At 73.4% G+C, this 115,343-nt stretch carries 94 protein-coding genes and 1 tRNA gene (1 of these 95 running past the window's edge); 46 read left to right on the top strand and 49 right to left on the bottom strand.

The window, feature by feature from the left end; all coding sequences use genetic code 11:
* Both B207_RS0100475 and B207_RS0100470 read left to right on the top strand, forming a co-directional pair.
* Positions 1 to 1,360, top strand: partial view of a magnesium transporter MgtE N-terminal domain-containing protein gene (locus B207_RS0100475; RefSeq protein WP_035739598.1) — the 3' portion only. It extends 11 nt beyond the left edge of the window; only the last 1,360 of its 1,371 coding nucleotides appear in the window; the start codon falls outside the window, past its left edge; the stop codon is at positions 1,358 to 1,360.
* A complete protein-coding gene (locus B207_RS0100470) occupies positions 1,357 to 1,971 on the top strand; it encodes a DUF1003 domain-containing protein (RefSeq protein WP_018634543.1) in 615 nt (204 codons plus the stop codon). Before B207_RS0100475 ends, B207_RS0100470 begins: the two co-directional genes overlap by 4 nt.
* A 78-nt stretch (positions 1,972 to 2,049) precedes the next feature.
* On the opposite strand, the gene B207_RS0100465 is transcribed toward B207_RS0100470, so the two are convergent.
* A complete protein-coding gene (locus tag B207_RS0100465; protein WP_018634542.1) occupies positions 2,050 to 2,391 on the bottom strand; it encodes a chorismate mutase in 342 nt (113 codons plus the stop codon).
* A 331-nt stretch (positions 2,392 to 2,722) separates the two neighbouring features.
* Here B207_RS0100465 and B207_RS0100460 point away from each other — a divergent pair, with 331 nt between their 5' ends.
* Positions 2,723 to 3,553, top strand: a complete 831-nt coding sequence (locus B207_RS0100460) for a RecB family exonuclease (RefSeq protein WP_018634541.1) — start codon at positions 2,723 to 2,725, stop codon at positions 3,551 to 3,553.
* 242 nt (positions 3,554 to 3,795) lie between these two features.
* Positions 3,796 to 4,023: a DUF397 domain-containing protein gene (locus B207_RS0100455; protein WP_018634540.1), complete on the top strand. Its 228-nt coding sequence runs from the start codon at positions 3,796 to 3,798 to the stop codon at positions 4,021 to 4,023.
* A gap of 181 nt (positions 4,024 to 4,204) precedes the next feature.
* Here the strand turns inward: B207_RS0100455 and B207_RS37710 are convergent, their stop codons facing one another.
* Complete coding sequence (locus B207_RS37710) at positions 4,205 to 4,426, bottom strand: DUF397 domain-containing protein (protein WP_084691933.1); 222 nt, start codon at positions 4,424 to 4,426, stop codon at positions 4,205 to 4,207.
* Entirely contained in the window at positions 4,398 to 5,297 is a 900-nt protein-coding gene (locus B207_RS31925) for a helix-turn-helix domain-containing protein (protein WP_018634539.1), read from the bottom strand. The genes B207_RS37710 and B207_RS31925 overlap by 29 nt, the downstream gene beginning before the upstream one ends.
* Before the next feature lie 327 nt (positions 5,298 to 5,624).
* Here B207_RS31925 and B207_RS42235 point away from each other — a divergent pair, with 327 nt between their 5' ends.
* A complete protein-coding gene (locus tag B207_RS42235) occupies positions 5,625 to 6,377 on the top strand; it encodes a hypothetical protein (RefSeq protein ID WP_154675058.1) in 753 nt (250 codons plus the stop codon).
* Position 6,378: 1 nt separating this feature from the next.
* On the opposite strand, the gene B207_RS0100440 is transcribed toward B207_RS42235, so the two are convergent.
* Entirely contained in the window at positions 6,379 to 7,149 is a 771-nt protein-coding gene (locus B207_RS0100440; RefSeq protein ID WP_026310517.1) for a hypothetical protein, read from the bottom strand.
* A gap of 180 nt (positions 7,150 to 7,329) precedes the next feature.
* On the opposite strand from B207_RS0100440, the gene B207_RS0100435 reads away from it, so the two are divergent.
* A complete protein-coding gene (locus B207_RS0100435) occupies positions 7,330 to 7,800 on the top strand; it encodes an antibiotic biosynthesis monooxygenase family protein (RefSeq protein WP_018634536.1) in 471 nt (156 codons plus the stop codon).
* Positions 7,801 to 7,921: 121 nt separating this feature from the next.
* On the opposite strand, the gene B207_RS0100430 is transcribed toward B207_RS0100435, so the two are convergent.
* Positions 7,922 to 9,019 (bottom strand): hemolysin family protein, encoded by a 1,098-nt coding sequence (locus B207_RS0100430; protein WP_018634535.1) that lies wholly within the window; start codon positions 9,017 to 9,019, stop codon positions 7,922 to 7,924.
* On the bottom strand, positions 9,016 to 10,509 hold the full coding sequence (locus B207_RS37705; RefSeq protein ID WP_018634534.1) for a hemolysin family protein: 1,494 nt from the start codon (positions 10,507 to 10,509) through the stop codon (positions 9,016 to 9,018). Before B207_RS37705 ends, B207_RS0100430 begins: the two co-directional genes overlap by 4 nt.
* A 238-nt stretch (positions 10,510 to 10,747) precedes the next feature.
* Between B207_RS37705 and B207_RS0100420 the strand changes: the two genes are divergently transcribed.
* A complete protein-coding gene (locus B207_RS0100420) occupies positions 10,748 to 11,692 on the top strand; it encodes a ParA family protein (protein ID WP_018634533.1) in 945 nt (314 codons plus the stop codon).
* Positions 11,689 to 12,177 carry a hypothetical protein gene (locus tag B207_RS40950; protein WP_018634532.1) on the top strand — a complete coding sequence of 163 codons (489 nt, stop codon included), beginning with the start codon at positions 11,689 to 11,691 and terminating at the stop codon, positions 12,175 to 12,177. Before B207_RS0100420 ends, B207_RS40950 begins: the two co-directional genes overlap by 4 nt.
* Positions 12,178 to 12,247: 70 nt before the next feature.
* On the opposite strand, the gene B207_RS0100410 is transcribed toward B207_RS40950, so the two are convergent.
* Positions 12,248 to 13,993: a DEAD/DEAH box helicase gene (locus tag B207_RS0100410; protein ID WP_026310516.1), complete on the bottom strand. Its 1,746-nt coding sequence runs from the start codon at positions 13,991 to 13,993 to the stop codon at positions 12,248 to 12,250.
* 670 nt (positions 13,994 to 14,663) lie between these two features.
* Between B207_RS0100410 and B207_RS0100405 the strand changes: the two genes are divergently transcribed.
* Positions 14,664 to 15,413 carry a ferritin-like fold-containing protein gene (locus B207_RS0100405; protein WP_018634531.1) on the top strand — a complete coding sequence of 250 codons (750 nt, stop codon included), beginning with the start codon at positions 14,664 to 14,666 and terminating at the stop codon, positions 15,411 to 15,413.
* A gap of 146 nt (positions 15,414 to 15,559) precedes the next feature.
* Here B207_RS0100405 and B207_RS0100400 read toward each other — a convergent pair whose 3' ends face one another.
* The 3 genes from B207_RS0100400 to B207_RS0100390 all read right to left on the bottom strand — a co-directional run bounded on the left by B207_RS0100400 (position 15,560) and on the right by B207_RS0100390 (position 17,024).
* Positions 15,560 to 15,787 carry a DUF3107 domain-containing protein gene (locus tag B207_RS0100400; RefSeq protein ID WP_018634530.1) on the bottom strand — a complete coding sequence of 76 codons (228 nt, stop codon included), beginning with the start codon at positions 15,785 to 15,787 and terminating at the stop codon, positions 15,560 to 15,562.
* A gap of 193 nt (positions 15,788 to 15,980) precedes the next feature.
* The gene (locus B207_RS0100395; RefSeq protein ID WP_026310515.1) at positions 15,981 to 16,646 is read right to left on the bottom strand and encodes a TetR/AcrR family transcriptional regulator; all 666 of its coding nucleotides are present in this window, start codon (positions 16,644 to 16,646) and stop codon (positions 15,981 to 15,983) included.
* A 165-nt stretch (positions 16,647 to 16,811) separates the two neighbouring features.
* A complete protein-coding gene (locus B207_RS0100390; protein WP_018634528.1) occupies positions 16,812 to 17,024 on the bottom strand; it encodes a hypothetical protein in 213 nt (70 codons plus the stop codon).
* Positions 17,025 to 17,411: 387 nt separating this feature from the next.
* On the opposite strand from B207_RS0100390, the gene moeZ reads away from it, so the two are divergent.
* Positions 17,412 to 18,584, top strand: a complete 1,173-nt coding sequence (moeZ, locus tag B207_RS0100385; protein WP_018634527.1) for an adenylyltransferase/sulfurtransferase MoeZ — start codon at positions 17,412 to 17,414, stop codon at positions 18,582 to 18,584.
* A gap of 161 nt (positions 18,585 to 18,745) precedes the next feature.
* Positions 18,746 to 19,078, top strand: a complete 333-nt coding sequence (locus tag B207_RS0100380; protein WP_326828381.1) for an MGMT family protein — start codon at positions 18,746 to 18,748, stop codon at positions 19,076 to 19,078.
* Here B207_RS0100380 and B207_RS0100375 read toward each other — a convergent pair.
* Positions 19,025 to 19,831 carry an SDR family NAD(P)-dependent oxidoreductase gene (locus B207_RS0100375; RefSeq protein ID WP_018634524.1) on the bottom strand — a complete coding sequence of 269 codons (807 nt, stop codon included), beginning with the start codon at positions 19,829 to 19,831 and terminating at the stop codon, positions 19,025 to 19,027. The two genes, B207_RS0100380 and B207_RS0100375, sit on opposite strands and share 54 nt — an antisense overlap.
* Before the next feature lie 272 nt (positions 19,832 to 20,103).
* On the opposite strand from B207_RS0100375, the gene B207_RS0100370 reads away from it, so the two are divergent.
* Entirely contained in the window at positions 20,104 to 23,541 is a 3,438-nt protein-coding gene (locus B207_RS0100370; protein ID WP_230204758.1) for an ATP-dependent helicase, read from the top strand.
* A complete protein-coding gene (locus tag B207_RS0100365) occupies positions 23,538 to 26,927 on the top strand; it encodes an ATP-dependent DNA helicase (RefSeq protein ID WP_018634522.1) in 3,390 nt (1,129 codons plus the stop codon). The genes B207_RS0100370 and B207_RS0100365 overlap by 4 nt, the downstream gene beginning before the upstream one ends.
* Here the strand turns inward: B207_RS0100365 and B207_RS0100360 are convergent.
* Complete coding sequence (locus B207_RS0100360; RefSeq protein ID WP_026310513.1) at positions 26,924 to 27,703, bottom strand: endonuclease/exonuclease/phosphatase family protein; 780 nt, start codon at positions 27,701 to 27,703, stop codon at positions 26,924 to 26,926. The genes B207_RS0100365 and B207_RS0100360 overlap by 4 nt on opposite strands.
* A gap of 28 nt (positions 27,704 to 27,731) precedes the next feature.
* Entirely contained in the window at positions 27,732 to 29,033 is a 1,302-nt protein-coding gene (locus tag B207_RS0100355) for a helix-turn-helix domain-containing protein (RefSeq protein WP_154675055.1), read from the bottom strand.
* Between the two features lie 92 nt (positions 29,034 to 29,125).
* On the opposite strand from B207_RS0100355, the gene B207_RS0100350 reads away from it, so the two are divergent.
* The 3 genes from B207_RS0100350 (at position 29,126) to B207_RS0100340 (ending at position 32,448) form a co-directional block, all read left to right on the top strand.
* The gene (locus B207_RS0100350) at positions 29,126 to 29,389 is read left to right on the top strand and encodes a hypothetical protein (RefSeq protein ID WP_018634519.1); all 264 of its coding nucleotides are present in this window, start codon (positions 29,126 to 29,128) and stop codon (positions 29,387 to 29,389) included.
* A gap of 241 nt (positions 29,390 to 29,630) precedes the next feature.
* Entirely contained in the window at positions 29,631 to 30,971 is a 1,341-nt protein-coding gene (locus tag B207_RS0100345; protein ID WP_018634518.1) for a M16 family metallopeptidase, read from the top strand.
* Between the two features lie 73 nt (positions 30,972 to 31,044).
* Positions 31,045 to 32,448, top strand: a complete 1,404-nt coding sequence (locus tag B207_RS0100340) for a M16 family metallopeptidase (RefSeq protein WP_018634517.1) — start codon at positions 31,045 to 31,047, stop codon at positions 32,446 to 32,448.
* A 52-nt stretch (positions 32,449 to 32,500) separates the two neighbouring features.
* On the opposite strand, the gene B207_RS40945 is transcribed toward B207_RS0100340, so the two are convergent.
* Entirely contained in the window at positions 32,501 to 34,030 is a 1,530-nt protein-coding gene (locus B207_RS40945; protein ID WP_051102292.1) for an ANTAR domain-containing protein, read from the bottom strand.
* Between the two features lie 113 nt (positions 34,031 to 34,143).
* Positions 34,144 to 34,383 (bottom strand): mycoredoxin, encoded by a 240-nt coding sequence (locus tag B207_RS0100325; protein WP_026310510.1) that lies wholly within the window; start codon positions 34,381 to 34,383, stop codon positions 34,144 to 34,146.
* Positions 34,384 to 34,626: 243 nt separating this feature from the next.
* Between B207_RS0100325 and B207_RS0100320 the strand changes: the two genes are divergently transcribed.
* From B207_RS0100320 to B207_RS0100305, 4 genes are all read left to right on the top strand, one after another.
* Positions 34,627 to 36,981 (top strand): ATP-dependent DNA helicase UvrD2, encoded by a 2,355-nt coding sequence (locus B207_RS0100320; RefSeq protein WP_084691953.1) that lies wholly within the window; start codon positions 34,627 to 34,629, stop codon positions 36,979 to 36,981.
* 257 nt (positions 36,982 to 37,238) lie between these two features.
* Complete coding sequence (locus B207_RS0100315; RefSeq protein ID WP_018634513.1) at positions 37,239 to 37,541, top strand: hypothetical protein; 303 nt, start codon at positions 37,239 to 37,241, stop codon at positions 37,539 to 37,541.
* Between the two features lie 153 nt (positions 37,542 to 37,694).
* Positions 37,695 to 37,988: a WhiB family transcriptional regulator gene (locus tag B207_RS0100310; protein ID WP_018634512.1), complete on the top strand. Its 294-nt coding sequence runs from the start codon at positions 37,695 to 37,697 to the stop codon at positions 37,986 to 37,988.
* Between the two features lie 123 nt (positions 37,989 to 38,111).
* Positions 38,112 to 39,866 (top strand): alkaline phosphatase family protein, encoded by a 1,755-nt coding sequence (locus B207_RS0100305; RefSeq protein WP_407671330.1) that lies wholly within the window; start codon positions 38,112 to 38,114, stop codon positions 39,864 to 39,866.
* Between the two features lie 106 nt (positions 39,867 to 39,972).
* Here the strand turns inward: B207_RS0100305 and B207_RS0100300 are convergent, their stop codons facing one another.
* From B207_RS0100300 to B207_RS0100290, 3 genes are all read right to left on the bottom strand, one after another.
* Positions 39,973 to 41,529: an ABC1 kinase family protein gene (locus B207_RS0100300; protein WP_018634510.1), complete on the bottom strand. Its 1,557-nt coding sequence runs from the start codon at positions 41,527 to 41,529 to the stop codon at positions 39,973 to 39,975.
* Positions 41,530 to 41,585: 56 nt separating this feature from the next.
* Positions 41,586 to 42,776 carry a ThiF family adenylyltransferase gene (locus B207_RS0100295; protein ID WP_018634509.1) on the bottom strand — a complete coding sequence of 397 codons (1,191 nt, stop codon included), beginning with the start codon at positions 42,774 to 42,776 and terminating at the stop codon, positions 41,586 to 41,588.
* A gap of 681 nt (positions 42,777 to 43,457) precedes the next feature.
* Entirely contained in the window at positions 43,458 to 44,819 is a 1,362-nt protein-coding gene (locus B207_RS0100290; protein ID WP_018634508.1) for a zinc-dependent metalloprotease, read from the bottom strand.
* A 99-nt stretch (positions 44,820 to 44,918) separates the two neighbouring features.
* On the opposite strand from B207_RS0100290, the gene B207_RS0100285 reads away from it, so the two are divergent.
* From B207_RS0100285 to B207_RS0100275, 3 genes are all read left to right on the top strand, one after another.
* Positions 44,919 to 45,389, top strand: coding sequence for a molybdenum cofactor biosynthesis protein MoaE (locus B207_RS0100285; protein WP_018634507.1), 471 nt, complete (start codon positions 44,919 to 44,921; stop codon positions 45,387 to 45,389).
* A 60-nt stretch (positions 45,390 to 45,449) separates the two neighbouring features.
* The gene (locus B207_RS0100280; RefSeq protein ID WP_018634506.1) at positions 45,450 to 45,749 is read left to right on the top strand and encodes a hypothetical protein; all 300 of its coding nucleotides are present in this window, start codon (positions 45,450 to 45,452) and stop codon (positions 45,747 to 45,749) included.
* 192 nt (positions 45,750 to 45,941) lie between these two features.
* Positions 45,942 to 46,994: a YlbL family protein gene (locus tag B207_RS0100275; RefSeq protein WP_018634505.1), complete on the top strand. Its 1,053-nt coding sequence runs from the start codon at positions 45,942 to 45,944 to the stop codon at positions 46,992 to 46,994.
* An 82-nt stretch (positions 46,995 to 47,076) separates the two neighbouring features.
* On the opposite strand, the gene B207_RS0100270 is transcribed toward B207_RS0100275, so the two are convergent.
* Positions 47,077 to 47,583 carry a PPA1309 family protein gene (locus B207_RS0100270; RefSeq protein ID WP_018634504.1) on the bottom strand — a complete coding sequence of 169 codons (507 nt, stop codon included), beginning with the start codon at positions 47,581 to 47,583 and terminating at the stop codon, positions 47,077 to 47,079.
* An 88-nt stretch (positions 47,584 to 47,671) separates the two neighbouring features.
* On the opposite strand from B207_RS0100270, the gene B207_RS0100265 reads away from it, so the two are divergent.
* Both B207_RS0100265 and B207_RS0100260 read left to right on the top strand, forming a co-directional pair.
* The gene (locus B207_RS0100265; protein ID WP_018634503.1) at positions 47,672 to 50,773 is read left to right on the top strand and encodes a UPF0182 family membrane protein; all 3,102 of its coding nucleotides are present in this window, start codon (positions 47,672 to 47,674) and stop codon (positions 50,771 to 50,773) included.
* A 230-nt stretch (positions 50,774 to 51,003) separates the two neighbouring features.
* Positions 51,004 to 51,080 (top strand) — tRNA-Met (locus B207_RS0100260).
* Here the strand turns inward: B207_RS0100260 and B207_RS36575 are convergent.
* The 3 genes from B207_RS36575 to B207_RS0100245 all read right to left on the bottom strand — a co-directional run bounded on the left by B207_RS36575 (position 51,059) and on the right by B207_RS0100245 (position 54,078).
* Complete coding sequence (locus B207_RS36575) at positions 51,059 to 53,035, bottom strand: ABC transporter ATP-binding protein (RefSeq protein ID WP_084691932.1); 1,977 nt, start codon at positions 53,033 to 53,035, stop codon at positions 51,059 to 51,061. The genes B207_RS0100260 and B207_RS36575 overlap by 22 nt on opposite strands.
* A gap of 157 nt (positions 53,036 to 53,192) precedes the next feature.
* Positions 53,193 to 53,459, bottom strand: coding sequence for a DUF6907 domain-containing protein (locus B207_RS0100250; RefSeq protein ID WP_018634502.1), 267 nt, complete (start codon positions 53,457 to 53,459; stop codon positions 53,193 to 53,195).
* A gap of 130 nt (positions 53,460 to 53,589) precedes the next feature.
* Positions 53,590 to 54,078, bottom strand: coding sequence for an Lrp/AsnC family transcriptional regulator (locus B207_RS0100245; RefSeq protein WP_018634501.1), 489 nt, complete (start codon positions 54,076 to 54,078; stop codon positions 53,590 to 53,592).
* A 190-nt stretch (positions 54,079 to 54,268) separates the two neighbouring features.
* Here B207_RS0100245 and B207_RS0100240 point away from each other — a divergent pair, with 190 nt between their 5' ends.
* Positions 54,269 to 55,723 (top strand): aspartate aminotransferase family protein, encoded by a 1,455-nt coding sequence (locus tag B207_RS0100240; RefSeq protein ID WP_018634500.1) that lies wholly within the window; start codon positions 54,269 to 54,271, stop codon positions 55,721 to 55,723.
* A gap of 48 nt (positions 55,724 to 55,771) precedes the next feature.
* Here B207_RS0100240 and B207_RS31895 read toward each other — a convergent pair whose 3' ends face one another.
* Complete coding sequence (locus B207_RS31895) at positions 55,772 to 57,121, bottom strand: NAD(P)/FAD-dependent oxidoreductase (protein ID WP_230204757.1); 1,350 nt, start codon at positions 57,119 to 57,121, stop codon at positions 55,772 to 55,774.
* Positions 57,122 to 57,438: 317 nt separating this feature from the next.
* Here B207_RS31895 and B207_RS0100230 point away from each other — a divergent pair, with 317 nt between their 5' ends.
* The 3 genes from B207_RS0100230 (at position 57,439) to B207_RS37700 (ending at position 60,779) form a co-directional block, all read left to right on the top strand.
* Positions 57,439 to 58,953 (top strand): gamma-aminobutyraldehyde dehydrogenase, encoded by a 1,515-nt coding sequence (locus tag B207_RS0100230; RefSeq protein WP_018634498.1) that lies wholly within the window; start codon positions 57,439 to 57,441, stop codon positions 58,951 to 58,953.
* Between the two features lie 24 nt (positions 58,954 to 58,977).
* The gene (locus B207_RS0100225; protein ID WP_018634497.1) at positions 58,978 to 60,000 is read left to right on the top strand and encodes an alpha/beta fold hydrolase; all 1,023 of its coding nucleotides are present in this window, start codon (positions 58,978 to 58,980) and stop codon (positions 59,998 to 60,000) included.
* A 581-nt stretch (positions 60,001 to 60,581) separates the two neighbouring features.
* Positions 60,582 to 60,779 carry a hypothetical protein gene (locus B207_RS37700; protein WP_084691931.1) on the top strand — a complete coding sequence of 66 codons (198 nt, stop codon included), beginning with the start codon at positions 60,582 to 60,584 and terminating at the stop codon, positions 60,777 to 60,779.
* A gap of 455 nt (positions 60,780 to 61,234) precedes the next feature.
* Here B207_RS37700 and B207_RS31890 read toward each other — a convergent pair whose 3' ends face one another.
* From B207_RS31890 to B207_RS0100190, 6 genes are all read right to left on the bottom strand, one after another.
* Positions 61,235 to 62,023 carry a glycerophosphodiester phosphodiesterase gene (locus B207_RS31890; protein ID WP_018634495.1) on the bottom strand — a complete coding sequence of 263 codons (789 nt, stop codon included), beginning with the start codon at positions 62,021 to 62,023 and terminating at the stop codon, positions 61,235 to 61,237.
* Between the two features lie 46 nt (positions 62,024 to 62,069).
* Positions 62,070 to 62,912, bottom strand: coding sequence for a histidinol-phosphatase (gene hisN, locus B207_RS0100210; RefSeq protein WP_018634494.1), 843 nt, complete (start codon positions 62,910 to 62,912; stop codon positions 62,070 to 62,072).
* Between the two features lie 9 nt (positions 62,913 to 62,921).
* Positions 62,922 to 63,725 (bottom strand): hypothetical protein, encoded by an 804-nt coding sequence (locus B207_RS0100205; protein WP_018634493.1) that lies wholly within the window; start codon positions 63,723 to 63,725, stop codon positions 62,922 to 62,924.
* Positions 63,726 to 63,962: 237 nt separating this feature from the next.
* Positions 63,963 to 64,955 carry a ribosome small subunit-dependent GTPase A gene (gene rsgA, locus B207_RS0100200; protein ID WP_026310508.1) on the bottom strand — a complete coding sequence of 331 codons (993 nt, stop codon included), beginning with the start codon at positions 64,953 to 64,955 and terminating at the stop codon, positions 63,963 to 63,965.
* Positions 64,956 to 64,959: 4 nt separating this feature from the next.
* On the bottom strand, positions 64,960 to 66,345 hold the full coding sequence (gene aroA, locus B207_RS0100195; RefSeq protein ID WP_018634491.1) for a 3-phosphoshikimate 1-carboxyvinyltransferase: 1,386 nt from the start codon (positions 66,343 to 66,345) through the stop codon (positions 64,960 to 64,962).
* Between the two features lie 24 nt (positions 66,346 to 66,369).
* The gene (locus B207_RS0100190) at positions 66,370 to 67,170 is read right to left on the bottom strand and encodes a methyltransferase domain-containing protein (RefSeq protein ID WP_018634490.1); all 801 of its coding nucleotides are present in this window, start codon (positions 67,168 to 67,170) and stop codon (positions 66,370 to 66,372) included.
* Positions 67,171 to 67,199: 29 nt separating this feature from the next.
* Between B207_RS0100190 and B207_RS0100185 the strand changes: the two genes are divergently transcribed.
* The 4 genes from B207_RS0100185 to B207_RS0100170 all read left to right on the top strand — a co-directional run bounded on the left by B207_RS0100185 (position 67,200) and on the right by B207_RS0100170 (position 70,563).
* The gene (locus B207_RS0100185) at positions 67,200 to 68,048 is read left to right on the top strand and encodes an alpha/beta hydrolase family protein (RefSeq protein ID WP_035739627.1); all 849 of its coding nucleotides are present in this window, start codon (positions 67,200 to 67,202) and stop codon (positions 68,046 to 68,048) included.
* A gap of 257 nt (positions 68,049 to 68,305) precedes the next feature.
* A complete protein-coding gene (locus B207_RS0100180) occupies positions 68,306 to 69,130 on the top strand; it encodes a sigma-70 family RNA polymerase sigma factor (RefSeq protein ID WP_326828380.1) in 825 nt (274 codons plus the stop codon).
* A complete protein-coding gene (rsrA, locus tag B207_RS0100175; RefSeq protein WP_018634487.1) occupies positions 69,127 to 69,411 on the top strand; it encodes a mycothiol system anti-sigma-R factor in 285 nt (94 codons plus the stop codon). The genes B207_RS0100180 and rsrA overlap by 4 nt, the downstream gene beginning before the upstream one ends.
* 174 nt (positions 69,412 to 69,585) lie before the next feature.
* Positions 69,586 to 70,563: an NAD-dependent epimerase/dehydratase family protein gene (locus B207_RS0100170; protein WP_018634486.1), complete on the top strand. Its 978-nt coding sequence runs from the start codon at positions 69,586 to 69,588 to the stop codon at positions 70,561 to 70,563.
* Between the two features lie 108 nt (positions 70,564 to 70,671).
* Here B207_RS0100170 and B207_RS42695 read toward each other — a convergent pair whose 3' ends face one another.
* Positions 70,672 to 70,746 carry a 50S ribosomal protein bL37 gene (locus B207_RS42695; RefSeq protein ID WP_369299096.1) on the bottom strand — a complete coding sequence of 25 codons (75 nt, stop codon included), beginning with the start codon at positions 70,744 to 70,746 and terminating at the stop codon, positions 70,672 to 70,674.
* Between the two features lie 65 nt (positions 70,747 to 70,811).
* A complete protein-coding gene (locus B207_RS40420; protein ID WP_230204756.1) occupies positions 70,812 to 71,843 on the bottom strand; it encodes a DUF5317 domain-containing protein in 1,032 nt (343 codons plus the stop codon).
* Positions 71,844 to 72,233: 390 nt separating this feature from the next.
* On the opposite strand from B207_RS40420, the gene B207_RS0100160 reads away from it, so the two are divergent.
* A complete protein-coding gene (locus B207_RS0100160) occupies positions 72,234 to 72,452 on the top strand; it encodes a biotin/lipoyl-binding carrier protein (protein WP_018634483.1) in 219 nt (72 codons plus the stop codon).
* A 41-nt stretch (positions 72,453 to 72,493) separates the two neighbouring features.
* Positions 72,494 to 72,682 (top strand): biotin synthase auxiliary protein BsaP, encoded by a 189-nt coding sequence (bsaP, locus tag B207_RS0100155; RefSeq protein ID WP_018634482.1) that lies wholly within the window; start codon positions 72,494 to 72,496, stop codon positions 72,680 to 72,682.
* Between the two features lie 97 nt (positions 72,683 to 72,779).
* On the opposite strand, the gene bioB is transcribed toward bsaP, so the two are convergent.
* The 3 genes from bioB to B207_RS0100140 form a co-directional block, all read right to left on the bottom strand.
* On the bottom strand, positions 72,780 to 73,826 hold the full coding sequence (gene bioB, locus B207_RS0100150) for a biotin synthase BioB (protein WP_018634481.1): 1,047 nt from the start codon (positions 73,824 to 73,826) through the stop codon (positions 72,780 to 72,782).
* A gap of 183 nt (positions 73,827 to 74,009) precedes the next feature.
* On the bottom strand, positions 74,010 to 74,726 hold the full coding sequence (gene bioD / locus B207_RS0100145) for a dethiobiotin synthase (RefSeq protein WP_018634480.1): 717 nt from the start codon (positions 74,724 to 74,726) through the stop codon (positions 74,010 to 74,012).
* Complete coding sequence (locus tag B207_RS0100140; RefSeq protein WP_063820879.1) at positions 74,723 to 76,132, bottom strand: 8-amino-7-oxononanoate synthase; 1,410 nt, start codon at positions 76,130 to 76,132, stop codon at positions 74,723 to 74,725. The genes bioD and B207_RS0100140 overlap by 4 nt, the downstream gene beginning before the upstream one ends.
* A gap of 52 nt (positions 76,133 to 76,184) precedes the next feature.
* On the opposite strand from B207_RS0100140, the gene B207_RS0100135 reads away from it, so the two are divergent.
* Positions 76,185 to 77,654 (top strand): sensor histidine kinase, encoded by a 1,470-nt coding sequence (locus B207_RS0100135; protein ID WP_018634478.1) that lies wholly within the window; start codon positions 76,185 to 76,187, stop codon positions 77,652 to 77,654.
* Positions 77,655 to 78,147: 493 nt separating this feature from the next.
* Here B207_RS0100135 and B207_RS0100130 read toward each other — a convergent pair whose 3' ends face one another.
* The gene (locus B207_RS0100130; protein WP_018634477.1) at positions 78,148 to 78,396 is read right to left on the bottom strand and encodes a WhiB family transcriptional regulator; all 249 of its coding nucleotides are present in this window, start codon (positions 78,394 to 78,396) and stop codon (positions 78,148 to 78,150) included.
* Between the two features lie 639 nt (positions 78,397 to 79,035).
* On the opposite strand from B207_RS0100130, the gene B207_RS0100125 reads away from it, so the two are divergent.
* Positions 79,036 to 79,899: a glycerophosphodiester phosphodiesterase gene (locus B207_RS0100125; RefSeq protein WP_026310506.1), complete on the top strand. Its 864-nt coding sequence runs from the start codon at positions 79,036 to 79,038 to the stop codon at positions 79,897 to 79,899.
* 31 nt (positions 79,900 to 79,930) lie between these two features.
* Here B207_RS0100125 and B207_RS0100120 read toward each other — a convergent pair whose 3' ends face one another.
* Positions 79,931 to 80,998: a diacylglycerol/lipid kinase family protein gene (locus B207_RS0100120; protein WP_018634475.1), complete on the bottom strand. Its 1,068-nt coding sequence runs from the start codon at positions 80,996 to 80,998 to the stop codon at positions 79,931 to 79,933.
* A 191-nt stretch (positions 80,999 to 81,189) separates the two neighbouring features.
* Between B207_RS0100120 and B207_RS0100115 the strand changes: the two genes are divergently transcribed.
* Entirely contained in the window at positions 81,190 to 81,567 is a 378-nt protein-coding gene (locus tag B207_RS0100115; protein WP_230204755.1) for a hypothetical protein, read from the top strand.
* Positions 81,568 to 81,722: 155 nt separating this feature from the next.
* Here B207_RS0100115 and B207_RS0100110 read toward each other — a convergent pair whose 3' ends face one another.
* The 4 genes from B207_RS0100110 to sodN form a co-directional block, all read right to left on the bottom strand.
* Positions 81,723 to 82,817, bottom strand: a complete 1,095-nt coding sequence (locus B207_RS0100110) for an RNA polymerase sigma factor SigF (RefSeq protein WP_084691929.1) — start codon at positions 82,815 to 82,817, stop codon at positions 81,723 to 81,725.
* A complete protein-coding gene (locus B207_RS0100105) occupies positions 82,814 to 83,350 on the bottom strand; it encodes an ATP-binding protein (protein WP_018634472.1) in 537 nt (178 codons plus the stop codon). The genes B207_RS0100110 and B207_RS0100105 overlap by 4 nt, the downstream gene beginning before the upstream one ends.
* A 760-nt stretch (positions 83,351 to 84,110) precedes the next feature.
* Positions 84,111 to 84,602 (bottom strand): GNAT family N-acetyltransferase, encoded by a 492-nt coding sequence (locus B207_RS0100100; RefSeq protein WP_018634471.1) that lies wholly within the window; start codon positions 84,600 to 84,602, stop codon positions 84,111 to 84,113.
* Between the two features lie 130 nt (positions 84,603 to 84,732).
* Positions 84,733 to 85,131 carry a superoxide dismutase, Ni gene (gene sodN, locus B207_RS0100095; RefSeq protein WP_018634470.1) on the bottom strand — a complete coding sequence of 133 codons (399 nt, stop codon included), beginning with the start codon at positions 85,129 to 85,131 and terminating at the stop codon, positions 84,733 to 84,735.
* 154 nt (positions 85,132 to 85,285) lie between these two features.
* On the opposite strand from sodN, the gene B207_RS0100090 reads away from it, so the two are divergent.
* Entirely contained in the window at positions 85,286 to 85,621 is a 336-nt protein-coding gene (locus tag B207_RS0100090; RefSeq protein WP_018634469.1) for a S24/S26 family peptidase, read from the top strand.
* Positions 85,622 to 85,674: 53 nt separating this feature from the next.
* On the opposite strand, the gene B207_RS0100085 is transcribed toward B207_RS0100090, so the two are convergent.
* Positions 85,675 to 86,298: a dTDP-4-dehydrorhamnose 3,5-epimerase family protein gene (locus B207_RS0100085; RefSeq protein ID WP_018634468.1), complete on the bottom strand. Its 624-nt coding sequence runs from the start codon at positions 86,296 to 86,298 to the stop codon at positions 85,675 to 85,677.
* Positions 86,299 to 87,461: 1,163 nt separating this feature from the next.
* On the opposite strand from B207_RS0100085, the gene B207_RS0100080 reads away from it, so the two are divergent.
* Positions 87,462 to 88,736, top strand: a complete 1,275-nt coding sequence (locus B207_RS0100080) for an NAD(P)-dependent malic enzyme (RefSeq protein WP_018634467.1) — start codon at positions 87,462 to 87,464, stop codon at positions 88,734 to 88,736.
* A gap of 171 nt (positions 88,737 to 88,907) precedes the next feature.
* Here B207_RS0100080 and B207_RS40940 read toward each other — a convergent pair whose 3' ends face one another.
* Positions 88,908 to 89,051: a hypothetical protein gene (locus tag B207_RS40940; RefSeq protein WP_230204754.1), complete on the bottom strand. Its 144-nt coding sequence runs from the start codon at positions 89,049 to 89,051 to the stop codon at positions 88,908 to 88,910.
* A gap of 252 nt (positions 89,052 to 89,303) precedes the next feature.
* On the opposite strand from B207_RS40940, the gene B207_RS0100070 reads away from it, so the two are divergent.
* Positions 89,304 to 90,278 (top strand): zinc-binding dehydrogenase, encoded by a 975-nt coding sequence (locus B207_RS0100070; RefSeq protein ID WP_018634465.1) that lies wholly within the window; start codon positions 89,304 to 89,306, stop codon positions 90,276 to 90,278.
* A gap of 37 nt (positions 90,279 to 90,315) precedes the next feature.
* On the opposite strand, the gene B207_RS0100065 is transcribed toward B207_RS0100070, so the two are convergent.
* Together B207_RS0100065 and B207_RS0100060 are read right to left on the bottom strand one after the other, a co-directional pair.
* Positions 90,316 to 90,495 (bottom strand): DUF6104 family protein, encoded by a 180-nt coding sequence (locus B207_RS0100065; protein WP_018634464.1) that lies wholly within the window; start codon positions 90,493 to 90,495, stop codon positions 90,316 to 90,318.
* 237 nt (positions 90,496 to 90,732) lie between these two features.
* Positions 90,733 to 94,461, bottom strand: coding sequence for a multifunctional oxoglutarate decarboxylase/oxoglutarate dehydrogenase thiamine pyrophosphate-binding subunit/dihydrolipoyllysine-residue succinyltransferase subunit (locus B207_RS0100060; protein ID WP_026310503.1), 3,729 nt, complete (start codon positions 94,459 to 94,461; stop codon positions 90,733 to 90,735).
* A 413-nt stretch (positions 94,462 to 94,874) separates the two neighbouring features.
* Here B207_RS0100060 and B207_RS0100055 point away from each other — a divergent pair, with 413 nt between their 5' ends.
* On the top strand, positions 94,875 to 96,968 hold the full coding sequence (locus B207_RS0100055; protein ID WP_051102291.1) for a hydantoinase/oxoprolinase family protein: 2,094 nt from the start codon (positions 94,875 to 94,877) through the stop codon (positions 96,966 to 96,968).
* A 355-nt stretch (positions 96,969 to 97,323) separates the two neighbouring features.
* On the opposite strand, the gene B207_RS0100050 is transcribed toward B207_RS0100055, so the two are convergent.
* Positions 97,324 to 98,454, bottom strand: a complete 1,131-nt coding sequence (locus tag B207_RS0100050) for a thiamine-phosphate kinase (RefSeq protein ID WP_018634460.1) — start codon at positions 98,452 to 98,454, stop codon at positions 97,324 to 97,326.
* 632 nt (positions 98,455 to 99,086) lie between these two features.
* Here B207_RS0100050 and B207_RS31885 point away from each other — a divergent pair.
* Positions 99,087 to 100,232: an acetamidase/formamidase family protein gene (locus B207_RS31885; RefSeq protein ID WP_018634459.1), complete on the top strand. Its 1,146-nt coding sequence runs from the start codon at positions 99,087 to 99,089 to the stop codon at positions 100,230 to 100,232.
* A gap of 6 nt (positions 100,233 to 100,238) precedes the next feature.
* Here the strand turns inward: B207_RS31885 and B207_RS0100040 are convergent, their stop codons facing one another.
* Positions 100,239 to 106,781, bottom strand: coding sequence for an AAA domain-containing protein (locus tag B207_RS0100040; RefSeq protein WP_026310502.1), 6,543 nt, complete (start codon positions 106,779 to 106,781; stop codon positions 100,239 to 100,241).
* 366 nt (positions 106,782 to 107,147) lie between these two features.
* On the opposite strand from B207_RS0100040, the gene B207_RS0100030 reads away from it, so the two are divergent.
* The gene (locus B207_RS0100030; protein WP_018634457.1) at positions 107,148 to 110,474 is read left to right on the top strand and encodes a UvrD-helicase domain-containing protein; all 3,327 of its coding nucleotides are present in this window, start codon (positions 107,148 to 107,150) and stop codon (positions 110,472 to 110,474) included.
* An 18-nt stretch (positions 110,475 to 110,492) separates the two neighbouring features.
* On the opposite strand, the gene B207_RS0100025 is transcribed toward B207_RS0100030, so the two are convergent.
* Positions 110,493 to 111,821 carry an aminotransferase class I/II-fold pyridoxal phosphate-dependent enzyme gene (locus B207_RS0100025; protein ID WP_018634456.1) on the bottom strand — a complete coding sequence of 443 codons (1,329 nt, stop codon included), beginning with the start codon at positions 111,819 to 111,821 and terminating at the stop codon, positions 110,493 to 110,495.
* Positions 111,822 to 112,638: 817 nt separating this feature from the next.
* Here B207_RS0100025 and B207_RS0100020 point away from each other — a divergent pair.
* On the top strand, positions 112,639 to 113,376 hold the full coding sequence (locus B207_RS0100020) for a class I SAM-dependent methyltransferase (RefSeq protein ID WP_026310501.1): 738 nt from the start codon (positions 112,639 to 112,641) through the stop codon (positions 113,374 to 113,376).
* 31 nt (positions 113,377 to 113,407) lie between these two features.
* On the opposite strand, the gene aat is transcribed toward B207_RS0100020, so the two are convergent.
* Both aat and B207_RS31880 read right to left on the bottom strand, forming a co-directional pair.
* Positions 113,408 to 114,304, bottom strand: a complete 897-nt coding sequence (gene aat / locus B207_RS0100015; RefSeq protein WP_026310500.1) for a leucyl/phenylalanyl-tRNA--protein transferase — start codon at positions 114,302 to 114,304, stop codon at positions 113,408 to 113,410.
* A 13-nt stretch (positions 114,305 to 114,317) separates the two neighbouring features.
* On the bottom strand, positions 114,318 to 115,037 hold the full coding sequence (locus B207_RS31880; protein ID WP_018634453.1) for an EAL domain-containing protein: 720 nt from the start codon (positions 115,035 to 115,037) through the stop codon (positions 114,318 to 114,320).
* A gap of 106 nt (positions 115,038 to 115,143) precedes the next feature.
* Here B207_RS31880 and B207_RS40935 point away from each other — a divergent pair.
* The coding region (locus tag B207_RS40935) for a DUF6444 domain-containing protein (RefSeq protein ID WP_407671329.1) at positions 115,144 to 115,343 on the top strand (200 nt) is incomplete at its 3' end.

Below are 115,343 nucleotides of genomic sequence, written 5' to 3'. Positions count from 1 at the left end.
GCAGGGGCCGTCCAGGGTGTACTGCCGGCGCCTCGCCGGGCTGCTGGTGCTGGATCCGAACGGCGACCAGGTCGGCCGGGTCCACGACGTGATCGTCACGCTCCGCCTGGGCCACGAGCCTCCGCGGGTTCTCGGCCTGGCCGTCGAGGTCCAGCGCCGCCCGATCTTCGTGCCGATCTCCCGGGTCACCGGCGTCGAGTCCGGCGCCGTGGTGCTCTCCTCGGCGCGGCTGAGCTGGCGCCGGTTCGCGCAGCGCCCGAACGAGACCCGGGTGCTCGCCGAGCTGCTCGACCGCCGGGTCACCCTGCTGCCGCCGGGGGCGGAGCAGTCCGCGGACGGCACCGCCCCGCAGGGGCGCGAGGTGACTGTCGTCGACGCCGCCATCGAGCCGACCCGGAGCGGGGACTGGCTCCTCGACCAGGTCGCGGTGCGGGTCGGCAAGGGGCGCCGTGGCGAGGTCCGGACCGTCGGCTGGGACGAGGTCACCGGCTTCACGCTGCCGGAGGAGGGCCAGGGCGCGGCCAACCTGCTGGCCGCCTTCGAGCGGCTGCGCCCCGCCGACCTGGCGTCACTGCTGCACCATCTGTCGAGCAAGCGGCGCGCGGAGGTCGCGGCCGCACTCGACGACGAGCGGCTGGCGGACGTCCTGGAGGAGCTCCCCGAAGAGGAGCAGGTGGAGCTGCTCGGCGGCCTCGCCGCGGAGCGGGCCGCCGACGTCCTGGAGGCCATGGGCCCGGACGACGCCGCCGACCTGCTGGGTGAGCTGCCCGCCGACGAGGCCGAGCGGCTGCTGCGCCTGATGGAGCCCGAGGAGGCGGCGCCGGTGCGCCGCCTGCTGGTCTACGCCGACGACACTGCCGGCGGCATGATGACCAGCGAGCCGGTGGTGCTGGCCCCGAACGCCACGGTCGCCGAGGCACTGGCGCGGGTGCGGGAACCCGAGCTGTCCCCTGCGCTCGCCGCCCAGGTGTATGTGGTGCGCCCGCCGTACGAGACTCCCACCGGGCGTTACCTGGGGCTCGCGCACTTCCAGCGGCTGCTGCGGGAGCCGCCCAGCACACTGGTGGGCGGCGTCATCGACGTCGACATCACCCCGCTGCGCCCGGACACCCCACTACCCGAGGTGACACGTCACCTGGCCTCGTACAACCTGGTCGCGGTGCCCGTTCTCGACGACGCGGGACGCCTGGTGGGGGTGGTGACCGTGGACGACGTGCTGGACCACCTGCTCCCCTCCGACTGGAGGGAGAGCCAGCTCGCCTCGGATGCCGTGGTCGGGACCGCACCGGGCGCGCCGCGGGCGGCCGTCGGCGCCCCGCCGACCGGCGTGTCTCCGGCCGGCGAGCCGGCGGGCCCGTGACCAGCCTGCTGCGCAGGCGTGGCGAGCGTCTCGACCAGCCTCGCCCGACGCGCCGGGCCCATCTGCGCCCCAGCTACGAACCAGAGGCGTTCGGGCATGCCGCCGAGCGGATCGCGCGGTTCCTCGGCACCGCCCGCTTCATCGCCGCGCAGACGGTCGTGGTCGTGGTGTGGGTCGTCTACAACATCGTCGCCCCGCCGGTGGCGCGCTTCGACAACTACCCGTTCATCTTCCTGACCCTGGCACTGTCACTGCAGGCGGCATACGCGGCGCCGCTCATCCTGCTGGCGCAGAACCGGCAGGACGACCGGGACCGCGCGAATCTCGCGCAGGACAGGGAGGCCTCGGTACGCCTCCAGGACGACACCGGGTACCTGGCGCGGGAACTGGCCGCGATGCGGGTCTCCATCGGCGAGCTGGCCAGCCGCGACTTCCTGCGCTCCGAGCTGAAGGTCCTGCTCGCCGACCTCGACAGCGCGGGTGCCGGGGCCCGCGGGGAGCGGGCGCGCAGGGACCGGCGGGAACGCCGCCAGCGTCCGGAGGAGACGGCGGCCCCGCGCGGCGGTGTCAGCGGCCCGGCCAGGTCCGGCAGATCCCGCAGACCGGACTGACCCTGGGCTACTGACCTGGGCGACCGACCTGGGTAACTGCCCCTGGGCGACCGGCGAGCCTGCGGGCGGCCGCGGGGCCTACGGGAGGTTGCCGCGGCAGAGGGTCAGCACGGCGAGCGCGATCTCGGCTCCCCGGGGGCCGAGCTCGTCCGCCCACGAGGAGATGATCGCGTTCTCCCGCCCATGCTGCACCCGCGGCCCACCGGCCTCGGCCCGCAGGGCCTGCACCTGGCGGGACAGCTCCTTGCGGGTGCTCACCAGCGCGCGCAGCCTGGCGTCGATGTCATCGATGAGATGGCGACCCTCGTCGATGGAGGAGATGGTCGGCACGGCGGCGGGCGCGGCGGCCGTCTCGGGCTCGGCGGGCGCGGCACTGCCGGCCGCGGCGGCGGAGCTGGAGGCGTCGACGACGTTCGTCACGGTGGGGCCCTTCGGTAGGGCTCGGCGTTACCCGCGCCACGAAGGGCCCGGGGGTTGCCGGGCTGCGGTCTGGCGCGGAGCCGCGTGGGATCAGCGGCAGTGCGGGGACCGTACCCGGCCCCCATAAAACGTTCGCGGTGGACGAGGGCCGACCCGGCCGGCCACCGGCCGCCCGCGCCCGGCCCGTGGTGCGGTCCCGGTCGGCAGCGCCGTCACGCGCGCCTGAGCCCCACCGAACCGCATGGACCGAGCATGCCAGGCGGGGTTCGCGCCGTCCAGAAGGTACGTATGTGAGACCCGGCGCGAGTCACGGCGATGAGATGATCGGCTGATGGACCAGATGGAGCTGGCCGGGATGCCCCGTCGGCTGTTCTCCTGCACCCCGTCCCGCCTGGCGGCGTTCGAGGACTGCCCGCGGAAGTACCGGATGATCTACCTGGATCGGCCGGCCCCGCCCAAGGGCCCGCCGTGGGCGCACACGTCCCTGGGTATCAGCGTGCACAACACGCTGCACCGCTGGTGGGAGGTTCCACTGCCGGCCCGCACACCGGAGCGCGCCGGCTCCCTGTTGCGGACGGCCTGGGTCGAGGACGGCTTCCGCGACAGCGCACAGTCCGCGGCCTGGCGGGAGCGTGCCGTCGCGATGGTGGAGGGGTACACCGCCGGTCTCGACCCGGCGGCCGAGCCGCGCGCGGTCGAGCGCCAGGTGGCGACCCGGACGGAACAGCTGGCCTTCCACGGCCGTGTCGACCGCCTCGACGAGCGCGGCGGTGAGCTCGTTGTGGTCGACTACAAGACGGGCCGGCGCCCCCTCTCCGACGCCGACGCCCGCGGCTCGTCCGCGCTGGCCCTGTACGCGCTCGCCGCCGGGCGGATGCTGCGCACCCCGTGCCGCCGGGTGGAGCTGCACCATCTGCCGACCGGGTCGGTCGCCGCCGCCGAGCACACCGAGGAGTCGCTGGCCCGTCATGTGCGGCGCGCCGAGTCCGTGGCGCGGGACATCACCGAAGCGACCGACCGGCTGCGGGCCGGCGCCGACCGCGACGCGGCCTTCCCACCCCGGCCCGGCACCCTGTGTTCCTGGTGCGACTTCCGGCGGCACTGCCCACAGGGGCGGGAGGTCACACCGGACCGCGAGCCCTGGGCCGGGCTGGGCGAGTGACTGCGGCTGGCAGAGCGACTGCGGCTGGCAGGTTGACTGCGGCTGGAAAGTCGACTGCGGCTGGCAGGTTGACCGTGGGTGGCAGGTTGATGCCGGCGATGTGACGCGCCGATGCTCCTACCCGGTGTCAGGTGCCGCGCCTTCTACCCTTACCCGCAGGGGTGACGCGGTCCGGGGCGTGTCGCTCGCCGCCCCGCGGCCGGGTCCAGATGTCCGTTTCAGACAGGTCAGGGGCTGTTCCGGTGCCGCGCAAGTTCGATCTCTCCCATCGCGACCTCGCCACCGCGTCGTGGCGTTCGGCACTTCCGGAGGGCGATGAGCCCAACCGCGTGGAGGTGGCGCGGATCCCCGGCGGCATGGCGATGCGGGACTCCGACCGGCCGGTCGGCCCTGTCCTGCTGTTCACCGACGCGGAGTGGGACGACTTCATCGCCGGACTCGCCGATGGCGAGTTCGACCTGACGATCTGACGCAGCAGGTTCCGGGGCCTCGGGCGCCTCGGATACCTCGTCGGCGTCGTGGCCGGTACCGACGCCGGCACAGGTGGCTGCCGCCTGCGTCGAGGACCCGTGCCCCGCCGCCGGCCGATCGCGGCCCTCGGGAGGCGCCGCGACGGCCGGACGGCGGGCTGATCAGCCCCGGCTGGTTCCGTCAGGCCAGGTCGCCGGCGCGGATGGCGCTGACGAACGACGACCACGACCGCTCGGAGAACTCAAGAGTGCCTCCGGCGCGGTCCTTGGAGTCGCGAACGTACGCGGAACCCGTTCCGGGTGCCCATTCGACACAGTTCCCGCGCGGCTGGCTGTGGCTGCTCGTCCTCCAGCGGAGAGACTCGAGGCCACCCTTACCGCCGCTGGCCGTGTATACCTTCACCCTGTTTCACCTTCTCGACTATGCGCATGATCATGGCACCTGCCTCGTCGGGACCGAGAGAGCAGGCCCGCAGTTTCTCGAACGCGACCTTATAGCGGCGCACCTCGTGTGCCTTTTCCAGGTAGACCGCGCCGGAGAGGGCTTCCAGATAGACCACGGGCTGGTCCCGCGTGTCGGGGAACTCGAAAAGAGTAAACGGAAAGCCCTGGGCCGGGTAGCCGCCGGCCTGGAACGGGATCACCTGGATGATGACGCGCCCGCGGGCCGCCTCCGCGAGCAGGTGTTCCAGCTGCCCGCGCAGGACATCCGGCCCGCCCACCGGCCGTCGCAGGACCGCCTCGTCGAGGAGCGCGTGGACCAGCGGCCGGCCGCTCCGGCCGCGCCGCTTCTGCCGCTCCCGCTTGAGCGCCACCGTGCGCTCGGCGTCGGTCGGTGAGCCGTCCCGGTCGAAGTCCAGAGCGAGGGCGCGTGCGTACTCCTCGGTCTGCAGCAGCCCGGGGACCAGCACGGACTCGTAGGTGAGGATGGTGTCGGCGTCGCCCTCCAGGCCGATCAGAGTCTCCAGCCACTCCGGAACAGCATCCCCGAACGACTGCCACCAGCCCTGCTCCTTCGACTGGCGCACCAGGTCCAGCAGGGTCTCCCGTTCGGGAGTGTCGTGGAGCCCGTAGAGCTCGAGCAGGTCGCGAACATCGCGGATGCGTGCCGGGGTCCGCCCGGTCTCAACCCGGCTGATCTTCGACGGCGAGCATTCCAGGTGGCGTGCGGCGTCGTCCGCGGACAGGCCGGCCTGCTCGCGGAGCCGGCGGAGCTCGGCGCCGAGCCGCCGGCGGCGCACTGTGGGACTTCCCCCGATGGTGGGCTCGGACATGGTGCCTCTCTGTGGCTGTTTTCGTGGGTGCTTTGCGCGTCATCCCTGCGCGCGGCTGTTGCCGGGCCGGGGCACACACCTGGCCGGAACACCCCGTGTCGTGGTGTTTTCGGTAGTGCCGGGGCATGCCCGCGGGACGCACGGCGAACGGAGCTGAGCACACCAAACAGGGAGCGGTCTCCGCCGTCGCGGGGCTACCACGAGTTTGTGTCAATTTAAATAGTTTGCTGAATATAACGGTTTGCGTGCCAATGTAGCCTGAGGGTCATGATCTCAGCATAAGTTGGCAGAGCCTTGGAACAATGGATGCACAATCGTGGTGAATGCATGTGCGCCGATCGCGTGGCCCGACTGACACTGAGTGTCCGGTATCTTGCTTTTGGTGGCCAGGTCGGCCCGCCCCGCGGGGCGTCGTCGCTGGTGGACGGGGTGATCGTGATGGAGGGCTGGGCAGGCGCCCACGCGGCGGGCGCGACCGGACCGAGGCCCGGCGGATTCGTCGGATCGGTGTTCACGGGTCCTGGCGGGGCCCTCGGGGCCCTCGGGGCCCTCGGGGCGCGTTCGGCGGGTGTCCCGCGAGCCGCGGGTCCAGCGCACACCGCGGGCGCCGCCGGGCCAGTGGGCCGGGCTGGGCCGGCAGGCATGGCAGGCATGGCCCGGCTGGCGGAGGCGGGAGGAACCGCCGGGGCGGTGGGCGGCGGCCGCGGCGGTGCCGAGATCGACCGCTCGGTCGCCGAGGCCTGCCGCTACCAGGTGTTCGACGGGGACGACCAGTTCGTGGGCGTCTTCGAGAGCTGGGACGCCGCCCACGCCTGGGGGCATCGCCAGGCCGCCGAACCCGGGGCGCGGCCTCCCCTGCGTATCGAGGACCACCTCGACGGCCGCACCTGGACCGTCGAACCTGGTCTGTGCCAGCTTTCGGTCTGGCGCCGCCAGCCCGCGCCCGACCCGCTGCCGGTGTACGTCACCGCCGCCGCCGAGGCTGCCGCGGCCGCCGGGCCGGCCTCGGCGCCCGTGCAGCCCGCGGTGGAGGTGACTCCGAAGCCGGAAGCTCCGGGCTCCCGGCGGCGGCCAGGCTGATTCAGCCCTGGCCGGCGGGGACGGGCAGCGGGTAACCGGCGCGGGACGCGCGGGCGTGGCCTCGGCGTATCTCCTTCGCGAGCGCCCTCAGGTAGCGCCGGCTGGCAGCCTGCCCGTCCGGCCTCGACACCAGCCCGCCTCGCCAGGGAAGGCCCGCGAGCCGCCCGGCGCCGCAGACCATCACCGAACGGGACGGGAGCAGGTACCGACCCCGCACGTACTCGCCGATCCACCGCCCCTGCGGCCCGGCCAGCTCCGGATCGGGTGAGACCCGGAACACGCCTTCCAGCTCGGGGTGGAAGACACCGCCGAAGAAACCACCGGCTTCGCGGGCGAGCTCAGGCGGCGGTGGCGGCCCAGCCGGGGTGCCCCGGAGCGCCGGCCCGATGGCGGCGTGCCGGCCGACCAGCACAATCGCGTCCTGATCGGGCAGCTGCTCCGGCCCGTGCTGCGGTGTACCGCCCAGCACGGTGAAGGGGCGGCGTCCGCCGGGCCCGGCGCGCAGCACGAGCGGCTCCGGCAGCACAGTGAGCCGGTCGACGAGGCCGAACTCACCAAGCTCCCGGGCTGCCGCGCGGGCTGCCAGACCGGCGCCACCCGCGACCACGGCGATCGCGTCCAGCCCGCTGTCGACAAGGGAGACGAGCGCGGCCGCCCCGGCGTAACCGCGTGCCTGCGGCTCCGCGTTCGCGCGGGACGGGCCCTGCGAAGAGGGGGCCTGGGAAACAGCGCCGGCCTCGATGAGCACGGCGAGGCGGGGGAGACGGGACACGTCCGCCGACTGTAGTGACCACTGCCGGCGGTGGTGGCGGGGCCTCCCGGGCACCGGCCCGGACGCCGGTCTCCCGCCCGCGCCGCTGCCGGCGCCGGCTCGGTCTCCAGCCCGACAGACATGGGACGGTCGTGGGGCCGGCACCGCCGCGGCGTGCCGCCGCGCACTACCGTTGCGGATATGAGTGTCGTGAAGATCAATGTCCTGACGGTTCCCCCGGCGATGCGGGAGACGTTGGAGTCGCGGTTCGCCGGCCGCGCAGGGATGGTCGAGAAGGCCGACGGGTTCGAGTGGTTCGAGCTCCTGCGGCCCCTGGAGGGAACCGACACCTACCTCGTCTACACCCGTTGGCGCAGCGAGGACGACTTCCAGAAGTGGCAGTCCTCGATGGCCTTCAGCGAGGGGCACCGGGCCGCGGGCGCCGAGGCCGCTCCTGGTGCCCACGGCCATCCCGGCGGAGCGCCCACGGGTGCCCCGGCCGGAAACGGTGCCCCGGGCGGAAACGGTGCCCCGGCCGGAAACGGTGCCCCGGGCGGAAACGGTGCCCCGGGCGGTCACGGCGGCCAGCCGGGCCACGGCGGGCCGGCCGCAAGCGGGGCCACCCTGTGGTCGTTCGAGGTCGTCCAGAGCGCCGCGCCGGCCGCGGGCTGACCAGGGCGGTCGTACCCGACCCGCACCGTCCGGGTCGCGCGTCTGATCGGCCGGGCTCGCCTTCACCGCGGGCCCGGCCGGGACGGCGGTAGCGGGCCGGAACCGGCGGCGGGTCTCGCTGTCAGCGGCTGGATGTGTCGGCCGCGTCCGCGTCCGCGTCGGCGGCCTCGGCGACCGCGGCGTCGGCATCGCGATGGCTCGAGTCCTCGACCTCGCCGACGAACTCCTCCACGACGTCCTCCATCGCCACGACGCCGAGAGTGGCGCCGGTCGCGTCCACGGCGCGGCCGAGATGGCTCCTTGTCCGTTGCATGAGCCGCAGCACCTCGTCGAGGTTCAGATCCACGGGTATCCGCACCATCGGCCGCAGGCGGCGAGGCGGCAGCGGCTCGTCCCGGGCCTCCGCCGGAATCCCCAGGACGTCCTTCGCGTGCAGGAAGCCGGCCAGTTCGGCGTCGGCACGGACCGGGAAGCGGGAGAACCCGGTTCCGGCCACCATGCGCTCCAGCTCGGTGGCTGTCACCGTCCACGGGACGGTCACGGTGTCCGCGAGCGGCACCATCACCGAGCGGGCGGTGCGGCCGGACAGTTCCAGGGCGTGGGTGAGGAGCTCGTGCTCGCCCGGGTGCAGCAGGCCCTCCTGCCGGGACTGCCCGATCAGCGCCCCCAGCTCCTGCGGGGTGTAGGCGGAGGCCAGCTCGTCCTGCGGATCGACGCGCAGCAGCCGCAGGACCGCGTTCGCGAAGGCGTTCAGAAACATGATGAACGGGCGCGTGACGCGGGCGAACGCGAACAGGGGCGGCCCCAGCCAGAGCGCGGCGCGCTCCGGCCCGGCGATGGAGAGGTTCTTCGGGACCATCTCGCCCAGGACCATGTGCAGCGACACGACGATGAGCAGGGCTACCGCGAACGCGATCACATGCTGGGCGTCGGACGGAACGTGGGCCGCGTCCAGGCCCGACTCCAGCAGGTGGGCCATCGCCGGCTCGGCGACGGAGCCCAGCGCCAGCGAGCACACGGTGATGCCGAGCTGGGTGGCGGCGAGCATGGGGGAGAGGTGTTCCATGTGCGCCAGGACGGCCGCCGCGCGCTTGTCGCCGCTGTCGGCGAGCGGCTCGACGCGGTCCCGGCGCGCCGAGATCAGCGCGAACTCGGCCCCGACGAAGAAGGCGTTCCCGGCGAGCAGGAGCAGCCCGGCGGCGAGGGCCAGCAGGTTCATCGGTGGTCCGCCCGGTCCGCCCGGTCCGTGGCGGTCGTGGCGGTCGCGGTGGCTCCCGCGGTCGGCGTGGCGACGAGGCGGACGCGGTCGATGCGGCGGCCGTCGACCGCGACGACGACGAGCTCGTTGTGGTCCACGACCGCGACGTCCTGCGGCTTCCCGAGGCGGCCGAGCCGGGCCAGGACGAGGCCGCCGACGGTCTCGTACGGGCCTTCGGGCAGGCTGATTCCGGTCTCCTCCCGAACCTCGTCCAGGCGCAGCAGGCCGGACAGCAGCCACTGGCCGGCGGAGAGGGCCACCACGTCCGGCGACGCCGGCCGATCGTGCTCGTCGTCGACCTCGCCGACCAGTTCCTCGACGAGATCCTCCATCGTCACGATGCCGTCCATCCCGCCGTACTCGTCGATCACGACGGCGAGCTGGAGGCCGCCGCGCCGCAATCGGTGCAGCAGGACCTCACAGTGCAGCGACGCGGGGACCAGAAGCGGCTCGACCATGAACTCCGCGACGCCGCGTCGGGCGCGTTCCGCCGGGGGCGCCCGGAACGCGTCCTTGACGTGGACGACACCGATCACGTCGTAGGCGTCTCCGTCGTTCCTGCTGTCTCCATCGTTCCCGCTGTCACCGTCGTTGGCGTCGTCGCCGGAACTGGTGTGGTCGCCGGTGTTGGTGTGGTCGCCGGCCGCGGCCTCGCCGCCGCGGGGGGCGGCGTCCCGCCCGGCGCGCAGGACGGGGAAGCGGGACAGGCCGGTCCGCTCGGCGAGGCCGAGCAGCTCCGCGAGAGACGTGTCGGCATGGACGAACACGGTCCGCATCCGGGGTGTCATGACGTCCGAGGCGCGGCGGTCACCGAACCGCAGTGATCTGCTCAGCAGGGAGGCCGTGGTGGCCGGGAGCGTCCCGTGCTCGGCGGACGACGCCACGATCGATCCCAGCTCCTCGGAGGAACGGCCGGTGCGCAGCTCGTCCTGCGGCTCGACGCCCACTGCCCTCACCAGCACGTTCGCGGCCCCGTTGAGCAGGCTGATCAGGGGCCGGAACACCCGGGAGAACAGCACCTGCGCCGGCGCGACCGCCCGGGCGACCCGTACCGGCTCGGAGATCGCCCAGTTCTTCGGGACCAGCTCGCCGAAGACCATCTGCGTCACGGTCGCCAGCACCAGGGCCAGGGTGATGGCGACGAGCCCGCTCGGTGCCGTCGGCAGCCCGATCGCCTCCAGCGGCGGCCGCAGCAGGGTGGCGATGGCGGGCTCGGCGAGATAGCCGACGGCAAGGGACGTCGCCGTGATACCCAGCTGGGCGCCGGAGAGCTGGAACGACAACGACCGCACCGCCCCCAGCACGACGCCGGCGCGGCGCTCGCCCGCCTCGGCGTCCTCGGCGACCTGATGCGGCTCGACGGCCACCAGCGCGAACTCGGCCGCGACGAACAGCGCGTTGCCGGCGATCAGGAGCACGGCCACGAGCAGGTAGCCGGCGGCCTCGAGCATGCTGATGGCTCCCTCTGGTCGGCTGGTGGGTGGGCAATGCGCGTGCTGCCCCGGAAGGGCCCTGCCCCCCGGTAGCGCCCGGAACACGGCTCGCGGCACCAATGCTCCGGAGATCTCACGAAAGGAGCCCTTGGCGCGTCCCTGCCTGGGCGGTTTCGTCCCCACGGTTGTCGCCTGCGCAAGATTCGATCACACATAGTGTTGTGGTCAGGCTGTTTCGGTTGGCACACTGATCGGTGTGGCCCGGGTCCTCGCTGTAGCCAACCAGAAGGGTGGCGTGGCCAAGACCACCTCGGTGGCGAGCCTCGGCGCCGCTTTGAGCGAGCTCCGCCAGCGTGTCCTGCTGGTGGACCTCGACCCGCAGGCGTGCCTGACCTTCTCCCTCGGCCTCGACCCCGACGCGCTGGAACTCTCCGTCCACGACGTGCTCCTCGGCCGGCTGCCCGCCGGGATCGTCACCCGCCCGACTCCCGACGGCGCCGATCTGCTGCCCGCCACCATCGAGCTGGCCGGCTGCGAGGCGATTCTGCTTTCCCGCACCGGGCGGGAGCACGCGCTTCGCCTCGCCCTCGACGAGGTCGCCGACCAGTACGACTTCGTCCTCGTCGACTGTCCCCCGTCGCTCGGTGTCCTGACCATCAACGGGCTGACGGCCGCGGACGAGGTCGTCATCCCGCTGCAGTGCGAGACGCTCTCCCACCGTGGGGTCGGGCAGCTGCTCGACACGGTCGCGGACGTCCAGCGGCTGACGAACCCGCGGCTGCGGGTCCGTGGGGTCCTGCCCACCCTGTTCGACGCGCGTACCGCGCACGGCCGCGCCGTCGTGCTGGATGTCGCCACCCGCTATGAGGTCACGATCCTCGAGCCGCCGATCGCCCGGTCGGTGCGTTTCGCCGAGGCACCCGGTCTGGGCCGCTCGATCCTCACCACCGCGTCCCGTTCGAAAGGGGCGGAGGCGTACCGGGCGCATGCCCGCGCCATCGCCGGACAGGACTCCGGCTCCGGCACCGGCACAACTGCCGGCACCGGACCTGGGACCGGATCTGGGACCGGACCTGGGACCGGATCGGGCCGGGGTGGGCCGCCGCGGTTGCCCGACGGGCGGCTGCCGGCGCCCCCCGTGGCCCGCCCGCCCGCGCGGACTGTCGGTCCGGGCGCCGCCGTGTCCGGCGCGCCGGTGTGAACCCGCGCGCGTCGGCGGGCTTCGAGCGCCTGCGCCCGCGGGGGACGGCGGGAGGTATCCGCAGCGCGTCCGGGCGGGACACCGGCCGTGCCCGCGCGGACGGGGCGGCAAGCGGCACCGGGTTGGGTGGCACCGGTCGGGGAGGTGCCGGCATCCCCGTCGCCAGGCCCGTACCGCTGCGGGAGCGGGTCGTCGAAATGCCGGCGACCGACAGCGCCCATGGGCGCGGGGGCTCGATCGGCCGCGACGCGCACGGCAAACGAGCCCTCTACAGCGGTGTGCGGCCGCCCGGGAACCGGCGGCCAACGCTCGCCATCGCCTGCTCCCGCTGCGGTCGCAGCAGCGTGGTCGGCCTGTGGCGGGCGTTCCTGGTACTCACTCCGAGCATGCACCTGCCGTTGCCGCTGCGACACCCGTCGCTCCTGCGCTGCCCCGCCTGCGGACGGCCCAGCTGGGTGCGGCTTGCGCTGCGCACCAGGCCCTGACATGTCGCAGGGCCCCGGACATGCCGCAGGGCCCCGGACATCACCGGGGCCCTGCGGTTTCGTGCGGGTGTCAGGCGGATTCGGCCCGGGGGGCGTGGTCGGTGACGTCGGAACCGAGGTCACCGTCGCTGCCCGGCTCCGAGCCGTTGTCGCGAACGGTGCCGGTGCCGCGCCCGCGACCACCGCGGCGCCGCCGGCGCCGGCGGGCCGGCTCGGCGGACGGATCGGTCGAGGCGAGGTCGAGACCGTCCTCGTCCGCCTCCGCGGACCCGCTGCCGGACCCGCTGTCGTGCCGCACGGCCGTCTCGCCGCCCAGCACATGGACCTCGGCGACGGAACCGTCGGTGACGCCACCGGCCGGAGCGCTGGCCAGATCCGTCACGCCGGCGTCGGTACCGGCGTCCACGCCCGGGTCGCCGGGCGCTCCGTCGGTTCCGGCCACGCTGAGCCCGGTCGCCGCGGCGGCAGCGCCGGCACCGCGGGTGCGCTGGCGTACGCGGGTGCGCGCAGGACGGACCGGCTGTTCCTCGGCACTCCGCTCGCGGGTGCGCGGACGGCTGCCGCGCCGGCCACCGCCGCCGAGGTCCTCGACCTCTTCGGCGGCGAGCCCGGCCCGGGTACGGGCGGCGTGCGGCAGCGTGCCCTTCACCTCGGCCGGGATCCCCAGCAGCTCGAACAGGTGCGCCGAGGTGGAGTAGGTCTCCAGCGGCTCCTCGAACGGCAGCGCCAGCGCACGGTTCACCAGCGTCCACCGGGGGAGGTCGTCCCAGTCCACGAAGGTGATCGCGACGCCGCTGCCGCCGGCCCGGCCGGTGCGGCCGATGCGGTGCAGGTAGACGTTCTCGTCCTCGGGGCACTGGTAGTTCACGACGTGGGTGACGCCGCCGACGTCGATGCCACGGGCGGCGACGTCGGTGGCGACGAGCACGTCGACCTTGCCGGCGCGGAAGGCGCGCAGCGCCTGCTCACGCTGGCCCTGGCCGAGATCGCCGTGGACGGGGGCGGCGGCGAAGCCGCGCCGGGCCAGGTCCTCCGCCACCTTGTCCGCCGTGCGGCGGGTGCGGACGAAGACCATGGCGAGGCCGCGGTCCGCCGCCTGGAGGAGGCGGGCCAGCACCTCCATCTTGTCCAGCGCGTGGGCGCGGAAGACGTGCTGCTGGGTGTTCGGGACGGTCCTGCCCTCGTCCGGCTGCTCGGCGCGGACGTGCACCGGCCGAATCATCAGACGGCGGGCGAGTGAGATGACCGGGCCCGGCATCGTCGCGGAGAACAGCATCGTGTGCCGGCCCTCCGGGAGGAACGCGATGATGCGCTCGACGTCCGGCAGGAAGCCGAGGTCGAGCATCTCGTCGGCCTCGTCGAGGACCAGGGTGCGGACCTCGCCGAGGTCGAGCGCCTTCTGCCGGGCCAGGTCGAGCAGCCGGCCCGGCGTGCCGACGACGATCTCGACGCCGGCACGCAGCGCGCTGAGCTGAGGCTCGTAGGCACGGCCGCCGTACACCGCCAGCACCCGCAGCCCGCGGCCGAGGCCGGCGCGGGCGATGTCCGCGGTGACCTGCACGCACAGCTCACGGGTGGGAACGACGACGAGGGCCTGCGGACGCCCGGTCGCGCCTTCGTCCTTCGCCGTGGCGACCTGGACGATGGGGATGCCGAAGGCGAGGGTCTTGCCGGTGCCGGTGCGCGCCTGCCCGATGATGTCGGTACGGGCGAGCGCCAGCGGGAGGGTCAGTGCCTGGATGGCGAACGGCCGGAGGATGCCGACCTCGGCGAGTGCCGCGACGGTCTCCGCGCGGACGCCGATCTCGGCGAACAGCGGGGCCTCCTGCGGAGCCTGCTCCGGGGCCTGGTCTGTCGGGCCGGCCGGGGAGTCGCTGACGGCTTCGGTGGGGCTGGTGGTTTCAGTGTCGGTCGATGGTGTGTCTGTGACGGACAGCGGGACACTCCTGGTCTGCTCTGAGCGGTGTCCGTTCGCTGAACCCGCTCGCGATTCGCCGCGCGGCGCCAGCGGCCCGATTCCCCGGGGCGGCGTCAGTCGATCAGCGGCCTGTTGGCTGGGTGGTGTGATGACCACCGGCTGAACCCAGGATAACCCGTGTCCCGCCCCGAGTGGGTGTGATATTGCAAGGTTCCCGGCTTCGTTGACCCACGAAGTCGTTGCCAGGCAAGCCCGACGGCCGCCGGATTTCGTGGTCGCGGGTGCTCCGCGGCACGGCTTCCGCTGTCGCCGACCCGTCCGGCAACGGCCGCTGACATCTCTCGGACACCACTGCGACCGGCCCCCCGATCAGGCCCGATCGACTCCTGGCCGGCCCTGCGTCGACGTCAGGTCGACGTCCCGCGGGCGACCGGTCAGATGCCCGGTCAAATGCCCGGGCGACGTCCGGGCGACTCCTGGCGGGCACCGGCATCCGCAGGCCACGACCCGGGGCGCCGCCGGGGACAGACGCGACGGGTGAAGCACCGGGAGGTGCCAGAATCACGCTGTGGCGCAGACTTCGCAGACCCGCACCGGATCCGTTCCCACCAGCGCGAACGCCGGCACCCGTGCCGCCGCGCCCACAGCCGACGCCACCGGAGAGCCCGTCACACCCGGAGCGGCGGACCCCGCGCTCGTCGACCTGCTGGGTCTGCTGGCGTTCGGTGAGCTGACCGCCTTCGAGCGGATGGCGACGGACGCCCGGATGGCCCCCGCCCTGGCCGACAAGATCGCGCTGGGCCGGATGGCGGCGGCCGAGTTCGCGCATTTCGAGGCCATCGAGCGGGAGCTGACCCTGCTCGGCGTGGACATGGAGCAGGCGATGACGCCGTTCGTGCCCGCGCTGACGGCCTTCCACAACCTGACGGCCCCGTCGGACTGGCTGGAAAGCCTCGTCAAGGCCTACGTGGGTGACAGCATCGCGGCGGACTTCTACCGGGAGATCGCCGGCCGGCTCGAACCGGGCCCGCAGGCACTGGTCCTGAGCGTGCTCGCCGACGCCGGCCACGCGGCCTTCGCCGTCGACCGGGTGCGGGCCGCCATCGACAGCAACCCGGCGGTCGCCGGTCGCCTCGCGCTGTGGGCGCGCCGCCTGGTCGGGGAGGCGCTGACGCAGGCGCAGCGGGTCGCGGTCGACCGGGACGCGCTGACGAGTCTGCTCGCCGGGGTCGGTGACCTGGAGCAGATCGCCGCCATCTTCAACCGCATCATGGCCGCGCACGGCCGGCGGATGTCCGCCCTCGGCCTCTCCGCCTGAGCTCCGGGCCCGGATGTGCCCCGGCTCCGGGCCTGACCAGGTGTGCTCCGGCCGGTTGTGCTCGGCCGGTTGTGTGTGCTCGGCCGGGTGTGTCCCGGCTGACCGCGGCCAGCGTCACGGCGGCGGCCAGCCGGCTCATGCCGCGCTCAGGCGGTGCCGAAACCGACCCGGCGAGACTCGGACTCGGCGATCTCGACGTAGGCGAGCGCGTCGACCGGGACGACGACCCGGCGCCCCTTCTCGTCCACGAGGGTGAGAAGCCCGGTCTTGCCGCCGACCGCCTCGTCGATCAGCGCGGCGACCGCCTCCGGTGACTGGCTGCTCTCCAGTACCAGCTCGCGACCGACGTGCTTGATCCCGATCTTGACCTCCACTCGATGACCTCCGCGTGGTCGAGTTTGCTGGGGCGCGTGCAGACGGTGACGGCTGCCTCCGTCGGACGATCAGCGCCCACACTATGGCCTTCCGGCCCCGGGACGGGCCCGCGGGACCGCTGTTCGCTCCCGGCACACGCCGATGCCACCGCCACCAGGCGGATCGGTACCGGGGACCAGGGCTGGACCAGCGCTACGCGCTCTCGGCGGGAGGCACCTGACGGGGGTACCCGGCGATCCCGCGCCAGGCCAGCTCCACCAGCTGCTCCACGGCGCGCTCCTTCGAGATCGCGGTACCGCGCAGCAGCCACCAGCGTGCCCCCGACTCGGCCTGGCCGACCAGCCCGACCGCGAGCAGGTCGGCCTCGTCCTGGCCGAGGCCGGTGTCCGCGACGATGGTGGCCGCGATGGCACGCACACACTGGGCGAAGTTGTCCTCGACCCGCTGCCGCACGGCGGGCTCACTGCGCAGGTCGGACTCCAGGACGAGCTGGTGCGCGCCGCTCGGGTCGCTGACGAAGTCGAAGTACGCCCGGACCGACCGCTCGACGCGCACGTGGTTGTCGGACGTCGAGGCGAGCGCCGCCCGCACGGCCGAGATCAACCGCTCCGAGTGCTCGTCCAGCAGGGCCAGATAGAGGTCGAGCTTGCCGGGGAAGTGCTGGTAGAGGACGGGCTTGCTGACGCCGGCCCGCTCGGCGATCTCGTCCATCGCCGCCGCGTGGTAGCCCTGGGCGACGAAGACCTCCCTGGCCGCGCCCAGGAGCTGGAAGCGCCGGGCGGTACGGGGCAGCCGGGGCGTCCTTCCCGGGCGCGACGGTGACGCCGCAGGTCCGGGCGTCACAGGTTCGGCTGTCACCCGCGCACCTCCTGGCAGGTCACCGGCATCCGTCGAACACACGCGGGCCGTCGGTGCGCAGCCACGTCGACATCGTGCCAACACTACCCGCGCCCGGGCCTCGATCCTCCCGTTGCCCACCACTGCGCCCGGACCACCCGGCTCCCCCCGCTCCGTCGGCCCGGTCTACCGGTATTCCTCCTCGTCGTCCTGCTCGACGACGAGGCGCTGTTCGACCGCGTCGAACTCGTCGGCCTCGGCAGCGCCGCCGCTGGTGCCGGGCGAGGTGTCGGTGGCCTGCCCCCCGCCCTCCCCGGCGGACGGCGGGCGCAGGTCCCGGGACTGCTCGGCGGCGTCCGCGTCCGGGACGTCCAGCAGCCGCTCGGTCGATGACCCCATCGCGTCGCTCCTCATCGCTCGTCGGTGGACCTGTCCGTGGCCTGTCCGTGACCTGTCCGTGACCCGTCTGTGGCCTGTCGGTGGCCTGTCGGTGGCGTTGCGCGGCCCAGCTGGTCACCGTTTGGCCGCCAGTCTCCGATACCCGCCGCCGGCGACGCTGATACACGGGCCGACCCCTGGACTTTCCGACGGCCGGGGAGAACACCGGTGGGCGGGAACCCGGCCGGCGGGAACATCGTGCCGCCGGCATGCGCTGCACCGGGGGAGGACCTCGGGTGCCGGCCGCGGTGTGGCCGGCCCGGGGCCACGCGAGCCGTCGATCATGGCTGCCGGAGCGGGCGGCTGTGGCATCGTCGGGTGGTAAGACTTCAGAAGGCGAGGAGCAACGTGTCACTACCGCCCCTGGTCTCCCCCGCCGAGGGGCTGACCGTCGACGAGGTCCGCCGGTACTCGCGGCATCTGATCATCCCCGACGTCGCGATGGACGGGCAGAAGCGGCTCAAGAACGCCAAGGTGCTCGCGGTGGGTGCCGGTGGCCTCGGCTCGCCGACGCTGATGTACCTGGCGGCGGCGGGTGTCGGCACGCTGGGCATCGTCGAGTTCGACGTCGTGGACGAGTCGAACCTGCAGCGCCAGATCATCCACGGGCAGTCGGACGTCGGCCGCAGCAAGGCCGAGTCGGCGCGCGACTCCGTCCGCGAGATCAATCCGTACGTGAACGTCGTGATCCACGAGACCCGGCTGGACACCTCCAACGTGAAGGAGATCTTCAGCCAGTACGACCTGATCGTCGACGGCACGGACAACTTCGCGACCCGTTACCTGGTCAACGACGCGGCCGTGCTGCTGGGCAAGCCGTACGTCTGGGGCTCGATCTACCGGTTCGACGGGCAGGCGAGCGTCTTCTGGGCGGAGCACGGCCCCTGCTACCGCTGCCTCTACCCGGAGCCGCCGCCGCCCGGGATGGTCCCGTCCTGCGCCGAGGGCGGCGTGCTCGGGGTGCTGTGCGCCTCGATCGGGGCGATCCAGACCACGGAGGCGATCAAGCTGCTGACCGGGGTCGGTGACCCGCTGGTCGGCCGGTTGATGGTCTACGACGCCCTGGAGATGTCCTACCGTTCGATCAAGGTCCGCAAGGACCCGGAGTGCCCGCTGTGCGGCAAGAACCCCTCGATCACCGAGCTGATCGACTACGAGGCGTTCTGCGGCGTGGTCTCCGAGGAGGCCCAGCAGGCCGCGTCCGGTTCGACGATCACCGCAGCCGAGCTGAAGGGCATCCTGGACGGCGGGGAGCCGATCGAGCTGGTGGACGTCCGCGAGCCCGCCGAGTGGGAGATCGTGCGGATCCCCGGCGCGCGCCTGATCCCCAAGGGTGACCTGCCGGCGCACCTGTCGGAGCTGCCGCAGGACCGGCGGGTGGTCGTCTACTGCAAGAGCGGCGTGCGCTCCGCCGAGGCGCTGGCGACCCTGAAGGCGGCCGGTTTCTCCTCGGCCGTGCACGTCCAGGGCGGAGTGACCGCCTGGGCCACCCAGGTGGACAAGACCCTGCCGGTCTACTGACCGCCCCCACCGGTGGGCGGGCCGGGCCCGGTCCCGAAGCTTCAGGCNTCGGGNNCGGGCCGGGGCCCGGAGCCGCGGCGCGGATCCACGCGGGCGGCGCGCCGACCCCCTACGCGCTGGCTGTGCTGGAGGCGGTCGCGCGTATCCCCGCGGGCAGGGTCATGACCTACGGGGACGTCGCCGAGTACGTCGGTGCCGGCACCGCGCGAACAGTGGGGACAGTGCTGGCCCGGTTCGGCGACGAGGACGACGTCCCGTGGCACCGCGTGATCCGGGCGTCCGGGGAACCCAACCCGAGCGCACCGGCCGAGGCCCTGCGGCGGCTGAGAGCCGACGGCACGCCGCTGGGCCGCGGCTGCGACCGGGTCGACCTCGGTCGCGCCCGCTGGGACGGGGAGGCCGGCGCGGCCGGCGAGGCTGGTGAAACCGGGGCGACGGTGTCAGCGGGCGGTGAATCCGCCGTCGGCCGAGTAGACGCTGCCGGTGACCAGTGAGGCCCGGGGCGACAACAGGAAGCTGACGACCTCGGCGACCTCGTCGGCGGTCCCCAGCCGGTTCGTCGGCTGGAAGAACCGCGCTCCCCGCTGCCCGTGGACCATCCCGGTGTCGATGAACCCGGGTGCCACCGCGTTGACCCGGATGTTGCGGGTCGCGTTGTCCAGCGCCGCCACCCTGGTCAGGCCGATGACGCCGTGCTTGGCGGCCACGTAGGCGGGGGTTCCCTGGAGGCCGACGGTGCCCAGCACGGAGGCCATGTTGACGATCGAGCCACCACCGTTCGCGAGCATCGCCGGGATCTCCGCCCGCAGGCTGTAGAAGACCCCGGAGAGATTCACCGCGAGCACCCTGTCCCAGTCGGACAGCGGGGTGTCCTCCAGCGGCGCCCGGTCGGTGGCCACGCCGGCGTTGTTGACCGCCAGGTCAAGGCGGCCCTGGAGCTCCACGGTGGTCCGGACGGCGCCCAGCACCGACTCCGGGTCGGCGACATCCACCTCCAGGACCAGGGCACCGCCACCGGCGCCCTCGATCTGGGCGGCGACGTCCTTCGCCGTGGCGATGTCCTGGTCGGCGAGGACGACGAAGGCGCCGGCGGCGGCGAGCCGGCGTGCGCAGGCGGCCCCGATCCCGGCCGCGGCGCCGGTCACCAGCGCGACCTGGCCAGCGTGCTCCTCGCGTGCCGACTGTCCCGCGGACGCGGCCCGATCGGTGCCTGCCGGGCGCGCCGTGCCTTCCGTGCCTTCGCTCATATCGGGGGAAGGTGCCACGTTGGCGACACGCGAGGCATCCGATTCGCCGCCTTTAGTGCTATTCGTGCTCATCTTTGCTGCTCCAAGTGTCCCTGCGCCGCGGCGCGGGCTCCGCGGCAGTGCGGCCCGCGTTCCCTCGCCATGCGTTGGCGATCTTGTCAGAGCGTCGTGATGTGCTGTGCGGCGTGGTCACCGTGCCGCCCGTCACCCGCCACCCGTCCAGGCGATCGTTCCGTCTGGTGGCACCGCCGGCGCCAGTGGCGTCACCCATCGTGTTGGATGGTGCGCAGGCCGAGGTGGTGGGACACGCCGGTGGTCCCCTCCTGGTCCTCGCCGGGCCCGGCACGGGGAAGACGACGACGCTGGTCGAGGCGGTCGCCCGGCGCGTCGAGGCGGGTGCCGACCCGGCCTCGCTGCTGGTGCTCACGTTCAGCCGCCGGGCCGCCCGCCACCTGCGGGAACGGTTCGCCGTCCGGCTTGGGGCGGGTGCCGTCGGCCCGCCGGCCTGGACGTTCCACGCCTGGTGCCTCGCGCTGCTGCGTGCCCACGGCGCCGACACCCCGCTCGGCGGCTTCCGGCTGCTGTCCGGCCCCGAGCAGGACGCCCGGCTGCGCGACCTGCTCGAGGGCTCGCGGGAACTGGGGCGTCCCGTCTGGCCCGACGCACTTGCCGCCGCGCTGACCACCCGCGGCTTCGCCGAGGAGGTCCGGATGCTCATGGCCCGGGCCCGGGAGGTCGGCGTCGACCCGCCGGCGCTCTCCCGGATCGGCCGGCGGACGGGCCGGGCCGACTGGGCGGCCGTGGCCGAGTTCTACGGCGACTATCTGGACGCTCTCGGCGCCGAAGGCGCGATCGACTATGCCGACCTGGTGCACAGCGCGGCCTCCCTCGCCGCCGACGCGGACGTCCTCGCCGCCCTGCGCCGTCGCTACCGGGCGGTCTTCGTCGACGAGTACCAGGACACCGACCCGGCCCAGGAGCGGCTGCTCACCGCCGTCGCCGGCGGTGGCGGGGACCTGGTCGTCTTCGGCGACCCCGACCAGGCGATCTATTCCTTCCGCGGGGCGGAGGTGCGTGGCCTGCTCGACTTCGCGGCCCGCTTCCCGCACGGGGACGGCTCGCCCGCCCAGGTCACGGCGCTGCGCCGCTGCCGCCGGATGGCCCCGGCGCCGCTCGCGGCCAGCCGCCGGGTGGCGGCCCGGCTCCCGGCGGCGGGTCTGCCCGTCCGGTACATCCGCGCACACCGCGATCTCGTTCCGGCGGGGAGCACCACCGGTCCCGGCCAGGTCGCGGCCATCACCTACCCCACGGCGGGCGCCGAGGCGGAGGCCATCGCCGAGGTGCTGCGGCGGGAGCATCTGGAGAACGGCGTCGGCTGGGACGACATGGCCGTCCTGGTGCGCTCCACCTCGGGCCTCGGACTGCTGCGGCGGGTGCTGACGGCCTCCGGGGTCCCGGTGAGCGTCGCGGGCGGCGACCTGCCGGCCGCGCGGGAGCCAGCCGCGCAGCTGCTCCTGACGGCGCTGCGCTGCGCGGACGAGCCGTCCGTCCACCTGACGCCGGAGACGGCGCGTGCGCTGCTCACCTCGCCGCTGGGCGGTGCCGACCCGGCCGGTCTGCGTGCCCTCGGCCGCGAGCTGCGGGCCTTCGACGCGGCAGCCCGCGCCGCCGGCCTGGACGGCTCCGTCGACCTGGACGGCGCCGCCGGCGACGCGGAGCCCGCCGCCGGCGACGCGGAGCCCGCTGCTGACGGGGAGTCCGCTGCCGGCGCGGAGCCCGCTGTTGACGGGGAGTCCGCTGCCGACACGCCCAGCCCCGCGGGCCTGCCGGCGGGGACAGCGGCGTCTTCCGCCGAGCTGCTGCGCGCGGCGGTGGCGGACCCGGAGCGGATGCTGCTCACGATCCCGGACGACATCGCCGCCCCGGCCCGCCGGCTCGGGCGCCTGCTGCGGACCGTGCGCGCCGAGCTGCGCCGCGGTGCCGCCCCCGAGGACGCGCTGTGGACACTGTGGACAGCCAGCGAATGGGGCCCCAGGCTGGAGCGCGTCTCGGCGGTCGGCGGGGCCGCCGGCCGGTCGGCCGACCGTGATCTTGACGCCGTGGTGGCGCTGTTCGAGGCGGTGGGCCGCCTCGGTGAGCGGCGCGGGCCTGGTTTCGGTGTGGCCTCCGTCGTCGGCGAGCTCACCCGACAGCAGATCGCGCCGGACACGGAGACCGCCCGGGCCGGCCGCCCGGCAACCGTGCGGCTGCTGACCGCGCACCGCTCCAAGGGCCTGGAGTGGGAGGTCGTGGTCGTCTGCGGGGTGCAGGACGGCGTCTGGCCCGACCTGCGCGCACGGCACACGTTGCTCGCCGCCGAGACCCTCGACACCCCGCGGCGCGGCGGTGGGGGCGTCCGGCCGCCGCGGACCAGGGAGGAGCTGCTCGCCGACGAGCGCCGCCTCTTCTATGTGGCGATCACCCGGGCCCGTCGGCGACTCGTGGTGACGGCGGTGGACGGCGCCGACGATGACGGGGAGCAGCCCAGCCGGTTTCTCGGCGAGCTGGGCGTGCAGGTGGAGAACGTCCGGGTCCGCCCGGCCCGGCCGCTCACGCTGGTCGGCCTGGTCGCCGCGCTGCGCCGGCTGACCGTCGACCCGGAGGCCTCGGCGGCCGTACGGGCCGCGGCCGCGGTGCGCCTAGCCGCACTCGCGGCCACCGGGGACGGCGCCGGGCGCCAGCTGGTCCCCGCAGCCGACCCCGGACGGTGGTGGGGGCTGGTGGACGTCACCACCTCGCCGGTGCCGGTCGTTCCGCCGGACGGTCCGATCCGGCTCTCCGGATCCTCACTGTCGAGCCTGGCCGCATGTGGCCTGCGCTGGTTCCTCGAGCATGAGGCGAACGCGGCCGAGGCGGCCTCGGCGGCGCAGGGCTTCGGCAAGGTGGTGCACGCCCTCGCCGACGAGGTGTCGAGCGGCCGCACCGCCCCGTCGATGGACGCCCTTGACGCCCGGCTCGACCTGGTGTGGCGGCACCTGGAGTTCGACGCGCGGTGGCGGTCCGAGCAGGAGCGGTCCGCCGCCCGGGAGGCGCTGCGTCGCTTCCTGGACTGGCACGCCGCCCGCCGGCGCGAGGTTGTGGCCTCCGAGGTGCGCTTCTCCTGCGACCTGGCGGTGGCCGGCCGGGTGGTCCGGCTGCGCGGTTTCATCGACCGGGTCGAACTCGACGACGCCGGCCGGGTGCACGTCGTCGACTTCAAGACAGGCCGCGCGGCGCCCAGCCGGCGGGACCTGCAGACCCACGCCCAGCTCGGGAGCTACCAGCTCGCCGTCCGGGAGGGTGCGCTCAACCAGGTGCTCGACGAGGCCCGCCACCGCGACGGCCTGTCCGGGGATGACGGACCGTCGGGCGTTGGTGAGCCGCCGGGCGGCGACGGTTTGCCCGGCCCGGCGGCAGCGGTGCCGGGCGGGGCGGAGCTGGTCCAGCTCCGGCGGGACACCGGCGGGGAGAGCCTGGGGCCCCGCCTGCCCGGGGAGGAACCCGCGCCGCCCGAGGTGCAGCGTCAGGAGGCGCTTCCCGCCGGGCGGGCGTGGATCGACGACCTGCTGGAGACCGCCGTGGAGACCGTCACCACCGAGTCGTTCCGGCCTGTTCCGGGCGATGCGTGCACCATGTGTTCGTTCCGTCGGTGCTGCCCGGCGCGGCCGGAGGGAGAGCAGGTGATCGATTGACCGGCGTCGTCGGCACAGGCGCGCAGCAGGCGCTCCCCGGCTTCGGCCCACCGTCCGGCGGTGGCGACGGTGAGGTCACCGCGCCCAGGCTTGACCCCGAGGATCTCCGCGAGCTGCTCGGCGTGCCCTACACCGACGAACAGCTCGCGGCTGCGACCGCGCCGCTGGAGCCGGCTGTCGTCATCGCCGGCGCGGGTTCGGGGAAGACGTCCGTGATGGCCGCCCGGGTGGTCTGGCTGGTGGCCACCCGGCAGGTCGAGCCGGGCCGGGTGCTGGGCCTCACCTTCACGAACAAGGCGGCTGCCGAGCTGGCCGGGCGGGTGCGCACGGCGCTGCGCCGCGCCGGCGGCAGCGACCCCGGCCGCACGACCGGGCTCGCGGGTCCCGCCGACTTCGGCGGGTCTGCCGACTCCGCCGGGCCTGTCGACTTCGCCGGGTCTGCCGGGCCTGCCGGTGCCCAGGACGACGCGGCAGGCGCGGACGAGCCGACGATCAGCACCTACCATGCCTACGCCGGCCGGCTCGTCGGCGAGCACGCGCTGCGGCTCGGCCTCGAGCCGGACACCCGGATGCTCGTCGCGGCGGCCCGCTACCAGCTCGCCGCCCGGGTCGCCCGTGCCCACCGCGGGCGGGTGGAGGTGCTGAGCCGGTCGCTGCCGGCCCTCGTCGCCGACCTCGTCGCCCTGGACGGCGAGATGAGCGAGCACCTGGTCTCCGCGGACGACCTGATGGCCTTCGACGCCGGCATGTTCGAGCGCGCACTCGCCGCGCTGGCGTCCGCCGCGCTGCGACCGGGGACGAAGACCCTGCGCAAGGAGCTGCGCCGGATGGCGTCCACCGCACGGGCACGGCGCGAGCTCGCCGGGCTGGTCGCCGACTACCGGGCCGCCCGGCGGGCGCGCGACGTCCTCGACTTCGGTGACCAGGTCACCTTCGCCGCCCGGCTGGCGCGCGACATCGGGCAGGTGGGCGCCGCCGAGCGCCAGCGGGCCGGCGTGGTGCTGCTGGACGAGTACCAGGACACCTCCGTGGCCCAGCGGACGATGCTGGCGGGCCTGTTCGGCGACGGCCATCCGGTGACCGCGGTCGGCGACCCGTGCCAGGCGATCTACGGGTGGCGTGGGGCCTCGGTCGCGAACCTCGACAACTTCCCGGAGCACTTCCCGCGCGCCGACGGCTCGCCGGCCGCCCGCTACCGGCTGTCGGTGAACCAGCGCAGCGGCGGCCGGCTGCTCGTCCTCGCGAACGACGTCGCCGCCCCGCTGCGGGCCCGTCACCACGTCGTGGAGCTGCGGCCCCGGGCCGACGTCGTCGCGGCCGGGCGCACCCTGGTGGCGCTGCACGAGAGCTGGGCGCAGGAGGTCGCCTGGGTCGCCGCCCGGCTGGCCGAGCTGGTCGCGGCGGGGGAGAGGCCCGGGAACATGGCCGTGCTGGTGCGGGCCCGGTCGGATGTCCGGGCACTGCACACGGCGCTGACGGCGGCCGGGCTGCCCGTCGAGGTCGTCGGCCTCGCCGGCCTGCTGGACACCCCGGAGGTCGCCGACGTCGTCGCCGTCCTGGAGGTGCTCGACTCGCCGATCGCGAACGCGGCGCTCGTCCGGCTGCTCACCGGCCCGCGGGTGCGGCTCGGGCCGCGGGACCTGGCGGCGCTCGGCCGCCGGGCCCGCGGCCTGCTGGCCGTCGGCGGGGCGGCGGCGGACCGGGCCGAGGCCGCGCGGGACGGTACCGATCCGCTGGCCGAGGCCGTCGCGGGTGTTGACCCCTGCGACGTCGTCTCGCTCGCGGACGCGCTGCTCGACGCCGGCGACGAGATCTCCGCGGCGGGGCGGGAGCGGGTGGCTCGCCTCGGCGCCGAGCTGGCGGTGCTGCGGGCGCATGTCGGTGACGGCCTGCTCGACCTGCTGCACCGGGTGATCTCCACGACCGGCCTGGACGTCGAGCTGGCCGCCAGCCCGAAGGCGGTCGCGGCCCGTCGGCGGGAGAACCTGGCGTCCTTCCTGGACGCCGCCGCCGACTTCGACGACCCCGACGGCCCGAACTCGCTGACGTCGTTCCTCGCCTTCCTGCGGGCCGCCCGCGAGCACGAGCGGGGCCTGGACATCACCGGCCCGACCGGCGCGGACGCCGTCGCGCTCATGACGGTGCACCGGGCGAAGGGCCTTGAATGGGAGGTCGTCGCGGTGCCGGACCTGAGCCGGCGGGTCTTCCCCGACCTCACCGTGCGGGACAGGTGGACGACCTCGCCCGGCACGCTGCCGACCCCGCTGCGCGGCGACGCGGACGAGCTGCCGTCCTACACGGTCGGCGACTCGAAGGCCGCGCTGGTGGCCTTCGACGAGGACTGCCGGGGCTACCGGGAGCGCGAGGAGCGCCGGCTGGCCTACGTCGCCTTCACCCGGGCGAAGTCGGTGCTGCTCGGCAGCGGCCACTGGTGGGGGCCCAGCCAGCGCACCCGGCGTGGTCCCTCGGTGTTCCTCACCGAGCTGCACGACCATGCCGCGGCCGGCCACGGGCAGGTGGACGTCTGGGCCGCCGAACCGTCGCCGGGCGGGAACCCCGAGCTGGCCGTCCCGCCGGAGTTCACCTGGCCGGTGCCCTACGAACCGGTCGCGTTCGCGCGCCGGCAGGCGGCCGCGGACGCCGTCCGGCAGACCCTGGAGCTGCTCCGCGCCGGCCAGGCCCCGCCGCCGGACGACCTGGCGGGGATGACCGCCCGGGAACGGGCGCAGCTCGCCGAGTTCGACCGCGAGGCCGCGCTGCTGCTCGCCGAGGAACGCGCCGCCCGCAGCCCCGTCCGGGACGTCGCCCTGCCGGCCAGCCTGACGGCGTCCGAGATCGTGCGGATGCGCGCCGACCCGGCCGAGTTCGCCCGCGACCTGGCCCGGCCGGTGCCCCGCCGGCCGGTGCCGCAGGCCCGCCGCGGCACCCGTTTCCACGCCTGGGTGGAGGAGATCTTCGACCAGCGGCCGCTGATCGACGTGGAGGATCTCCCCGGCGCTGCCGACGCCGCCACCCTGGACGACCACGACCTGTCCGGCCTGCAGGAGGCCTTCCTGACCGGGCCGTACGGCACGCGCCGGCCGTTCGCCGTCGAGGCCCCGTTCGAGGTGATGATCGGCGGGCGGGCCGTGCGCGGGCGGATCGACGCCGTCTACGACCTGGGCGGCGGCCGCTGGGAGGTCGTCGACTGGAAGACCGGCTCGGAGCCCGCCGACCCCACCCAGCTCTCCGTCTACCGGGTCGCCTGGGCCCGGGTGCGCGGGGTGCCCGTGGCGGACGTCGAGGCGTCCTACTTCTACGTGACCTCCGGCGAGATCGTCCGGCCGGCCCTGCTGGGCGAGACCGAGATCGTCGCGCTGCTGTCCGGTCGCCGGAACGACCTCTAGCGACGGATGTCGGCGAGCAGCGCAAGGTGGTCGGAGACGGCGGTGCGGCGCGCCTCGGTGGCGGCGACCGTTCCGACGGGGCCCCGGGCCAGCATGTGGTCGAGCTGTACCCGGGGCGCGTGGGCCGGGTAGGTGCGGTGGGCGGCGAGGCGCCGCCAGCCGGTGAGCGCGGTCGGCAGCCGACCGGGCAGGTTCAGGTCCCCGAGCAGCAGCACCGGGCCGTCGAGGCCGCGCAGCCGCCCGACCAGCCGGCGCAGCTGGACGGCGTTCCAGCCCGGCGCGAACGACAGGTGTGTCGTCACCACGGTCAGCGGCCCGGTGGGGGTCTCGACGACGGCCGCCAGCGCCACCCGCGGCTCGTCGTCGAGCAGGATCAGGCGCGCCCGCCGTGATCCGCCGGGGATCAGGATCGGCGCGCGCACCGGCGCCCGGCCGAGCGGCAGCACCCACCAGCGGCGTACCGGCAACCGGCTGACCAGGGCGATGCCGTAGGCGGGCTCGCCGTCGGCCCGGACGCCCTCGGCCGGCCGCCAGCTGTGCCCCGGAGTTCCGTAGACGGTGGCGGCGAAGCGCCAGCCGCCGTCGGCGGCACCCAGCGCGGTCGCGGCGGTGGCCGCCAGGTCGCCGCCGCCGGAACGCGGCTGCGCCAGGTCCATCTCCTGCAGGCCGAGGACGTCGCAGTCCAGATCGGTGATCGCCGCGGTGTAACGGTCGACCTCGACCCGGCCGTCGGCGAGGGACAGGCCGTGCATCGCGTTGAACGAACCCACCCGCACGGTACGGACGGTAGCGCGGTTGGCGGTGTCAGCCGGCCGGATCCCGCTGTGGCGTGGGCTGCCGCTGTGGTGTGGGCTGCCGCTGTGGTGTGGGCTGCTGCTGTGGCGTGGGCTGCTGTGCGGCGGGCGGGTTCGCCGTGGGTGGCCGGGCCGCGGGCCGCGGGCCGCGGCAGGTGGTCGCCCGCAGGACGAGTTCCAGCTCGAAGCGGGCGTCGGGGTCGTCCAGGGTGTCTCCGAACAGCTCCCGGAGCTGGCCCACCCGGTAACGCACGGTCTGCGGGTGGATGTGCAGACGCTCGGCGACCAGCTGCCGCTGGCCGTGCAGCGTCAGCCAGTACAGCAGGGTCTCGGCCAACCGGGCCCGGGTGCGCTCGGGCAGCCCCGCGAGCGGGGCGATCCGGCGCTGGGCGAGATCGTCGAGCAGCCGTGGGTCGCGGGCCAGCAGCAGCTCGGTCAGATGATCGTCGGTGATCAGGGGATCCGGTCCCGTCGCGGCGGGCAGGCGTCCGGCCACCAGGGCGGCCCGGGCGAAGCCGGCCCGCTCCACGCTGGTCGTGATCTGCTGCCACGCCACGCACGGCCCGACCACCGCCCCGGTGCCGGCGAGCCGCTCGGCCAGCCAGAGCCGCCGGGAGGGGTCGTCCGCCTCGCCCACGAACAACCAGAAGTCCGATCCGTGGCTGGCGCGGGGGCAGCCGGTGGACAGGCGCGCCGAGAGATGGTCACCGGGCCCGTCGGGGATCAGAACGGCGGCCATCCGCTCCGGCAGCCGGACCGCTCCGGTGCTGGCTGCGTGCTCGACGGTGGCCGGGTCCGCGCCGGAGAGCAGCAGCTCGCCCAGCCGGTCCCAGAGCCGCTCCCGCTCGCTGGCGACCTCGAACTGCGCGAGCGAGTAACCGTCGGCCGAGGCGGCCGAGATCCCGTCGATGTAGGCGAACATCATCTCGGCGAGCGAGACGAGCCCGGCGGCGTCGAGGCCCGCGCGGCGCGCGGCCTCGCCCATCCGGCGCCACGAGATGCGGGCGCCCACCCGGTAGGCGCTCAGCAGGTTGTCGAGGGAGCGCCCGGCCCGCACCTCGCCACGCCCCAGCCGGACGTAGACGTCCCGACTCGCGGCCAGGTCACCGGCGGCCTGCGGGCCGGCGTCGACGAGGGCGAGGAACCGGGCGAGCGCCTCCTCGACGCCGCGACGGACTCCCTGGCCGAACGAGCCCTCCAGCGGCCGGGCATAGGCCGGGACCTCCGCGGCGATCGCCGCGATGATCTCGTCGGCCAGCTGTTCCAGGCCATGGGCCAGGGAGTCGCTCAGCCCGGGCGGAAACGTTCCCACCGGCACAGTCTGTCCCCTCGCGCCGCGCACGGTGGGATGGGTGGTGTTCGCGGGCCGGTCGGCGGCGGTGGGGGAGGAGCACAATCGGGTCCGTGGAGACCCCCACCGGCATTGTCAGCGCGTTGATCACTGGTTGCCTGGTCGGCCTGCTGGGCCGGCTGGCCGTCCCGGCCCGGCGCCGGGTACCGATCGGCGCTCTCATGACGGTGCTGATCGGCCTGCTGGGCGCTGCGCTCGGGCTGGTGGTCGCCAGCGGCATCGACGCCGGCTGGTTCCTCACCCTGCTGCTCCAGGTGGCCGTCGCCGCGGTGCTCGTCCTCCTCGTCTCCTCCGCGGGCGGCCGCGGTCGCCGCTGACCGCGGTGCCTGCTGACCGCGGTGCCTGTTGACCGCGGTGCCGGCTGGCCGACGGTGCCGGCCTGACTGGCGGTGCCTGCTGACCGCGACGGGCTGGCTCGGTCAAGGACCACAGCGTGGGACGGTGGGCGGGCGCCCGACTGGCCCTTTCGTAGTCCGCGCATCTCCGCGCGGGGACGGGGTCGCGGGGGGAAGCTGCCGAACGTGGCCGGGCGGGCGGCGCGGGCAGTAGCGTGGCGCTGTGTCCTCACCTACAGCCGCCGGCTCGGCCGCCTCCAGTGCGGTGGGTGCAGCGCTGCCCGCGCCCGCCTACCCGCTGCGCAAGGTGGTGCTGGACAACGGCCTGCGCGTCCTGCTCGCGCCGGACCAGACGGCGCCGGTGGTGGCCGTCGCGGTCCACTACGACGTCGGCTTCCGCTCGGAGCCCGAGGGGCGCACGGGGTTCGCCCACCTGTTCGAGCACCTGATGTTCCAGGGCAGCGAGAACGTGGGCAAGGCCGAGCACCCGAAGTACGTGCAGGCCGCGGGCGGCATCTTCAACGGGTCGACCCACCCGGACCACACGGACTACTTCGAGCTGCTGCCGTCCGGCGCGCTGGAACGGGCGCTGTTCCTCGAGGCCGACCGGATGCGCGCACCGAAGATCACCCGCGAGAACCTGGACAACCAGATCGCCGTGGTCCAGGAGGAGATCCGGGTCAACGTGCTGAACCGGCCCTACGGCGGGTTCCCGTGGATCGCGCTGCCGCCGGTCGCGTTCGACACCTTTCCGAACGCCCACAACGGGTACGGCGACTTCTCCGAGCTGGAGGCCGCCAGCCTGGACGACGCCGCGGACTTCTTCGACACGTTCTACGCGCCGGGCAACGCCATCCTGACGATCGTCGGTGAGTTCGACCCCGAGCGGGCGCTCGACCTCGTCCAGCGGTATTTCGGCACGATCCCGGCCCGGCCCGTGCCGCCGCGGCGCAGCTTCGCCGAGCCGGTACGGGCCGAGGAGCGCCGCGAGGTGCTGACCGACCGGCTCGCCCCCCGGCCGGCGCTCGCGGTGGGCTACCGGGTGCCCGACCCCGACAGCGACCTGCCGGGGCTGCTGGCGGCCGAGCTCCTGGCGGACGTGCTCACCAACGGCGACGCGAGCCGACTGGAGCGGCGGCTCGTCCAGAAGGACCGCCTGGTGACCGCGGTGAGCACCTACGTCGGCACCTTCGGTGATCCTTTCGACCAGCGCGACCCGCTGCTGCTCACGCTGGATGCCCGGCACGCCGGCGACTCCACCGCTGACGCGGTGCTGGCCGCGGTCGACGAGGAGCTCGACCGGATCGCGGGCGAGGGGCTGGAGCCCGGCGAGCTCGACCGGGTGCGGGCGCAGGTCGGGGCCGGCATCCTGCGCGAGGCGGACGACGCGCTCGGCCGCGCCCTGAAGATCGCGACGTTCGAACTGCACCACGGTCGCCCCGAGCTGCTCAACGAGCTGCCCGGCCTGCTCGCGGAGATCACCGGTGACGCGGTGGCCGCCGCCGCGGGTGCGCTGCGCGGGCAGGGCCGCGCGGTGCTGGAGCTGCGGGCCGGGGCCGCCTGATGACGGCCCGGTGCTCCGCCAGCAGCCGGATGATCGGCCGAGCGATCCCCCGCCCGGGGGACGAGGAGACAGCGTGACGACGACCACCGAGACCGCGGCCACCCCCTCCACAGCGGAGGCCGGTGCCGGTACGGGAACCGGCGCCGGGGCGACGGCGGGGGCGGGCTCGGTGATCCCCGCGGTGGCCGCGACCGTCCCCCGTGAGCTGCCGACGGTCGTTCGGCGCACGCTGGCCAACGGTCTGCGTGTCGACGTGGTCGCCCGAGCGAGCGTTCCGCTGGTGGAGCTGCGGCTGCGCATCCCGTTCGCCGGCGCGGGTGAGGTCTACCAGGCCGAGGCGGAGCTGCTGGCGGAGACGATTCTCACCGGCAGCGGCCGGTACGACCGCGTCGGCCTGGCCACCGCGGTGCAGGCCCTGGGCGGGTCGCTGCGGGCCGGCGTCGACGCGGACCGGCTGGCCATCGTCAGCTCCGCCCTCGCCACCAGCCTCGAACCACTGCTCGCTCTGATCGCCGACGTCCTGATCTCGGCGAGCTACCCCGAGGACGAGTTCACCGGCGAGCGCGCCCGTGTTGTCGAGGACACCGAGACGGCGCTGAGCCAGCCGGTGGTGATCGCCCGCGAGGCCCTGCGCAGGCGCATGTTCGGTGACCACCCCTACGGCACCGCCGTCACGCCGCCGTCGGTGCTCGCCGAGGTGGGCGTCGGGCCGGTGCGCACACTGCACGCGGCGCGGGTCCGCCCCGGCGGCGCGATCCTCACCCTTGTGGGGGACGTCGATCCCGAGCGTGCGCTGGACGCCGTCGAAGCCACCCTCGGCGCCTGGAGCGGCACCGCCGGGGCGGGCCACCCGGCCCCCCCGGTGCCTACGGCGGGCCGGATCCTGATCGTCGACCGGCCGGGGGCGGTGCAGACCAACATCCGGCTCGGCGGTCGTGCGCTGGACCGGACCGCCCCGGCCTACCCGGCGCTGCGGCTCGCCAGCACGATCTTCGGCGGCTACTTCAGCTCGCGGCTGGTCTCCAACATCCGGGAGGACAAGGGGTACACATACTCCCCGCGCAGCTCGGTGGAGCACTACCAGGCCGGTTCCCGGTTCACCGTCGCCGCGGACGTCTCCACCGACGTGACCGGCCCGGCGCTGCTGGAGATCCGCTACGAGCTCGGCCGGATCGCGCTGCTGCCGCCCGACGCCGACGAGCTCGAGGCCGCCCGCCAGTACCTGATCGGCACGCTGGCGCTGGCCAGCGCCACCGCGGCCGGGCTGGCCGGCACGCTGTCCGGCCTGTCGGGCGCCGGCATCGGGGTGGAGTTCCTGCGGGACCATCCGCGAGCGTTGACCGAGGTCACCGCGGCGGACGTCCAGGCGGTCTCGGCGGAGCTGCTCGCCCCGGCCGGCCTGGTGACCGTCCTGGTGGGCGACGCGTCGAAGATCACCGATGCGGTGCGGGTGCTCGGCGACGTCGAGTCCGCCTGAACCGCGCGGGGTCAGGGCCGGTTGGGTGTCGAAGTGGGTCGTGTCGCGGCCGTCAGTGGCGGCTGGGCGTGGCGCGTGGCGGGCTGGGCCGGGGTGACCCGCCGCCGGTTCCTCCCCCTGCCGGGCTCGCGCCCGGCGGCGGTCCGGCGCTGCCGCGGCCCAGTTCCCCAGGCAGGTTGATCCGTGGATCACCCACCGACTCGACCACCTGGCGGGCCAGGTCATGGACCCGCCTGCCCATACCGCGCGCGGTGCGGCGCAGCCGCTCGAACGCGTCTCTGGGCTTGATGTGGTTCCGCTCGGCCAGTACGCCGATCGCCTGCTCGACGATGACCCGCGACGCCAGGGCGTGTTCCAGCTGGATCACTGACAGGCGGAGCTGTTCGGTCTCGTTGAGATCGCGGTCCGCCCGCCGGGGCCGGCCCGGTGGACTGAGATCGTCGGCAAGCAGATCGGCGAGGACCATCGCGGAGATGAGGTCGCCGACCGGGCGGACCTCGGAACCGGGCCCTTCGACGACCCATCCGGCGGAGGCCCGCCGCAGGCGCATGTCGGACGGTCCCGGAACGCCTCCCCCGGATGGCCCGGGGGTCCCGCCCTGTCCGCGGGCGGCGCCGGCCCGCGGCGGCCCGGACCGCGGCGGTGCGGGCTGCGTGGTGCCTGCGCGCATGGCCGGCCCGGGCCGGGCTGCCCGGGCGAGAACCTCCGGGGTGACCCGCGACGCGCCACCGGTCGCCACCGGCCCGGGCTGGCCACGCCCCGGGCTCTGGCTCTGGCCCGTAGCCGGGGAACGCTCCGGTTCGATCGGCACGCCGATGCCGCCGGTTGTCTCCGGGGAGCCCGCGGACGCGGCCGGGGCCGACGGCTGGACCGCGGTGGGCCGGGGCTCGGCGGAAGCCGGCGCCGGCGCCGGCGCCGCGGTGCCGGGGGCGGCAGGCGGGACCACCCCGGGAGACGACGCGACGGGCGGCGGTGGGGCGGCGGGCGGGTGCCCGGGCGGCGGGTGCCCGGTGGGCGAGGCTGCGCCGCCGGGACCGCCCATCCGGCCGGCTGCCGCTGCTGCCTCCGCGGCGGCTTCCTCCCGGTCAGCCCCGCTTCCGTTACTGGCAGCAACCTCGGCGTGGACCTGGCGGGCAAGCTGGTCCCGCAGTGTGTCGGACGCGCCCAGACTGTCCGCTATCGCCCGTAGTACACCGAGTGATTCCGCAGGCACCTCCACTGGGGACCGGTCGAGCCCGGCGAGGATGCCGAGCACCGTCCCGTCCGGACCGAGGATGGGCATCGAGACATGGCTGCGGATGCCGAACCGTTCGACCTCGACGGTGTCGGCCAGGGCGGGTTCCTGGTCGGCCAGGGAGCCGACTGCGGGCGCCCCGTCGAGCATTCGGGCAGGTAGACACCGGGCGCGAGGGATACCAAGCCCGGCAACCAGCTCGGGGATCGGCCCGGTCACCCGCAGGTATACGGCATCGGTCGCCGACACCGCGACGAGGCACGTCTGCTCCAGCTGGTGGAGGGCGTGCGTGGCTCTCAGCGCGGCGTCGACCGTGCTCCACGGGAGTCCTGAAGGTGCTGACGACACAGGCCGAACTCTCCCACAAAGTTCACGGGCAGTGACGGACACCGTCCCACGAGCCGGCCGCGTGTGTGTCGGGAAGAGGCGAACTCCCCCGTTGTCGTCGCTCTACGTATCCGCTACGCGGCGGAAGTGGCCTTCTCGGTGACCTGACGGATGGACGGATTCGTCATCACCGTCCCATCGGCGAACAGCACCGTCGGTACGGTCGCGTTGCCGTTGTTGGCATCGCGGACAAATTGCTCTGCTGTCGCGTCGTGCTCGATGTTGACCGTCACGTACTCCAGGCCGGCCCGGTCAAGCTGACGCTTCAGTCGGACGCAGTAGCCGCACCAGGAAGTGGTGTACATCGTGATCACGGCGGAACCTCCGTTGGTGAGTGACCCGTCCGGGGACGGCGACCGGTAGCGCGGTGTGGTCTTCGTCGGCGACGCCGGCGCGTTTGGCGATGGTAGGCCGGATCGCCCGGTCTGGCGGGGCCTCGTCCGGGAGGTCCGGTCCTGGTGGTTGTGCCGGTGGGTGGCGAGGTGCATAACCCCGATGTGGCGTCTTCGCTTCCCGGTCCCGCGTGTCGGGACGTGCCCCGACTACGGTGTCGCATGATGTCCGGACCAGGTACTCGCGGGAACCGCCAGGTGACGGCCGCCGCACGCCGTCGGCCGCCCGCAGCGGAACCGAAGGCCGCCGTCGAGCCGATGCCGGCCGCGGCCGCGGAGCGCGCGGCGGCCTTGGCGCCGACTGAGGGTCTCGACCCCGAGCAGCTCGCCGCGGTCCTGGCCCCGGTGGGCCCGGTCTGCATCCTTGCGGGCGCCGGCACGGGCAAGACCCGGGCCATCACGCACCGGATCGCGCACATGGTGACGGAACGGGGCGTCGGCGCCGGCCAGGTCCTGGCCGTCACCTTCACCAACCGGGCCGCCAGTGAGCTGCGCGGGCGGCTGCGGTCGATGGGGGTGGAAGGCGTCCAGGCCCGGACGTTCCACGCCGCCGCGCTGCGCCAGCTCGGCTACTTCTGGCCGCAGGTGGCCGGCGTGGCGCTGCCGAGACTGGAGAAGAGCCGGATACCCCTGCTCGTCCGGGCGGCGGCCCGCCTGCAGATCCGTCCGGACCGGGCCGAGCTGCGCGACCTCGCCTCCGAGGTGGAGTGGGCGAAGTCGACGATGGTCACCCCCGCCGACTACCCCGGCGCCGCCGCCGAGCACGGGCGGGAGACCTCGCTGGCCCCCGACCTCGTCGCCCGGCTCTACGAGGCCTACGAGGACGTCAAGAGTGAGGCGAGCGTCCTCGACTTCGACGACCTGCTGCTGCTCACCGCGGCCGTCATCGAGGAGCACAGCTGGGTCGCGACCGAGCTGCGGGCCCGCTACCGGCACTTCGTCGTCGACGAGTACCAGGATGTCAACCCGCTCCAGCAGCGCGTTCTCGATGCCTGGCTCGGCGACCGGGACAGCCTGTGCGTCGTCGGGGACGAGCACCAGACCATCTACTCCTTCACCGGGGCGAGCGCCCGCTACCTGGTCGGATTTCCACGGCGGTTCCCGACCGCCACGGTCGTCCGGCTCGTCCGCGACTACCGGTCCACTCCGCAGGTGGTCGCCCTGGCGAACGGTCTGCTCGACGGTGCGACCGCGCCGGGCGGTGGCCGGGCGAGCCAGCCCGGGCAGGTCGGGCAGCCCGGGCAGGTCGGGCAGCCCGGGCAGGTCGGGCAGGTCGGGCGGGCTGGGCGGCTGGTCGCCATGCGCCCACCGGGCCCGGCGCCGGCCTGGCTGGAGGCCGACAGCGAGCCCGAGGAGGCGGCCGGGGTGGCCCGCCGTATCCGCGGTCTGCTGGCCGCCGGCGTCCCGGCCAGTCAGATCGCGGTGCTGTACCGGATCAACGCGCAGTCCGAGGCGTACGAGACCGCGCTCGGCCGGGCGGACATCCCGTACCTTCTGCGCGGCGGGGAGAAGTTCTTCGAGCGGCCCGAGGTGACCGCGGCGGTGCGGATGCTGCGTGCGGCGGTCCGCTCCGCGGAACCGGACCGCCCCGGCGGGCTCGCCGACGCCGTCGCGGACGTCCTCGGCGCTGTCGGCTGGCGGGCAGGCCAGGCCCCGGCGGGCCCGGGTGCAGACCGTGAACGGTGGGAGAACCTGGCCGCGCTACACCGCCTCGCCGCCGACCTCGAGACCGACCAGCCCGAAGCCAGCCTCACCACCTTCGTCACCGAACTGGCCGAGCGCGCCGTGCACCAGCACACCCCGACCGTGCAGGGCGTCACGCTGGCCTCGCTGCACGCGGCCAAGGGCCTGGAATGGGACGCGGTCTTCCTGGTCGGGCTCGTCGACGGGACCCTGCCGATCATCCACGCGCAGACCGACGAGCAACTGGCCGAGGAACGGCGGCTGCTCTACGTCGGGGTCACCCGCGCGCGCGTCCATCTCACGCTGTCGTGGGCACTGGCCCGGGCCGAGGGCACGCGCCGCTCCCGGCGGCCGTCGCGGTTCCTCGACGACCTGCGCAGGTCCACGGCCCGGGCGTCCGGCCCCGCCGGGGGACCCGACGCGGGCGGCTCGCCCGGTGGCCGGGACACCGCCGCCCGGTCCATCGGCGGCGCGGACCGCGGGCAGGCCCGCGGGCGGGGACGGGGGCGGCAGAGCGTCACCTGTCGGGTCTGCGGGCGTGCTCTCGCGGGCGCCCGGGCCCGGATCGGCCGGTGCGACGACTGCCCGGGGCAGGTCGACACGGCGCTGTTCGAGCGGCTGTGCGCCTGGCGGGCACAACGGGCGAAGGAACAGGGCCAGCCCGCCTTCGTCGTCCTCACCGACGCGACGCTGCGCCTCGTCGCCGAACGGCGTCCCGCCACCGTCGCCGAGCTCGTGGCACTGCCCGGCATCGGCCAGGTCAAGCTCGACCGGTACGGCGAGGACGTCCTCGCGCTGGTCGCGGGCAGCCCGCGACCAGCGGGGCCCACCGGCTGAGCGTGTCGCACCTGCCCTGACAGCACCATGTCCGAACACCGAACACCGAACACCGGAAACGGATACGTCGCGGACGGTGACACGCCCGGGATGGCCCGATCGTGCCTGTGGCTGCACGTGTCTGGATGATCGCGCGAAAAATAGGTTGTCAGCGTGGGCGGCGGCTCCTACCGTTGTCCGTGAACACTGGAGCGCGATCATCGCGCTCGCGGGCCGGATGCGGTCCGCACCTACGGCTCGCGAGGGAGGTCACCACGATGAGGTACCTCATGGTGGCCTTCGCGCGTATGCGCTCGCTCCCCGCCGACGTCTCGTTGCCGCGTGGTGCCAACGCGCCGAGGGCCGCCCTGCAGGCAGATGCCCTGGGTGATGCCCGCAGGGCGCTCGCTGTCGCCGGGTCCGCCCAAGCAGGCGTTGCCGGCTGCGGCTCCGCCGTCCCGGCGGCGCACACGGCGCACGAGCACCTGACGCATGAGCAGACGACCGGCATCCGCACAGGCGCACGCACCACGCGTCTGTACCACCCGTCGGGCCCCGTCCCGGATCCGCTCCTGGCATAACGCCGACTCGGAGTGACATCCAAGGCCGCGGTCCCGACAGGGATCCGCGGCCTTTTTGTTTCTCCTGGCGCATCAGTGCCGGCCACCACCCGAGGTGTGATCTTGACCGTCGTCGATGGACGCAGGACCGCAACCGAACCGAAGAAACCGCCAGTGTCGGAGGTGACCCCGGTGTTCGACCCCTCGATCGATTCCAGGATCGAGCGGGAGCGTCTCGTCCTGCCCTGCTGGGACGTGGACCCCGAGCTGTTCTTCGCCGAATCCCCGGCGGACGTGGAGTCCGCCAAGTCCGTCTGCGTCGCCTGTCCGGTGCGGCTGGCCTGCCTGGCCGCCGCGATCGACCGGGCCGAGCCCTGGGGAGTCTGGGGCGGCGAGCTTGTCGTGACGGGCCGCGTCGTTCCGCGCAAGCGGCCCCGCGGCCGGCCCCGCAAGGAGGTCGCGGCCTGACGGCCGCGGCCCTGCGCGCTGACTGCCGGCACCACGGCGGGACGTCGAGTCTTCGGCGTCCCGCCGCACCACGTTGGCAGGCGCTTCTCCTGGCGGTGCGGTCGGCGCCGGTAGGGTGCGAGCGTGCCCAGCAGTGATCGTGTGTATCCGGTCCGGGCGGGTGACGGCAGGGTTGTCGCCGGTCCCGGTCATGTCCTTGAGGCCGCCGGTGCCGAGACTCCCGCCGCGCAGGCCCCGGCCGCCGCGCAGGCCGGCGCCGGCACGGTGCCTGCCGCCGGGGTGTCTGTCGCCGGGGTGTCCGTCGCGCGGGCGGTGGAGGTTCTCACCGGTTCAGACCTCGCTCAGGTGGTCGACCTCGTCGCCTGGATCGAGGACGGCTGGCTGCACGTGGCGAACGCCGACGGTGCGTCCCGCCTGCCGACCGGTGACCCGGACGGGGCCTGGGAGGTCGTGCGCGGGCGCGACCCGGTCGCGGTCCAGGACCCGCTGCACGGCGTCCCGCTGGCGGCGGCGCTCGCGGACCCGTCGCCGCCCTCCGCCCGTAACTCCTATCCGTTCGCCGGGCGGCGGCTGCTGTCCGTCTTCGCCGATCCGACCCGTTCCCCCGACGTCGTCGTCGTCCACACACCGCGTCACTACTGGCCCGAACGCGGGGGGCATCTGGGCGAGCATGGCTCTCTGGACGCCGGTCAGTCCCGCGCGCCACTGATCCTCTCCGGGGCGGGCGTCACCGCCTGTGGGCTGCTGCCGAAGGCCGCCCGGGTGGTCGACATCGGCCCGACACTGGCGATGCTCGCCGGTGCGGAGATGCCCGGCGCGGAGGGAGCCCCGCTCACCGACCTCGCCGAGCCCGGGGCCCGCCACGTGGTCGGGCTGCTCTGGGACGGGACGAACTGCAACGACCTGCTCGACCTGGCGTCCCGTGGGGAGCTGCCGAACGTCGCCCGCCTGCTTGCCCGCGGGGTGGCGCTCACCGGCGGTGCCGTCGCGGAGTTCCCGAGCGTCACCTTGACGAACCACACCTCGGCCCTCACCGGTCTCGGTCCGGGCCGGCACGGGATCCTGCACAACGTCTACTTCGACCGCGCCACCGGCCGCCAGGTGATCACCAACGACGCCGCCTCCTGGCACGCCGCCTGCGACCAGCTTCGGGACGGGGTGCTCACCGTGTTCGAGGCGGTCGCGTCCTCGCGTCCCGGAGCCACGACAGCCTGCGTGAACGAACCGATCGACCGCGGTGCGGACTACTCGACGTTCGGCCTCGTCCGCGCCCTCGGCGTCACCAGCGGCACAGCCGAGGGCGGTGACTCCGGGGAGGCGGACGGTGCGGGCGGCGGGCGGATGGACGACTACCTGCCCTCCGCACAGGACGACCCGCACGCCAGCCCCGACTGGGTGGCTGCCGACCGGGACTACTCCTGGTCGACGCGGGTGGACGCGCTGGGGCTCAACCAGGTCATCGACCTGTGGTCCGAAGGACAGGAACCACCGGCGCTGACCTGGTGGAACACGACCATCACCGACACCGGCCACCACGGCGGCGGGGCCTTCTCACCCGAGGCACGGGCCGCACTGGCGGACGCCGACCGCCGCCTGGGCGTCTTCCTGGATCTGGTGGACCGCCGCGGGCTCACGGACTCCACCGCCATTCTGCTGACCGCCGACCACGGCTTCGAGACAGCCGATCCGGACTGCCGGGGTGACTGGGACGCCGTTCTGCGCGAGCAGGGCCTGCGGTTTCGCGACGAGGGCTACGGGTTCATCTACCTGGACGTTCCCGCCCCGGCGGAGCCTCCCACCAGGGCAGCCCCGGACGGCGAGCCGGAACCGGACGAGCCGGCGGTGGACCTGCTGCCGCCGCAGCCGGCCGGCTCCTGACCCGGCTGGGGGCCGGGCGCAGGCCGCCTGGCCCCGGGACGGCCGGCCAGCGCCGGGTGGCTGGGTAGCGCCGGGTGGCTGCGCGGCACCGCCCGGTCAGCCCTGCTCAGTCCTGGTCGGCCTTCGGCTTGCGGGTGGGCGTGGATCGACGGGACGGACGGCTCGGTTCGGCGGGCCCGGCCTGCTCCGGTGGGCGGATCCGGCTCCGTGACCGGCTGGAGCGCTGCGCCGGGGCGAGCACCACCGGGCCCTGCCGGGCACGGACAACCCCCGCGTCGTCCTCGACGTCGAGCTTCGGCAGGCGGCGACCGGGCCGGTTCGCCGAGGCGGCATGCCGGGCCGCGGCGGTGCGGGGCGCGGCGAAGCCGGGCTGCCAGCGCTCCATCTCGGCCCGGAACGGCCCTGAGCTGCCCAGCTGACACAGGATGCCGATGGCGCCGAGCGTCACCCGGTGAATCAGCAGGTAGGACGGCGGCAGGTTCAGCTGGCGGCCGAGCTGCGCCGCCGCGGACCGCCAGTCGCCGAGCCGGAGCGCCTCGCCGCGCAGCCATTCGCGGGAGAAGGTGAACTCGTCCGCGGCGATCGGCGCGAGCATCGGGGCCAGGTAGTCCAGCAGACCGTCCGCCGGAATGTCGGTGCCGGCCGGGATGAAGCCCTCGGCCCGCAGCCCGTCCGCCACCGCCTCGGCGTCGCCGGCGAGGGTGAGGCGGGCCAGCCGGCCGATCGGCTCGGGCAGCCCGCCGGGGAGCCGGTTGACGGCCCCGAAGTCGAGAACCCCGAGCCGGCCGTCGGGCAGCAGGCGGAAGTTCCCCGGATGGGGGTCGGCGTGGAGCAGCCCGGCTCTCCCCGGGCAGGAGTAGAGGAACCGGACCAGGAGCAGCCCGGCCCGGTCCCGCTCCTCCTGGGTGCCGTGCGTGATCACGGTGGACAGCGGCACGCCGTCGATCCACTCGCTGACGATCACCCGGTCGGCCCCGGCGATCGGCATGGGCACACAGATGTCCGGGTCGTTGGCGTACGCCCGGGCGAACGCCTGCTGCCAGGCGGCCTCCAGCCGGTAGTCGAGCTCCTCGGTGATGCGGGCCTTCAGCTCGGCGACCAGGGGCTTGATGTCGAGCCCCGGAGTCAGCGCCCCGAACAGCCGGGCGGCCCGGCCGAGCTGGTTGAGGTCGGCCAGCAGCGCGGGGCCGGCACCCGGGTACTGGATCTTGACGGCGACCTGTCGGCCGTCGGCCCAGACCGCGCGGTGCACCTGCCCGATGCTGGCCGCGGCGGCGGGCGTGTCGTCGAAGCTGGCGAACAGGGCCCGCCAGCCCGGGCCGAGTTCGTCGGCGAGCACCTTGTGCACTGTGGCAGCCGGGAGCGGGGGCGCCGCCTCCTGGAGTTTCGTGAGGGCGGCCCGGTAGGGGCCGGCGACCTCGTCGGGCAGCGCTGCCTCGAAGACGGACATCGCCTGCCCCAGCTTCATGGCGCCGCCCTTGAGCTCGCCGAGCACCCGGAAGACCTGGGCGGCGGTGCGCTGCTGCAGCTCGGTGGCCACGGCCTCGGCGGGCCGGCCGCCGAGGCGCTTGCCGACGCCGAGCGTCGCCCGGCCTGCCATGCCGATCGGGAGGGTCGCGAGCTTGGCGGTGCGGACGACTGCCCGCCGCGGGATGTCGGACACAGCTCCATCGTGCCCCCTCCATCGCCGGGAGCGGGGCGCCCTTGCGATACACGCCCTCAACTGGCGCTCCCCGTAGCGATCGGCTGGCCCTGGGTGGGCACCCGGAAGCCGGTCGGTGAGGACATGCCCGTCTCTGGTGAGGCGGTGGCGGCGGACCGTGCCGTGCGGCAGGGGCATTCGGGGTGCAGCAGCCAGCTCCGGCGGCGGATGCGCAGGTCGGCGCGGGAGATCTCCAGAGCGCCGTCGACTGTCGGCGGCAGGAGGGGTTTCGGGCCGTCCGGTGCGGGCGGGGTGGCGTCGAGAAAGTCCAGGGCCTGCATGCAGGCGATCGCCGCGACGAGTGTGGCCAGGGAGATCTCGCACGGGTCGGCGCCGCGGCCGGAGGGACGGATCATCTGCATCGCGAGGATCGGCCAGTCGGGGTCGCGGGCGTCGCGGTGCAGATGCTGGCAGTGCAGGCAGGCGCTGACCGCCGGCACGACCAGCGGGCCGATGATCCCGGTGGTCTCGCGGACACCCGCGAGCAGGTGCGGGACACCGGATCGCTCCAGCGCGAGGCACTCGTCCGGGTGGATCAGCGGGATGCCGACCGGGGCGAGGAGGAGCAGGTCGGGGCGTAGTGGCTCCGGGTGCTGTGTGCGTGGTGCACGGCCGGGGGGAAGGCGACCTGGTGGGTCCCGCCGACCGCCGACCCGGCCCAGCGCCGCGTGCACGGCGACCGAACGCGGCTGGCCCACGTCGTCGAGCCCGAGGCCACCGGGCGCCAGGTCCGCGGCCGAGGTGGCTCCGGGGTCGTCCACGATCACCTGACCCACGCCGGCAGCCACCAGGAGAGTCGCGATCTGTGCCCCGATCCGCCCGGCGCCGCGCAGGGCCACCCGGGCCCGGTGCCGGCGCAGCATCGCCGACCGGGGCAGCCGCACACCGAAGCTCGCGAGCGAGAGCGCGGCCACATCGGGGGCGAACCGGTTCTGGTCGAGCTCGCCGCTGGCGGGCTGGCTGGAATCGGTGTCGTCGTCGAGCAGCCCGGCCTGCGCCAGGAGCTCGATCATCGTGCGGGTGGCCGGGCTGCGGGCCTGCCCGCAGGCGTCGAGGTCGGGGCCGGGAGGCTCCAGTGCGTCGAGCGCGGAGAGATGGGCCGGGTCGAGGCCGGCGAGGATCACCGCCCGCAGTGGGTCGACGCCGATCTGCAGGGTGGTGCTGCTCCGCCAGAGCCGGCGGAGACCGGGCTTGAGGACCGGGCGCACGGGATCCTCCCTCGCGTCTGCCAGCCAGACCGACCGGCGGTGATGAAGACCGGTCCACCATGACATGAGATCGGAATGCACCAGCGCCTGTCGGCGGGACCTGTGGACAAGGCGGATTCGCGCGGACGGCCCGGTGGAGAGCGCCCGAATCATCACCGTTTATCGGGACTATTCGGGTGGAGAAATGCGATCTATCTCGCATGATCAGAAAGTTTGGGTTTCACCACGGATTTCGCTGCGTTGCCCGTCGTTGCCCGTCGCGGTCAGGGCGCACTGGCCCCGAGCACAGTCCGCCGGGGCGCCGGGGCGCCGGGGCGCCGGGGCGCCGAGACGCCGTCGACCAGCGAGCCGCGCCTTCAGGGCCGACCTGGCAAATGGGCAACCACATGATCGAAGTGACTCGCCGGCTGGGAGAAGGCCGGGCGGCACACCGAGCAACCCCTCACCAGCAGGGCATATCCGCCGCGAGGAGGGCGAGGTGGCGCCCCGAGCAGGGTTGCCACCCGGAGATCACGTACGGGCGAGCCCCCGGGGTGAACGTGGCGCCTCCGGCTTCCCCTTCCGGAGGCGCCACGCATGCCGGGGGCCCGCGTGGTCAAGCTACGACCGAATCGCCGTGTCGGTCAATTCGTGTGGCCTCTTGTGTCCCGCGTAGCCGTATCGACGGCGGGAAGTAACTGGTCAGGAACTCGGACCGTCCGAACTGGGCGGTGTTTCATCTCCTGGCGACGCGCCGTCGAGTTTCTCGATTTCGGCGATGATGTCGACATCCGCGCCCGCCCCGGTGCCGGTGACGAAGGCGGCCGGGTCCGCGAGATCATCCGCGCCCGGCAGCAGGTCGGGGTGGGCCCACAGGGCGTCCCGCCCCTCATGGCCGCGGGCGTCGTACAGCGCCTCCCACAGCGCCGCGGCCTCGCGCAGGCGGCGTGGGCGCAGGGAGAGGCCGACGAGTGTCGCGAAGATCTGCTCGCCCGGGCCACCTTCCGCACGCCGTCGGCGCACCATCTCCCGCAGCTTCGCCGAGGACGGCAGATGCTCGCGCGCCGCGGTGTCCGCAACGTGGTCCACCCAGCCCTCGATCAGCGCCAGGATGAGTTCCAGCCGGGCCAGCGCCGCCTTCTGCTCGGGGGTGTCGGCGTCAGCGAAGACATCCTCACCGAGGGCCTCGGTGAGCCGCTCCGGGTTCATCAGCGCGCTGGGGTCGATCATCCGCATCACCCGGCCGACCGCCTCGGGATCGACGGCGATCCCGCGGGCGTACTCCTCGACCGCGCCGAGCACGTGCGCCCGTAGCCAGGGGACGTGCGCGTAGAGCCGGTTCGACGCCGCCTCGCGCAGCGCGAGGTAGATGCGGACCTCGTCGTCCGTGACGCCCAGACCCTGCCCGAAGGCGGCCACGTTCGCCGGGAGCAGAGCGGCGGTGCCCAGCGGGCCGAGCGGCAGGCCGACCTCGGTGGAGCTGACCACCTCGGAGGCGAGGCCGCCGATGGCCTGGCCCACCTGCGCGCCGAAGAGCATTCCGCCGACCTGGTTCATCATCTGCATGACCGGCCCGCCGGCACCCATCAGCCGGCCGAGGTCGACGCCGGGCGGCAGCGCCCCCGCGAGCTCGGGCGGCAGGTCGCCGCCGCCGAGCTGGCTGAGGCCGGAGGAGATCCCGGTGCGCATGGCCTCGACGACCTTGCTCGCGACGGGGTCGCACAGCGTCCGCCAGACCGGCAGGGTGGCTTCGATCCACTGTTCACGCGACCAGGCGGCGGCCGTGGTGGCGCCGGCGGGCAGCACCGTGAGCGGGTCGAGCCAGACGTCCGCGATCCGCAGCGCGTTCTCCACCTCGCTCACCTCGGCCGGGCTCACCGTGCGGTCGTCGCTGCCGAGCGTCCGTACCGCGACCTGGCGGGCGAGCTCCCAGTTGACCGGCCCGCCCTGCCACGACAGCAGGCGCTCGAGCTCGGCGAAGAACGGTGCCCCGCCGCCGCCGGGGGGACGATTCGGGTCCCCACCCGGCGTGGGGCCGAAGCCGAAGGGGAAGCCGCCGCTCATCGCTGGGGCCTGTGGTCGTTCCGTAGGGACATGAACCCACGGTAGTGCGTTTTCCGGCCGACTGGTGAAACGGAGTCGGCCGGGCGTTACCGTCGGGGGGTGGATGTGACCTTCTCGGATCGAGCGCCTGTTGTCGACGGCGTGTCACCCGGTGTCGTGGTTCTCGCGCAGATGAGGGAAAGCGCGCTGTCCGTGGATGAATGTCTGGCTGCCGTCCGGTTGCCGGAGGTGGGGGGAATCGGGCTGTTCATCGGCACGGTTCGGGACCATGACCACGGGCGGTCGGTCGACGACCTGGAGTACAGCGCGCATCCCCACGCGGCGCGTGAGCTTGCCCGGGTTGCCGAGGAGGTGGCCGCTGAGCTGGGCGTTCGCGCGATCGCTGTGGTGCACCGCACCGGGCGCCTGGCGATTGGTGACATCGCCGTCATCGTGGCCGCAGGTGCCGCGCACCGGGCGGAGGCCCTGAACGCCTGCCGGCGTCTCATAGACGATGTGAAGGAACAGGTGCCGATCTGGAAGCGTCAGGCATTCGCAGATGGCTCGTCGGAATGGGTAGGCGCCTGCTGAGTGGGGCACCTAGGATAGATGTAGGTCATCTTCCTTCCCCGTCTCGACGTCGAGGCCGCCATGTGGTTCCTGCTGATCCCACCTGCCACGATGCTCCTGGCCCTGGCCTGGTTCACGCTGCGCAGTCGCCCTGACCGCACCTCCGAAGCCATGATCACTGTCGAGGGTTACCGCCGCAGTATGGCTGCCCTCGCCCGCCCCATCTCAGCCGGCCACGAGATCTCCACTCCCCTGGTTTCACCGTCAGTGACGACCCTGCCCGCCCTCGTCCCGGTTCCGGCCGCACGTCCCGGGGATGCCCGGGCGGCCGAGGCCGTCGCCGCGGTCTCGGCCGAAGGCGACGCGGCCGGAGACCACTGACACCCGGTCACACCAGTCACCCGGTCACACCAGTCACGCCCGGTGGGGCGGTGGCACCGCGAGATCGACGCGGGCCACCGCCCCACCGGCATGAGAGGGTCCCGTCGGTGGAGCCCGGCCGCACGTCGGGGCTCCCGGGCGTTGGAACGCGCTCGGACGAGCGCTCGGCGGCGATCTACGTAGACTGCGGGCATGGGCCGCCGCGCGCAGACACTCCTCGTTGCGTCGGTGCTGACGCTGATCCTCGCCGTCGTCGGCCTGTGGCTACCGGTGCCCTATGTGACGTTCGCCCCGGGCCCGGTCACCGACACGCTCGGCAAGGTCGACGGGGCGCCGCTGATCGAGATCGACGGTCGCCAGACCTACCCGACCTCGGGCAGCCTCGATCTGACGACCGTCGAGGAGACGCCGCGACTCAACCTGCTCGGCGCGCTCGGGGACTGGGTGTCCTCCGACCGGGCCGTCGTCCCGAGCGAGCTGGTGCGCCCGCCGGGATCCAGCCAGGAGGAGATCCGGCAGGAGAACACCCAGGCCATGATCGACTCCCAGGACCAGGCGACGGCCGCCGCACTCAGCGAGCTCGGCATCGAACCGACGGGCACGGAGGTCGTCGTGCACGAGGTGCCGGCCGGCTCGCCGGCCGCCGGGCAGCTGCGGTCCGGCGACGTCATCACCGCGGTCGGCGGGGCGAGGATCACCGACCAGGACGGGCTGCGGGAGCGGGTCGGCGCGGCGAAGCCCGGCGATGTCGTCGAGGTCGCCTACCGCCGTGACAACCGGCCTGCCACCGCGAGGATCACAACGAGGCCCGCCCCGGACGACGACAGTCGTCCCATGATCGGTGTCACCACCACCGAGAAGCGGTCCTACCCGTTCACCGTTCGGATCCGGATCTCCGACATCGGCGGCCCGAGCGCGGGCCTGATGTTCGCGCTGGGCATCGTCGACCTGCTCACCCCGGGTGAGCTCACCGGTGGGAGGACGATCGCCGGTACCGGGACCATCGACAGCACCGGTGAGGTCGGGCCCATTGGTGGTATCCAGCAGAAGATCCTCGGAGCCGAGCAGGCGGGCGCCTCGGTGTTCCTCGTGCCCGAGGGGAACTGCGTCGATGCCGTCCGGATGAAGACCGACCTGCGGCTCGTCGAGGTGACAGGCCTGTCAGGTGCTCTCGAGGCGCTGGAGACCCTGCGCGGGGATCCCGCCTCGACCTCGGTGCCCACCTGCTCCGCCGACGCGAGCTAGCGCCGTGACCGGCCGGGGCGAACCCGGCCGGTCACGGCACCAGGCCGCGCAGAGCAGGCACCCGGGCCCCCGGCCCGGAGGTCTACCGGAAGGTCTCCAGCAGCCCGTCAACCAGGTTGTCGGCGAGGTCGGGGTCGATGACCAGCTCGTCGTCACCGCGCACCCGCAGGCAGGATGCGTGCATGCCGGCCCGGGTGACCCCGACCGCGAGCCGGACGTCCTGCCGCTCGGGATGGTTGGCGGCCCAGTGCTCGATGTCGTGCTCGTCGTAGGGGACCTCCGCCTCGGCACTTGGCGGCAGGACGACGAGTTCGGTGACAAGGACGCAGCCGAGGACCTCGGGGGGCCAGCCGATGCCAGCCAGAACTTCGTCGAGCCGCCCGGCCGGGAGCGGTTCCTGCTCCACCGGCGTTAGGGAACCTGGTGGGGCGTCGCCGATATGGGGGGCCAGGCCAGGCTCGCGCATGAGCAGCTCGGAGGTGTCTGCCAGCGCGTACACCTGACTGGGCTGGTCCCACCCCAGCTCGGCGACGTGTCGTTCGACCTCCAGGACGACGGAGGTCAGCTCGGTGATGCTCGGAGTGGTCACCGACCCATCCTCTCGGATCTAGCCGAACAGGGCTGGCGTAGGTTGCCCTGAAGGCGGGCAGCCGCATCAGGAACGGACGGAGGAGCTAGTGGCAGGAACCAGTCGCAGACCGCTGCTGACACGGACACGCCTGCTCGTGCCGGTGGTGGGCGTCCTGGTCCTGATCCTCGTGGGAGTCGGCGTCTACACCCGTCTCTACACGGATCTTCTGTTCTACCGTTCGGTGGACTTCAGTAACGTCTTCAGGACCGTGGTGTTCACGCGAATACTGCTGTTCGTTCTCTTCGGTGCCGTGATGGCGATTGCCGTGGGAACGAACATAGTACTCGCCTACAGGCTTCGCCCCCCGATCCGTCCCCTGTCGACCGAGCAGCAGAACCTCGAGCGCTACCGGGTGGCGATCGAGCCGTTCATGCTGCCGGTTCTGCTGGCCGTCTCGGCACTGTTCGGCCTCGTCGCCGGGCTGTCGGCGTCCGGGCGGTGGCGCACGTGGCTGCTGTGGATCAACAGCGAGCGTTTCGGTGAGGTCGACGCCCAGTTCGGCCGCGACATCAGCTACTACACCTTCAGCTACCCGTTCCAGCGTTTCCTGCTCGCCTTCCTGCTGACCGCGGTGCTGCTTTCCCTGCTGGTCACGGTGCTCACGCACTACCTGTTCGGGGGCATCCGGCTGCAGTCGGCGGGGGAGCGGGTCGCGCCGGCGGCGAAGGCGCACGTCTCGGTGCTGCTCGGGCTGGTCGCGCTGCTGAAGGCCTGGGCCTACTACCTGGACCGGTTCGGGCTGGTCTTCTCCTCCCGCGGCGTGTCGACGGGGGCGTCCTACACCGACCTGCACGCCGTGCTGCCGGCGAAGCTGATCCTGCTGTTCATCTCGCTGGCCTGCGCGGTGCTGTTCATCTACAACATCTTCCAGCGGGGCTGGACGCTGCCGCTGCTCGGCGCCGGAATCCTCGTGCTGTCCTCGGTCGTCATCGGCGGCATCTACCCGGCGATCGTCCAGCAGTTCCAGGTGAAGCCGAACGAGGCTTCCCGCGAGGAGCCCTACATCACCCGCAACATCGCGGCTACCAGATCGGCCTACGGCATCCAGGACGTCAAACCGGAGCCCTATTCGGCGCGGACGGACGCGACCGCGGAACAGATCGCGGCGGACAAGGGAACGGTGCCGAACATCCGGCTGCTCGACCCGAGCAAGATGTCGGGCACGTTCCAGCAGCTCCAGCAGATCCGCGGCTACTACGGTTTCCCGCAGACTCTGGACGTCGACCGTTACACCACGACGGTCAACGGGAGGAACACGACTCGGGACTACGTCGTGTCGGTCCGCGAGCTCAACCAGGGCGGGCTCGGGGAGGACCAGCGGAACTGGATCAACGAGCACCTGACCTACACCCACGGCCGGGGCTTCGTCGCGGCGCCGTCCAACACCGCCGACGAGGGCCGGCCGGCCTTCACCGAGCGCAACCTCCCGGAGACGGGCGACCTGGACGTCACCGAGAGCAGGGTGTACTTCGGCGAGATGTCGCCCGAGTACTCGATCGTCGGCACCCGCCAGGCGGAGATCGACGGCCCCGGGCCGAACGACACCCAGCTCACGACGAGCTACGACGGCGACGGCGGCGTCTCGATCGGCTCCAGCTTCCGGCGGGCGCTGTTCGCGCTCCGCTTCGGCGAGGCGAACGTCCTGCTCTCCAAGGACATCACCGGCGACTCGCGCATCCTCTACGAGCGCAATCCGCGCGAGCGAGTCAGCAAGGTGGCACCCTGGCTCACCCTCGACGGCGACCCGTACCCGGCGGTGGTCGACGGCCGGGTCACCTGGATCCTCGACGGCTACACCACCTCGGACGGCTACCCCTACTCCGCACGGCGGACGTTCGGGGACGTCACGGCGGACGCGGTGACAACCCAGAGCCGCAACCGCACCCAGCAGCCGCCGAACCAGGTCAACTACATCCGTAACTCGGTGAAGGCGACGGTGGACGCCTACAACGGCACGGTCACCCTCTACGCCTGGGACGAGCAGGACCCGGTGCTGCGGACCTGGATGAAGGCCTTCCCGGACACCGTCAAGCCGAAGAAGGACATCAAGCCCTCCCTCATGGAGCACCTGCGCTACCCGGAGGACCTGTTCAAGGTCCAGCGGGACCTGATCGGCCAGTACCACGTGGACAGCGCCCGGGACTTCTACTCCCAGGAGGACTTCTGGAACGTGTCGCAGTCCCCGGACGACACCGGTGAGCCGCAGCCGCCGTTCTACGTGTACAGCCAGCTGCCAGGGCGCGACGCCCCGTCCTACAACCTGACCTCGCCGCTGATCTCGGCCCGGTCGTCCAAGCTCGCCGCCTACATGGCGGTGTCCATGGATCCGGACAACTACGGCAGGTTCACCCTGCTCCAGCTGCCGCCCGGCGACACGATCAACGGGCCGGTGCAGGTACAGGGGGCCATCGAGTCCAACGGTGACGTCGCCAACCGGCTCACCCTGTGGCGTGGTGCGGGCTCACAGACGATCGAGGGAAACCTGCTGACGCTGCCCGTCGCAGGCGGCCTGCTGTACGTGGAGCCCTACTACGTCCAGGCCCGCGGGTCGACGGGGTACCCGACCCTGCAGGGGGTGGCCGTGGCCTTCGGGGACCGGATCGGCTTCGGCTCCTCGCTGGCCGACGCGCTGGACGACGTCTTCGGCCCCGGGGCGGGAGCATCGGCGGCCGGCGCCGGGACCTCGGCGGCCCCGACCACCGGTGACGAGAGCGAGGAGGAGGGCGAGGGCGAGGGTGAATCCGGATCGGGCCCGCCCGCCCCGTCCGCGCCGTCGAGCGGCGACCTGGCCAGTGCCATCGAGGACGCCGACGCCGCCTACCGGGCCGGCGAGGAGGCCCTGGCGAAGACCCCGCCGGACTTCACCGCCTACGGCGAGGCCCAGAGGGACCTGCAGGACGCGCTCGGTCGGCTCCGCGCTCTGGCGCCCACGGCTGCGCCGCCCACCCCGCCGCCCCCGGCTTCGCCGGGGGCGGCGCAACCCACCGCGGCACCGGCGCCGACAGTCACAGCGGCTCCGGCGAGCCCGGGGACCCCTGGGGCCCCGGCGGAGCCGGTGCGCGGGACGGGTGGTGTCGTCGAGCAGGCGGTCGGCGCGGTGCCGGCGGCGATCCGCCCGGTGGCGGCGCCGACCGGCAGCCCCGGCTGAGCCCACGGGAACGGATCGACCGGACCGGGCCGGACGGACCGGATCGAAACGGATCGGATCGGATCGACCGGCCGGCGGCCTGGCTCCAGCCAGGCCGCCGGCCGGTCGCCGGTCCGGGCCCCGGACCGGCGGAGTACGGAGCGTCGACTGGGGGAGGGGCCGGGAAATTAGTAGGCCCGCTCATTTGACACCTGGGCCAAGCGTCCCTGTATAGTAAAGACACACACCGACGCGGGGTGGAGCAGCTCGGTAGCTCGCTGGGCTCATAACCCAGAGGTCGCAGGTTCAAATCCTGCCCCCGCTACCAGATGGAATATCCCCCAGAAGCCCAGGCTTCTGGGGGATATTCTTTTTCGGCGTTTGAAGTGGGCTGGGCACGACCGGGCCCGCGGTCAGATCCCGGCCGCCGATCAGGCCACCGCTCTGCCGGTTCCACAGATGGTGGTAGAGCCCGGTCCGGGTGAGCAGCTCCTCATGTGAGCCCTGCTCGGCGATCCGTCCGCCCTCCAGCACCACGATCCGGTCCATCGTCAGCAGTGTCGACAGACGGTGCGCGATGGCGATCACCGTCCGGCTGGCCCACAGATCCTCCAGTGCGTCCTGGACGAGCCGCTCGCTCTCGCTGTCGAGGGCGCTGGTCGCCTCGTCCAGCACCAGGATCGGGGCCGGGCTGAGGAACGCGCGCGCCAGCGCGATGCGCTGGCGCTGCCCGGTGGACAGCCGGATGCCCCGCTCGCCCACCAGCGTGTCGTACCCGTCCCTGGTGCTGGCGATGAACTCGTGGGCGTGGGCCCGGCGTGCGGCGTCCTCGACCTCCTCGCGCGTCGCCGCCGCGGCGGTGCCGTAGACGATGTTGTCCCGGATCGAGCGGTGGAAGAGCGTGATGTCCTGCGGGACGTAGGAGATCAGCCGGGCGAGCTGCCGGTCGTCGATCGGGGCGCCGTCGGCGCACAGCGTGCCGGGGGGCAGTGGGTAGTAGCCCAGCAGCAGTTTGAGCAGCGTCGACTTTCCGCTGCCGCTCCGGCCGACGATCCCGATCTTCTCGTTACGGGCGACGTCCAGGCTGATGGTGTCGAGGACCGGCCGGGCCGGGTCGTCCGGGTAGGCGAAGCGCAGGTTGTCGATCCGCAGTGAGCGGGTGTAGGCGGGCGGGCTGCTGGTCTCCTCCCGCGGCGCCACCCGGCGGTGCTCGTCGATGATGTCGCGGGCGCCGAAAAGGTAGCGGTAGGCCTCCTCGACCCGGGCCAGCTGCAGGTTCAGCTGGGAAACGAACCAGACGGTGCCCCAGATGTACTCCGAGAAGGCCATCAGTGCGGTGAGGAACGTGGCGAACTGCGCGAGCGTGAGATTTCCGTCCAGATAGAGATGCAGATTGAAAAGAATTGTCGTCGGCCACAGGACGTAGCGGACGACAATGCTCATCGCCCCGAAATAGAGGAAGTTCCACCGGTAGGACGAGGCGGCCACCCGGGCCAGGCCACGCCGCCTGGCCCGGAGCCCGGCCGACTCGGCCGCCTCCCGCGTGAACGACTTCACCGCGACGAAGTTCGCGATCACATCGATCGTGTGACCCTCGACGTCGGAGGCGACATCGGCAGCGGCCCGCTCCCGGGCCGCCACCCGTCGCACTGTCAGCCGGCCCAGCAGGAGCATCAACGCCAGGCCGCCGGCGAAGGCGAAGCCGGTCGGCACGTTGACCGTGAACATGATCGCCGCGAGCGTCGGCAGTCGCACGACCTGCCCGCAGTACTCCCAGTACACCGAGTTGAGGAACAGCCGGTACTCCCGGCCGAGAGTTCCCGCGTAACTGCTGATCTTTCCGGTGAAGGTGCCGACGAAGTAGGGGTAAGGCTGGGTGATCACCTTGGTGAACACGAGGTCCTCGTACTCGTACCCACGATCGAGGATCAGGCGTACCCACAGCAGCTCGGCGCTGCGCCAGAAGATGTCGTGCAGAACGCCGAATCCGATGAGCACCCCGGCACCGAACAGGGCCGCGTCCCGGTCGACCGGTGTGGCAGCCAGTGCCGCGACGAGCCGGCCGGCGAAGATCGGCACGACCGCGAGCAACAGGTTGGCGATGGCGAAAACGCCCAGAACGGCCACCGCACGCCATCGGAACGTCCGGATGTGGGCGAGGAACGAGTGCAGGCCGGCGTTGCGGCGGTTGCTCGGGACCGCGGCCTGCTCCTGCTCCTCCTCGTCGCCGGCGTTGGGCGCGGAGCTGGCGGGACCGGCCAGGCGCGCGGACGACTCTGCCATTCCGGCAGCGTGGCGCGGATATCCGCTGACTGCACGTGAATTTCACCGTAACGGCAGCACCCGACCCTCACCCTGAACCGGCCGGGCAGCCGGGCAGCCGGGCAGCCGGGCAGCCGGGCAGCCGGGCAGCCGGGCAGCCGGGCAGCCGGTCGGGCGGTCAGCCGGTCGGGCGCTCGGGCGTCCGCCAGGGGCTGGCCGGGCGTAGCTGGTCGGCCGCCCGCAGCAGCGCGCGGGCCAGCGACCGGGCCTCGTCGGGGTCGAGGTAGGCGGCGGCCAGGCTTTCGAGCATGGGGGCGTCGACGCGCAGCAGGACAACAGGCGCGGCGCCGGTGCTGGCAGGCGGCTCAGGCCGGACGGTGATCTCCGCCTGCCCGATCTTCGTGATCAGGATGCCGTCCCGCGGGTCATGGTGGACGAGCGCCATGGTCTCCTCATCGCTCGAGCCGGAACCAACCAGTCTTCGCGACATGTTGGACTCCTGTTGGCTCTTCATGGTTGCCCGGTGTCTCCGTGCTTGCCGGTGATGGTTCGGGTCGCGAGCCCGACACGTCCGGTCATCGTGCGCCCCAGGCGTAGGTCTGCTTGACCAGTCGCAGGTAGACGAAGGTCTCCGTCTCCCTGACCTGGGGCAGTGCACGGATCTGGTCGTTGATCAGCGAGAGCAGGTGCTCGTCGTCCTCGGCGACCAGTTCGATCAGGATGTCGAACGTTCCCGCGGTGAGCACGACGTAGTCGACCTCGGGCAGCCGGGCGAGTTCCTCGGCAACCTCCCGGGTGTCGCCGGAGACCCGCACGCCGACCATCGCCTCGCGCCGGAAGCCGACCCGCAGCGGGTCGGTGACGGCGACGATCTGCATGACCCCGGCGTCGAGCAGGCGCTGGACCCGCTGACGGACCGCCGCCTCGGACAGCCCGACGGCCGTGGCCATCGCCGCGTAGGAACGGCGCCCGTCCTGCTGGAGCTGCTCGATGATCGCCTTGTTGATGTCGTCCAGCAGCGGCTCAGGCGCCTGGCGCTGACCGGACGACCTGCGTGACTGCACGCGACATCCTCCTGGATGCTTCGTCCGACGGACGCCGATCGTGGGGCGGGTACTCGCTGCGCGTCATCGTATGGCCGGGTGGGGCCTGATCTGGATGCGGTCTTTGTGACGCTTGCTTTCTATCGATTCCATCGCAAAATGTGCTCCGGGGCTACGCTTTCGGTAGTCGAGAGCAGGGAAGGGTGCGGTGATGGTGCCGAACGCGACGTCCACGACCCCTCAGACAGCTCCCCGGGCGACCCCCCGGACGGACCGTCCGGCAGCCCCACCTCCGGGTGGGCCCGACGACATCGCCGCGGGCCTGCGGGAGCGCGAGGAACGTGCCCTGCAGGAGCGCACCCCGGCTTCACGCGCCCTGCACGCCCGCGCCGCGCGGACGATGACGGGCGGCGTCCCGTCCTCCTACCAGGCGCGTGATCCGTGGCCGATCTATCTCACCCACGGCCGGGGCTCGCGGGTGTGGGACGTCGACGGCCACGAGTACGCCGACTTCCACAACGGCTTCGGTTCGATGGTTCAGGGCCACGCCCATCCGGCGATCGTGCGCGCGGTCACCGAGCGGATCGCCCTCGGCTCCCACTTCGCGATGCCGACCGAGGACTCGGTCATCGTCAGCGAGGAGCTGGCCCGCCGTTTCGGCCTGCCGCAGTGGCGGTTCGTCAACTCCGGCTCGGAGGCGACGATGGACGCGATCCGGATCGCCCGCGGGGTGACCGGCCGTGATCACATCGTCAAGATCTTCGGGTCGTACCACGGCCACCACGACTACGTGATGGTGTCGATCGGCGCCCCCTACGCCGACATCGGCCCGGCGGACCGGATGAACTCCCTCAGCTACGGCGCCGGAATCCCCGAGGTGGTCGTGGAGCTCACCGTGGCGGTGCCGTTCAACGACGCCGCGGCGATGGAACGCCGGATCGAGGCACTGGAGGCCGAGGGGAAACCGCCCGCCTGCGTGATCATGGAAGCCGCGATGATGAACCTGGGCGTGGTGCTGCCGGAGCCCGGCTACCTCGAGGCCGTCCGCGAGATCACCCGGCGGCACGGCATCGTTCTCATCTTCGACGAGGTCAAGACCGGCCTGTGCGTCGCCGCGGGCGGCGCGGTCGAGCGGTTCGGCGTGACGCCGGACATGGTCACTCTGGCCAAGGCGCTCGGCGGCGGGCTGCCGACCGGCGCCATCGGGGCCACCGAGGAACTGATGGCGGTGGTGGCCGAGGACAGGGTGAAGCAGGTCGGGACGTACAACGGCAACCCGCTCGCGATGGCGGCGGCCCGGGCGAGCCTGCAGGAGGTCCTCACCGGGGACGCCTACGCGCATCTGGATCAGCTCAACGACCGCCTGCTGGCGGGCTGCGAGGAGATCCTGGCCCGGCACGGCCTGGCCGGCTATGCGGTGGGGATCAGCTCCAAGGGCTGCGTCCACTTCACCGACGCGCCGATCCGGGACTACACATCCTTCATGGCCCACCAGAACGCTGCTCTGCCGGAGCTCGCCTGGCTGTACAACGCGAACCGGGGAGTGCTCATGGCTCCCGGCCGGGAGGAGGAGTGGACCCTGTCCGTCCAGCACACCGACGCGGACGTCGACCGTTACCTGGACAGCCTCGACGCGATGGCGGGAGACCTCGCGGCCCGCGGCTGACGGCCCACCGGCCACCGGCCACCGGCCAGACCAGCCGGGTGGCCGCTGTCAGCGGCCGCTGGTGAGAGCCGTGACGACGGTGCCGAGCCGGGACGGGTGTCCGGTGCGGTTCTCGCGGGCGTCGGCCGCCGCGGCCAGCAGCGCACCGCCGTTGACGCCGAGCCACCGCAGCGGCTCGGGTTCCCAGCGTCGCCGTTCGCGCCCGACCCAGGGCAGTCCGGTGCGTTCCGAGCTGCGCCCGGTGATCAGCTCGGCCAGCGTCCGGCCGGCGAGCGCGCTCGCCGTCATCCCGTCACCCACGTAGCCGCCGGCGTGGGCCAGGCCGGTCCCGCGGTCGAGGTGGACGACCGGTGTCCGGTCCCGGGGAACGGCGAGCGGCCCGCCCCAGCGGTGGGTGATCCGGGCCTGCGCCGCGGCGGGGAACAGCGTTGCGAGAGTCCGGCGGAGCTGGTCGAAGACGGCCGGCTCCACGTCGAAGGAGGGACGGACCCGCGACCCGAAGTGGTAGGGCGTGCCGTGGCCGCCGAGGACGATCCGGCCGTCGGCGGTCCGCTGGGCGTGGACGACGGTGTGCCTGGCATCGCCGACGGTCACCCGGCGCTCCCAGCCGATCTCCTCCCACACCGCCGGTGGGAGCGGCTCGGTCGCGACCAGCAGCGAGTACACCGGTGCGACGTCGCGACGGGCGCCCGGCAGCGCGGCGGTGTATGCCTCGGTGGCCCGCACGATGACGTCCGCCCGCACGACGCCGTCGTCGAGGACCACCCGCCCGGGCACGATGCGGCGGGCCCGGCTGCGTTCGAACAGGGTCACCCCGCGGCGCTCGACGGCGTCCGCGAGCCCGCGCACGAGGCGGCCGGGATGGACTGCGGCGCAGTCGGGGTCCAGAATCCCGCCCTCGGCGCCGGCCACGCGTACGAGGCGGGCGACCTCGGCGGCGCCCAGCCAGTCGGGGCCGGCCTCGCGGCGCAGCCGGGCGGCCTGCGCCGGGGTGGTCGCCACAGTGAGCAGCCCGGCCCGGGTGAAGTCGCAGTCGATGCCCTCCTCCCGGGTGACAGCGCCGATCTCCTCGACCGTGTCGGCGAGGGCGGGGCGCATCTGCCCGGCCAGGGCTGCGGCGGGGAACAGCGCCGAGCACCAGCCGCCGTTGCGGCCGGAGGCCCCGAAACCGACGGTCTCCATCTCCACCACGACCACCCGCAGCGCGGGATGGGTGACGGCCAGGTAATAGGCGGTCCACAGGCCGGTGTAGCCGGCGCCCACCACGCACACGTCGGCGGTGAGGGCGCCACGGGCCCTCGGTCGGGGCGGGCGCGGCTGGCGGGTCGGGGCATCGGACCACAGGGACCACCCGGTAGGGCTGACGAGCGTGTCCGTGCGTGTCTCGCTGTCGCTCACGGTGCCGTCGTCTCCCACTGCCCCGGACCGACCACCAGGCTCTGATCGGCGCGCCCGGGACGACGGCGGGCCGAGACACCGCCCAGGGTCGCACCATTCGTCCGCGTGCCTCGCCCCGGGGCGTCTGCGAGGCCCCTTCCGGGACGAGGCGCACCCTCCGCGCTCGCGCTTCCGCGAAGGTCGCGACCGGGCAGAAGCCGGGCAGAAGCCGGGCGGACGCGCGGCCGATGCGTGACGGACCGTGGAAGCATCGACCGCGGTGGGTAGGAGCCCCAGGACCCGGGGTGCGCACGGGTCCTGGTGGAGGGAGAAGGCCCATGGTGCGGACGTTGTACAACCTCGTCGGCGGCAAGTCGGTGCCGGCCGTGGACGGTCGGGTCGCGCCGGTGCTGGACCCCTCCACCGGCGAGCTCCTCGCCCACGCGCCCGCCTCGGGGGCCGCGGACGTCGACGCGGCGGTCCGGGTGGCCGGCGAGGCCTTCGAGGAGTGGCGCCGCACGACGCCCGCCGAGCGCTCCCGTGCGCTGCTGCGCCTGGCCGACGCGATCGAGAGCCGCGCGGCCGAGATCGCCGCGGTGGAGTGCGCGAACACCGGCAAGCCACGCCAGCTCACCCTGGACGAGGAGATCGCGCCGTCGGTCGACCAGATCCGGTTCTTCGCCGGTGCGGCCCGGCTGCTGGAGGGGCGCTCGGCGGGAGAGTACCTCGCGGGCCACACCAGCTATGTCCGGCGGGAGCCGGTCGGCGTCTGCGCCCAGGTCACCCCGTGGAACTACCCGTTGATGATGGCGGTCTGGAAGATCGCGCCCGCGATCGCCGCCGGGAACACCGTCGTGCTCAAGCCGGCCGAGACGACGCCGCTCAGCTCCCTGCTGCTCGCGGAGATCGCTGGCGAGTTCCTGCCGCCGGGTGTGCTCAACGTGGTCTGCGGAGGCCGGGACACCGGGCGGGACATGGTCGCCCACCCCGGCCCGGCGATGGTCTCCGTCACCGGCAGCGTCCGGGCCGGCATGGAGGTCGCCCGGGCGGCCGCGGACACGCTCAAGCGGGTGCAGCTCGAACTGGGCGGCAAGGCCCCCGTCATCGTCTTCGACGACGTCGACCCCGCAGCCGTCGCGACCGCGATCGCGGGCGCGGCCTACTTCAACGCCGGTCAGGACTGCACCGCGGCCACCCGGGTGCTCGCCGGTCCGGGCATCGCCGCCGAGCTGGCGGCCGCGCTGGCCACAGCCGCGCGCGGCACCGTCACCGGCCCGCCCTCCCGAGTGGGTGCCGGCGCGGGCGCGGGCGCTGACGCCGGTGCGGCTGCGGGCGCCGCTGCCGCCGCCGATGCGGATTTCGGGCCGTTGAACAGCGCCGCCCAGCTGGAGCGGGTCAGCGGCTTCGTCGAGCGCCGGCCGGAGCACACCAGCCTGCTCGCCGGCGGGGCGCCGCTGGGCGGGCCCGGCTACTTCTACCCGGCCACGGTGATCGCCGGGCTGCGACAGCAGGACGAGCTGGTACAGCGGGAGGTGTTCGGCCCGGTTGTCACGGTCCAGGCGTTCACGTCCGAGGACGAGGCCGTCGCCTGGGCGAACGGTGTCGAGTACGGGCTCGCGTCCAGCGTCTGGACGAGCGACCACTCCCGCGCGATGCGGGTGGCGAACCGGCTCGACTTCGGGTGCGTGTGGGTGAACACGCATATTCCGATCGTGGCCGAGATGCCGCACGGCGGTTTCAAAAAGAGCGGTTACGGAAAGGACCTCTCAGTCTACGGCCTGGAGGAGTACACCCGCATCAAGCATGTGATGCACAACGTCGAATTCCAGGGCCGGGCGGCGGTGGCGGGGTGACGGACAGTGGTCGGGAGTCGGGAAGTGGACCGGGTGGTCGCACGGAAGCCCAGAGCGGTGGGGAGCGGCCTGGCGCCGCGCTTCGTGACCGTGCACGGATATCGCCGTGCCTATCTGCGGGCCGGCCGCGGCCCGGCGCTGCTGCTGATCCACGGCATCGGCGACAACTCGGGAACCTGGCGTGAGCTGATCCCCGCGCTGGCGCGCAACCACACGGTCATCGCGCCCGACCTGCTCGGGCACGGCGCTTCGGACAAGCCGCGGGGCGACTACTCCGTCGCCGGCTATGCCTGCGGGATGCGGGATCTGCTCACCATCCTCGGCATTGAGCGGGTGACCGTCGTGGGCCATTCGCTCGGCGGGGGCGTGGCGATGCAGTTCGCCTATCAGTTTCCCGCGCGGTGCGAGCGGCTCGTGCTGGTCTCCACCGGCGGCGTCGGGCCGGACCTGCACCCGTTGCTGCGGGCCGCGACCGCCCCCGGCGCCGGGCAGGCGCTTTCGCTGCTCGCGAGCCCGCCGGCCCGCCGGGTCGGGTCGGTTGTCGTCAACGCGCTGCGGCTGGCGCACACCGATGTCGGCCGGGACGCCGATGACCTGATGCGTGTCTTCGCCTCCCTCGAGGTCCCGACGGCCCGCCGGGCGTTCCTGCGCACGCTGCGCGCCGCCGTGGACGGGCGGGGGCAGGCCATCACCATGCTGGACCGGTGCTATCTCGCCGCGGGAATGCCTTCCCTGATCGTGTGGGGGGAACACGACGGGGTCATCCCGGTGGAACACGCCCGGATCGCGCACCAGGCCATGCCGGGAAGCCGGCTGGAGATCTTCCCGGACTCCGGTCATTTTCCGCACCATGCCGAGCCGGCGCGGTTCCGGGCGGTGCTGGAGGACTTTCTCGCGACGACGAGTCCCGCCAGCCATTCGGACCGGCAGTGGCGGACGCTGCTGCGCTCGCACGGTGGCGATGGGCGCGAGCAGCACCCGGCCACCGTGGCCGGCCGCCAGCGCGGGCCGGGTGGCACCGCAGGCCCGAGCCTGTCCGGCGGATAGGGGCGGTCCGTCGGGCAGCCGTGGCCGGTCCGAGAGGGAGGGCGGGCGGTGGCGGAACCGACGGTCGGGCAGGTGACCTCCGGCCGACACCGCGCCGGCGGCCACGGCGGTACTGTGCGGCATGAGGTGCCCGCGGCCGGAGGTGGCTGCGGGCCCGGGTCGGCCGCGGGAAGAGGAGCCTGCGGGATGAGGGCTGCGGGATGAGGCGCCGTTGATGGCGCCTGACTCGGTCGGAGTTGTCCTCATCCGTCTGGGGCGGCCCGTGGACATTACCGGACAAGAACTGGTCGGACAAGTACCGACCGGACAAGTTAAGCGGACATGTCCATCAGACATCTCACGGCGTGACCCGCCTCGCCGCAACACTTGTCTCACTCCCGTGTTGTCGGCAGGGCCAGGTGGCTTGCGCGTCCGGTGACAGCGATGATGGTGCCGGGCCGGGACCGGGTGTCGAGGGTGCCCGTGGTTGCGCATTACTCCGGTGCGGCCGCTATCGCGAAGTTCATGGAGCGGGAAGGTGCGTATCTGGCTTATCCTTGGTTCGTAACGCGAATGTCCGTCAAAACTTCGGAGGTCGACCGTTGGCACGCCGTGCGCGACTGAGCTGGCCGCAGGAACATCATCAGGCGAGTGAGGTGGTCGTCCGTCGGGTGGATCCCGGCCGGGGCTGGACCCTCGAACAAGCTCGTGACCTCGTGGAGCAGGGCTACTCCGTCGAGAACGTCGCGGAACGGACAGGCTTTCCCGCGCAGATGCTCAAAGTGGCGGGAGAGGACTGACCGGTCGTTCATCCGGCAGTCGTGATGTCCTCGTGATGTCACGGACTCTTGCCGGTCGGCCGGGTTCCGCGCGCCCGAGCCGACATGGCCGTGGTTGTAGCGCGGGGCGTGTGGTGTTGGTTGCCGACGGTGTCAACAATACTTCTCTGCGTGTCGGTCCCTTGGTGTCTCATCGTGTACAGCGCCAAGGCGTGCGGTTCGAACCCACGCCCATCCGAGCACTTCGCCGAATTGGGCTGGTCAGGTCAATCGTTCGGGTAGTGGAACAGTCACATTCAGACTGCGTCACCGCAATCGGGTGACTCTTTGCTCGTCGGCGCGTGGCCACGGTCTATTGCGGGTGTGCGCTTCCGGGTGACCGGGATTCCCCGTGGTTCCCCGGTGCCGTGGTGCAGTGGTGCGCAGGCACCCGTGTGTGGGGGTCGGTCGTCGCGCTGGCCGAACCGTCGGCTGACTCAGTCGTCGCTGACGGAATCCGGAGACGACGGTGCCTTCCGGGCGGGCGGCTCCTGCGGCATGGGCGGTGCCGCGGTGACATCGACCAGGCGCTGCAGGCGATCCGAGTACAGACCGTCCAGGCCGTACCCGCGCAGCCGGCGCAGCGTCGCCGTCGACTGCGCGTCCCAGCCGAAGGCCGCGACACCGGCGGCGTGCAGGTCGGCCACGATCCCGGCGCGAGCCGGCGCCCACTCCCGGGCACGCAGGTTCAGGGCGTCGACGCCCGCCGCCCGCAGGACGGCCGCGTACGCCGCGCCGCCGCCGTGCCTGGCCACCTCCGCGGCAGAGGTGGAGTTGACGAGCCTGACATCACTGTCGATCCGCCGCCACGCCCGCAGCTCGGACAGCGGGCCACAGAGCCACAACCGGGTGACGGCCGCGGTGCCGCCGGCGGCCCGCGCGGCGGCGAGGGCCGCGTTCACCGCATCCGTGGTGGACATCCCCGCCGGGTGGCCCTTCAGATCGAGGCTGAGGTCGTAACCCCAGCCCACGTCCTGGTACAGCTCGGCGAGGCTCGGTATCCACCCGGGCAGCGCCTCGCGGCGCAGGCCGGTCACCCGCCGCCGCCGGGGCCCGGGCGGGCCCAGGGCGTCGTCGTGGCGCAGCACCGGGACACCGTCGGCGGTCAGCCAGACGTCCGACTCCAGGCCGTTCGCGCCCGCGGCCAGCGCCCGCCGGAAGGCGGGCAGGGTGTTCTCCCGCTGGAGCCGGCCGGGGGAGCCGCGGTGCGCGAAACCGATCACCACCGCCGGATGGCCCCTCGCGCCACCAGGTGCCCCGCCGCCCGGCCGGTCACCTGGTGAAGTGCCGCAGTGCGAGATCGTGCAGATGGCCGTTCGTGGTGAGGATGGTGCCCCCCGCCGGGCCGCGCTGACCGCGCAGATCGGTGAACCGGCCGCCGGCCTCCTCGACGATGATCTGCAGAGCGGCGAGGTCCCACAGCGAGACCTCCGGCTCGCAGGCGAGGTCGACGGCGCCCTCGGCGACCATCATGTGCGACCAGAAGTCGCCATAGGCGCGGCTGCGCCAGACCTGCTCCGCCAGGCTCAGGAACTCGGGCAGGCGGTCCGCGGTGCGCCACCCCTCGATGGAGGCGAAGGACAGGAACGCGTCCGAGAGCCGGGCAACGGAGGAGACCCGCAGCGCCCGGGTGTCCCCGGTGGCGTCGCGGGTGAAGGCGCCCGTGCCGCGGGCGGCCCACCAGCGGCGGCTCATCGCCGGCGCGCTCGCGACCCCGACGACGATCTCGCCGTCGACCTCGAGGCCGAGCAGCGTGCCCCACACCGGCACGCCGCGCACGAAGTTCTTCGTGCCGTCAACCGGGTCGAGGATCCAGCGCCGCCGGGTGTTCTCACCGACGAGGCCCTCCTCCTCGCCGAGCACCCCGTCCCCGGGGCGCGCGGCGGCCAGCCGTTCTCTGATCATGGACTCGACGGCGGTGTCCGCGTCCGAGACCGGGGTGTTGTCGGGCTTCGACTCGACGTGGAGGTCCACCGCCTGGAAGCGGGAAAGGGTGATCCGGTCGGCGGCGTCGGCGAGGCTCAGAGCGAGGGCGAGGTCATCGGCGATCCAGCCGGCGGGGTCGACCGCCCCGACCGGGTTGGTGCTGACGGGGCTCGGGTTTGACGGAGTCACGAGGGAAGACTACGAGTTTCGACGTCCGGGGATCGGCCGCGGTGCTCCGGCCCCACCGGCCCCGGGCGGCCCGGCCGGCGGCGGCACCGGCTCATCCGAGGGCCGCGTCGTGCCGGGGCCGCCTGTTCCAGCGGTTCCGGCGTGCGCCGGCGGGTCGTACCCGTCTGCGGGCGGCCGTCCGTAGAGCGCCTGGGTCCAGACAAGCGTGAGCGTTCTCACCACGTCGACGGGGTCGGCCCGGGGGTGGCGGCCGAGAGTTTCGCGCAGGTAGGCGTCCGTCATCGCCATCAGCGCCCGCGCGCTCTGCGGCTCCTGCTCGGCGGCGACCCGCCCGCGGGCGCGTTCCCGGCTGATCCGTTCCGTCACGGCGTCGGCGAACCCGTCGACGGCCGTCTGCCGGTAGCGGGCCGCGAGGTCGGGGTCCGCGGCGGCGGCGTCCGCGATGGCGCTCAGCACCAGGCCGTGCCGCCGGTGGACGCCGACGAGGACGCGGGTGGAGCGCAGGCAGTCCTCGACCGGGTCGCCGGTGCCGTCGAACCAGCCGGCGGACGTCGCGGCCAGCTCGCCCTCGATCTCATGGAGGAGTCGGCGAAGCAGGTCCGGGAGGTCGCGGAAGTAGGCGTAGAACGCCGAGCGGCCCAGGCCCGTCCGGGACATCAGCGCGGCGACGGTCATCGGGGTGCCCGTGTCGGATCCGATCATCTCGGTGGCGGCGCGGAGGATCTCGCGTTCGGCTTCCACCGGCTGCCGGCGCCGGCGTCTGGCGACGCGGGCGAACTCGGCCGCGCGCGGCAGCGTCCCTTGATCAATCACAGCCCGAGACTAGGCGCCGTCATAGCATGATCACTCTGTCCGGGGCACGGTTTGTCGATCACATGACCGACGCTAGCCCTGCTGGGTCGCGCGCTGTGCTGGGACGCCCGCGGTTGTGTGCCCGCAGGGGCTGCTCCGGGCACGTCCCGCGCGCCCCCGCCATGGCACGTCACCGGCATACGTCACCCGGACGTCACCCGGACGTCGGCCGGACGTCACCCGGACGTCGGCCGGACGTCAGCCGGGCGTGACCCGGGCGGCGAGCAGCCGCCGCAGGCTCTCCACCCGAGTGGGGTCGGCCCGGCCCCGGCGGACGGCCTCGTCGAGGCCGCAGTCCGGCGAGGTCAGGTGATCACAGCCGGGCTCGCAGTCGGCCGTCGCCGCCGCGAGATCGTCGAAGGCGAGCAGCACCCGGTCGAGCTGGACGGCTCCCAGCCCGAACGAGCGGATGCCCGGGGTGTCGACCACCGTCCCCCCGTCGGGGAGCGCCAGCGCGACGGCTGCGGACGAGGTGTGCCGGCCGCGCCCGGTCACCGCGTTCACCACGCCGATCGCCCGGTCCGCGTCCGGGACCAGGCGGTTCACCAGGGTCGACTTACCGACCCCGCTGTGGCCGAAGAAGACGCTGGTCGCGTCCTGCAGCAGGGCGAGCAGCGGGCCGAGATCGCCTGCCGGCCGGGTGGTGACGACGGGTAGCCCGAGCGGCTGGTACGACGCCCGGACCGGCCCGGGGTCGGCGAGATCCGCCTTGGTCAGGCACAGCACCGGGGTGAGACCGCCGTCGTACGCGGCGACCAGGCAGCGGTCGATCAGCCCGGTGCGCGGCGGGGGATCGGTCAGCGCGCAGACGATCACCAGGAGATCGGCGTTGGCGACGATCGGCCGCTCGACCGGGTCGGTGTCGTCGGCGGTGCGCCGCAGCAGGCTGCTCCGCTCGTCGCGGCGCACGATGCGCGCCAGCGAACCCGGCTGGCCCGACAGGTCGCCGACCAGCTCGACCCGGTCGCCGACGACGACGGACGTCCGGCGCATCGACCCGCCGCGCACCGCGGCGACGAACGGGGCGGCGAACGGGGCGCCCGCCGCCGGCCGGCAGGTGTAGCGGCCCCGGTCCACCGCGACCACGACGGCTCCCGCCGCGTCCGCGTGCTCGGGGCGCTGCCGGGTCCGCGGCCGGGAGCCCCGGCCCGGCCGGGTCCGGACGTCGTCCTCATCCAACTCGCGAGCCACGGTGTCAGCCGGCCAGCATCGTCGTCCACATCCGGGCGAAATCGGGGACGGTCTTTCCGGTCGTGGCGATGTCGTCGACGGTCACGCCCGGCACCACCAGGCCCACCACAGCGAAGGTCATCGCCAGCCGGTGGTCGGCGTGCGGGTCGAGGCGACCGCCGTGCAGCGGCGCCGGGTCGATCCGCAGACCGTCCTCGGTGACGGCGACCCGGGCACCGAGCCTGCCGAGCTCGCTGGCCAGCGCGGCCAGCCGATCCGTCTCCTGCAGGCGCAGGTGGGCGATGCCGCGCAGCCGCGACGGTGACTCCGCCAGCACGGCGAGCCCGGTCAGAACCGGCGCGGCCTCGCCGAAGTCGGACAGGTCGACGTCGATGCCGGTGAGGCGCCCGCCGCCGGTGACCCGCAGGCCCTCGGGGCCGAGTTCCGCCTGGGCGCCCATCGCCACCAGCAGGTCGGGCAGCATCCGGCCGGGCTGCTCGGTCCGCTCCGGCCAGCCCGGGATCGTCACCTGGCCGCCGGTGGCGGCCGCCGCGGCGAGGAAGGCGGCCGCACTGTTGAGATCCGGCTCGATCACCCGGTCGCGTGCCTGCGGCCCGCCCGGCTCGACCCGCCAGCGCCGGGTCGACGGCGCCGCGCCCGGATCGGCCTCGGCGCCTCGGCCGCCCGCGACGGACGGATCATCGACATGCACCACCACACCGGCCGCGCGCAGGTCGGCGACCGTCATGTCCAGGTACGGCCCGGACGGCAGCCGGTGGCCGGCGTGTGTCACGGTCGCCCCGTGCTCGAAGCGGGCCGCGCCCAGCAGCAGCCCGGACACCAGCTGGCTGGACGTCGACGCGTCCACGGTCACCGCTCCGCCGGGGATGCCGCCGCTGCCCCGCACCGTGAAGGGCATCAGGTCGCCGTCGATCCGCGCCCCGAGGCCGCGCAGTGCCGCCAGCAGCGGGGTGAGCGGGCGTTCCCGCATCCGTGGATCGCCGTCGAAGTGGACGTCGCCGCGGGCCAGCGTGGCCAGCGCCGGCGTGAAGCGTGCGACGGTCCCCGCGTTCCCGCAGTCGACCGTGGCCGCGCCGCCGCTGATCGTGCCGAGGGGCCCGGTGACGACCAGATCCGCCTCGGTGGAGGCGGCGGAGGTGCCCGGTGCCCCGGGCGCGTCGGTGACCTCCGCCCCGAGCGCCCGCAGCGCGCCCGCCATGAGCAGGGTGTCCCGCGAGCGCAGCGGCGCCCGCAGCCGGGACGTGCCATCGGCCACCGCGGCCAGGACGAGCGCCCGGTTCGTACCCGATTTCGAGCCCGGAACGGCGACAGTGGCCCGGACCGGCCCGGTCGCCACCGGCGCCGGCCACGGGTCGATCTGCTCACGCTGCGCGTGGGTGGTGGTGGTCACCCTGCCAGCATGCCGGATCGAGCGTCAGTCGGGCCGGCGGGCCGACGCGATCAGATGGATGCCGATCGACTCGCCCTCACGCTCGGCGGCGAGCTCCACCTCGGTGCGGACGAGGGTCGGAAAGCAGGAGACGTCCTCGGCCACGGCCCGTCGGACGGCCTCCGCGGAGAGCACCGTGCGCGGACGGATCCAGTCGACCTCCAGGCCCGCGCTGGTCAGCAGGGCACGCAGCTCCTCGGGCCAGAAACAGCGGGTGATGGTCCCGTCCTCGGCCGGGACGAGCACGACGTCGGCGCGTGGGACGTCCGACAGCTCCGCCCACCGGTGCTGCTCGGCGAGCCGCGCCAGGCCGAGCAGCAGCGAGTCGACACACAGCAGCAGGCGGCCGCCGGGCCGCAGCATGCGATGGATCTCCTCCAGTGTGGTCTCGGTGGCCAGGCAGAACGACAGCGCGCGGGCCTCGGCGAGGACCGCGTCGAAGGCGCCGGGGCGGAACCAGTCGAGCGAGCGGGCGTCGCCGACGACCCGCCGCAGCCGGCCCGGACCGGGCGCCGGCCCGCTCTCGCCGGGCGCGTCGATGCTGCTCAGGCTGCCGACCACCCGCACCACCTCGTGGCCGGCGGCGACCATCTGGCGTGCGAATCTGGCCCGCGGGCCCGAGACATCGAGGACACGGACCGGCTCGGTGGGCAGCCACTCCCGCAGCTGGGCCGAGGCGACCTCCTCGTAGAAGGCCCAGTAGGGGTCGTCACTGTCGGCCGGGGCCTCACAGACCAGCGTGTTCGCCCGGGACGAGTGAGCGTCGGCTTCGGCGCCAGACAGCATTGACCGTTCCTACCCTTCGAGGGGTAATGATGCGAGGCAAGTCACACACGCACGGTGAAATTCTGACAGATGTTCAGCCCGACCACGCAATGTCCCTCCGGAGTGGCTCGGGCGACGGAGAACACGGCGTGGCACTGCCTGTCGCCTCCGTGGATGTCGAGCCCCCCGTAGATGTGGACGGAGGGCGCCTGCGCACGGTTCCCGCGCGGGCCGCCGGCCTGGCCCGGCCCGGTGCGACGGTGGTGCTGCTGCACGGAGCGGGCAGCGGCACCGACACCCCGGTACTGACGGCGCTCGCGGGTCGCCTCACGGCTGCCGGGGTGCGCGTCGCCGCGCTGGAGATGCCCTACCGGGTGGCCGGCCGGCGTGCCCCGGACCGGCCGGCCCGGCTGGACGCCGTGCTCACCGCCGCGACCGAGGTGCTGGGCCGCCCCGCGGTGCTGGGGCTGGCCGGCGCGTCGATGGGATCGCGGGTGGCGGTCCGGTGCGCCCGCGCGGTCGGGGCCCGCGCCGTGCTGGCGCTGGGCTTTCCCCTGCTGCCACCGGGTGGGCGGCCCTCGCGTGCCCCCGAGCTGGCCGGCGCGGGTGTTCCGGTGCTGGTGGTCCAGGGGGAGCGGGATGCGTTCGGCACTCCTGTGCCGCACCCGGCGCCCGGGCCGCACCCGGCGTCGCCCGACCCGGCGTCGCCCGACCCGGCGTCGCCCGACCCGGCGTCGTCCGACCCGGCCCGAGCGGTGTCCCTCCACATCGTGGCGGGCGCCGACCACTCGTTCCGCGTCCGGCTCCGGGACGCCCGGACGGTGGACGACGTGACAGCCGAGGCCGCGGACGTCGGTGCCACCTGGCTGCTCGGCCACCTGCTCACCGACGGGGCCTGAGCCCGGCCCGGTGACGGGGCCTGGGCCGGTGACGGGGCCGGTGACGGGGCCTGGCCGTGGGCAGGTGCCTGGGACGCGGGCAGGCCGCACCCCCGATATGTGCTCACGTCCACCTCTGATACCCAGCTTCGCGGCGGGGAACCGGGAATTGCGGCTGACGTTCGCGGGTTTGCCGAGGAGGAAGCGCTTGATGCCTGGTCCGGCCGGGCCGCACCGAGGTGGTGTGGCCCCGGGCGGGCCCGCGGCACGGAGGTTCGATGAGGTACCACCACGGCATTGCGGCGTCGTCGCCGGCGGAACACCGCGCGGCCCGGCCCTCGCACGGCGGCCCCCCCGGCGGACCGGGACGCGCCCGGCCGGCGGCGGGGGTATCGTCCGGCGCGGAGAGAAGGTTCGCCCGGGCGGTCACCGGCGGGGCGGCGTCCGGCCCACGGGCCGGCGCACGGCATGGTGAGGAAGTGATCCTGGTCGACGGGACCAACGACGAGACCGTGGAGGAGCGGGGCGCGCGTTTCGAACGCGACGCGCTGCCGTTCCTCGATCAGCTGTACGCGGCCGCGTTGCGCATGACACGCAATCCCGCCGACGCGGAGGATCTCGTTCAGGAGACCTTCGTGAAGGCGTTTGCGGCGTTCCACCAGTTTCAGGAGGGCACGAACCTCAAGGCCTGGCTTTACCGCATCCTGACGAACACCTTCATCAACACCTACCGGAAGCGGCAGCGGCAGCCGTTGCAGAGCCCGACCGAGCAGGTCGAGGACTGGCAGCTGGCCGAGGCCGAGTCGCACACCTCCACGGGGCTGAAGAGCGCCGAGGCGGAGGCGTTGGAGCACCTGCCCGACAGCGACATCACCCAGGCGCTCCAGGCACTTCCCGAGGACTTCCGGATGGCGGTGTACCTCGCCGATGTCGAGGGGTTCTCCTACAAGGAGATCGCCGAGATCATGGGCACGCCGATCGGAACGGTCATGTCCCGGTTGCACCGTGGGCGCCGCGGTCTGCGCAAGTCGCTCGAGCACTACGCACTGGAGCGGGGCCTTGTGCCGGCCGGGACCGGCGAGAACGAGGGCGGTGGGTCGTGAGCTGCGGAGCTTCCCACAACATCGACTGCCGGAAGGTACTCGACGCGGTCTTCCTTTATCTGGACGGCGAGTGTAACGGCTCCGACCACGACCTGATCCGTGCGCATCTGGACGAGTGCTCGCCCTGCCTGCGTGAGTTCGGCGTGGAACACGAGGTGAAGATGCTCGTCGCCCGCACCTGCGGCGGCGAGCGCGCGCCGGACTCGCTGCGGCTCAGTGTCATGGCCCGGCTGCGGGCGGCCCGCTCGGGCGCCGACGCGGCCGAGTTCCGCCCGGAGTAGCCGCCGCCCGGAGTAGCCGCCGGGCAGCCGGCCGGGGCCGCCGGGCCGGGCTCCCCGGCCCCGGGGGGAAGTCGCCGGGAGCCGCCGCCGGGTCGCCGAGGCGGCCCAGGAGCCCCGGACCAGCCGCGCACCGCGGGCGCGGGCCACCCGAAGGTGGCGGTTAGGCTCCGGGGCGTGCGTATCCTCGTCACCGGCGCGGCCGGTTTCATCGGTTCCACCGTCGTCGATCGGATGCTTGCTGACGGCCACCAGGTCGTCGGCCTGGACGACCTGTCGTCCGGGCGGCTGGAGAACCTGGCACAGGCCGCGTCGGACGCCCGCTTCTCGTTCGAGCGCGGCGACATCACCGCCCCCGACCTGGCGGACTTCGTCGCCCGGGTCCGGCCGGACGTGATCGCGCATCTCGCCGCGCAGATCGACGTCCGGATCAGTGTGGCCGATCCGCTGCACGACGCGCGCCTCAACGTGCTCGGCACGATCAACGTGCTCGAGGCGGCCCGGCTGGCCGGCGCGTCGAAGGTGATCCACACCTCGTCCGGTGGCTCGATCTACGGCACTCCGACGGTGCTCCCGGTCGACGAGTCGGCCGCGCCCGCGCCGGAGTCGCCGTACGCGGCGGGCAAGGCCGCCGGAGAGCTGTACCTCAACGTCTACCGTGCGACCTACGGACTCGGCACCACAGCGCTCGCCCTGGGCAACGTCTACGGCCCGCGGCAGGATCCGCACGGCGAGGCCGGGGTGGTGGCGATCTTCGGCACGGCGATGCTGGAGGGGCGCCCGACGAAGATCTTCGGTGACGGCACCACCAGCCGTGACTACGTCTACGTCGGCGACGTCGCGGACGCCTTCGCCCGCTGCCTGCCGGCCGAGGCCGCCAACGGCCGGCGGCTCAACATCGGTACGTCGGTCGAGACCACGGTCCGTGACCTGCACGGCCGGGTCGCACGCCTCGCCGGCGTGCCGGACGAGCCGCAGTTCGCCCCGGCCCGCCCCGGCGAGCTGCAACACATCTCGCTGAACGTCGACCTCGCCGAACGAGAGGTGGGCTGGCGCCCGCTGGTCGACCTCGACACGGGGCTCGGCAACACCGTCGACTGGATCCGTGGCCGGCTCACCGCCACGACCGCCACGGCCGGTGCCGGAGGCCTTTGAATCGACGCCGGAGGCGCCTGACCCGGGGACGGATGGCCCAAGCACCCGGGCGGGCCTGGCCGGGCACAGCACAGCTGCCGCCCCGCCCCGGCCCGCCCGGGCCGACTGTCAGGTGTTCGGACGCTTGCCGTGGTTGGCCTTGCTCTTGGCCCTGGCGCGCCGCTTGCGCTTCTTCTTCGCCATGGTGGCCTCCTTTCCTCCGTCGGCCACATACTGCCAGCCCGCGGCTGCGGGTCGTCAGGACGGGCTCAGTCGACGGGCTGGCGGGTGTCGCCGCTGCGGTGTCCCCCGGGCTCGGCGGCCGGCGGTCCGCCGACGGCGGTGCCGCCGGTTCCGGTCCGGCCGTCCTCGCCAGGGTCATCGTCATCCGCCCCGGCGCCACTGTCGGGGCCTCCGCCGCCGGCGTCGCCGACGGAGAGACCGGCAGCCGGGTGGTCGCCCCCGGGACCGGCGCCTGACCGGCCGTCACCGGCTGCGGTGGCGCCCACGGGGACGGCAGCGCCCCGGACACCCGTCGGCGGCTCCTGGTCAGGCAGCATGCCGACCGGCTCGTGGCCGACCGGTTCGAGGTGGTCCGGTTCGAGGTGGTCCGGTCCGTCGTCGGCAGGGTCGTCCTCGAGGGCGATGTCGTCTGCCGGGCCGTCGTCCGGCTCGTCGTACTGGTCCTCGTCGAGGCTGTTCCCGTCCTGCGGGCCGGGCGCACGGCTGTCGCTGTCCCCGTGTCCCTGCGGATCCGGGTCGAAGGGGGCCGGCGTGCTCCGGCGCGGCCGGCCGAGGGTGGCCGCCAGCCGTGCCTGCAGGGTCCGGCGCGCCCGCACCGGGGCCACCCCGCCGAACAGTCCCAGACCGGCGGCCATCAGGACGTCCCCCAGACTGACCACGGCCGGAGCGGCGGGGGTGGGCAGCGGGAGGATGTCGCTGAGGAGGCGCAGCGACGTGCCCGAATCCGCCACCGTGTGGAAGTCGGAGGATCTGATGTCCTCGACGGGCACTCCGGCGCGGTCGGCGCCCCACTCCGAGACGGGCATGTCCCCGCCGTTCGCACTGATCACGACGGCGTTGAGGATCACGCCGGCGCACAGCAGGGGGAGGCCGGGGAGCCGGCTGTTGGTCAGGGCGAAGGCCAGCAGGCCGGCCGAGGCGAGGATCCAGGCCGGGCTGTGCAGTGGGCCGACGAGCCGGCCGAAGGCCAGCACCGCCACCACTCCGACGAACAGCAGGGGCCGGGCGATGTACACGCGGCTGAGGGCGTCCAGGGTTCCGCCCCTCGCGAGACCCACGGCCAACCCGCACAGGAGGGTCAGGAGGAGGAGTACGAGCACATCCGTAAGTGTGGACGGTGCGGGCCCGGGTGCGCCGCACGGGCCGCCTGTGTGACCCGTCCGCCGCGGGTGCGGGCTGCCCGCACCCCGCCGACGTGGGCGGTGTCGCCCGCGGCGCCGCGGGCGGCGGGTGCCCCTGCCCCCCGGCCAGGCCCGTGGGTGTGGTCGGCGCGGGCCGGGTGGCGGTGGGCAGGCGGCGACAGGTGGCGGCAGACGGCCGGGGAGCCGCCCGGCGGCGAGTCGCCGGACTCGGGCCCGGCGCCCGGGCGGCGGCCACTACGCTCACATTGTCAGTGCCGCAACGTGGTCGAGGCCATGCGCGTGGCCGAGGCGAAGAGGAGATCTGCGATGGCGGAGGAAGTCCGTGCCGAGATGGTCGCCAATGTCTGGAAGGTCGTCGTCGGCGTGGGTGACTCCGTCGCCGCCGGCGACGCGCTGGTCATCCTCGACTCCATGAAGATGGAGATCCCGGTGATCAGCGAGGATGGCGGCACCGTCGCCAGCATCGCCGTGCACGAGGGTGACGTCGTGCAGGACGGCGACCTGATCGCCGTCGTCGAGTCCTGACCCGGCCGCGGCGGGCGGTTCGTGCCATAGGGTGACGTCTCATGGAGGCCTCGTTCTGCGACCGCTGCGGTCAGCTCGCGAGCATTGGCAGCCATGAGGCCTGTGCGCGTGCCCGGGCGCTCGAGCCGCCGCGTTACTGCGCGTCCTGCCGGCGCCGCCTCGTCGTCCAGGTGACCCCGCTGGGGTGGAGCGCGCACTGCGCGGAGCACGGCACGTTCACGGGGTCCTGAGACCCGGGCGACGCCGTCGGCGGCGCCCGGGTGGCCCGGCGGCGCTGTGGTGCGGGTGCCTGGCTGTGGTGCGGGTGCCTGGCTGTGGTGCGGGTGCCTACAGGGTGGCCTGCAGCGACTTGATCGGCATGCGGAGCTCGGCGAGCATGGCCAGGTCGCTGTCGGGGTTCTTGCCGAGGGTCGTCAGGTAGTTGCCGACGATCACCGCGTTGATACCGCCCTGCATGCCCTGGACGTCCAGGTCGCCGAGGGTGATCTCCCGGCCTCCGGCATAGCGCAGGATGGTGCGCGGCAGCGCCAGCCGGAAGGCGGCGATGGTGCGCAGCGCCTCCCGCGCCTCGACCGGCGGGAGATCGCCGAACGGCGTGCCCGGCCGCGGGTTGAGGAAGTTCAGCGGCACCTCGTCCGGCTCCAGGGCCGCGAGCTGGGCGGCCAGCTCGGCGCGCTGTTCCAGCGTCTCGCCGACGCCGATGATCGCCCCACAGCACAGCTCCATCCCCGCGGCCCGGACGAGCTCGCAGGTCTCCCAGCGCTCCTCCCAGCTGTGGGTGGTGACCACCTGGGGGAAGTAGGAACGGGCGGTCTCGAGGTTGTGGTTGTAGCGGTGGACGCCCAGGTCGGCGAGCTCGTCCACCTGCTCCTGCGTCAGCATGCCGAGCGAGCAGGCGACGTTGATGTCGACCGCCGCCCGGATCGCCGCCACGCCCTCGCGGATCTGCGCCATCAGCCGCTCGTCGGGTCCGCGGACCGCGGCGACGATGCAGAACTCGGTGGCTCCGGTCGCCGCCGTGGCCTTCGCGGCGTCGACGAGGGACGGGATGTCCAGCCACGCGGAGCGCACGGGGGAGTCGAACCGCCCGGACTGCGAGCAGAAGTGGCAGTCCTCCGGGCAGCCGCCGGTCTTCAGGCTGATGATGCCCTCGACCTCGACCTCCGGCCCGCACCAGCGCAGCCGCACCTCGTGGGCCAGCGCGAGCAGGTCGGTGAGCGTCTCGTCGGGCAGCCGTAGCACCGCCAGGACGTCCTGTTCGTCGAGCCCTCGGCCCTCCTCGAGGACCTGCTGCCGGGCCCGGGCGAGCAGGTCACCGTCGGCTGTCCCGGCGGCCGTGGACGTTTCCACTGTCGTGGTCACAGGTGCGGTCACAGGTTGGTCCTCATCGTGAGGTCGTGCCGGCGGCGTGGTGGTGTCCACCGGTCGGGCTTGGAGTGTCCATTGTTCAGTCATCCGCGGGGCTCGCGCGCGTGTTGTGACGTGCGTCCGCCCGGTGCCGGTCGCCGCTGCCCGGCGCTGTCGTTCGTCCGGCACCGTCCTGGGGCCGCGGCACCGTCATGCAGTGTGCCGGGAGCGGAACCGTGCGGCGTTGAACGCGCCGCCGAGGGCTGGTTCCAGCGAGGCGCGCGCGACGTCCCGGAACCGTGCGGTGTCGAGCAGGCCGGCGCCCTCCGGGACGGCGCCGGCCAGCGGTCGGGCAGCCAGCAGCTCCAGGTCCGTGATGTTGCTGCGGGCGGCCAGATCCGGCTCGGCGGGCCAGGCGCCGATGACGATGCCGGCCAGATCCAGCCCGCGGTGCGCGATGGCTTCCAGGGTCAGGGCGGTCGCGTTGAGCGAGCCCAGGCCCGCCGTCGTCACCACCAGAACCGGCGCCCGCAGGTCACGGGCCAGGTCGGCGAGGGTGGAACCGTCGTCGTCGTACCGGACGAGCAGCCCGCCGGCGCCCTCGACCAGCACCAGCCGGCGGTCAGCCTGCAGCTCCCGGACGGTTCCGGCGACGGTGGCCAGGTCGAGGGTGGGCAGGCCGGCCCGCCGGGCGGCGCTGACCGGCGCGAGCGGGTCGGTGTACCGGGCGAGTTCGTGGACGTCGTCGACGCCGGAGAGGTCGCGGACCAGGTCCACGTCACCGAGCTCGCCGGCCTGCACACCGGTCTGCGCCGGCTTGACCACCGCCACCGTGCTGCCGCGGTCGGCGGCCAGTGCCGCCAGCGCCGCGGTCACCACCGTCTTGCCCACCCCGGTCCCGGTTCCTGTGACGACAATCACGCTCACGGTGCGGGGATCCGGGCGATGGCACTGGTGATCACGCCGACGGCGCGCTCGATGTCCCCGTCGGTGAGGTCGGCGCGGGCGGCGACCCGCAGCCGGCTCGTCCCGGGTGGGACCGTCGGTGGCCGGAAGCAGCCGACGGCGACCCCGTCCTCCCGACAGGCGGCGGCGACCGCGACGGCGCGCTCGGGATCTCCGAGCACCACGGAGACCACGGCCCCGGCCGGTTCCGGAGCGCCGGTCGCCTCGGCGATCTGCCTGGCCCGGTGCCGGACCTGGTCGGGCAGCTCCGGCCGTGCGGTCAGCAGCCGCAGCGCGGCCAGCGCGGAACCCGCGCACGCGGGCGCCAGACCGGTGTCGAAGATGAAGGTGCGGGCGGTGTCGATGAGATGGTCGCGCAGCGCCGCCGGCCCCAGTACCGCCCCGCCCTGGCTCCCCAGCGACTTGGACAGCGTCACTGTCGCGACCACATCCGGCTCACCGGCCAGCCCGGCGGCGGCCAGTGCGCCGCGCCCGCCCGGGCCGACGACCCCCAGCCCGTGCGCCTCGTCGACGAGCAGCACGGCGCCGTGGCGCCGGGCGACAGCATGCAGGGCCGGCAGCGGAGCCAGGTCGCCGTCCGCGGAGAAGACCGAGTCGGTCAGGACGAACGCCCGCCGCCAGGCCCGGGTGGCCAGCGCCTCGTCGACGGCGGCGACATCCGCATGTGGGGTGACCAGGACCTCCGCCCGGGAGAGGCGGCAGGCGTCCACCAGCGACGCGTGGTTGCGCTCATCCGAGACGACCAGGTCACCTGGTCCTGTGAGCACGGTCAGCATCGCCAGGTTCGCCGCGTAGCCGGAGGAGAAGACCAGCGCGACGGAGAAGCCGAGGTGCGCGGCCAGCGCCTCCTCCAGCTCCCCGTGCAGGGTGGTGGTGCCGCTGACCAGCCGGCTTCCGGTCGACCCGGCACCGAACGCACGCAGCGCCGCGATTCCGCCCTCGACCACCTCGGGATGACGGGCCAGGCCGAGGTAGTCGTTGCCTGCGAGGTCGAGCAGCAGATCGCCGTTGGTCCAGGGCTGCAGGGAGCCCTGGACCGGCAGCTCGACCGGCCCGCCGGCAACGCCCGGTGTCGTCGGCGTCCCCGCTGTCGCCGCGGCGCGGGGGGCACGGGGGCGCAGCACGCGGTGCAGCCCGGCGGCCGCGCGCAGCCGCGCGGCCTCGTCCAGCCAGCCGAGCGGATCCGACGCCGCTGCCGGGTCGGTCGTGCCAGCCGGGGCGGGTGCGGGCGAGACGGGCGAGACGGGCGGGCCGCTGGCGAGCGTGTCCGCGTCACTGCTGGCCAGAGGGTCCGGGGGGCCGACCAGGGCGGCGGATGACGTGGTGCGGGTGGGATCGGGCGTCACGTCGGCGAGCGTACGGTGCATTCCGGCCCGGCCGCCCGGCACGCCACGGACGGCATCTGGCAGTCTGCGTGCCGTGGGAACCCTGGCCGACGCCCTGCGGGCGAGTACTGATCTCGCCGGCGACGACATCGACCACCTCCATGCCCTCGTCGAGGACTGGGCGCTGCTGGCCGACCTGTCGTTCGCCGACCTGCTGCTGCTCGTGCCCGTGCGGTCCGGCGCGGTTCGGGCCGGCCATGCCGGCGGCATGGAGTTCCAGGTCGTGGCGCAGGTACGGCCCACCACCGGTCCGACGGCTTACCACAACGACGAGGTGGGCAGCGTCGTCATCAACCGGTGGGTGGTCCAGAACGCCTGGCGGGAGCACCGCATCGCCCGGGAGGGCGAGCCGGAGTGGGACGGCGGTGTCCCCGTCCGCACCGAGGCGATTCCGGTCCGCCACGGCGACCGGGTGATCGCCGTGCTGGCGCGCGACACCAACCTCGCGACGACCCGCACGCCGAGCGCGCTGGAATCGGCCTATCTCCAGGCCGCGAACAACCTGGCGCTCATGATCGCCGAGGGTGCCTTTCCGTTCCGCGCGGGCTCGGCGGAGTTTCCGGAACCGCCCCGGGTGGGCGACGGCATGATGCGACTGGACGGTGCCGGCAAGGTCATCTTCGCCAGCCCGAACGCGCTGTCCGCCTACCGCCGCCTCGGCTACACCGGGAACGTCACCGGTGAGGACCTGCGCACCGTGCACCGCGCCCTCAACCTGCCGGCGACGACGCCCGCGGTGTGGCATGCGATCAGCCGGCGGCGCCCGGTCGAGGTCGAGCTCGAGGTGGGCAGCACGGTGGTGCTCCTGCGCGCCATCCCGCTGTACCCCGGCGCGATCCGGGAGGTGCTCGTCCTCGTGCGGGACGTCTCGGAGCTGCGGCGCCGGGAGGCCCAGCTGCTGAGCAAGGATGCGACGATCCGTGAGATACATCACCGCGTCAAGAACAACCTGCAGACGGTGGCCGCTCTGCTGCGCCTGCAGATGCGGCGGACGAAGGCGGACGAGGCACGGGACGCCCTGCGGGAGTCCGTGCGGCGGGTCACCTCGATCGCGGTCGTCCACGAGACGCTTTCGCAGACGCTGGGCGAGTCCGTGCCGTTCGACGAGATCGCCGACCAGATCACCTCGGTGACGGTCGACCTCGCCTCGACCGGGACACGCGCCACGACGCGGCGCACCGGATCGTTCGGGCAGCTGCCCGGCGAGCTCGCCACGCCGCTGGCCCTTGTGCTTTCGGAACTTCTGCAGAATGCTGTCGAACATGCGTTCGATGGATCGGCCGGGGCGATCGAGCTCCGCGTCCGGCGGGAGCTGGACCGCCTCGACGTCGTGGTCGCTGACGACGGGGCGGGCCTGCCGGAGGACTTCCAGCTCGAGCACTCGCCGCGGCTGGGCCTGCAGATCGTGCGGCAGCTCGTGCTCGGCGAGATGCGCGGGACGATCCGGCTGCAGGCCGGTCCGGCCCGGGGGACGGAGGCCCTGCTGTCGATTCCACTTTCCTGAGGTTGCGTGTTTGGGGCTTGCATGGGCGGGTATGAGACCCGGCGTGCCCTCTGACCGCCGCCGACGTGCGCTGGTTGCGTCGTCTCCCGCGGACGGCTGGAACGGGTTCGTTGCCTCCGATGGTGCGGGTGCCTCGGGTCGATCAGCCGCAGGCGGCACAGACGGTGAAGGCGGGGATCCGGACGATTTTTCGGCCGCTCCGTCCGAGCCCGCACGTGGTGCAACGGCGGACCAGCGGACAGAGCGGCCGATGGTGTTACCTCTCGTGCCGTCCGCGTTGAGCGCGCACGGAACCCACTCCGCGGGAACGGGCACGGAGCACCTCGTTGCAGCGAGGCGTCGGCCGGGCTCGTTCGTGCGCGGAACGGCTGTTCACGATCATTGTTCGGTTGTGATCAGCCCACCGGCGGTGGGCCAGTTCGGTGCTGTCGCCGTCCGGCTTGGTGCCGCCCCGGGTAGGGCGCCAACAGGCTCGGGCGGTTCGGGCCCAGGCTCAGGCGGTGCGGACCCGGAGGCGAACCTGACGCTTCAGCGCCCGTCGTTCGTCCTCGCTCAGCCCACCCCAGACCCCGGAATCCTGCCCGGTGTCCAGAGCCCAGTTCAAGCAGTCACTCGTGACCGCGCATCGCCTGCAGACGGCCTTCGCTTCTTCGACCTGGCGTTCTGCCGGACCGGTCGTACCGATCGGGAAGAAGAGCTCGGGATCCTCGTCACGGCAGAGCGCTCGGTGGCGCCAGTCCATGCGTACTACTCCCTCTCTCGTCTCGGACCACACTGCACATCAGACGCTCGGTGAGCCGCCTTGGTTGCGTCGCGTCCCGAAAGAAAATTCTGGATGTCGCGTCGGGCGCGGCGGCGGGGGCTGGTGCGAGTGCATGCGCGTGGTCCCAGGTGCACGTGCATCTACCTCGGACATTCGCCACCCTCCCACCGGAACGGGCAGGGGCGCAAGAACCTACCTGTGGTGTGACGGCGGTTCTGGCCGGTCCCTGTCCGCCAGGGACACGGCCGGACCACGGGTGACGCGACTGCCCATCGGGCATTGGCCATCGGGAGGGAATCCCGTGGCTGTCGGCACTTCCAGGCTCTCCGGATCATGTTGGACCGTTGTGGGGTGCCCGAACGTCGGCCGAGGCGCGAGCGCTCGGCGACGTTCATCTGGCGGCCATGCCGCCTGGTCATTCTGTGCTGTGTTGTCGCTTTGGTGTTGATTCTGGAGGCGTAGGGGCCATTCTGGCGCATCGTGCGGTGCGGTGCGCGCGGGGGTCCCGCCGGGCCGGCCCGGCGGGCTGCCGCCACCGATGGAATCGCCCGAAGGTCACCGTGCGTGGCGGTGATGCTGCGGTGGAAGGGCGGGGAACAGTCCGTGCAGGATGGAGCGATGGAGGTTCTTGGCCATCGGGGCAGCCGGACACCTGGCCCCGAGAACACGGTCGAGGCTGTCGACGCCGCGTTACGAGCCGGCGCCGACGGCGTGGAGCTCGACATCCGGCGCAGCGCCGACGGGGATCTGGTCTGTGTGCACGACGCCCGGCTCCCGCGCCTCGGTGGCCGCGCCGTCCTCCGCCGGTCGACCAGGGAGCTGGCCAGCCGCGGGATCCCGGCACTGACCGACGTGCTGGACGTGTGGGCCGGCCGTGGCCGGCTCATCCTCGAGATCAAGAACCAGCCGGGTCAACCCGACTTCGACGCGCCGCGGGAGCGCACCGCCCGGGCGCTCATCGAGCTCCTGCGGGCCCGGGGCCTCCCCGAGCTGGGTCCGACCACCCCGGAGCCGGGTCCGGGCACCCCCGGGCGGCTGGACCCGGCCGAGAGCCCCACCGGCGATGCCGCCGAACCCCGGTGGCATCCCGCAGCCACGCCGGACGCGCGGGCGAACGGCGGTGAGCCGGGTGCCGGCTCCGCGGTCCAGCCGGGGATCACGGTGTCATCCTTCGACTGGTTCGCGATCGAGGCGGTCCGCGACGCCGGCCTCGGGGTCGCGACCGCGTTCCTCACCATGCCCCGGATGTCGGTCAGCGGCGGAATCGCCTATGTCCGCTCCGCCGGCCACACCGAGCTCCATGCGCACGTGTCCGCCGTCCACGGCGTTCCGGACGCGGTGGCGCGGGCACGCCGGGCCGGCGTCCGCCTGGTCACCTGGACGGTCACCGACCCGGCGGCGGCGCTCGAGCTGCGTGACGCCGGCGTCGACGGGATCATCTGCGACGACCCGGCCGGCATCACCACGGCACTCGGGAGATGACTGCGGGCGGGTACTGACCTGCTGACCTGGGTCAGGCGATGACCCGCAGGGCCCGCGGGTGGTGGGTGAGCTCGACCGAGGTGAACAGGCCCAGCACCTCGCCGTCCATCTGCACGGCGACCGGCTCGTCGGAACGCAGCGTGAGGGACGTCGTGTCGTGGAGCCCGTAGACGTTGCGGCCCCGCGGGTCGGCGTCCTCGCCGAGCATCTTCAGCCCGGTCCGCAGCACGCTGGTGAGCCGCGCCCGACGCAGGCCCAGCAGGTCCAGCCCGGTGTCGAAGGACGCGGCCGGGCAGGCTGCCACCGGGCGGTTGTTCAGGTAGGTCCAGGGCCGGGTGTTGCACACGATCGCCAGCGACACCTCGACCGGTGCGCGGCCGCCGTCACCGCCCACCACCGACCCGCCGTCACCGGACGCGGCTCCGGCCTCGCGGCCCGTACCGTCCGCGGGAGCCGCGCTCTCGGGAGTGCCGTCCGCCTCGTCGAGGATTCCGCGCAGGTCCGGCACGCCGCCGGTCGAGCTGACGGAGATCGTCGGGCCGGACCGGCCGGTCCGACGCAGCAGCTCCGTGACCGCGCAGCGCACGAACAGCCCCGGGGTGCTGCGCCGCCCCTTCTCCCGGCGCCGCTCGACGGCGGCGACCACGTCGGCGTCCAGCCCGACACCCAGGCAGAAGGCGAAGTACCGCTGCTGGTCGCCGTAGTGGGCCAGGCCGACGCTCACCTCGCGGCTGCGGCCCTCCCGCAGGGCTGCGAGCAGCTCGCCGGTCGCCTCGACCGGCGACGACGAGTACCCGAGAGCTCGGGTGAAGACGTTCGTGCTGCCGCCGGGAACCACGGCGAGCGCGGGGCCGCCGGCGGCCGGGCCGCTGCTCACCAGGCCGTTCACGATCTCGTTGACGGTGCCGTCACCACCGAGGACGATCACGACGTCCACACCCATCTCACGGGCGTCGGCCCCGAGCTCGACCCCGTGGCCACGGCCCTTGGTGACAACCGTCTCCAGGTCGACGTCAGCGGCGAGTGCGGTGACGAGAACGTCGCGGACCCGCTCAGTAGTGGTGGTCGCAACCGGATTGACGACCAGCAGCCCGCGCATGGCAATACGGTAGCCTGCGCAGTCATTCAGGGCGTCGGCTGGGAAAACTCTCACACCGTCCGTGCTGACCCGGCGCCGCCGCGCGGCCGGGTGGCGGGCCCGCGGCCGCGGGCACGTAATCTCGACGGATGGGTACCAACCGCGGCGTTGCGGGGGAGCCGGGCGGCGGTCCGGCGCAGCAGACGCGTGCCGTGCCGCGGCCCCTGCTGGTCGCGGGAGCGCTGCTCGGGCTCCAGACGGTGGTGTTGACCGGCCTCGGAGTGCTGCTGGTGGTCCGGGGGTTCGGCTCCGACATCGACGACGTCGGGCGGGCGGAGACAGGCGGCCTGCTGGCGCTGGTCGGCGCGGCCGGCCTCGGCCTCGTCACCTGGGGTGTGCTGCGCGGGCGGGAGGCGTTCCGCTCACCCGCGCTGGTGACCCAGGTGCTGTGCCTCCCTGTTGCCTGGGGGCTGCTCCAGGGGGGTCTCTACGGCTACGGGGTACCGCTGGTCGTGGTGCCGATCATGATTATCGTTGCGATCGCCCTCGGCGGGGGATATGCCCGTCCCGGCGCCAGCCAGGAGCAGTAGCTCCGGCCTCGGGCAGCAGCTCCGGCCTGGCCTGGCCTGGCCTGCCCGGCCTGTGCCAGACCGGCCCGTGGAGCGGTGGCGAGCCGGGGCCAGGAGGGCACGGAGAGGGCACGGAGCTGGACCGACCCGGGCCCGGGGGTCGGTCGTCGGTCTGGTCAGCCGTCTTCGAGCAGCCCACGGCGCAGCTGGGCCAGTGTGCGGGCCAGCAGGCGGGACACGTGCATCTGCGAGATCCCGAGCTCGTTCGCGATCTGTGACTGCGTCATGTTGCCGAAGAACCGGAGGAGCAGGATGCGCTTCTCCCGCGGCGGCAGCTTCTCTAGGAGCGGCTTGAGCGACTCCCGGTACTCCACGCCCTCGAGTGACTCGTCCTGTACGCCGAGCGTGTCCGCGACGGCCGGTGCCTCGTCGTCGCCGGAGTCGGGCGCGTCGAGGGACACCGCGGAGTAGGCGTTCGCCGACTCCAGTCCCTCGAGGACCTCCTCCTCGGTCATTTCCAGGTGGCGGGCTATCTCGCTGACCGTCGGCGAGCGGCCCAGCGACTGGGAGAGCTCGGAGGTCGCCTTCGTCAGCGAGAGCTTCAGCTCCTGGAGCCGGCGGGGCACCCGGATGGCCCAGCCCTTGTCCCGGAAGTGGCGCTTGATCTCGCCGACGATGGTCGGGGTGGCATAGGTCGAGAACTCGACCCCGCGCTCGGGGTCGAACCGGTCGACCGACTTGATGAGGCCGATCGTCGCGACCTGCACCAGGTCGTCGAGGGGCTCGCCGCGGTTTCGGAAGCGCCGGGCGAGGTACTCGACGAGCGGGAGATGCATGCGGACGAGCTGGTCACGCACGGCGGCCCGCTCCGGGTCGCCCTGCGGCAGCGAGACCAGCTGCGCGAACAGCGCGCGGGCACGGACCCGGTCCGGGGAGGTGCTGCGCTCCGGAGCCGCACCCGCCTCGGGACCGGCCGCCTCGGTGGTCTCGACGGTGGTTTCAACGGGGCTCTCCGGGTGCGCCTGCTCGCCCAACGCCGGGGGTGCGGGGCGGCCCGTGGCGGACCCGCTCCCGGCGGCGCCGGCGGTCGGGGCGTGGCCGTTCTTCTCCCGGCCCGCTCCCGGCCCGCTCAGGGTGACGCCGGCGACCTCGCCGGCGTTGCGCTGGCTGATGGCCGCGACCGGGTCGCCCGCGCCAGCGGGATCGTGGCTGCCCGCGTGGCCCACGGGTGCCGATCGGGGCGTGGTGGGTGTTCTGCCGGCTGAAGTCACAACGTGCCTACCGTGTCGCCGAGGGCCGCTGCGGAGGCCGCACCTGAGCCGCGGACGTGCCCGGCCGGGGGCTCACCCAGGTCGGCCCGGACGCCGCGACGCTTCTGGAGGGCAATGCTGACCCGGGAGCCCGGGCCCGTCGAGCTGGAGACGTCACCGGCCAGCGCGGTCAGCACCGTCCACGCGAACGTCTCCTTGGACGGTGGTTCGCCATCGAGGCTCTCGACCGTGACCAGGACCTTCATCACGCCGGGTTCCAGGGCGAAGCTGCATTCCAGGGCGGATCCGGGCACTGCGGAGACGAGCAGCAGCGCGCACGCCTCGTCCACCGCGATACGGAGATCCTCGATGTCGTCGAGAGTGAAGTCCAACCGGGCCGCGAGGGACGCTGTGGCCGTCCGCAGGACGGTCAGATAGGCACTCGCGGCGGGCAGGGTGAGCTGGACGACGTCGTGCGGGCCGCCGTCGCCGGTGGCGCCGCCCGAGATGCCGTCCGAGTTCTCCGCGCCGCCGGTAGAAGGCGTCGGATTCACGTTCCTACCCCCAAGAGCCCGGGTCGTGCGAGGAAGGTCCTCGTCGATGATGTCTGTCGCGTGCCTGGTGTCTGTCGCGTGCCTGGTGTCTGTACGCGTGTCTGGTGCGTCATGTCCGGTGCGTCGTGTCCGGACCTCATGCCTGGTGCCGTGCCGACGGTGCGTCGTGCTGTTCCCCTCGCGTTCCGCTGTGCCGCGTGAGCCGCCGGCCGCCCTGCTGATTGTGCCGCCGGCCTGGATGGGACCGCCGACCTCCTCCGGTGCGCCCGATGCTCGTCGCCGCCTTGGATTCTCGCCGTACCAGCTGCCGTTCGTGCGTGGATCTCGCCCTTCGTGCGGCCGAACTTCCGGTGCCGGGCGCCCTCGGCGCGTCGGTACCGGATACCAGAGCGTTGTCACCACGGCGTGACAGCCTCCGGCCCGGGGGTGTGATGTCCGTTTCCGGACGACACTCCGGTGGTGAGCCCTGCCCTGTTCCGCGGGGCGTTACTCCGATGATGGCCCTGCCCCGGTTGACCACCCGGCATGGCCTCCCGTCGTTCACCACCGTACCCAGGCTGCCTGGTGTGTCGCAGGTCGGGTGATCAGAAGACGCGCCTCGGGCCCACGTGGTCGTGAATGGCCGGTTCATACCGGCCACCTGGGAATTCGTTGCCCGGCGCGAGGCGCTGGAAGGGCGCGCGCACAGGCCTGATGACCACTTCGTGCGGACGTTCGGACCACGGGACGTCGCCGTCAAGGTGCATGTCAGCCGACATGGTCACCGGGGCGGCCGCCGGTGCGCCAGTGCGTCGATGGCCGCTGCGTCGAGGCGCCAGGTGGTCCACTCCTCGGTGGCCGTCGCCCCCACCGAGCGGTAGAAGTCGTGCGCGGGCGTGTTCCAGTCCAGTACGGCCCATTCCAGGCGCTGGTAGCCATGCCGCGCGCACAGCCGGGCGAGTTCGCGCAGCAGCGCGCGGCCGTGCCCTTCGCGGCGATGTCCGGGCCGGACGAAAAGATCGACCAGATACATCCCGGCCTGACCGGTCCAGGTTGAGAACGTCGGGTGCCAGAGCGCGCATCCGAGGACGTCGCCTCCCTCGCCCGGAGCGGCCGCGACCAGGCAGTGCACCGCCGGCGGATCGCCGAAGAGAGCGACGGCGAGGTCGTCCGGGGTCATGGCGACCGCGTCCGGCTCCCGCTCGTAGGCGGCGAGGTCGCGGACCAGACCGAGGACGGGAACGACGTCCGCGCGTTCAGCCGTTCTGATCATGTCGGCTCCGGGGCGGGGCGGGGCGGGGCAGTCGGGACAGTCCGGGACAGCCGGGGCTGGAAACGGGGACGTCCCCACCGGGTGGCTTCACACCACCCGGCAGGGACGTCCTCGCCGCAGGTCGCCGACGTCAGGCGGCGGCCTTGGTCTCCCAGAAGATCGTGGAGATCTCGTCGATCAGGTCGAGCAGCTGCTGGCCCTGCGCCGGGTCCACCGAGCCCTTGGCGCCGGCGGCGCCGGCGGCCTTGGTGGCCTTCCAGAACAGGTCGTGGAGCTGGGGGTACTTCTCCAGGTGGTTCGGCTTGAAGTAGTCGGTCCACAGCACCCAGAGGTGGTGCTTCACCAGCTCCGCGCGCTCCTCCTTGATGGCGAGCGCCCGGGCCCGGAACTCGGGGTCGGTGTTGCCCTGGTACTTCTCCTGGATGGCCTTGACCGACTGGGCCTCGACCTTTGCCTGGGCCGGGTCGTAGACGCCGCAGGGCAGGTCGCAGTGGGCACTGACGCTGGTCGCGGGATTGAGCAGGCTCATGCCGCTGTCCTCTCTGTACGCCTTGGGACTTCCCTCGCCCCAGGGCGACCGTGCCCGCGCCGGGTGGCCGGCCCTGGGTGCTGCGATCGCGGGCCGGTGAGCCGCGAGTGAGCAGCTCGCGGACCGGTTTCCCGCCTTCTGGCAACCTACCCCTGTGAGCCCGAACATTTCTCCGCGGGCGGTCGGCGTGCGTGGCGAGTCGATGCGCCCGACCCTGCGCGACGGCGATGCCTGTCTGGTCCTGTGGGGCGCACCTGCCCGGCCGGGGGATGTGGTGGTCGCGCGGCTGCCGGGCCGTGGCCTCGGCATCAAACGGGCGGAGTTCACCGACCCGGACGGATCCTGGTGGCTGCGGTCGGACAACGTGGGGGTCGGCACCGACAGCGCCGCGTTCGGCATGGTTCCCGCCGGGGACATCCTGGGCCGGGTGGTGGCGCGTTACTGGCCGCGCCCCCGGGTGCTGCGCCGCAGCCGCCCGCCGCGGGCGTAGCGGGCCCTGAGGCCGCTGCCGTGGCACCGGGTCCCGGTGCCACGGCAGCGGCCTCAGGAACGAACGGCGCCGCTGCCCAGGGGGCGCAGCGAGTCGTAGAAGGCCCTGCAGTCGGCGTAGCTGGGCAAAATTCCGGCGGCGGCGGCCTGGTGCAGGCTCGGCGCCGCGATGTCCTTGTCGGACAGCAGTGGGGTCAGGTCGGGTGGCCAGGGCAGGTCGAGATCCGGGTCGAGCGGGTTGATGCCGTACTCCCGTGCCGGCGTGTAGGGCGTCGAGCACAGGTAGGTGATGGCGGCGCCGTCGGTCAGCGCCATGAACGCATGCCCGAGACCCTCCGACACGTACAGGCCCCGCCGGTCGACGTCGTCCAGGACGACGGCCGCGTGCGCGCCGAACGTCGGCGAGCCGATCCGGATGTCCACGACGCAGTCCAGGATCCGCCCGCTGACGCAGGTGACGTACTTGGCCTGGCTGGGCGGCACCTGGGCGTAGTGGACCCCGCGCAGTGTTCCCGCACGGCTGACACTGGCGTTCGCCTGGGCGAGTTCGAGACGATGCCCGGTCACCGATTCCAGCGCGTCGGTACGGAACCATTCGAGGAATGTTCCGCGTGGATCGGCGTGCTTGCGCGGGGTGAACAACCAGGCATCGGATATCGGCAGCTCGGTGACCTCCACGACAACACACGCTACTAGGTTTAGGCGACCGATTCCCCGACGGGGCCGCCCGGGAACCCGCGCTCAGGGTGAACGTGATGACACCGGTCGCTGTCGTATCACCGTCCTCCGGTGACGGTTATCCGTATCCGTATGTTCCTGGTGGACGTGTGGTGACCTGGACCGCGGCTTGCTGGCCGCCGGATCCCGCCCCAGTCGCCGGGTGCACTCCGGAAACCCACGGACGGACAACGTCCGCCTTGGGCGTGAATCGTCTCACGATTCATCTGTGATGGGTGTGTCGCGAAGCCGCGATCATTGGCGTGCGGCCGGGAGGAAACCCCGGGGAAACGCGGTGGAATCGGGGTCCGGGAGTGCCCCGGCATTCGGACCGATTCTGGAAACCCGGGCGACACGCCGGCCGCGGGAGTCCCGCGCGGGAACGCCCGCCCGCAGATCCCGCTCCCACGCCGCCTCCTGTCGTGCTGCCTGCGCCGGCGGTTGCGTCTGCGTCGCCGCCTCCGCCGTGGTCACTGCCCTGCGTGCCCGCCCCCTCACCCGCTCGACCCGGCGCCGAAGCAGGGCCGAGCGGCGCCGGGGCGGGGCCGGGGTGCGGGGGCCGGGAGGGGAGTCGGCGCGGGAGGCCGGCCCGGCGGCGTGCGGGCTGTGCCGGGGTGCCGCGGCTGTGCCGGGGCAGCCGGGCGGGTGAGGGGTCGGGGGTGCCGGACCCGGTGGGGAAGGACCGGCGAACCGGGCGGACCGAGTCGGATGGCCGACAGTCCACGCCGCACGGACCAGCCGGAGGCGGTGGACAAACGGCGCCGGGGCCCGTCCTGGCCCCTCCCGGAGGCCTCCGGTGCCCGCGCATGTCACGGGCTGGCAACATCCACGGGCCCGTCCGGCGTCCGCGAGTTTCATTCGGAAGACATCTGGGGTTCGTCGGTGGTGAATCAGACAGGCAGGCCCGGGCCCCTCGGCGTGCCATATTGGAAGCTGTGGCGGGCCACCCCCGCCGCAGGCACCCTGGCACACCAGTCGCCTCACACGTCCGAGGCGGCGCCGCATGCCCGCCGCCCCGCGAACGCCCGATCTTCGCCGGGGCCCCGGGAACGTCCTAGCCACGTCCGGTCAGTGACACCGTTCGCCGGACGGTACCGCCGTGGCTTGTCCGAGGAGCCCCTTTCGTGACCGCAACCACCGACCACACGACCCTCGACCCGTCCACCGTGGCCCCGGCCGGAGGGCCCGGCTCGGCAGAGTCCTCGGCAGCGTCGCCGGGATTCGACGGCCCGAGCCCACGCCCGTCCGACGACGACCCCGCCTTCGCGCTCCACCGGGGCGGGAAGATCGGAATCGGTCTGACGGCGCCGCTGAACAACCGGGAGGACCTCTCGCTCGCCTACACCCCGGGTGTCGCCCGGGTGTGTGTCGCGATCGCGGAGACACCCGCGCTGGCCGACGAGTACACCTGGCGCGCCAACACGGTGGCCGTGGTGACCGACGGGACGGCGGTGCTCGGCCTCGGTGACATCGGGCCGGCCGCCGCGCTGCCGGTCATGGAAGGCAAGGCCGCGCTGTTCAAGCACTTCGGCGGGGTCGACGCTGTCCCGATCTGCCTCGACTGCACCGACACCGAGGAGCTTGTCGACACGATCGCCAGGCTGGCCCCGGGTTTCGGTGGCATCAACCTGGAGGACATCTCGGCGCCGCGGTGCTTCGCGATCGAGAGCATGCTGCAGGACCGCATCGACATCCCCGTGTTCCACGACGACCAGCACGGCACCGCGATCGTCGCGCTCGCCGCGCTGGAGAACGCCGCGCGGCTGACCGGCCGGGAGCTGTCGGACCTGCGGGCCGTGGTGTCGGGAGCCGGCGCCGCCGGAGTCGCCGTCACCCGGATCCTGCTTGCCGCGGGTATCGGCGACATTGCTGTCGGTGACAGTCGAGGCATGATCTACGCGGGTCGGGACGGCCTCACGCCGGTCAAGGCCGCGCTCGCCGCCGAGACGAACAAGGCCGGGCTCAAGGGCTCCATCAACGAGGCCCTCGCCGGGGCGGACGTCTACCTCGGTCTCTCCGCGGGCAAGGTGCCCGAGGACGTGGTGGCCACCATGGCTCCGGAGTCGATCATCTTCGCGATGGCCAACCCGGACCCCGAGATCGACCCGGAGGTCGCGCACAAGTACGCCCGGATCGTGGCGACCGGTCGCAGTGACTACCCGAACCAGATCAACAACGTCCTGGCCTTCCCCGGTGTCTTCCGGGGTGCGCTGGACGTGCGTGCCAGCCGGGTCACCGAGGGCATGAAGCTGGCCGCCGCGCGGGCGCTCGCCGACGTGGTCGCCGACGAGCTGTCCGAGGACAACATCATCCCGAGTGTCTTCGACAAGCGGGTCGCCCCCGCTGTCTCGTCGGCGGTGGCCGAGGCGGCCCGCGCCGACGGGGTCGCGCGCCGCTGACGCTGACGCGCCGCTGACGCTGACGCGCCGCTGACGCTGACGCGCCGCTGGACGGCACCGGCCGCCGTGGCTGCCAGGCCCCGTGAGGGTACTGGCAGCCACGGCGGGCCGCGGGCAGGTCGGGCTGGCAGCCGCGTCAGGCTGCTCGGGACCTTCGGGCCGGTGGCCGGGTCAGACCCGGCCGCAGCCCGGGCACGGCCGGTTCTCGCTGGCCTCGGTGAGCGGGCGCAGCGCGCCGCACCCCTTGTAGGAACAGCACACGAAATCCGCCAACGGCACGACGATGACCGGGTAACCGTCGGTCGCCGGGACCACCGGCGGTTCCGGGACCGGCACCGGCCGACGCCGACGCCACCCGAACCGACGACTGCCCCCGTCCCGGCCAACCGCAGCCGGCGTTCCTCCCTGTGTCACCACGGGACTGAGTTCAGCACATCTGCTGGGCGAGCGCGACGGCCGGGCCGGCGGGACCAGGCAGGGACACACACATCCCGGCCAGGTCGGCTCCGCCCGGGCCGATGCCCCGGGCGGCACCATCCGTGGCCTCACCGGCACTACAGTTGCCTGATGCTTGCCGCCGCCGCCGTCTCGATCAACCCGGACAGTCCGCTTGCCGGTCTTGAGGTCGGCGAGCAGCCCGAGCCGGCTGTCCCCGAAGGCTGGACCACGGTCTCCGTACGCGCGGCAGCGCTCAACCACCACGACCTGTTCAGCCTGCGCGGTGTCGGGCTGCCGGCCGACCGCCTGCCGATGATCCTCGGCTGTGACGCCGCCGGGGTGAGCGAGGACGGCACGGAGGTCGTCGTCCACGCGGTGATCGGTGACCCGGCGCGCGGCGGCGGGGACGAGACCCTCGACCCGAGACGGACGCTGCTCTCCGAGCTGCACCCCGGGACGCTCGCCGAGCGGATCGCGGTGCCCCGCGCGAATCTCGTGCCGAAACCGGCCTCGCTGTCCTGGGAGGAGGCGGCCTGCCTGCCCACCGCCTGGCTGACCGCGTACCGCATGGTCGTCAGCCGCTCGGGCCTGCCCGCGGACGGCGGCGGGACGATGCTCGTCCAGGGAGCGGGCGGCGGGGTGGCCACGGCAGCCCTGCTCATCGGCAAGGCCGTCGGGCACACCGTGTTCGTCACCTCGCGGGACGAGGCGAAGCGTCAGCGCGCCCGTGACCTCGGCGCCGACCTGGCGGTCGGGTCGGGAGAGCGGCTGCCCACCCGGGTCGACGCGGTGATCGAGACCGTCGGCGCCGCCACCTGGTCGCATTCGGTGCGCTCGCTGCGCCCGGGCGGGCGCATCATCTGCTCCGGCGCCACCAGCGGCCCGAACCCGCCGGCCGAACTGAACCGGATCTTCTTCCTGCAGCTGTCGGTGATCGGCACCACGATGGGCACCCGGGCGGAACTCGCCGCGCTGGTGGACCTGCTGGACCGCACCGGCACGCGCCCGCTCGTGGACGACGTCCGCCCGCTCGCGGATGCCCGGACCTCGTTCGAGCGGCTGGCGGGCGGCGAGGTGTTCGGCAAGCTCGTGCTCACCGTGTGACGGTCAGGTCACGGCACCGGTACCGTGACCGGGAGCACTAGAGATCGGGGTCGTCGTCCGGCCGGGCCAGCCAGGTGGCGAGCTGTTCGACCGCGTCCTCGTACTGCGGATGCAGGTCGACGAAGGTGCGCAGGGCATCCGCCAGCCAGTCGAACGACACCGACTCCCCCCCGCGCCGGCTGGCGAGCTCTTCGATCCCACGGTCGGTGAAGTACATGGCCGAACGGTATCCGGCGCCGTGCGATGAGCGACAGGGTGCACCCAGCCGAGCTCGGGACGGGAGCGTGCAGGAGCGGAGCGCGCGGAAACGGGACTGTGCGGAAACGGGACTGTGCGGAAACGGGACGAGGCGGTGGGCCTGCCCGCGGTTCGCGGGTCGGCTCACCGCCTCGTCCGTCTGCCCTGCATGCCTGCCGGGACCAGCCCGTTTCGCCGGGGCCAGCCCGGCGTGGGGTCAGTCGGCGAAGGCGGCTTCGACGAGTGCCGCCTGCTCCCGCTCGTGCACCTTGGACGACCCGGAGGCCGGGGCGGCCGACGCCCGCCGCGAGACCCGTCGCAGCCGCAGCCCGTCGGGCAGCGACTCGGGCAGGTTCAGCGCCATGTGGGGGTAGGCGCCCTGGTTCGCCGGCTCCTCCTGGACCCAGACGATGTCGGTGACGTTCGGGTACCGTGCCAGCAGCGCGGCGAGCTCCGGCCCCGGCGTCGGGTACATCTGCTCGACCCGCAGCAGAGCGAAGCGCTGCGAGTCGTTGCGCTTCTCCCGCGCCGCGGCCAGGTCGTAGTAGACCTTGCCGGCGGACAGCAGCACCCGCCGGACGCTGGCCGGGTCGCCGACCGCCGCGTCGTCGATGATCGGCTGCCAGGCCCCACCGGTGAGGTCCTCGACGGTGCAGGCCGCCGCCTTGAGCCGCAGCATCGACTTCGGTGTGAAGACGATCAGCGGACGGCGCACCGGCGACAGCGCCTGCCGGCGCAGCAGGTGGAAGTAGCTGGCCGGGCTGGACGGCGCGGAGACGGTCATGTTGCCGTCCGCGCACAGCGCCAGGAACCGCTCGGGGCGGGCGGACGAGTGGTCCGGCCCCTGGCCCTCGTACCCGTGCGGGAGCAGCAGCGTCAGCGACGACCGCTGGCCCCACTTCGCCTCACCGGCCGAGATGAACTCGTCGATGATCGACTGGGCACCGTTGGCGAAGTCGCCGAACTGCGCCTCCCACAGCACCAGGGTGTCGTCCCGGGCCACCGAGTAGCCGTACTCGAAGCCCATCGCCGCGAACTCGGAGAGCAGCGAGTCGTAGGTGTAGAAGGTGCCGACCTTCGAGTCGTCCTCGTTGCGCAGCGTGCGCAGCGGGGTGTGCTCCGCGGCGGTGTACCGGTCGACGAGCACCGAGTGCCGCTGGCCGAAGGTGCCGCGGCGGCTGTCCTGGCCGGTGAGCCGGACGGAGGTGCCGTCCAGCAGGAGACTGCCGAACGCGATCGTCTCGGCGAGAGCCCAGTCGATGGTGCCGCTCTCGATCATCTGCGGGCGGCGCTCGATCTGCGGCCGCAGGCGCGGGTGCATGACGAACCCGTCCGGGAGGGTGACCTGGGCATCGACGATCTTCTTGACCGTCTCCAGCGACACCGCCGTGGTGACCGCCGCCGCGGCCGCCGCCTCCGCCGGGGTGGTGACGATCCGGGGCAGCGGGGTGGGCCGGGGGGTGGTCTCCCTGGTCTCGGTGAACGCCTTCTCCAGCTCGGCCCGGTAGGTCTTCATCGCCTGCTCGGCCTCGTCACGGGTGATGTCACCGCGGCCGATCAGGGCCTCCGTGTAGACCTTGCGCACCGAGCGCTTCGAGGCGATGGTGTCGTACATCAGCGGCTGGGTGAAGGACGGCTCGTCCATCTCGTTGTGGCCCCGCCGGCGGTAGCAGACGAGGTCGATCACCACGTCCTTGTTGAACACCTGCCGGTAGGCGAACGCCAGCGTCGCGACCCGCACGCACGCCTCCGGGTCGTCCCCGTTGACGTGGAAGATCGGCGCCTGCACCATCCGCGCCACGTCGGTGGCGTAGACCGAGGAGCGGCTCGACGTGGGTGACGTCGTGAAACCGACCTGGTTGTTGATGACGACGTGGACGGTGCCACCGGTGCGGTAGCCGCGCAGCTGGGAGAGGTTCAGCGTCTCGGCGACCACACCCTGGCCGGCGAAGGCCGCGTCACCGTGGATCAGCACCGGCAGGACGGTGTAACCCGAGAAGCCCTTGTCGAGGACGTCCTGCTTGGCCCGGGCGACACCTTCGAGGACGGCGTCGACCGCCTCGAGGTGGGACGGGTTCGCCACCACCGAGACGGGCACCTCGCGCCCCTCCCGGTCGGTGTAGACGCCGTCGGCGCCCAGGTGGTACTTCACGTCGCCGGAGCCGTGCGCGGTCTGCGGGTCGACGTAGCCCTCGAACTCGTCGAAGATCTGCCGGTAGGACTTGCCGACGATGTTCGCGAGCACGTTGAGCCGGCCGCGGTGCGCCATGCCGATGACGACCTCGTCGAGGGTCGCCTCCGCCGCCCGGCCGAGGATCTCGTCGAGCAGCGGGATGGTCGACTCCGCGCCCTCCAGCGAGAAACGGCGCTGGCCGACGTACTTGGTCTGCAGGAACGACTCGAAGGCCTCGGCGGCGCCGAGACGCTCCAGCACGTAGAGCTGCTCGGCCGGGTCCGGCCGCTCCGCGGAGCGCTCGACCCGGGCCTGGATCCAGGTGCGCTCCTCGGGCTCCTGGATGTGCATGTACTCGATGCCGACGCGGCGGCAGTACGAGTCGCGCAGCACGCCGAGGACGTCGCGCAGCGACATCGTGCGCTGCCCGGCGAAGCCGCCCACCGGGAACTCGCGGTCGAGGTCCCACAGGGTGAGGCCGTGACCGATGATGTCCAGGTCGGGGTGGCTGCGGATCGCGAACTCGAGCGGGTTCGTGTCGGCCATCAGGTGGCCGCGGACCCGGTAGGCGTGGATCAGCTCGAGTACCCGGGCGCCGTGGTCGAGGTCGCCCTCGTGGTGCGCGGAGATGTCGGGCAGCCAGCGGACCGGGACGTAGGGCACGCGCAGCGACTTGAAGATCTCGTCGTAGAACCCGTCGGCGCCCAGGAGTAGCTGGTGGATGCGCCGCAGGTACTCGCCGGACTGTGCGCCCTGGATGATCCGGTGGTCGTACGTGCTGGTCAGCGTCATGATCTTGGAGATCGCGAGCTTCGTCAGGGTCTGCTCGGAGGCGCCCTGGAACTCGGCCGGATACTCCATGGCGCCGACGCCGATGATCGTACCCTGACCCTCCATGAGGCGCGGGACGGAGTGCACCGTCCCGATACCACCGGGGTTGGTCAGGCTGATCGTGACGCCGGCGAAGTCGTCCATGGTCAGCTTGTTCGTCCGTGCCCGGCGGACGAGGTCCTCGTAGGCCAGCCAGAACTGGCTGAAGTCGAGGGTCTCGGCCTTCTTCACCGCGGCGACGACGAGCTGGCGGCCCTTGGGTGTGACCAGGTCGATGGCGAGCCCGAGATTCACGTGCTCGGGCTGGACCAGCGTCGGCTTTCCGTCGACCTCGGCGTAGGAGGCGTTCATCGCCGGGTGGTCGACGAGGGCCTTGACCATGGCGTAGCCGATGACGTGCGTGAAGGAGATCTTCCCGCCGCTGGACCGGGCGAGATGCCGGTTGATGACGATCCGGTTGTCGGCCAGCAGCTTCGCGGGCACTGCGCGCACGGACGTCGCGGTCGGGATGTTCAGCGAGGTCTCCATGTTGGAGACCACGCGGGCGGAGGCGCCGCGCAGCGGTGTCCGCGCGCCGGCCGCGACGGGCGCGGCCGGGCGCGGCGCCGCCGGTGCCTGGGGCTGGGCTGGTGTGGCGGCCGTCGCCGCCCCTGCCGCGGAGGCCGCTGCCGGTGCCGGTGCCGTGGGTGCCGCCGTCGCCGCTGGCGCGGCGGGGGCCGAGGGCGCCGGTGCCGGCGGCGGTGACACGGAGCCGGGGGCGGCGGCTTCACTCGCCTGCGCGTCCCCGGTGGGCGGGTTCACCGGACGGTAGTCCGAGAGGAACTCGCGCCACTCAGGGGAGACGCTCTCCGGGTCTTCGAGGTACTGCTGATAGATCTCGAAGACCAGCCACTCGTTGGGGCCGAAGTCAGGTTCTGACGCGGGTACCGTCGGTGCTGTCACGGGGCCAATCGCCTCTATCCACGGTGTACATCTCGGCCTGTTCGCAGGCCCTTCGCTACCGTCTGCTCAGGTTACCCGCTGTGGACGGACCCCCAGAAGCTGGGCCGCTCGGCGTCGCGTCACATTTGACGTTTTCCGTGCGTATTGCGCATTGATGCACGGAGTGGCGCTCCAGCCGGCCGCCGCCGGTAATCTTGCCTGTGCCGGCGGCAATGGCCAGGTCACGGTCCCGGCCCGCGGCGCGGCACCGGCTGGCGCAGGGAAGGCCACGAAGAGACTCTTCGGGTGGTTCTGTACCAGTCCACCGCGCCGGGCCCGGCGGGCGCCCAGTCCGCTGTTGATGTTGCTCTGGGTGACAGTTGGCGCAGCTGGCAGCCACGGCGGCCGGGGCGCCGGGGGCGTGGAGCCGCCGTATGTCTGGGAAGCCGGGAGGCCGAGTGCCCGATCACGAGGAGCCATCGACCGGCCGGGTCCGTCTCGGGGTCGACGTCGGCGGCACCTTCACCGATCTGGTCGCCGTCGACCGGGACGGGGCGCTGCGGTTCGCCAAGGTGCCCTCGGTGCCGGCGGACCCGTCCAGCGGTGTGCTGGCCGCGGTGGCCGCCGCCGCACTGGCCGGGCCCGAGGTCGGCGCGTTCGCCCATGGGACGACCGTCGCCACGAACGCGCTGCTGGAGCGGGCCGGCGCGCGTACGGCGCTGGTCACCACCCGCGGCTTCCGCGATGTGATCGAGATCGGGCGGCAGAACCGGCCGTCGCTCTACGACCTGACCAGGGACCGGCCGCCGAGCCTGGTTCCGCGCGAGCTGCGCTTCACCGTCGCCGAGCGGTGCGGCCCGGACGGAGTGATCGAGCCCCTGCTCGCGGCCGAGGTCGAGCGGGTGGTGGCGGAGGTCGCGGCCGTCCCCGGTCTGGAGGCGGTCGCGGTCTGCCTGCTGTTCTCGTTCGCCCATCCCGGGCACGAGCGCATCCTGGCGGACGCGCTGCGCCGGCGGCTGCCGGCGGTCACGGTGGTCGCCTCCAGCGAGATCCTGCCGGTCTTCCGCGAGTACGAGCGGTTCACCACGGCCGCCGCCGACGCCTACCTGACCCCGCGGCTCTCCTCCTACCTACGGCAGCTGGAGCGGCGGTGCGCGGGCCACGGCCTCACCGTCCCGGCGATCATGCAGTCGTCCGGCGGGGTGGCCGAGCTGTCCGAGGCCGCCAGCCATGCCGCCCGGTGCGTGCTCTCCGGACCGGCCGGTGGAGTGGTCGGAGCGGCCTACATCGCCGGGCTGTCCGGCGTGCGCGATCTGCTGACCTTCGACATGGGCGGGACCTCCACCGACGTGGCGCCGGTCCTCGGCGGCCAGGCGCTGACCACCTCGGAGTCGGTCCTCGCCGGCGTCCCGGTCATGCTGCCGGCGGTGGACGTCCACTCGGTGAGCGCGGGCGGCGGGTCCATCGCCTGGGTCGACGGTGGCGGGGCGCTGCGGGTCGGCCCGCGCTCGGCGGGCGCCGACCCCGGCCCGGCCTGCTATGGCCGGGGCGGAACCCGGCCGACCGTCACGGACGCCGACCTCTACCTGGGCTACCTGGCTGACGGCGCGGGGCTCGGTGGCGAGCTCATCCTCTCCCGGGCGGCGGCCGAGGCGGCGTTGCGCGACCTGGGGCAGCCGCTCGGCCTCACCCCGGAACAGACCGCGGCGGGTGTCGTCGCCGTCGCCGACGCCGAGATGACCCGTGCCCTGCGCGTGGTCTCCGTCGAGCGCGGTATCGACCCGCGGGAGCTGGTCCTGGTCGCCTTCGGAGGCGCGGGCGGGACACATGCCTGCGCGCTCGCGGACGAGCTCGGCATCACCCGGGTCCTGGTGCCGCTGGCCGCGGGGGTCCTGTCGGCCCTGGGGCTGGCGATCGGTGACGTCCGGCGCGATCACGCCCGCCCGCTGCTCGGGCGGCTCGGCGCGGTCGACCTGGCGGGTGCGTTCGCCGAACTCGTCGCGGGCACCGAGCCGCCCCGGTCGGGACCCGACGCCGCGCCCGCGCCCGCGTCTGGGCCCGAGCCCGCGGGGCAGGTCACCCTGCAGCGCCGGGTGGACTGCCGGTACGTGGGCCAGTCCCACGAGCTGACGATCGACGTCGACGAAGGGGTGGCCGCCAGCCGCGTCGCGGAGGCGGTCCGTACCGCCTTCGAGGCGGAGCATCTGCGCCGATACGGGCACATCGCGCCGGAGCGTGAGATCGAGACGGTCGCGGTGCGGCTCGTGGTGACGGTGGGCGGCCCGCGTCCCGTCCCGGTCGCGCCGCCCGCCGACCCGTCGGCGCGCCGTGGCCACCGGCGGGCCTGGACCGACGGCGAGTGGCACCGGATCGACGTGATCCCGCGGGCCGCGCTGGGGGCGGGCGAGGTGGTGACCGGCCCGGCCGTGGTGGAGTTCGCCGAGTCGACCTGCCTGGTCCGCCGCGGCTGGGCGGGGATGGTCGACGAGGTCGGCACCCTCGTCCTCACCCACGGAGGTACAGCCTGACCAGCCCGGTCGCCCCGGAACGACGGATCCGCCCGGACTTCCGTCGGGGGTTCGCGGACGGGAACAGCAACGGTCGGTGCGGCGTTAGACTGGGCAGTGCCGGTCCGTATCATGGCCCCCGGACCCATAATTGAGTCGCTACGTGCGACGTCGCGCCGCGAGGCGACCTGGCGGGCCGGCACCTAACTTCACGTGCCCCGCCCTCCTTCGGGAGGGTGGGGCACGTTGTTTTCCAGCGGTCGGCCAGCCCCGGGGCGTGGCCTGCGGGTGCGCCGTCCTGGCCCGTCCTCCTGGCCTACGGTGGCCGGGTGGCCGGGTGGCCGGGTGGCCGGGTGGCCGGGTGGCCGGGTGGCCGTCAGCTGCCGGCCGCCGCGGCGCCGGCCTGGCCGAAATGGTCCCAGCCGGCGCTGTCCCGGTGGCCGCGTCCGTCGACGAGGACGACGCCGCGCTCCGGGCCGAGGCCGGCGGAGTGGCCGGCGCGGCCGGCGCGGGGGAGAACCCGGCCGATCAGCACGCAGCCGGCGGGCAGCTCGGTGGCGGGGGGCACGCAGGCGACCAGCGCGTGGTCGTCCCCGCCGGTCAGCACCCACACCAGCGGGTCGGCGCCGAGCGCCGCGGCCGCGGCCCGCAGCGGCCCGGGTACCGGTAGCTGGCCGCTGTCCAGGTCGATGCGAACGTCCGAGGCGGCGGCGATGTGGCCGAGATCGGCGAGCAGGCCGTCGGAGACGTCGCACATCGCGTGCGCGCCGGCGGATGCCAGCAGCGGCCCGGTGGCGTAGGGAGGGCGTGGCCGTCGGTGCGCGTCCATCAGGTCGGCCTGGCCGGGGATGTCCAGTCCGTGCGGTGGCCCGTCCGGGCCGTACTTCCGCAGCAGCACGAGGCCTCCCTCGGCCCAGCCGATCCGGCCCGCGAGGACCACCAGATCCCCCGGACGGGCGGTGTCACGGCGGACCGGCGCCCGTCCGGCCAGGTCGCCGAGAGCGGTGATACCGAGCAGGACGCTGTCCGCGGAGCTGACGTCGCCGCCGGCAACCGACGCACCGGCGAGGTCGCACTCGTCCCGCAGCCCGTCGGCGAGCCGCTCGGCCCAGGAAACGGGAAGAGACGGGGGTACTCCGAGGCCGACGACCAGCGCGGTCGGGCGGGCGCCCATCGCGGCGATGTCGGCGAGGTTCTGCGCCGCGGCCTTCCTGCCGACCTCATAAGGAGAGGACCAGTCGCGGCGGAAGTGCCGGCCCTCGATGAGCAGGTCCGTGGTGACGACGACCCGGCCGTCGGCGGCGGCGACGACCGCGGCGTCGTCACCCGGGCCCAGCAGGACGTCCGGGCCGGTCGGCAGGCGGCGGGTGACGGCCCGGATGAGGCCGAACTCGCCGAGATCCGCGACTGTCGGTGCCGCGGTGCGGCCTGGTGACGCAGCGCCGTCAGCTGTGGCGGAGCCGCCGGTCGGCGCGGAACCGTCCGCGTCCGGTCCAGAAGTGCACATCGATCGCCACGCTAGCCGGCCGGCGGGCACCGGGGCCGAATCCGGGAAGCGGGACAGGGCTGGGAGCAGGGTTTACCGAGGAAATGACGTCGACTGCAACATCGAGGACATCTCGCCGTCATGTGTCGCTGCGACTCTGACGCGCGTGCAGCGCCCATATCGCCGTCATCGGCGACCGGCTTCCGGCCCGGTCGCGCGGGCCACCCGGTCGCCCGCTGTAACCGCCACCGAGCGGCCATCCAGCCCGGGATGCCCGGCGGCGACTCTGCTGTTCAGCGCCCGCGCAGGTCGCCGGCTCGGTCCGGCCACGCGCCGGCGCGGGTAGAGCGCGAGTGGCCCTGCAGCCAGGACGAGGAAAGATCGAGGGTCGGCACTATCTGCCCTCGACCCCGGAGACGGTCAGCTGGGGTTGTCTCCCGACCGCGCGCACGCGGCCGGTGCTGAGCGTTGACTCGGGCACTTCCGTCACTATCGACACGGTAAGCCAGGAAGGCATTCTCGAAGATCAGGGTCGTGATCCGGACGCCTTTCTCAGCGGATTCGGAGTCGTGTCGTCGGAAGTACTCGAGGATGCTCGCGCCATCGCCGCCTCCGGCATTCCGCATCGTTACGGCATAGACGGATCGCATGTCGTGACCGGGCCGGTGTCGGTGCGCGGTGCCGAGCCGGGCGACGTGTTGCGGGTCGACATCCTCTCGCTGCACCCGCGGGCCCGGTACGGGATGATCTCGACCCGGCACGGCTCCGGCCTGCTCGCGGGCGAGTTCCCCGAGACCGCGGCCCCAGCCCTCGACGCCGACGCCCGGCGCTGGCAGGGCTTCCGGACGGTCACCACGTTCTGCGCGGTCGAGCGCCGCCGGGGCCGGCTGTTCGCCGCCCTGCCGGGCGGTAACCACGGCCGGGTCCGGTTCCCGCTCAACCCGTGCCTGGGCATCATGGCGGTGGCTTCGGACGTCGCCGAAAGCACCGTCACCTCGCTGTCGGCAGGTGTCTACGGCGGGGCTCTGGACTGTGGCGACCTCGGGCCCGGTACGCATCTCTACCTGCCCGTCCAGGTCCCGGGTGCGCTGTTCGCGGTCGGCGATCCGCACTATTCACTGCGGGACGGAATGATCGGCGCGACCGCGCTGGAAGGGCCGCTGCGCGCCACCCTGCGGCTGATCACCCTGCGGGACGCCGCCGCCGCCAGCGCGCTCGGCGCGCTGCGGGAGCCGTTCATCGAGACCGACGAGCTGTGGATCACCGCCGGTTTCGACCCGGATCCGCGAGAGGCGACACGCCGGGCGGCCCGGGCGGCGGTGACGTTTCTGCAGACGAAGATCGGTCTGGACCGGGCGGAGGCGATGGCCTACCTGGCGGCAGCGGCGGACTTCGGCGCCGGTCGGCTGGCGGCCGGCTACGGGTCCGCGTTCTGCCGGATCCGCCGCGCGGACTTCACCGAGCCGGCCCCCGTCAAGGCACGCCTTCCACGGGCCGGCTTCGCCCGCATCGTCGGCGGCTCCGACGCCGAGCCCGACCGGGAGCAGACCCCGCCGGCCGGTGACCTGGTCGAGCCCTCCGGCTCGGCGCGGCTGCCGGAACAGGGCAGGTCTTCGGGCCAGGAGCAGGCCGCCGCCGCGCAGCGGAACCGTGCGGAGGAGGTACCGGGCCGCGGCGGGGCCGGGGCCGGGGCCGCTCCGGACCGGCCGCCGGCCGCGGACTCCGCCGGCCCTGCAGGCCCCGCCGCTCCCGCTGCTCCCGCCGGCAGTCGCCCGTCCGGTGGTGCGCAGCCCCGCTGACCGGGGTCAGAGCGCGGTCGGGGGAGCGTCGTCCAGTCCCTCCAGCTCCGAGAGGGGGATGGGCCGCCAGCGCTGGCGGCGCTCGTCCGCGTCGGCGTGTACCGAGGGTGCCCCGGATGGGCCGGTGCCCCCTGGCCCGGAGGCGGGGACGGCGGCCCCGGGTGTGTCGGGTGCCGGCAGCGGGGGCACCTCGGGGGCCGGCGGCACGGGGTCGGTGTTCCTGGGCTGCTCGGACGGTGTCGCACCGCCCGCCTGGGTGCTCTCGGTCCCCCCGGTCCCCCCGGTGGAGGCCCCTGCGGTGGACTGCCTGGCGGTGGCATCCCCCGAGGGGGGCATGCCGCCGTAGGGCTGGATGCCGCCGTGGGGCTGGATGCCGCCGTGGGTGCGGGCGGGCGTCTCCGGCGCGGAAGGCACCTCCGGCCAGGAGTCCGCTCCTGAGACCAGGTTGCGCATTCCCGGATAGACGCTGGGCGAGGTCCCGACCGAGGCCCAGCCGGTCGGTGAGCCGCCCGACGTCGGCCAGCCCGCACCGAGCTGGCCGGGCGTGCCGAACGTTCCGGGGGCCGCCGGAGAAGGTCCGTTCTGGGCAGGGCCGGTGCCCGGGGCGGAACCAGAACGCCACCGCTCGGACGGAGCCGGGTCGGCGCTGCCCGCAGGGGTGTCGTGACCGGGAGCCGACGTGCTCGGCAGCAGCAGGCCCGGCCTGGGCTCATCACCCGAGGCCTGCGCGGCCTCCCCGGCGGGGGGTACCGGCCGGGCCTGCGCGGGTGCGGCGAGGAGCTGGGTCACCAGCATGGACGGGTCCGCGTGCGCCGGCGGGAACACCGTCGGCGCCGTGACGGCCGGGAGGATCCCCGCGGCGGCGAGCCTGGGCCACAGCGGCGCGAGCGCCGCCTCCTGGTCGATCTCGAACTCTGACCGCCGTACCCGCCAGATCCGCCAGCCGACCCGGCGCAGCTCGCGCTCGCGGCTCAGGTCCCGCTCGACGTCCTCGGTGGAACGGGTGGCGTCCCCGTCGCACTCGACGGCGAGCCGGGCCCGTCCACCCGAGACGACCAGGTCGAACCGGCGTCCGTTGATCTCGACCTGGGGCGTGACGTGGTATCCGCGGGAGGCCAGCGCCAGGAAGACCCGCTGCTCGAACAGCGAGTCGAACCGCGGGTGCGGCAGCACCGGGCTCACCTCGGACGTGGTGAGCGGGGCGGCGGCACCGTCCAGCGGTGCCGCCGCCGAGTGGGCGAGGACGTAGCTGAGGTAGCTGTGCCGCAGGTCGCCGGGGTCCAGGTCGGTGGTGGAGACCGAGTGGAACAGCCACACCTGGTCGCGGGCGCGGGAGGCGGCCACGTTGAACCTGCGCTGGTACTCCAGCCGGGTCAGCGAGGTGGTGGACGTGCCGGGTGCGATGACCAGCGAGAGGAAGACGACGTCCCGCTCGTCGCCCTGGAAGTCCGGCGGCGAGCCGACCCGCAGCTGGCGGCGCAGCTGCTCGGCGGCGGACATCCGCGCGGTGAGCTCGGAGCGGATGAGCTCCGCCTGCGCGGTGCCCTGCAGGACGACGATCCCGAAGCTCAGGCCGCGGTAGCGCGGGTCCTCGGCACACCGCAGCACCTGGGTGACCAGGGCCTCCGCCTCGATCGGGTTACGCGGGCCGTCGTCGGTGGCGGTGGTGTAGGCGTGCGGGACGAACTGGGCCCGCAGCGGGGCCAGCCGGTCCACACCGAACTGGCGCAGCGGCACCAGCGGGGCGTCGCGGTAGAACATCGCCGACGACCACTCGATGATCTCCGGCATGCAGCGGAAGTGCTCCCGCAGCCGCACGACGTCGCCGAACCTGGTCCGCAGCAGCGAGAACAGGCTCGACCGCGGGGTGAAGCCGACCCGCAGCCAGCTCGGGACGTCCGGCAGGAGGGTGTCGAGACGGTTGAAGACCGGCTCGAGCTCCTCGACGGAGGCGTCCGGCGGGGTGCACTGCCGGTCGTCACCGACGACGATCACCCGGGGCGCCAGCCACAGCAGGAAGAGGCTCTCCAGCCCGGCCTGGCTTCCCTCGTCGACGATCACCACGTCGAAGCTGTCGCGGACCGCCGGGATGGTAGACAGCACCTCGCTGATCGGCATCACCCAGGCCGGGACGGCCGTCTGCGCGATCCGCATCGCCTCCCGGGCGGCCTGCCGGTACCGCTCGGAGTGCCGGCCGGTGAACCGGCCGCCGGCGGCCATCGCGTCGGCATAGGCGCGCAGAGCGGCGGACTGCTCCGTGCCCATCCGCTCCAGGCAGTGCTTCCAGGCCAGCGCCCCGGCGAGCTCGGCGGTCGCCGAGGCGACCAACTGGTCGGCGGCGTCGAGGCCGGCGTCCAGATCGGCCTGGTCGGTGGCGCGGACGCGGGTGAGCCAGGTCGCCGCGACGGCGTGGGACCACGCCCGCCCGAACGACTCGAACTGTTCCGGGGTGACATCGGCCAGCCGGCGGCCGGCGACCAGCATCTCGGCCAGCACCGGGTGTGCCTCCCGGACCCGCCCCAGCAGCTCGTCGCGGCGACGCGCGCGGGCGCGGCCGTTGAGCGCGTCGGCCGTCGCCTCCAGCGCCCCGACGTAGCCGCCCGGATCACGGGCCTCGACCGCGACGGCGAGGAGCGCCAGCTCGTCGACGGCGTCCGGTTGCGCGGCGGCCGCGACGAGCTCGGCGGTGAGGTCCCGCAGCTGGGAGCCCGCGGCGGTCGCTGCCTGGCGCAGCCGGTGCGCGTTCGCCGCCGCGCCCACGTCGACGCAGGCGCCGGGGGAGTCGAGCGTGATGCCCCGGGCGCCGAGGGCGTCGAGCAGCGCGGCCAGCCGGTCGCGCGCGGCCACGGCAGCGTCGATGGCACGCGCCGCGTCCTGCGCCTCGGTGAGGCGGGCGAGCCGCACCTCCAGCTCCGCGGTCGGGTTCGGGCTGACGCTCAGCAGCGACCAGGCCCGGGTCGCCGCCTCGAGCGCGACCTCGGCCCGCAGCCGGCACAGCGCCAGGTCGAGCAGCTCCGGGGTGCGCGGCGGGACGCCGTCCACCGCCGTGTGCTCGAGCAGCAGGCCGGCGTCCTTCTGGGCCTTCGAGCGGAAGAAGCGGCGCAGCGCACCACCGGCCTCCATGTGCTCACGCAGGGCGAGACCGCAGGTGAGCAGGGTGGTGGCGTCGGGGCCGGCACCGTCCTCGTCGAGCGGGAGCTCCACCCGGTGCAGGCCGAGCTCCACCACGGCCGCGGTGGCCTCGGCGATCGCGGGAGCGGCGGCGGCGACCTTCGTCCACAGCACGGCCGCGCGGCCGGCGAAGGCATCGGCGAGCGCGTCGGTGACCCAGGGCTGCCGGACGGCGAGGCGGCTGATGACGTCGGCGGCCCGCAGTACGGCGTCCACCCCGGCGGCGAGCCGGTCGGCGGCCTCGTCGCCCGCGCGGGTCAGCACGTCGGCGAGGACCGGGACCATCGCGGCAGCCTGCCGGGACAGGGAGTGCTCGGCGGACTCGGCGGCGTGCAGCGCCCCCCGTTCGGCGTAGGCCAGCGCCGTCAGCTCGGACCGGGTCGGGAGCTCGCCCAGTTCGGGGGGGAGCCCGAAGGCCCGCTGCTCGCGCAGCGCCGACAGCGCGATCGCCGAGGTGATCGGGGATGGCACGGTCGGGGGATCGGATGGTCCGCCGGTACTGGCCAGATCGGTCGAGGAGATCCCCGGCCCGCCCTGGTCGGGCGGGCTCCCCTGGCCCGCCCCCTGCGCAGGATGGGCGGGTATCCCTGGCGCCGCTGTCCGGACGAGCCGACCGGCAATGGTGATCATGAGGGGAGAGGTCGGCGGGGACGACGGGTCGCCGGGCCCGGCCGAGGCATCCGCCCCGCCCGGCTGACCCGCGGCGGCGGCGCGGGCCGCGGCCGTGGGCTGCGGGTCGGGCGTGGTCAGCAGCCGCCAGAGCTCGGCGGCCTCCGCGTCGTTGAGGGGGGTCCGGGGCCAGCCGCCACCCTCCGGGCCGGGCACCGGCACGGGTATCCAGCCGTGCTCGCCCGCCTCGTCCCGCAGCCGGGCGGCGATCTCCGCCCGGGTTCCCGACCAGCCGGCTCCCACCTCGTAGGTGCCGTGGCGACGCCACTCGGCGGCCCGGCGCGCCGCGACCGCGGTGGCGATGCGATCCCGCTCGGCCACGGCCGAGTCGCGCCGCTGGCGCGCCGTCCGGATGCGCTCGTCCTGGGACCCGGCGTCGTAGACGGCCTTCTGCGCGGCCAGCGCGCTCACACTGGTGGCGAGCTCCCCGGCGCCGCTGTCGGCGTCCTCGGTGAGGGAGACGCACAGCCGGCGCAGCTCCGGCGGGAGCTTCTCCTGCAGGACCCGCAGCGCCTGGCCCTTCTGACTGGTCACCAGGACCCGGCGGCCCTCGGCCAGCAGCGCGCTGATCAGGTTGGCGATGGTGTGGGTCTTGCCGGTGCCCGGCGGGCCCTCGACCACGACCCCGTTGTCCATGCGCAGCCGACGCATGACCCGGGCCTGCTCCGGGCTGATCGGGAGCGGCGAGAGCCATTCGTCCGCGGCCGCGCCGCCTTTGGGGAGGGCCGGTGTGGTGGCCGTGCCGGTCGCGGCGGTCGCGGCGGCCGTGGCGAGCCAGGCCAGTCGCTCGGTGGTGTCCAGGGTCTCGACGAGCTGGGCGAGGCCCAGCGGCGGCAGGCCGTCGCCGCGCAGCGCGTCCAGCATCTGCTCGTAGTAGTTGAGCAGCGCCGCCTGCCCCCGGCTGCGCAGGACGAGCGCGGGCGCAAGAGTGACCGAGGCGCTGGGGCCCCCCGGTCCGGGCGGTGGCCAGTTGGGCCGGTATCCCGCGGTCGGACCATCCAGCGCGAGGGTCAGCCAGTCCCGCAGCAGGCGTTCGTCGTCGGCCCCCAGCGGGGTGGCGTCCCGTGAGCGCAGGCGTTCGTGCAGTGCGTTGGTCCGCTCGGGGCGGAACGCGGCGATGCCGTCCAGGAAGGAGCTGTCCTCCAGCCGGGTGGACGTCCCCGCCGGTACCCGCAGCCGGACGGCGGAGGTCATCGGGTCGGTCTCCACCACGAGCCGGGTGACGAGCAGGTGCCGGCGGACCGGCCGGGGCAGCCACCAGGTGAGCAGACCGGTGGCCAGCACCAGCTCCAGGGTGTCGCCCTCCTGGGCCAGTCGCTGGGCCACCCCGTACAGCGTCGTGTGCAGGTGGCGGCGGTCCGCGTCGGCGCGCGCCCGCGAGCTCCACACCTGCCAGGCCCCGGCCCATTCCGCGAAGGCCGCGGCGACGTCGGCGGGAATCTGCCCCACCCGGGCCGGACCGGACCCCGCGCCACTCGCGGCCGCGCCGTGGGCGGAGGCCGCGCCGTTGGCCGAGGGTGTGCTGGTGGTCGGGGGTGTGCCGTTGGCCGCCCCCGCGCCGTTCGCTGACGCCGTGCCCTTCACGAACACCGCGCCGTTGCCGGCCGCGGAACCCTTCCCCGAGCCGTTCGCCGTGCCGGCGGAGGGGTCAGGACCGGCCGGTCTGCCGGGCCGGGGCGTGTTCCCGGAGGCCGGCTGGGACCCGTTGGGGCCCTGGCCGTTCGGCGAGGTGCGCGCCCGACCGTTCGGCGACGGCGCGGCGCCGTTGCTGCCGTGGGCCGGTCCGCGGCCGTTGGCCTCCCCCGATCCGGCGGGGTCGTCGTGGCCCGGGCCGCTCTCGTGCCCGCCCGGCGTCCCGCCCGGCGTCCCGCCCGGCGTCCCGCCCGGCGTCCCGGCCGGAGGCGCCGGCGGCAGTGGTGTCGGCGGTGGTGGTGTGGGTGACGGTGGTGTGGGTGGCAGCGGGGGCAGGTCGTACACGAGGACCGGCGCCGCGGTCAGGTCCACGTCGACCGGCGGCACGGGGCCGCGCAGGATGATGCCGTCCTGCGGCAGCCCGGCGGTGACGTCGGCGCCGCGCACGGGCAGCCGCACCCGGCCGCGGAGGATGTCGGGGAGCGGCGGCGCCGGCGGGAGGAGCGCTGCCGCGGGGGCCTCGAGCAGGACCTCGCCGGCCCCGGCGCTCTCGAACAGGGAGAGCCCCGCCGGAAGATCGGCGAGCCAGATCACCAGCGGGTTCTCGTGGACGTCGACGACCTGCTCGGACTGGGACACCGCGACCTCGTGCAGGAAGCGGACCAGACGGTGGCAGCGGTCGGTCAACGCGGCCTGTCGCTCGTGCCGGGCCGCCGCCAGCGCCTCCAGGTCCACCGCGCTGCCCGGCCGGCCGTCCCCGGGGGTCTCCGCGCCGTCCTGGGAGCCGTCCGTGTCGGCGGTGTTCACCGTGCCGGCGGCGGTGGTGTCGGCGGTGTCACCGCCGCCGCTGCCGGCGGCGTCGGCCGAGCGGTCGGGAGCGGTGTGGGCGGCGTGGGCGTCGGCGGCGGGTTCATCGCCCGGCAGGGGGGCGCCACCTGTTCCGCCTGTTCCGCGTGCGGTGTGGCGGGCGGGCGCACGGGCGGGACGGCTCTCCGTGCCGTCCGTCGTGCCTTTCGGTGTGTCCGTGGCACTCGCGTCCACCAAGCCCGAATCCGCCGTTCCCGAGTCCGTCGTCATGTCTCTCCCCGATTCCGGCCGGCGCGTGCCGGCGGCGGAACTCGTGACGGGGCGTCGCGAACGCCCTGTTCCGATCGTTCCGGTACCGGAGCAACCGGTACGGGAACTAGTGCAAGCCTCCCGGACGAACCAGGACGGTGCCGCCGCGACCCGCTGAATGCGGCACTCGTCCGCATGCACAGTTGGCTCAGGGGGCGGGCTGGCCGACCGCGATGGCCGGGTGGTGGTGCGGCGCCGCCGCCGCCGGATCGGCGTGGCTGGCTGTGGTCCGTCCGTGGTCGGTTCCGGCACCGGACGTGTCCGTCGGCGTGTCCACCGGCGTGCCGCCGCCTGGCCCGGAAGTGGGATGCGACAACATACGCATCCGTGAGGTCACGGTTCTTTGCCGACACCCACGTCCACTCCAGGTACTCGCGGGCGTGCAGCCGCGACTGCGACCTGGAGCACCTGGCGTGGTGGGCGGCCCGGAAAGGCATCCGCGTCGTCGGTACCGGCGACTTCACCCATCCGGCCTGGTCGCAGGAGCTGGCGACCAAACTGGTGCCGGCGGAGCCCGGGCTGTTCCGGCTGCGTCCGGACCTGGAGCGCGACGTCCTCGCGACGCTGCCGGCATCGTGCCGCACCGCGACGCGATTCATGATCTCCACCGAGATCTCCACGATCTACAAGCGTGGTGAGCGCACCAGAAAGGTCCATCACCTTCTCTACGCACCCGATCGTGAGTCGGCCGGACGGATCACGTCCGCACTGGCCCGAATCGGCAACCTGGCCGCCGACGGACGCCCGATCCTCGGCCTGGACTCCCGCGACCTGCTGGAGATAACCCTCGGTGGCGGTGAGGACTGCTACCTGGTTCCGGCGCACGTCTGGACGCCCTGGTTCGCCGTTCTCGGCTCGAAGTCGGGTTTCGACGCGGTCGAGGACTGCTATGCCGATCTCGCGGACGAGGTCTTCGCGCTGGAGACCGGGCTCTCCGCTGACCCGGAGATGTTCTGGCGGATCTCCGGGCTCGACCGGTACCGACTCGTCAGCAACTCCGACGCGCACTCCCCGCCGATGCTCGGCCGGGAGGCGACCGCCTTCACCTGCGAGCCCGACTACTTCTCGATCCTGCGCGCGCTGCGCACCGGCGACGGTTTCGGCGGCACCGTCGAGTTCTTTCCCGAGGAGGGGAAGTACCACCACGACGGGCACCGCAGGTGCGGTGTCGCGCTCACCCCGGACGAGACCCGTGCGCTCGGCGGCATCTGCCCCGCCTGCGGGCGGGGTCTGACCGTCGGGGTGCTCAACCGGGTCGACACGCTCTCCGACCGGACCGAGTCGCGGCGGCCCGACACGGCCGGCGAGGTCACCTCGCTCGTCGCCCTGCCCGAGATCGTCGGGGAGATCCTCGGTGTCGGGCCCAAGAGCAAGTCCGTTGCGACCCAGGTCACGGCGCTGGTGTCCCGGCTGGGGCCAGAACTCGGCATCCTCTCGGACGTCCCCCTCGACGCGATCGCCGAGGCTGGTTCGCCGACGCTGGTGGAGGGCATCGGGCGCCTGCGCCGCGGTGAGGTGATCCGCGAGGCCGGCTACGACGGCGAGTACGGCGTCATCCGGCTGTTCCAGCCCGGCGAGCTCGGCGCCGACGCCGGAACCCTCTTCGACGCCGGCCCGCCGGCACCGGGCCGTGGCCGGCGGAGCCGGGCCGCCGGACGACGCCCCAGTGCACTCGCCGCCGACGTGGGTGAGGCCCCGGAGCCGCTCACCCTCCGGTCGGGGGAGCCACCGCAGTCGCTGCCGACCAGCACCGCATCGGACACCGCGGGCGGATCCGACGAGGGCCCCCGCTCCGCCCTCGGCGGACTGGACCCGGACCAGCGCCGAGCGGCCGAGCATTCCGGCGGCCCGCTGCTGGTCCTCGCCGGGCCGGGCACCGGAAAGACCCGCACGCTGGTGCACGCCATCGCCCACCGGGTGCGGGAGCTGTCGGTGCCCGCCGGGCAGTGCCTGGCCGTGACGTTCACCCGCCGCGCCGCCGGCGAGCTGCGGGAGCGGCTCGACCCCCTGCTCGGCCCGGACGGGGCCGGGGTGACCGCCACGACGTTCCACGGGCTCGGGCTTATGATCATCCGCGAGCGGCACGGGGCGCTCGCGCGCGCACCGCAGGTGCAGGTGGCCGACGACGCCGTCCGCGCCGAGCTGGTGGACGAGGCGTTGCACGGCGCCGGCAGCGCCGTGGCCCGCGGGCGCGCCATCGCCGCGCTGGCCGAGCTCAAACGGCGGCGCGCGCTCGGCCAGTCCTACCGGGAGCACCCGTCCGCCGGGGCGCTCGCGCGGTACGACGCCGCTTTGCGCGACCGCAACATGGTGGACCTCGACGATCTGGTGACCCTCCCGCTCGGGCTCCTGCGGTCGGCGCCGGACCTGGCCCGTGAGTACCAGCAGCGGTGGCGCCACGTCTGGGTCGACGAGTTCCAGGACATCGACGAGGTGCAGTACGGGCTGCTGCGCGAGCTCTGCCCGCCGGAGGGCGACCTGTGCGCGATCGGCGACCCCGACCAGGCCATCTACAGTTTCCGCGGGGCGGAGGTCGGCTTCTTCCTGCGTTTCGCGCAGGATCGCCCCGGCACCCGGAGGGTCTCGCTGACCCGCAACTACCGTTCGACCCCGACCATCGTCGGGGCGGCGCTGGACGCGATCGCGCCCAGCACGTTCGTCCCCGGCCGGGAGCTGCGCGCGGTGACCGCGGCGGACGAGGACAGCCCCGTCGTGGTCCGGCGGTGCGCGAGTGAGGCGGACGAGGCGGGCGTCGTCGCCGAGCTCGTCGAGGAGGCCCTCGGCGGCACATCGTTCCACGCTCTCGACTCGGGCGTGGACGGCTCGGAGCGGGGCCGGTTGTCCTTCGCCGACATCGCGGTCCTCTACCGGACGTCCCGGCAGGCCGAGCCGATCGTCGACGCACTGCTGCGGCGCGGGTTCCCCTTCCGGCAGCATTCGCACACCCCACTCGCGGACCTGCCGGCCGTCGCGGCCCTGCTGGCCGACCTGCGCGACGGCGACGAGGCGGCACCGCGTGCCGTGACCGCACCGCGTGCCGTGACCGCACTGCTGCGGGACGCCGCCGCCCGTCTCGCCGACCTCGCGGACGCGGCGGACTCCGTCCTCGGCAGCGAGGGGACCGCGGCCGGGCCACAGCGGGAGCCGGGCCCGGGCCGGCTGCCGACCGCGGCGGAGATCCGCCGTGCCGTCGAGCTGCTGACCCCACCCGCCGCGGCTGCGGGCGACGATCTCGCGGCCTTCCTGACCGCGGTCACGCTCGGCACCGAGGTGGACGGGCTCGACCCGCGCGCCGACCGGATCTCCCTGCTGACCCTGCACGCCTCCAAGGGCCTGGAGTTCGACATGGTGATCATCGTAGGCTGCGAGGAGGGCCTGCTGCCGTTGCGGTGGGGCGCCGCACCCCCCGCTGCGGAGACGGACGGGGAGGCGGAGGAGCGGCGCCTGTTCTTCGTCGGGATCACCCGGGCCCGCCGCCGGCTGGTCCTCACCCATGCCGCGCGGCGCCGCCGTGGCGGCGAGCCGGTGGAGACCGGCCCGTCGCCGTTCCTGGCGGCGATCGACGGCCGGCACCTGGAGAAGCGGGCCGGCTCGCCGGCCGACGCCGCCCGGGCCCGCCGCCGCTCGGCCGGCCGTCAGCTGCGCCTGATCTGACGTCCTCTCCGCCTGCGCTCAGTCGAGGCGGCGCAGGGGGAAGAGCCGGGCAGCGTCGTCGAGGACGTCCAGCAGGATGTCGATCTCCTCCTCGGTGTTCGCGGCCGTCACCTGGACCCGGACTCCGACCTGGTCCCGTGGTACCACCGGGAAGGGCGCCACGGTCACGTAGATGCCCCGGTCGTAGAGGTGGGCGCCGAGCGCGTCCGCGTGGGCGGGGTCGGTGAGCGGTACCTCGATGATCGGATGGCCGGAGCGGTTCAGGGTCGCCAGCCCGAGCGAGCGCAGCCCGGTGAGCACGCGGGCGGTCAGTGCATGGAGCCTCGACCGGGCCTGCTCGCCGCGCTCGGCGTTGACCCGCAGGCCGACCTGCGCCGTCGCGAGCGACGCCACCGGGGGCGGCCCGGAGAAGATGTACGGGTTGGCCATGGTCTTCAGGTAGTCCTTCAGCTCGGTCGGGCAGGTGGCGAACGCGAGCAGCGAGGAGTACGACTTCGAGAACCCGCCGACCATGACGACGTCGTCGTAGCTCTGCCCCAGATGGCGGACGATGCCGTTGCCGCGCAGGCCGTACGGCGTCGGCTCGGCCGGTGAGCGCTCGCCGAGGACGCCGAACCCGTGCGCGTCGTCGACGTAGAGGACCGCCTCGTGCTCCCGGACGAGCGCGACGAGCTCGGCCAGCCGCGGCCCGTTGCCGGTCATGCTGTTCACCCCGTCGACGGCGACAACCCGCGGGTACAGGGTGCAGGCACGTAGCGCGCGTTCCAGCCGGTCCAGCCGCTCCTCCCGGAAGCGGCGCACGGTGGCGCCCCGGCCGACCGCCATCGTCGCGCCGTCGTGAACCGAGCTGTGCGCGTGCAGCTCGACGAAGAGCGCGCCCTGGCCGACAAGTGCGGGCAGCACCGACAGGTGAATATGGCTGACGGTCGGTAGCAGCAGGGTGTCGGGTGCGCCGAGCAGCTCGGTGAGAGCCTCTTCAATCTCCACGAACAGTCGTGGATTAGCAATGATACGTGACCAGCTCGGATGCGTTCCCCAGAGATCGAGATACTCGGGAACGGCGGCGATGATCTCACGGTCCAGATCGAAACCCAGATAGTTGCACGAGGCGAAATCGATCAGCCAGCGGCCGCCGATTCGAATGCGGCGCCGATCGATTTCATCCACCCGCGAGTCGTAGAACGGTGACTGGCGGCGCATGCGGTCCAGCTCGGCCATGACCCCGTAGGGCCGGGCCAGTACCCGTCGCAGACCCGCGCCCAGCGCCGGCCCGGGTATCGGAGCGCTGGCGATCGGTGTGCGCAGCGGTTCGATGGTCGAGGGCAGGGAATCCGAGGTCTGCGTCATCCGGGCCCGACTTCCGGGCCCGGTCGGCACACCGGGGGTGTCATCGCCGTCACCGGCCTCTCATAGATCCCCGAAAACATTGTCTCCGGGGGCGCGGGAAACAAGAAGAATCGACGAAAGACCGCCCGGGCCGCCGTATGGCAATGCGGTGGGCGTAACGCGTGGCGAAGAACTACATACGCACAATAGCTGCTGTCGTCGGCGCTTTCCACTCGTTTCCTGTTTTCTTCGGCGCCACTGCGCGGTCGGCGGCGCCCGCGCGGTGTGGCGCGTGCGGTGCGCGACCGGGTCGGCCGAACTCCGAGGGCGGGCGCCACTCCGGGGCGCGGGCGCCCGGCCTGCGGATTCACGGCTGTCCGGCCGGCGCGTTCCGATCGGGGGGTGCAGTCGGGGGTGCAGGCCGTCGGCCATCCGGGGGGTGGTCCGACAAGCTGGACGGGTGGCTGGACAAGCGGTCCGGAGAACTGGCGGGTAGCCGACCGGCAGGGCGGAAGGCGGCTGCCCGGCAGGGCGGAAGGCGGCTGCCCGGCCAGGTGGTCGGCCCAGGGCGGGAGGCCGCGCACGGCCCCCCGGTGGTTCCGGTGGGTGCCCGGCGGTGCGGCGGGGTTGATCCGACCGGCCGGGAGAACCAGTCGCCGGGATGTTCCAGGCGGGCCGGACCTTCCGGGAAGGGAGCCGCCGGTGCGGCCACGGCAGGGACATCCCCGTGCGGGCGTGGTGTTATCGTCCCCGCATGCCTGAGACCGCCTCCGCTTCGGACAGCGCGACATCGAGCGCGTCGGCTCCGACCAGGCCTGCCTACGAGGGCCCGCCGGTTCTGCGTAACCTGCCCTATTCCGGCTTCGGCCTGTCCCGGTCGGTCACCCTTTTCAAGGCGCACCGCAAGGAGCCGGTCGACCCGGCCGGCTTCTACTCCCTGATCGCGGCCGACTCCGTCCGCCAGCTGGCCCGGTACACGTCGCTTTCGGGCCAACTGGTGCTGGACGTGGGCGGTGGCCCCGGCTACTTCCGGTCGGCCTTCCTCGACGCGGGCGCCCGCTATTACTGGGTCGAGCCCGACGTCTCCGAGATGGAGGCCGGCGGTATCGAGGTGCCGGGCCGAATCCGCGGGAGCGCCCTCGAACTGCCGTTCCGCTCCGGCTCGATCGACCTGTGCTACAGCTCGAACGTCCTCGAGCATGTTCCGGACCCGTGGCGGATGTGCTCGGAGCTGGTCCGGGTCACGCGCCCCGGCGGGCTCATCTTCCTGAGCTACACCAACTGGCTGTCACCGTGGGGTGGGCACGAGACGGCGCCGTGGCACTACCTGGGTGGCCACCGGGCAGCGGAGCGCTTCCGGAAGCGGGAGGGGCACGCGCCGAAGAACCGGTTCGGCGAGACGCTGTTCCCGGTGTCGGTCGCCGGCACCCTCGCCTGGGCCCGCCAGCGCTCGGACGTCGTCGTGGTCGACGCGATGCCGCGCTACCTCCCGGACTGGGCGAAGGTGGTCCTGCGGGTTCCCGGTGCCCGCGAGGTCGTCACCTGGAACCTCGCGATGGTCCTGCGCAAGGTCTGACCCGGCGGCAGCGGCCCGGCGGGCGCTCCGGTCACCCGCTCGGGGGGGCGGTGTGCCGCAGCCGGGCCGGGGGCGGCTTGCGTGGCGGCGCCAGCCGGGAGACGGGCAGCCGCCCGCACTCCAGGCGCACCTCGTCGTCACGCACGGTCCGCAGCGTCGCGAGGAACTCGGCCCGCGGGACCTCGCGGGCGCCGAGTGACATCAGGTGGGACGTCGTGAGCTGCGCGTCGAGCAGCACTCCGCCGGCCCGGCCGAACCGGTCGAGGAAGTCGACGAGGGCGACCTTCGACCCGTCCGAGGCACGGTGGAACATGGACTCGCCGGTGAAGATCCGCCCGACGAGCACCCCGTACATCCCGCCGACGAGGCGGTCGTCGTCCCAGATCTCGATGCTGTGGGCCCAGCCGAGGGCGTGCAGCTCCGCGTAGCCCTCGACCAGCTCGTCGGTGATCCACTGGTGCGGGCCCTCGCGCCGGCAGTGACGGACGACGTCCACGAAGCACTGGTTCACCGTGCTGGTCCAGCTGCTGTTGCGCATCCGGATGACGAGCGAGCGCCGGATCCGCATCTCGCCCGGGGCGAGCACCGTCCGCGGGTCGGGGCACCACCACGGCGGATCCAGCAGATCGGCTTCGGTCGCGGCGCCGCCTCCCGCCGGGGAGCCGCCGCCTCCCGCCGGGGAGGGGATCCGGGGGATCATCCCGCGGGTGACCGCCATGCCGAGTGCCGCGCGCAGCTCCTCCGCGGCCTCGGGGTCGTCGGTGGGCCAGGGGAAGGCACCCTGGCGGTAGGCGCCGACCAGGGTGGCCGGCGCCATTCCACCACCGGCGGCCACCGGTCCGTCCGGCGCGGCCTGGTCGAGGTAGCGCGCCAGCACCGGATGGTCCCAGCCGGACCTCGGGGGCTTGGGCGCGGGCGGCGTCAGCATGCGCGCAGCGGGGTCAGCACTGCACCGGGGGGGTCAGCACCGCGGCCGCGGAGGGGGACATGGCCACGGCCGCGGGCCCGGCGACCCCCGCGGGTGCCGGAGCGGGCACAGGTGTGGGGGCGGGCACGGTCAGCATGGGCGTGACCTCGTCGGCGGGCCGCGGACGGCCGATGAAGTAGCCCTGGGCGAGGTCGCACCCGTAGTTCCGCAGCTTCGCGAGCGTGCTGGCACTGTCGACCCCCTCGACCACGATCCGCAGGCCGAGCTCGTGCGCGAGCCCGATCGTGGACCGGACGATCGCCTCGGCCTTCTGCCGGCGAGCCCGGGATCCGTCCTCCAGCTTCGTGACGAAGGATCTGTCCATCTTCAGGATGTCGACGGGGAGCTCCTGGAGGTATGCGAGCGACGAATACCCCGTACCGTAGTCGTCCACGGCGATCTGTACGCCGAGCTCACGCAGCTCGCCGAGCACCGCGGCGGAGCGCACCAGGTCGCGCATCAGCGTGGTCTCGGTGATCTCCAGCTCCAGTGCCGAGGGGGGTAGCCCGTACTGGCAGAGCAGTCCGCGGACCTGGTCCGGGAAGGCGAGGTCGAGCAGGTCGGACGCGGCGAGGTTGACGGCGACGGTGACGTCCAGCCCGGTGTCGCGCCACGCCCGGCACTGGGCGAGGGACATCTCCAGCACCTCGATGGTGAGCATGCGCATCAGCCCGGCCTGCTCGGCCAGCGGCACGAAGGCCTCCGGGTAGCTGTTCAGCTCGGTTGAACGGGTGTCTTGCGGATCTTGTCTGTTGATCGTTCGGCTGGTTGCCGGCCGGCGGGTCAAGATCGGATAGTTTGTGGGGGTGGAGTCCGCGGGTCAGCCGAGCTACGAGGAGCTCGTGCGCCTGGTCGCGGACCAGGCCGCGCTGATCGAGCGGCTGACGGCCCGGGTCGCTGAACTCGAACGCAGGCTTGGTGCGGACAGTTCGACGTCGTCGAAGCCGCCGTCGTCGGACAGCCCGTTCACGAAGGCACCGTCGCGGTCGTCGCGGTCGTC

The organism is Parafrankia elaeagni, assembly GCF_000374165.1.
Classification (GTDB): domain Bacteria; phylum Actinomycetota; class Actinomycetes; order Frankiales; family Frankiaceae; genus Parafrankia; species Parafrankia elaeagni.
This window is presented reverse-complemented; position numbering and strand designations above follow the sequence as displayed.

Bases quoted from the DNA above. Each gene is read 5' to 3' on its own strand.
- B207_RS0100320 (WP_084691953.1), top strand. From the start codon at position 34,627: ATGTCCGGACCAGGTACTCGCGGGAACCGCCAGGTGACGGCCGCCGCA.
- B207_RS0100100 (WP_018634471.1), bottom strand. From the start codon at position 84,602: ATGATCAGAACGGCTGAACGCGCGGACGTCGTTCCCGTCCTCGGTCTG.
- B207_RS0100250 (WP_018634502.1), bottom strand. From the start codon at position 53,459: ATGGCGCTCGTCCACCATGACCCGCGGGACGGCATCCTGATCACGAAG.
- B207_RS0100130 (WP_018634477.1), bottom strand. From the start codon at position 78,396: ATGGACTGGCGCCACCGAGCGCTCTGCCGTGACGAGGATCCCGAGCTC.
- B207_RS0100050 (WP_018634460.1), bottom strand. From the start codon at position 98,454: ATGTGCACTTCTGGACCGGACGCGGACGGTTCCGCGCCGACCGGCGGC.
- B207_RS42235 (WP_154675058.1), top strand. From the start codon at position 5,625: ATGTGCGCCGATCGCGTGGCCCGACTGACACTGAGTGTCCGGTATCTT.
- B207_RS0100375 (WP_018634524.1), bottom strand. From the start codon at position 19,831: ATGAGCGAAGGCACGGAAGGCACGGCGCGCCCGGCAGGCACCGATCGG.
- bsaP (WP_018634482.1), top strand. From the start codon at position 72,494: ATGGAGGCCTCGTTCTGCGACCGCTGCGGTCAGCTCGCGAGCATTGGC.
- B207_RS0100025 (WP_018634456.1), bottom strand. From the start codon at position 111,821: ATGACGCAGACCTCGGATTCCCTGCCCTCGACCATCGAACCGCTGCGC.
- B207_RS0100380 (WP_326828381.1), top strand. From the start codon at position 18,746: ATGACCTACGGGGACGTCGCCGAGTACGTCGGTGCCGGCACCGCGCGA.
- B207_RS36575 (WP_084691932.1), bottom strand. From the start codon at position 53,035: ATGGCAGAGTCGTCCGCGCGCCTGGCCGGTCCCGCCAGCTCCGCGCCC.
- B207_RS0100160 (WP_018634483.1), top strand. From the start codon at position 72,234: ATGGCGGAGGAAGTCCGTGCCGAGATGGTCGCCAATGTCTGGAAGGTC.
- B207_RS0100055 (WP_051102291.1), top strand. From the start codon at position 94,875: ATGTCTGGGAAGCCGGGAGGCCGAGTGCCCGATCACGAGGAGCCATCG.
- B207_RS0100190 (WP_018634490.1), bottom strand. From the start codon at position 67,170: ATGCTGTCTGGCGCCGAAGCCGACGCTCACTCGTCCCGGGCGAACACG.
- B207_RS0100280 (WP_018634506.1), top strand. From the start codon at position 45,450: ATGTGGTTCCTGCTGATCCCACCTGCCACGATGCTCCTGGCCCTGGCC.
- B207_RS0100180 (WP_326828380.1), top strand. From the start codon at position 68,306: ATGAGGTACCACCACGGCATTGCGGCGTCGTCGCCGGCGGAACACCGC.
- B207_RS0100185 (WP_035739627.1), top strand. From the start codon at position 67,200: ATGCGAGGCAAGTCACACACGCACGGTGAAATTCTGACAGATGTTCAG.
- B207_RS0100435 (WP_018634536.1), top strand. From the start codon at position 7,330: ATGAGTGTCGTGAAGATCAATGTCCTGACGGTTCCCCCGGCGATGCGG.
- B207_RS0100125 (WP_026310506.1), top strand. From the start codon at position 79,036: ATGGAGGTTCTTGGCCATCGGGGCAGCCGGACACCTGGCCCCGAGAAC.
- B207_RS0100230 (WP_018634498.1), top strand. From the start codon at position 57,439: ATGGTGCGGACGTTGTACAACCTCGTCGGCGGCAAGTCGGTGCCGGCC.
- B207_RS0100275 (WP_018634505.1), top strand. From the start codon at position 45,942: ATGGGCCGCCGCGCGCAGACACTCCTCGTTGCGTCGGTGCTGACGCTG.
- B207_RS0100430 (WP_018634535.1), bottom strand. From the start codon at position 9,019: ATGAACCTGCTGGCCCTCGCCGCCGGGCTGCTCCTGCTCGCCGGGAAC.
- B207_RS31925 (WP_018634539.1), bottom strand. From the start codon at position 5,297: ATGTCCGAGCCCACCATCGGGGGAAGTCCCACAGTGCGCCGCCGGCGG.
- B207_RS0100070 (WP_018634465.1), top strand. From the start codon at position 89,304: ATGCTTGCCGCCGCCGCCGTCTCGATCAACCCGGACAGTCCGCTTGCC.
- B207_RS0100315 (WP_018634513.1), top strand. From the start codon at position 37,239: ATGAGGTACCTCATGGTGGCCTTCGCGCGTATGCGCTCGCTCCCCGCC.
- aat (WP_026310500.1), bottom strand. From the start codon at position 114,304: ATGCTGACGCCGCCCGCGCCCAAGCCCCCGAGGTCCGGCTGGGACCAT.
- B207_RS0100040 (WP_026310502.1), bottom strand. From the start codon at position 106,781: ATGACGACGGACTCGGGAACGGCGGATTCGGGCTTGGTGGACGCGAGT.
- B207_RS37705 (WP_018634534.1), bottom strand. From the start codon at position 10,509: ATGCTCGAGGCCGCCGGCTACCTGCTCGTGGCCGTGCTCCTGATCGCC.
- B207_RS0100290 (WP_018634508.1), bottom strand. From the start codon at position 44,819: ATGAGCGGCGGCTTCCCCTTCGGCTTCGGCCCCACGCCGGGTGGGGAC.
- B207_RS0100140 (WP_063820879.1), bottom strand. From the start codon at position 76,132: ATGCACCGTACGCTCGCCGACGTGACGCCCGATCCCACCCGCACCACG.
- B207_RS0100390 (WP_018634528.1), bottom strand. From the start codon at position 17,024: ATGGGGTCATCGACCGAGCGGCTGCTGGACGTCCCGGACGCGGACGCC.
- sodN (WP_018634470.1), bottom strand. From the start codon at position 85,131: ATGAGCCTGCTCAATCCCGCGACCAGCGTCAGTGCCCACTGCGACCTG.
- B207_RS0100120 (WP_018634475.1), bottom strand. From the start codon at position 80,998: ATGCGCGGGCTGCTGGTCGTCAATCCGGTTGCGACCACCACTACTGAG.
- B207_RS0100240 (WP_018634500.1), top strand. From the start codon at position 54,269: ATGGTGCCGAACGCGACGTCCACGACCCCTCAGACAGCTCCCCGGGCG.
- B207_RS0100460 (WP_018634541.1), top strand. From the start codon at position 2,723: ATGGACCAGATGGAGCTGGCCGGGATGCCCCGTCGGCTGTTCTCCTGC.
- B207_RS0100065 (WP_018634464.1), bottom strand. From the start codon at position 90,495: ATGTACTTCACCGACCGTGGGATCGAAGAGCTCGCCAGCCGGCGCGGG.